This is a genomic window from Bacillus norwichensis (genome assembly GCF_014836955.1).
Taxonomy (GTDB): domain Bacteria; phylum Bacillota; class Bacilli; order Bacillales; family Bacillaceae_C; genus Siminovitchia; species Siminovitchia norwichensis.
In genome coordinates, this window is the sequence record NZ_JACSPV010000012.1 from 1 (window position 1) to 115,343 (window position 115,343).

At 41.3% G+C, this 115,343-nt stretch carries 101 protein-coding genes, 1 pseudogene, 1 riboswitch and 2 other annotated features (1 of these 105 running past the window's edge); of the genes and pseudogenes, 84 read left to right on the forward strand and 18 right to left on the reverse strand.

The features are described 5' to 3' along the window. Nucleotides 1-233: 233 nt before the first annotated feature. Entirely contained in the window at nt 234-836 is a 603-nt protein-coding gene (rpsD, locus tag H9631_RS09005) for a 30S ribosomal protein S4 (RefSeq protein WP_191811976.1), read from the reverse strand. A 406-nt stretch (nt 837-1,242) separates the two neighbouring features. Here rpsD and refZ point away from each other — a divergent pair, with 406 nt between their 5' ends. The 7 genes from refZ (at nt 1,243) to rarD (ending at nt 10,372) form a co-directional block, all read left to right on the forward strand. Further along, nucleotides 1,243-1,905 carry a forespore capture DNA-binding protein RefZ gene (gene refZ, locus H9631_RS09010; protein ID WP_191811978.1) on the forward strand — a complete coding sequence of 221 codons (663 nt, stop codon included), beginning with the start codon at nt 1,243-1,245 and terminating at the stop codon, nt 1,903-1,905. A 676-nt stretch (nt 1,906-2,581) separates the two neighbouring features. Then, a complete protein-coding gene (gene ezrA / locus H9631_RS09015; RefSeq protein WP_191811980.1) occupies nt 2,582-4,291 on the forward strand; it encodes a septation ring formation regulator EzrA in 1,710 nt (569 codons plus the stop codon). A gap of 216 nt (nt 4,292-4,507) precedes the next feature. After that, nucleotides 4,508-5,659, forward strand: a complete 1,152-nt coding sequence (locus H9631_RS09020; protein ID WP_191811981.1) for a cysteine desulfurase family protein — start codon at nt 4,508-4,510, stop codon at nt 5,657-5,659. Further along, complete coding sequence (gene thiI, locus H9631_RS09025) at nt 5,656-6,867, forward strand: tRNA uracil 4-sulfurtransferase ThiI (RefSeq protein WP_191811983.1); 1,212 nt, start codon at nt 5,656-5,658, stop codon at nt 6,865-6,867. Before H9631_RS09020 ends, thiI begins: the two co-directional genes overlap by 4 nt. Nucleotides 6,868-6,970: 103 nt before the next feature. Continuing rightward, the gene (locus H9631_RS09030; RefSeq protein WP_191811985.1) at nt 6,971-7,174 is read left to right on the forward strand and encodes an alpha/beta-type small acid-soluble spore protein; all 204 of its coding nucleotides are present in this window, start codon (nt 6,971-6,973) and stop codon (nt 7,172-7,174) included. 187 nt (nt 7,175-7,361) lie between these two features. Next, nucleotides 7,362-8,954 (forward strand): acyl-CoA synthetase MbcS, encoded by a 1,593-nt coding sequence (gene mbcS / locus H9631_RS09035; RefSeq protein ID WP_191811987.1) that lies wholly within the window; start codon nt 7,362-7,364, stop codon nt 8,952-8,954. A gap of 503 nt (nt 8,955-9,457) precedes the next feature. Next, entirely contained in the window at nt 9,458-10,372 is a 915-nt protein-coding gene (gene rarD, locus H9631_RS09040; RefSeq protein WP_191811989.1) for an EamA family transporter RarD, read from the forward strand. A gap of 273 nt (nt 10,373-10,645) precedes the next feature. On the opposite strand, the gene H9631_RS09045 is transcribed toward rarD, so the two are convergent. Further along, nucleotides 10,646-11,464: an NAD kinase gene (locus H9631_RS09045; RefSeq protein WP_191811991.1), complete on the reverse strand. Its 819-nt coding sequence runs from the start codon at nt 11,462-11,464 to the stop codon at nt 10,646-10,648. A 149-nt stretch (nt 11,465-11,613) separates the two neighbouring features. On the opposite strand from H9631_RS09045, the gene sppA reads away from it, so the two are divergent. The 11 genes and pseudogenes from sppA (at nt 11,614) to argH (ending at nt 21,426) form a co-directional block, all read left to right on the forward strand. After that, entirely contained in the window at nt 11,614-12,618 is a 1,005-nt protein-coding gene (gene sppA, locus H9631_RS09050) for a signal peptide peptidase SppA (RefSeq protein ID WP_191811993.1), read from the forward strand. 15 nt (nt 12,619-12,633) lie between these two features. Continuing rightward, the gene (locus tag H9631_RS09055) at nt 12,634-13,122 is read left to right on the forward strand and encodes an RDD family protein (protein WP_404801728.1); all 489 of its coding nucleotides are present in this window, start codon (nt 12,634-12,636) and stop codon (nt 13,120-13,122) included. A 273-nt stretch (nt 13,123-13,395) separates the two neighbouring features. Next, nucleotides 13,396-13,656 (forward strand): annotated as a pseudogene (locus H9631_RS22845) (DUF2953 domain-containing protein); the annotation flags it as partial. A gap of 157 nt (nt 13,657-13,813) precedes the next feature. Next, the gene (gene ytfJ, locus H9631_RS09065) at nt 13,814-14,224 is read left to right on the forward strand and encodes a GerW family sporulation protein (RefSeq protein WP_263600705.1); all 411 of its coding nucleotides are present in this window, start codon (nt 13,814-13,816) and stop codon (nt 14,222-14,224) included. Nucleotides 14,225-14,467: 243 nt separating this feature from the next. Continuing rightward, nucleotides 14,468-14,962, forward strand: a complete 495-nt coding sequence (tpx, locus tag H9631_RS09070) for a thiol peroxidase (protein ID WP_191811999.1) — start codon at nt 14,468-14,470, stop codon at nt 14,960-14,962. A 105-nt stretch (nt 14,963-15,067) separates the two neighbouring features. Beyond that, on the forward strand, nt 15,068-16,054 hold the full coding sequence (locus H9631_RS09075; protein ID WP_191812167.1) for a class I SAM-dependent methyltransferase: 987 nt from the start codon (nt 15,068-15,070) through the stop codon (nt 16,052-16,054). A gap of 5 nt (nt 16,055-16,059) precedes the next feature. Then, complete coding sequence (locus tag H9631_RS09080; RefSeq protein WP_191812001.1) at nt 16,060-17,250, forward strand: acetate kinase; 1,191 nt, start codon at nt 16,060-16,062, stop codon at nt 17,248-17,250. Between the two features lie 70 nt (nt 17,251-17,320). Further along, nucleotides 17,321-18,160, forward strand: coding sequence for an EcsC family protein (locus H9631_RS09085; RefSeq protein ID WP_318246791.1), 840 nt, complete (start codon nt 17,321-17,323; stop codon nt 18,158-18,160). After that, a complete protein-coding gene (locus H9631_RS09090) occupies nt 18,160-18,666 on the forward strand; it encodes a MogA/MoaB family molybdenum cofactor biosynthesis protein (RefSeq protein WP_191812003.1) in 507 nt (168 codons plus the stop codon). The genes H9631_RS09085 and H9631_RS09090 overlap by 1 nt, the downstream gene beginning before the upstream one ends. A 187-nt stretch (nt 18,667-18,853) precedes the next feature. Then, nucleotides 18,854-20,059 (forward strand): argininosuccinate synthase, encoded by a 1,206-nt coding sequence (locus H9631_RS09095; protein ID WP_191812005.1) that lies wholly within the window; start codon nt 18,854-18,856, stop codon nt 20,057-20,059. Beyond that, nucleotides 20,056-21,426 (forward strand): argininosuccinate lyase, encoded by a 1,371-nt coding sequence (gene argH, locus H9631_RS09100; protein WP_191812007.1) that lies wholly within the window; start codon nt 20,056-20,058, stop codon nt 21,424-21,426. Before H9631_RS09095 ends, argH begins: the two co-directional genes overlap by 4 nt. 69 nt (nt 21,427-21,495) lie before the next feature. Here the strand turns inward: argH and H9631_RS09105 are convergent, their stop codons facing one another. Beyond that, entirely contained in the window at nt 21,496-21,948 is a 453-nt protein-coding gene (locus H9631_RS09105) for a universal stress protein (protein WP_191812009.1), read from the reverse strand. A 271-nt stretch (nt 21,949-22,219) separates the two neighbouring features. On the opposite strand from H9631_RS09105, the gene H9631_RS09110 reads away from it, so the two are divergent. The 3 genes from H9631_RS09110 (at nt 22,220) to H9631_RS09120 (ending at nt 24,533) form a co-directional block, all read left to right on the forward strand. Further along, nucleotides 22,220-23,062, forward strand: a complete 843-nt coding sequence (locus H9631_RS09110) for a basic amino acid ABC transporter substrate-binding protein (RefSeq protein WP_225220955.1) — start codon at nt 22,220-22,222, stop codon at nt 23,060-23,062. Between the two features lie 95 nt (nt 23,063-23,157). Further along, nucleotides 23,158-23,814, forward strand: coding sequence for an amino acid ABC transporter permease (locus tag H9631_RS09115; RefSeq protein ID WP_191812011.1), 657 nt, complete (start codon nt 23,158-23,160; stop codon nt 23,812-23,814). Beyond that, on the forward strand, nt 23,811-24,533 hold the full coding sequence (locus tag H9631_RS09120; RefSeq protein WP_191812013.1) for an amino acid ABC transporter ATP-binding protein: 723 nt from the start codon (nt 23,811-23,813) through the stop codon (nt 24,531-24,533). The genes H9631_RS09115 and H9631_RS09120 overlap by 4 nt, the downstream gene beginning before the upstream one ends. 199 nt (nt 24,534-24,732) lie before the next feature. Here the strand turns inward: H9631_RS09120 and H9631_RS09125 are convergent, their stop codons facing one another. Continuing rightward, on the reverse strand, nt 24,733-27,549 hold the full coding sequence (locus H9631_RS09125; protein ID WP_191812015.1) for a tetratricopeptide repeat protein: 2,817 nt from the start codon (nt 27,547-27,549) through the stop codon (nt 24,733-24,735). Between the two features lie 187 nt (nt 27,550-27,736). On the opposite strand from H9631_RS09125, the gene H9631_RS09130 reads away from it, so the two are divergent. The 3 genes from H9631_RS09130 (at nt 27,737) to H9631_RS09140 (ending at nt 32,182) form a co-directional block, all read left to right on the forward strand. Continuing rightward, complete coding sequence (locus tag H9631_RS09130) at nt 27,737-29,206, forward strand: aldehyde dehydrogenase family protein (protein ID WP_191812017.1); 1,470 nt, start codon at nt 27,737-27,739, stop codon at nt 29,204-29,206. Between the two features lie 49 nt (nt 29,207-29,255). After that, a complete protein-coding gene (locus H9631_RS09135) occupies nt 29,256-30,638 on the forward strand; it encodes an aminotransferase family protein (protein WP_191812019.1) in 1,383 nt (460 codons plus the stop codon). A 152-nt stretch (nt 30,639-30,790) separates the two neighbouring features. Continuing rightward, entirely contained in the window at nt 30,791-32,182 is a 1,392-nt protein-coding gene (locus H9631_RS09140; protein WP_191812021.1) for an APC family permease, read from the forward strand. A gap of 120 nt (nt 32,183-32,302) precedes the next feature. Here the strand turns inward: H9631_RS09140 and H9631_RS09145 are convergent, their stop codons facing one another. Continuing rightward, nucleotides 32,303-33,928, reverse strand: a complete 1,626-nt coding sequence (locus H9631_RS09145) for a PucR family transcriptional regulator (protein WP_191812023.1) — start codon at nt 33,926-33,928, stop codon at nt 32,303-32,305. Nucleotides 33,929-34,078: 150 nt separating this feature from the next. Here H9631_RS09145 and H9631_RS09150 point away from each other — a divergent pair, with 150 nt between their 5' ends. The 3 genes from H9631_RS09150 to ald all read left to right on the forward strand — a co-directional run bounded on the left by H9631_RS09150 (nt 34,079) and on the right by ald (nt 38,610). Then, complete coding sequence (locus H9631_RS09150; RefSeq protein WP_191812025.1) at nt 34,079-35,548, forward strand: CoA-acylating methylmalonate-semialdehyde dehydrogenase; 1,470 nt, start codon at nt 34,079-34,081, stop codon at nt 35,546-35,548. 449 nt (nt 35,549-35,997) lie between these two features. Continuing rightward, nucleotides 35,998-37,350, forward strand: a complete 1,353-nt coding sequence (locus H9631_RS09155) for an aspartate aminotransferase family protein (RefSeq protein ID WP_191812027.1) — start codon at nt 35,998-36,000, stop codon at nt 37,348-37,350. A 147-nt stretch (nt 37,351-37,497) separates the two neighbouring features. After that, the gene (ald, locus tag H9631_RS09160) at nt 37,498-38,610 is read left to right on the forward strand and encodes an alanine dehydrogenase (RefSeq protein ID WP_191812029.1); all 1,113 of its coding nucleotides are present in this window, start codon (nt 37,498-37,500) and stop codon (nt 38,608-38,610) included. A 401-nt stretch (nt 38,611-39,011) separates the two neighbouring features. Here ald and H9631_RS09165 read toward each other — a convergent pair whose 3' ends face one another. Beyond that, nucleotides 39,012-40,106, reverse strand: a complete 1,095-nt coding sequence (locus H9631_RS09165) for a M24 family metallopeptidase (protein ID WP_191812031.1) — start codon at nt 40,104-40,106, stop codon at nt 39,012-39,014. Nucleotides 40,107-40,266: 160 nt separating this feature from the next. Between H9631_RS09165 and H9631_RS09170 the strand changes: the two genes are divergently transcribed. The 3 genes from H9631_RS09170 (at nt 40,267) to H9631_RS09180 (ending at nt 42,637) form a co-directional block, all read left to right on the forward strand. Next, a complete protein-coding gene (locus H9631_RS09170) occupies nt 40,267-40,950 on the forward strand; it encodes a metal-dependent hydrolase (protein ID WP_191812033.1) in 684 nt (227 codons plus the stop codon). Between the two features lie 51 nt (nt 40,951-41,001). Further along, nucleotides 41,002-41,244 carry a hypothetical protein gene (locus H9631_RS09175; RefSeq protein ID WP_191812035.1) on the forward strand — a complete coding sequence of 81 codons (243 nt, stop codon included), beginning with the start codon at nt 41,002-41,004 and terminating at the stop codon, nt 41,242-41,244. Between the two features lie 82 nt (nt 41,245-41,326). Then, entirely contained in the window at nt 41,327-42,637 is a 1,311-nt protein-coding gene (locus H9631_RS09180) for a CBS domain-containing protein (protein WP_191812037.1), read from the forward strand. Between the two features lie 291 nt (nt 42,638-42,928). Here H9631_RS09180 and H9631_RS09185 read toward each other — a convergent pair whose 3' ends face one another. Further along, a complete protein-coding gene (locus tag H9631_RS09185; protein ID WP_191812039.1) occupies nt 42,929-43,240 on the reverse strand; it encodes a YtpI family protein in 312 nt (103 codons plus the stop codon). A 128-nt stretch (nt 43,241-43,368) separates the two neighbouring features. Between H9631_RS09185 and H9631_RS09190 the strand changes: the two genes are divergently transcribed. Continuing rightward, nucleotides 43,369-44,307, forward strand: a complete 939-nt coding sequence (locus H9631_RS09190; RefSeq protein ID WP_191812041.1) for a DHH family phosphoesterase — start codon at nt 43,369-43,371, stop codon at nt 44,305-44,307. 10 nt (nt 44,308-44,317) lie between these two features. On the opposite strand, the gene ytrI is transcribed toward H9631_RS09190, so the two are convergent. Continuing rightward, a complete protein-coding gene (gene ytrI, locus H9631_RS09195) occupies nt 44,318-44,824 on the reverse strand; it encodes a sporulation membrane protein YtrI (RefSeq protein WP_191812043.1) in 507 nt (168 codons plus the stop codon). Continuing rightward, nucleotides 44,821-45,153 (reverse strand): YtrH family sporulation protein, encoded by a 333-nt coding sequence (locus H9631_RS09200; RefSeq protein WP_191812045.1) that lies wholly within the window; start codon nt 45,151-45,153, stop codon nt 44,821-44,823. The genes ytrI and H9631_RS09200 overlap by 4 nt, the downstream gene beginning before the upstream one ends. A 158-nt stretch (nt 45,154-45,311) precedes the next feature. On the opposite strand from H9631_RS09200, the gene dnaE reads away from it, so the two are divergent. From dnaE to H9631_RS09240, 8 genes are all read left to right on the forward strand, one after another. Continuing rightward, nucleotides 45,312-48,665 (forward strand): DNA polymerase III subunit alpha, encoded by a 3,354-nt coding sequence (gene dnaE / locus H9631_RS09205; protein WP_191812047.1) that lies wholly within the window; start codon nt 45,312-45,314, stop codon nt 48,663-48,665. A gap of 97 nt (nt 48,666-48,762) precedes the next feature. Continuing rightward, nucleotides 48,763-50,001: an NAD(P)-dependent malic enzyme gene (locus H9631_RS09210; RefSeq protein WP_191812049.1), complete on the forward strand. Its 1,239-nt coding sequence runs from the start codon at nt 48,763-48,765 to the stop codon at nt 49,999-50,001. Between the two features lie 274 nt (nt 50,002-50,275). Further along, a complete protein-coding gene (gene accD, locus H9631_RS09215) occupies nt 50,276-51,160 on the forward strand; it encodes an acetyl-CoA carboxylase, carboxyltransferase subunit beta (protein WP_191812051.1) in 885 nt (294 codons plus the stop codon). After that, nucleotides 51,154-52,134, forward strand: coding sequence for an acetyl-CoA carboxylase carboxyl transferase subunit alpha (gene accA / locus H9631_RS09220; protein ID WP_191812053.1), 981 nt, complete (start codon nt 51,154-51,156; stop codon nt 52,132-52,134). Before accD ends, accA begins: the two co-directional genes overlap by 7 nt. A gap of 497 nt (nt 52,135-52,631) precedes the next feature. Beyond that, entirely contained in the window at nt 52,632-53,591 is a 960-nt protein-coding gene (gene pfkA / locus H9631_RS09225) for a 6-phosphofructokinase (protein ID WP_191812055.1), read from the forward strand. Nucleotides 53,592-53,617: 26 nt separating this feature from the next. After that, nucleotides 53,618-55,378, forward strand: coding sequence for a pyruvate kinase (gene pyk / locus H9631_RS09230; protein ID WP_191812057.1), 1,761 nt, complete (start codon nt 53,618-53,620; stop codon nt 55,376-55,378). Nucleotides 55,379-55,425: 47 nt separating this feature from the next. Next, a complete protein-coding gene (locus H9631_RS09235; RefSeq protein WP_191812059.1) occupies nt 55,426-55,812 on the forward strand; it encodes an FxsA family protein in 387 nt (128 codons plus the stop codon). A gap of 25 nt (nt 55,813-55,837) precedes the next feature. Next, nucleotides 55,838-56,002: a hypothetical protein gene (locus H9631_RS09240; protein WP_191812061.1), complete on the forward strand. Its 165-nt coding sequence runs from the start codon at nt 55,838-55,840 to the stop codon at nt 56,000-56,002. Here H9631_RS09240 and ytvI read toward each other — a convergent pair. Beyond that, a complete protein-coding gene (gene ytvI, locus H9631_RS09245) occupies nt 55,992-57,119 on the reverse strand; it encodes a sporulation integral membrane protein YtvI (protein WP_191812063.1) in 1,128 nt (375 codons plus the stop codon). The two genes, H9631_RS09240 and ytvI, sit on opposite strands and share 11 nt — an antisense overlap. An 86-nt stretch (nt 57,120-57,205) precedes the next feature. Here ytvI and H9631_RS09250 point away from each other — a divergent pair, with 86 nt between their 5' ends. The 13 genes from H9631_RS09250 (at nt 57,206) to H9631_RS09310 (ending at nt 71,559) form a co-directional block, all read left to right on the forward strand. Continuing rightward, a complete protein-coding gene (locus H9631_RS09250; protein WP_191812065.1) occupies nt 57,206-57,688 on the forward strand; it encodes a DUF441 domain-containing protein in 483 nt (160 codons plus the stop codon). A 238-nt stretch (nt 57,689-57,926) separates the two neighbouring features. Beyond that, complete coding sequence (citZ, locus tag H9631_RS09255) at nt 57,927-59,045, forward strand: citrate synthase (RefSeq protein ID WP_191812067.1); 1,119 nt, start codon at nt 57,927-57,929, stop codon at nt 59,043-59,045. A 103-nt stretch (nt 59,046-59,148) separates the two neighbouring features. Further along, a complete protein-coding gene (gene icd, locus H9631_RS09260) occupies nt 59,149-60,420 on the forward strand; it encodes an NADP-dependent isocitrate dehydrogenase (RefSeq protein WP_191812069.1) in 1,272 nt (423 codons plus the stop codon). A 106-nt stretch (nt 60,421-60,526) separates the two neighbouring features. Continuing rightward, nucleotides 60,527-61,465: a malate dehydrogenase gene (gene mdh, locus H9631_RS09265; RefSeq protein ID WP_191812071.1), complete on the forward strand. Its 939-nt coding sequence runs from the start codon at nt 60,527-60,529 to the stop codon at nt 61,463-61,465. Nucleotides 61,466-61,587: 122 nt separating this feature from the next. After that, entirely contained in the window at nt 61,588-62,037 is a 450-nt protein-coding gene (locus H9631_RS09270) for a MaoC/PaaZ C-terminal domain-containing protein (protein ID WP_191812072.1), read from the forward strand. Between the two features lie 121 nt (nt 62,038-62,158). Then, a complete protein-coding gene (gene hflK, locus H9631_RS09275) occupies nt 62,159-63,115 on the forward strand; it encodes an FtsH protease activity modulator HflK (protein ID WP_191812074.1) in 957 nt (318 codons plus the stop codon). Further along, on the forward strand, nt 63,116-64,048 hold the full coding sequence (gene hflC, locus H9631_RS09280) for a protease modulator HflC (RefSeq protein ID WP_191812076.1): 933 nt from the start codon (nt 63,116-63,118) through the stop codon (nt 64,046-64,048). 265 nt (nt 64,049-64,313) lie between these two features. Continuing rightward, the gene (locus H9631_RS09285; protein ID WP_191812078.1) at nt 64,314-64,661 is read left to right on the forward strand and encodes a DUF4260 domain-containing protein; all 348 of its coding nucleotides are present in this window, start codon (nt 64,314-64,316) and stop codon (nt 64,659-64,661) included. A gap of 258 nt (nt 64,662-64,919) precedes the next feature. Continuing rightward, the gene (gene polA / locus H9631_RS09290; RefSeq protein WP_191812172.1) at nt 64,920-67,541 is read left to right on the forward strand and encodes a DNA polymerase I; all 2,622 of its coding nucleotides are present in this window, start codon (nt 64,920-64,922) and stop codon (nt 67,539-67,541) included. 218 nt (nt 67,542-67,759) lie between these two features. Then, entirely contained in the window at nt 67,760-68,590 is an 831-nt protein-coding gene (mutM, locus tag H9631_RS09295) for a DNA-formamidopyrimidine glycosylase (protein WP_191812080.1), read from the forward strand. A gap of 86 nt (nt 68,591-68,676) precedes the next feature. After that, a complete protein-coding gene (ytaF, locus tag H9631_RS09300; protein WP_191812082.1) occupies nt 68,677-69,309 on the forward strand; it encodes a sporulation membrane protein YtaF in 633 nt (210 codons plus the stop codon). 18 nt (nt 69,310-69,327) lie between these two features. Then, the gene (gene coaE / locus H9631_RS09305; RefSeq protein ID WP_191812084.1) at nt 69,328-69,930 is read left to right on the forward strand and encodes a dephospho-CoA kinase; all 603 of its coding nucleotides are present in this window, start codon (nt 69,328-69,330) and stop codon (nt 69,928-69,930) included. Nucleotides 69,931-70,530: 600 nt separating this feature from the next. After that, nucleotides 70,531-71,559, forward strand: coding sequence for a glyceraldehyde-3-phosphate dehydrogenase (locus H9631_RS09310; protein WP_191812086.1), 1,029 nt, complete (start codon nt 70,531-70,533; stop codon nt 71,557-71,559). Nucleotides 71,560-71,694: 135 nt separating this feature from the next. Here the strand turns inward: H9631_RS09310 and lepB are convergent, their stop codons facing one another. Further along, nucleotides 71,695-72,243, reverse strand: a complete 549-nt coding sequence (lepB, locus tag H9631_RS09315) for a signal peptidase I (RefSeq protein WP_191812088.1) — start codon at nt 72,241-72,243, stop codon at nt 71,695-71,697. Between the two features lie 193 nt (nt 72,244-72,436). On the opposite strand from lepB, the gene nrdR reads away from it, so the two are divergent. The 5 genes from nrdR to thrS all read left to right on the forward strand — a co-directional run bounded on the left by nrdR (nt 72,437) and on the right by thrS (nt 78,761). Further along, entirely contained in the window at nt 72,437-72,892 is a 456-nt protein-coding gene (gene nrdR / locus H9631_RS09320) for a transcriptional regulator NrdR (RefSeq protein WP_191812090.1), read from the forward strand. A 16-nt stretch (nt 72,893-72,908) separates the two neighbouring features. Next, nucleotides 72,909-74,339, forward strand: a complete 1,431-nt coding sequence (locus H9631_RS09325) for a replication initiation and membrane attachment family protein (protein ID WP_191812092.1) — start codon at nt 72,909-72,911, stop codon at nt 74,337-74,339. Beyond that, on the forward strand, nt 74,326-75,261 hold the full coding sequence (gene dnaI / locus H9631_RS09330; RefSeq protein ID WP_191812094.1) for a primosomal protein DnaI: 936 nt from the start codon (nt 74,326-74,328) through the stop codon (nt 75,259-75,261). The genes H9631_RS09325 and dnaI overlap by 14 nt, the downstream gene beginning before the upstream one ends. Nucleotides 75,262-75,704: 443 nt before the next feature. Continuing rightward, the gene (locus tag H9631_RS09335; protein WP_191812096.1) at nt 75,705-76,493 is read left to right on the forward strand and encodes a putative sporulation protein YtxC; all 789 of its coding nucleotides are present in this window, start codon (nt 75,705-75,707) and stop codon (nt 76,491-76,493) included. A 58-nt stretch (nt 76,494-76,551) separates the two neighbouring features. Next, nucleotides 76,552-76,779 (forward strand) — a binding site (T-box leader). Nucleotides 76,780-76,829: 50 nt separating this feature from the next. Next, nucleotides 76,830-78,761: a threonine--tRNA ligase gene (gene thrS, locus H9631_RS09340; protein ID WP_191812098.1), complete on the forward strand. Its 1,932-nt coding sequence runs from the start codon at nt 76,830-76,832 to the stop codon at nt 78,759-78,761. Nucleotides 78,762-78,888: 127 nt separating this feature from the next. On the opposite strand, the gene H9631_RS09345 is transcribed toward thrS, so the two are convergent. Then, entirely contained in the window at nt 78,889-79,434 is a 546-nt protein-coding gene (locus tag H9631_RS09345; protein WP_191812100.1) for a YusW family protein, read from the reverse strand. 188 nt (nt 79,435-79,622) lie between these two features. Further along, nucleotides 79,623-79,763: a sequence feature (ribosomal protein L20 leader region), on the forward strand. 115 nt (nt 79,764-79,878) lie between these two features. Here H9631_RS09345 and infC point away from each other — a divergent pair. The 4 genes from infC to H9631_RS09365 all read left to right on the forward strand — a co-directional run bounded on the left by infC (nt 79,879) and on the right by H9631_RS09365 (nt 82,266). Then, entirely contained in the window at nt 79,879-80,382 is a 504-nt protein-coding gene (gene infC, locus H9631_RS09350; RefSeq protein ID WP_191812101.1) for a translation initiation factor IF-3, read from the forward strand. A 21-nt stretch (nt 80,383-80,403) separates the two neighbouring features. Then, nucleotides 80,404-80,604 (forward strand): 50S ribosomal protein L35, encoded by a 201-nt coding sequence (gene rpmI, locus H9631_RS09355; protein WP_120075061.1) that lies wholly within the window; start codon nt 80,404-80,406, stop codon nt 80,602-80,604. A 27-nt stretch (nt 80,605-80,631) separates the two neighbouring features. Further along, nucleotides 80,632-80,985 (forward strand): 50S ribosomal protein L20, encoded by a 354-nt coding sequence (rplT, locus tag H9631_RS09360; protein ID WP_160706477.1) that lies wholly within the window; start codon nt 80,632-80,634, stop codon nt 80,983-80,985. Nucleotides 80,986-81,663: 678 nt separating this feature from the next. After that, complete coding sequence (locus H9631_RS09365; protein WP_318246792.1) at nt 81,664-82,266, forward strand: TVP38/TMEM64 family protein; 603 nt, start codon at nt 81,664-81,666, stop codon at nt 82,264-82,266. A gap of 123 nt (nt 82,267-82,389) precedes the next feature. On the opposite strand, the gene H9631_RS09370 is transcribed toward H9631_RS09365, so the two are convergent. Then, nucleotides 82,390-82,785: a sigma-w pathway protein ysdB gene (locus H9631_RS09370; protein ID WP_191812103.1), complete on the reverse strand. Its 396-nt coding sequence runs from the start codon at nt 82,783-82,785 to the stop codon at nt 82,390-82,392. Between the two features lie 93 nt (nt 82,786-82,878). Between H9631_RS09370 and H9631_RS09375 the strand changes: the two genes are divergently transcribed. The 3 genes from H9631_RS09375 to H9631_RS09385 all read left to right on the forward strand — a co-directional run bounded on the left by H9631_RS09375 (nt 82,879) and on the right by H9631_RS09385 (nt 85,142). Further along, nucleotides 82,879-83,373 carry a dUTP diphosphatase gene (locus tag H9631_RS09375; RefSeq protein ID WP_318246793.1) on the forward strand — a complete coding sequence of 165 codons (495 nt, stop codon included), beginning with the start codon at nt 82,879-82,881 and terminating at the stop codon, nt 83,371-83,373. Nucleotides 83,374-83,459: 86 nt separating this feature from the next. Further along, on the forward strand, nt 83,460-84,545 hold the full coding sequence (locus H9631_RS09380; protein ID WP_191812105.1) for a M42 family metallopeptidase: 1,086 nt from the start codon (nt 83,460-83,462) through the stop codon (nt 84,543-84,545). A gap of 144 nt (nt 84,546-84,689) precedes the next feature. Next, the gene (locus H9631_RS09385; protein WP_191812106.1) at nt 84,690-85,142 is read left to right on the forward strand and encodes a small multi-drug export protein; all 453 of its coding nucleotides are present in this window, start codon (nt 84,690-84,692) and stop codon (nt 85,140-85,142) included. Between the two features lie 74 nt (nt 85,143-85,216). Here H9631_RS09385 and sspI read toward each other — a convergent pair whose 3' ends face one another. Next, nucleotides 85,217-85,429: a small acid-soluble spore protein SspI gene (gene sspI / locus H9631_RS09390; RefSeq protein WP_160706473.1), complete on the reverse strand. Its 213-nt coding sequence runs from the start codon at nt 85,427-85,429 to the stop codon at nt 85,217-85,219. A 174-nt stretch (nt 85,430-85,603) separates the two neighbouring features. Here sspI and H9631_RS09395 point away from each other — a divergent pair, with 174 nt between their 5' ends. From H9631_RS09395 to H9631_RS09410, 4 genes are all read left to right on the forward strand, one after another. Then, on the forward strand, nt 85,604-86,365 hold the full coding sequence (locus H9631_RS09395; protein ID WP_191812108.1) for a TrmH family RNA methyltransferase: 762 nt from the start codon (nt 85,604-85,606) through the stop codon (nt 86,363-86,365). Nucleotides 86,366-86,728: 363 nt separating this feature from the next. Continuing rightward, on the forward strand, nt 86,729-87,766 hold the full coding sequence (gene pheS / locus H9631_RS09400) for a phenylalanine--tRNA ligase subunit alpha (protein WP_191812110.1): 1,038 nt from the start codon (nt 86,729-86,731) through the stop codon (nt 87,764-87,766). 17 nt (nt 87,767-87,783) lie between these two features. After that, complete coding sequence (pheT, locus tag H9631_RS09405; protein ID WP_191812112.1) at nt 87,784-90,198, forward strand: phenylalanine--tRNA ligase subunit beta; 2,415 nt, start codon at nt 87,784-87,786, stop codon at nt 90,196-90,198. A gap of 429 nt (nt 90,199-90,627) precedes the next feature. Then, nucleotides 90,628-91,485 (forward strand): cytochrome c oxidase assembly protein, encoded by an 858-nt coding sequence (locus H9631_RS09410; RefSeq protein WP_191812114.1) that lies wholly within the window; start codon nt 90,628-90,630, stop codon nt 91,483-91,485. 42 nt (nt 91,486-91,527) lie between these two features. Here H9631_RS09410 and H9631_RS09415 read toward each other — a convergent pair whose 3' ends face one another. After that, a complete protein-coding gene (locus H9631_RS09415; protein ID WP_191812116.1) occupies nt 91,528-92,286 on the reverse strand; it encodes an NRDE family protein in 759 nt (252 codons plus the stop codon). A 104-nt stretch (nt 92,287-92,390) separates the two neighbouring features. Then, nucleotides 92,391-93,758 (reverse strand): MFS transporter, encoded by a 1,368-nt coding sequence (locus tag H9631_RS09420; protein ID WP_191812118.1) that lies wholly within the window; start codon nt 93,756-93,758, stop codon nt 92,391-92,393. Nucleotides 93,759-94,124: 366 nt separating this feature from the next. Between H9631_RS09420 and H9631_RS09425 the strand changes: the two genes are divergently transcribed. Further along, nucleotides 94,125-95,183 (forward strand): PQQ-dependent sugar dehydrogenase, encoded by a 1,059-nt coding sequence (locus H9631_RS09425; RefSeq protein WP_191812120.1) that lies wholly within the window; start codon nt 94,125-94,127, stop codon nt 95,181-95,183. 334 nt (nt 95,184-95,517) lie between these two features. On the opposite strand, the gene rnhC is transcribed toward H9631_RS09425, so the two are convergent. Further along, nucleotides 95,518-96,450 (reverse strand): ribonuclease HIII, encoded by a 933-nt coding sequence (gene rnhC, locus H9631_RS09430; protein ID WP_191812122.1) that lies wholly within the window; start codon nt 96,448-96,450, stop codon nt 95,518-95,520. A 448-nt stretch (nt 96,451-96,898) separates the two neighbouring features. Between rnhC and zapA the strand changes: the two genes are divergently transcribed. From zapA to H9631_RS09495, 13 genes are all read left to right on the forward strand, one after another. Next, nucleotides 96,899-97,159 carry a cell division protein ZapA gene (gene zapA, locus H9631_RS09435; RefSeq protein ID WP_191812123.1) on the forward strand — a complete coding sequence of 87 codons (261 nt, stop codon included), beginning with the start codon at nt 96,899-96,901 and terminating at the stop codon, nt 97,157-97,159. Nucleotides 97,160-97,166: 7 nt separating this feature from the next. Further along, complete coding sequence (locus H9631_RS09440) at nt 97,167-97,709, forward strand: CvpA family protein (protein WP_191812125.1); 543 nt, start codon at nt 97,167-97,169, stop codon at nt 97,707-97,709. Nucleotides 97,710-97,796: 87 nt separating this feature from the next. Continuing rightward, the gene (gene polX / locus H9631_RS09445; RefSeq protein WP_191812177.1) at nt 97,797-99,518 is read left to right on the forward strand and encodes a DNA polymerase/3'-5' exonuclease PolX; all 1,722 of its coding nucleotides are present in this window, start codon (nt 97,797-97,799) and stop codon (nt 99,516-99,518) included. A 32-nt stretch (nt 99,519-99,550) separates the two neighbouring features. Further along, nucleotides 99,551-101,911, forward strand: a complete 2,361-nt coding sequence (locus H9631_RS09450) for an endonuclease MutS2 (RefSeq protein WP_191812127.1) — start codon at nt 99,551-99,553, stop codon at nt 101,909-101,911. A gap of 39 nt (nt 101,912-101,950) precedes the next feature. Then, nucleotides 101,951-102,358: a DUF350 domain-containing protein gene (locus tag H9631_RS09455; RefSeq protein ID WP_191812129.1), complete on the forward strand. Its 408-nt coding sequence runs from the start codon at nt 101,951-101,953 to the stop codon at nt 102,356-102,358. A 444-nt stretch (nt 102,359-102,802) separates the two neighbouring features. Then, the gene (locus H9631_RS09460) at nt 102,803-104,494 is read left to right on the forward strand and encodes a long-chain-fatty-acid--CoA ligase (RefSeq protein WP_191812131.1); all 1,692 of its coding nucleotides are present in this window, start codon (nt 102,803-102,805) and stop codon (nt 104,492-104,494) included. 411 nt (nt 104,495-104,905) lie between these two features. Further along, nucleotides 104,906-105,502: a TetR/AcrR family transcriptional regulator gene (locus H9631_RS09465; RefSeq protein ID WP_191812133.1), complete on the forward strand. Its 597-nt coding sequence runs from the start codon at nt 104,906-104,908 to the stop codon at nt 105,500-105,502. A gap of 29 nt (nt 105,503-105,531) precedes the next feature. Continuing rightward, a complete protein-coding gene (locus H9631_RS09470) occupies nt 105,532-106,305 on the forward strand; it encodes an enoyl-CoA hydratase (protein ID WP_191812135.1) in 774 nt (257 codons plus the stop codon). Between the two features lie 41 nt (nt 106,306-106,346). Then, nucleotides 106,347-107,111 (forward strand): electron transfer flavoprotein subunit beta/FixA family protein, encoded by a 765-nt coding sequence (locus H9631_RS09475; RefSeq protein WP_191812137.1) that lies wholly within the window; start codon nt 106,347-106,349, stop codon nt 107,109-107,111. A gap of 35 nt (nt 107,112-107,146) precedes the next feature. Beyond that, nucleotides 107,147-108,124 carry an electron transfer flavoprotein subunit alpha/FixB family protein gene (locus tag H9631_RS09480; protein ID WP_191812139.1) on the forward strand — a complete coding sequence of 326 codons (978 nt, stop codon included), beginning with the start codon at nt 107,147-107,149 and terminating at the stop codon, nt 108,122-108,124. Nucleotides 108,125-108,231: 107 nt separating this feature from the next. Continuing rightward, a complete protein-coding gene (gene trxA / locus H9631_RS09485; RefSeq protein ID WP_191812141.1) occupies nt 108,232-108,546 on the forward strand; it encodes a thioredoxin in 315 nt (104 codons plus the stop codon). A gap of 510 nt (nt 108,547-109,056) precedes the next feature. Further along, the gene (gene uvrC / locus H9631_RS09490) at nt 109,057-110,829 is read left to right on the forward strand and encodes an excinuclease ABC subunit UvrC (protein ID WP_191812143.1); all 1,773 of its coding nucleotides are present in this window, start codon (nt 109,057-109,059) and stop codon (nt 110,827-110,829) included. 42 nt (nt 110,830-110,871) lie between these two features. Next, nucleotides 110,872-111,059, forward strand: a riboswitch (Lysine riboswitch). Nucleotides 111,060-111,304: 245 nt separating this feature from the next. Then, complete coding sequence (locus tag H9631_RS09495; RefSeq protein WP_191812145.1) at nt 111,305-112,537, forward strand: aspartate kinase; 1,233 nt, start codon at nt 111,305-111,307, stop codon at nt 112,535-112,537. Between the two features lie 67 nt (nt 112,538-112,604). Here H9631_RS09495 and H9631_RS09500 read toward each other — a convergent pair whose 3' ends face one another. Then, entirely contained in the window at nt 112,605-113,066 is a 462-nt protein-coding gene (locus tag H9631_RS09500; RefSeq protein ID WP_191812147.1) for a YslB family protein, read from the reverse strand. 255 nt (nt 113,067-113,321) lie between these two features. On the opposite strand from H9631_RS09500, the gene H9631_RS09505 reads away from it, so the two are divergent. Continuing rightward, on the forward strand, nt 113,322-113,948 hold the full coding sequence (locus H9631_RS09505; protein ID WP_191812149.1) for a succinate dehydrogenase cytochrome b558 subunit: 627 nt from the start codon (nt 113,322-113,324) through the stop codon (nt 113,946-113,948). Between the two features lie 69 nt (nt 113,949-114,017). After that, on the forward strand, nt 114,018-115,343 hold the 5' portion of the coding sequence (gene sdhA / locus H9631_RS09510) for a succinate dehydrogenase flavoprotein subunit (protein WP_191812151.1). 435 nt of this gene lie beyond the right edge of the window; the window shows 1,326 of its 1,761 coding nt (coding positions 1-1,326); its start codon is at nt 114,018-114,020; its stop codon lies beyond the right edge, outside the window.

Consider the following 115,343-nt stretch of genomic DNA (forward strand, 5'->3'; position numbering starts at 1 on the left):
GGTGTATTTTTTTGTTTTTTCAGATGTGCTCCCAACTGCTTAGCAGTAAGGGAGACCACCACATTCAGTATAGAACCGCTTTATTATCTAGTATCTGTCCATCCTTTATTGATTTCAAAACTACGCTTTCTATTAGTGGTAATTACAAACTACGAAAAAAAGAAAAAACCCTAGAAACATTGCTTTAACACTGTTTCTAGGGTTTTAATACTGTTATTTAAGATACTCTGAAATTAACGTGAGTAGAACTCAACGATGAATGCTTCGTTAATTTCAGCAGGAAGTTCTGAACGCTCAGGAAGGCGTGACAAAGTTCCTTCAAGCTTGTCTGCATCAAAAGAAACGTAGTCAGGAACAAAGTTTGTAGCTTCAACTGATTCTTTGATGATGGAAAGATTTTGTGATTTTTCACGTACGCTTACTGTTTGACCTGGGAGTACTTTGTAAGATGGAATATCTACACGACGTCCATTCACAAGGATATGTCCGTGGTTTACAAGCTGACGTGCTTGACGGCGAGTACGTGCCAAGCCGAGACGGTAAACGACATTGTCAAGGCGTTGTTCAAGAAGAATCATGAAGTTAACACCGTGTTTACCTTGCATTTTACCTGCTTTAATAAATGTGTTTTTGAATTGACGTTCAGTCACACCGTACATATGACGGAGTTTTTGTTTTTCTTGTAACTGAAGACCATATTCAGAATGTTTTTTACGTTGGTTTGGACCGTGTTGTCCTGGCGCATAAGGGCGCTTTTCTAATTCTTTACCAGTTCCGCTCAGTGAAATTCCGAGACGGCGGGAAATTTTCCAGCTTGGGCCGGTATAACGAGCCATAGAAGACTCCTCCTTAGGTTTTATTTTGTTGTAAAATAAAAACCGTTGCGAGAATACGATGTTGGGTATTTTGTTTTCATGTACCATCGCCCTAGCAGCAGCGGGTTACGCGATACACCTCATATGTTGAGGAACAAAATACGGTCAACAAGCTATCCATCAAGGCTGCATTTATTTTACACACAAAGAATATTATAGGGTTAGCTCCCTGAAAAGTCAAGGATGTCTTGGAAACTCAATTTTTACAGTGCTTTTAGCAAAATAGGCAAAAATCTGTCGAGTTATTTTCGCAGGAAATCAATTAGTCAAAATCGAATGTAGTGTAATAAGTAAAGTTGAGTCCGTGTGCCTATTTGCGAAATTGTTCATTAAAGGATTGGACAATGTTTCAAAAGGGGGGCCTGCAATGTCCGGTCAGGCAGGAATAGCAAAACAGTCGATTATCGAAGCGGCTATTGAATTGTTCACAACCAAAGGTTTCAAGGGAACGACGATCCGCGATATCGCAGCTCGGGCGAGAGTGAACTCGGCGAATATTTCATATTATTTTCAGGGGAAGCAAGGGCTGCTGGAGGCATGCCTTATCAGTTTTTTTGAACCGTATTTATCCTTATTGGAAAAAGAGAATAAGAAGATTGCATGGGAGGATCCGGAGATTTGTTTTCACAGGGTTATAAGGAAAATCCTTGTTTTTCAAAGTGAGCATCATTTGCTTACACGTTTTGTCTGGAGGGAAATCACGATTGATTCGCAGATTTCACGAGAAATAATATCTTCTTATTTGATGAAAGAAAGGTATTATTTCAAAGAGCTGGCATCCGCTGTAATAGGAGAACATCATTCTTCACTTCCAGTCAGTATGATTATTATCCAGCTAAAAGGAATGCTCACCACACCTTTTTTAAATAGCCATTACATTAGTGAGGTTTGGGGAATGCATCCGAAGGAGCCATATTTTATCGAAAAATATTATGATTCGATTATTGACTGGCTACAAGAAGTTGTGAAGGTTCAAAAAAGTGTTAGACATGCGGATCGGCCTCCTGTACAAGTGATTAAGACTGTCTGAAAAGTTGCCGTCTCAAATTTTGGGGTGGCAATTTCTTTTTTTGAGATAGGGAGTCATAAAACTTCCAAGTTTCGATATAGAGAATGCCGCTATCTGGGCACGAGAGGGTTAAGCCAATTGTTGGAGAAGGAAGACTGTGTTTTTCAACACTTGTCTAGCTCTCGCCAAAAAAGAAGGGGGATTGTGGGGTTGCACCGCGCAGTAACTAGCAAATCTCTTCTTACTAGGGACAAGTCAATTGTGCTTTAAATTGCGAATATCATTGGTGAAAGGAATAAGCCCATTACTTCTGAAGGAAAACTGCTCTTTTTAAGGTGCTGGTAAACAGATCTTGGATTCAACGAGTGCGTGAGCGCTTTCGATTTTCTTTTGTCTAGCCTTTCAAGGTTATAAGAATGGCTGAGAAATGTCTCCCTAACAATAATCTTATACCTGTCGGGGTAAGTGGACGCTCTAGGATTTTTTTCTCAGTCTATACATTGGTAAATAGGCGCTTAGGCTTTTGTTCTTTATATTAAGTTTTTTTTTTTATATAAATGCAAAAAAACGATAGAAAAATTGCATTTATGCGTCAAAAAATGTCGCTGTCATGGTATCATAGAAAGACATAACTGACTATTAAAATGTTTGATATACATAGTTCTTGCTGAATGATGGAAGGAGCAGGGGACAAATAATGAAATATGGTGTTGAACTCGTCATCAGTGCAATCATTTTTATCATAATAATTTTCATTATTGGATATAAAATTAGAAAAAAATATTATAAGGAAATCGACCAGCTGGAAGCAAAAAAAATCGAAACGATGAATAAGCCAGTGGTTGAGAAGTTGGCTAAGGTCAAACAACTGAATATGACGGGGAAAACGGAAGAAATGTTCGAAGAATGGCGCAAAACATGGGACGATATTATTACCGTCCGATTTCCGCATATAGATGAACTTCTTTTCGAGGCTGAGGAGTATACAGATAAGTTTAACTTCAAAAAAGTGAAAGAGGCTCGTGATCAAATTGAAAGTGAACTGTCACAAATCAATCAGCAGATGCAGAAGATCCTCGATGAGCTAAAGGAGCTGACTGACAGCGAGGAAAAGGGCCGGACGGATATCGAGAGTCTGAAAGAAATATATGGGGCGGCTAAAAAGAGTCTGCTTACAGAATCTCATACCTTTGGAGAAGCAAGAAAGAAGCTGGAGGAACTATTGGAATCTGCCGCTGAAAAAATCTCGAAATATGAGACGTTAGTTAAAGACGGAGATTATATTGAAGCACACAAAGAGGTTGTGTCACTGTCGAAGGAGCTTGAGGTCCTAGTTTACAGGATGGACAAAATACCGGACTTGCTCACAGACTGCCAAACCATCATCCCTTCGCAAAAGGATGAGCTTCTATTAGGTTATAAAGAAATGCAGGAACAGGGATATGTTCTTGATCATATTCAAATGGAAGCTTTGATGGAGAAAATGGAAGAGGAACTGAATACATATAAGGACTTCCTGATCCAGGCGGAAGTTGATGAAGTGGCTGAGGGCTTAGAGGAAATAAAAGAACAGATTGAAGTGCTTTATGATCTTCTGGAGAAAGAGGTTTACGCAAGACATGATGTCCTTCAGAAGAATGAAGAGACAGGAGCCTATTTGAACAAACTGAAAGAAGCAAACGAACAGCTTAAATCTGAAACAGAACTGGTTCAAGAGAGCTATCAACTTTTCGATAATGACCTTGATGTACCCCAGAATCTTGAAAAAAGTTTAGGTCAGCTTATGAGACGGTATGAACTGCTAGAAGGAAAAATCCAAGAGGACCAATTAGCTTTTACTTCGTTAAGTGGGGAATTAAATGAAATTGAAAGCGGGCTGGAACAACTGGAAACAAAACAGCGTTTGTTTGCGGAGCGTCTACAAAGTTTGCGTAAGGATGAATTGGAGGCCAAGGAAAAAATCGCTCTTTTGAAACGAAAAGTTAGTGATATTACCAGGCTTGTCCAAAAAAGCAAGATGCCAGGTCTGCCAAGTGATATTGAATCCTTGTACGAGCAGGCTTCCGAGCAAATCGAGGATGTTTTCAGAAGTCTTTTGGGAAAGCCGTTGAATATGAAATCAGTCCAAAGCCACTTATATGAAGCAACTGACACGGTTGACCATTTGTACAGCCGGACGGAGGAACATATTGAAAATGCGCGCCTTGCAGAACAAGTTATTCAATATGGGAACCGATACAGAAGTCAATCCCCTCAATTAAGGGAGGATCTTGAGAAGGCTGAAAAGGCATTTCGAAATTACGAATACCGTTCATCTCTGGAACAGGCTGCTGCCGCAGTTGAAAAATTGGAGCCAGGTGCTTTGAAAAAAATCGAAGAAATGTTCAACGAAGAAATCCGTGTTTAATATATGGAAAAAGGGGCGTTTCTAGCGAGGCGCTCTTTTTTTCTGTTTTTTTGGGGTCTTTTTTTGGGGTCTTTTTTTGGGGTCTGACCCCCACCATATTAAAGTATTAACGAATTAACGTAGTGGGGGTCAGACCCCGTTATTTAAATTACGGTCTTCATGTGTTATTATGTATGATTGATTATATTAATGAAATATGTTAGTGGGTGCCTTATTATGATATATTTTGACAATAGTGCAACAACGAAGCCATATGAGGAGGTTCTCCAAGCGTTTGAGCAGGTGAACCGGGAGTTTTTCGGGAATCCTTCTTCGCTTCATATTCTTGGGGGGAGAGCCGAGCAACTGCTGACAACGGCACGGGAGCAAATTGCCCAGTTGGCTGGTGCTCACGCTAATGAAATTTATTTTACTTCAGGCGGTTCGGAAAGCAATAATTTAGCGATAAAGGGCACAGCGCTTATGCATCGCAGCAGGGGAAACCATATAATTACGACAAGTGTGGAGCATCCGTCTGTTCGGGAAGCCTGTGAACAGCTTCGCACGATTGGATTTGAAATCACTTATATCGACGTGGATCAGAACGGTCGTGTCTCAGCGGACGATGTAATTAGTGCAATAACAGACAAAACAATCCTGGTGTCGGTGATTCATGTTAATAATGAGGTTGGGACAATTCAGCCTGTTCAGGAAATTGGCCGTCGTTTAAAGGATTTCCCAAAAGTGCTCTTTCATGTCGACAATGTTCAAGGCGCTTGTAAGGTTCCTCTTGATATATACGGTTCCAATATAGATTTTTGTACTTTTTCTGCTCATAAATTTCACGGGTTGAAAGGCAACGGTTTTTTGTTTATCAAAAAGGGGATCAAGATCGATCCACTGATTTCAGGTGGAAACCAAGAGCAGAATGTGAGAAGTGGTACGGAGAATACAGGCGGTATCGTAGCAATGGCAAAAGCTTTTCGTATGGCGGAGGATAAAAGGAAATCGAGTTCGGACAGTCTGTTAGATATCCGAGATTTTATCATGAATCAGCTCAGAGAAATACCAGACCTTGTTATCAACACACCCAAAGACGGTGCAGCGCCACACATTGTGAATATTTCAGCTGTAGGTTTGAAAGGTGAAGTCATTGTCCATGCGCTTGCTGAACAAGGAATTTTTATATCCACAACAAGTGCTTGTTCATCAAAGGACAAAACGCCGAGCGGTACTCTGAAGGCGATGGGAGTGTCAGATGAGAAAGCAATTGGAGCTATCAGAATCAGCCTTTCCCATAACAGCACGATGGAAGAAGCCGAGCAGATGGTTGAATTACTAAAGCAGGTTTTGAATCGATTAAAAAAAGTAATGAGGCGAAATAAATGAAATATGACAGAATTTTAATTAGATATGGGGAATTAACATTAAAAGGAAGGAATAGGAAATTTTTTGTCAGAAAGCTTAAAAGCAACATCCGGGTGCTCCTTCGCGATTTTCCACAGACAAAAATTGAAACATTGCACGATAGAATGTATGTCCTTTTAAATGAAGAGCCATACAACCAAGTGAAGGAAAAGCTGGCCAAAGTGTTCGGTATACAATCATTCAGCCCTGCAATCAGGACAGAGAAAGATCTCGATCTGATCAAAGAAGCAGTCCTTCATGTTGTAAAAAAATCCCACATTCCGGGACAAACTTTTAAAATATCTGCTCGCAGGTCTGATAAATCATTTGAATATGATACGCAACAACTGAATTATGAGCTTGGTTCGCATATTTTAATCAATGTTGAAGATATTACAGTTGACGTAAAAAAACCTGATGTAAATGTGATTGTCGAAGTCAGAGGTGAAGGGGTTTTTGTTTCGGGAGAAGTTGTCCAAGGACAGGGGGGATTTCCTGCCAAATCATCGGGCAAAGGAGTACTGATGCTTTCTGGCGGAATCGACAGTCCTGTGGCTGGGTACCTGGCAATGAAGCGGGGAGTGGACATTGAAGCCGTGCATTTTCACAGCCCGCCATATACAAGTGAACGGGCGAAACAGAAAGTGCTTGATATTGCTGCAAAGCTCGCTGAATTTTCCGGCCGGATTAAAGTTCACATTGTCCCTTTTACAGAAATACAAGAAAAAATCCATGAGAAAATTCCGGAAGGCTACACTATGACATCCACTCGAAGAATGATGCTTCGGATTGCGGATGAAATTAGGCGGAAAAATGATGCGCTGGCCATCTTTAATGGAGAAAGCCTTGGACAAGTGGCGAGCCAAACGATGGAAAGTATGCTTGCGATCAATGAGGTGACTAACACCCCGATTCTACGACCTTTAATAGCTATGGATAAGGTGGAGATTATTAAGGTTGCTACTGAAATCGATACATTGGACATTTCCAACAGGCCATATGAAGACTGCTGCACAATTTTTACACCGCCAGCGCCAAAGACTCGACCGAAAACTGATAAAATCGTTGCTTTTGAAAGCAAGTTTGATTGGGCTCCGCTGTTAGAAAAAGCAGTGGAAGGTACAGAAACCATTGTTATAAAAAGCGATGGAAATGAGTCTGCAAATGACAATAATATCAACCTTTTTTAAAAGAGAATAACTAGCTTCCAAAAATTAGGAAGAATTACCAACTTTTTATTGAATGATGCCATGGGTTTTCGCACAATATAGGCTTACAAGGAGGTGAAAACACATGGCAAACAGCAATAGCAACCAAATCCTTGTTTCTGGAGCAGAGCAAGCGATCAACCAAATGAAAGTTGAAATTGCACAAGAGTTTGGAGTAAACCTTGGAGCCGATACTACTTCACGTGCTAACGGTTCTGTAGGTGGTGAAATCACTAAACGTCTTGTAGCAATGGCTCAACAACAAATGGGTGGCGGACAATCAAGATAACAAATTTAATATGAATGGCATGGAAGCGGGGCTTTCTCCCCGCTTCTTCTATATTTATATGGGGAATTTTATAAGTGCTGCTTATGCTTTTGTTCCTAGAAGAAAATTTTTTTCAGCGATAACATATAAAATTTTCTTATAATTTTGTATAATAGATAATACAGTTTCACAGGGGGAGGAAGAAAAAATGAAAAGGGAAGATTTGATTGCACCGGACGACTATAATATCATCAACGAATTTGAGAAATATACGGTTGGTTCTGATCGGCCGGCGATAATCTGGGAAGGTCAAAGTGGCGAAACGAAAGAGATTACATATGAAGGATTATCGAAGCAAGCAAATAAAGTTGGAAATGTATTTCGTGATTTCGGTTTGGAAAAGGGTGACACGGTTCTTGTCATGATTCCAAGACTAATCGAAGCCTACGCTGTATATATCGCTGCTTTGAAATTAGGGGCTATTGTCATCCCAAGCTCCGAAATGCTGAAGACAAAAGATTTGGAGTACCGGATTAGCCATGGCGATGTCAAGGCTGTTATTACTTATTATCCTTACGTGGAACAGGTAGATCAGGCGAAAAATGCAGATGGGCTAGTCAAGTTCTCAGTTGGTGGCGAGGCTGAAGGCTGGGGACATTTGGAAAAGTTAATGGAAGATGCCGATGATACTTTGAGCACAGCAGAAACTAAGAGCAATGATATGGCTTTTTTATCCTACACCTCTGGAACCACAGGAAATCCGAAAGGCGTTGTTCATACACATGGATGGGGGTATGCCCATCTTAGGACGGCCGCTGCGAAATGGTTATGTATTGAAGAGAACGATATCGTTTGGGCGACGGCAGGACCAGGCTGGCAAAAGTGGATTTGGAGCCCGTTTCTTTCCGTACTTGGAATGGGCGCAACGGGTTTTGTTTACAACGGAAAATTTGATGCTCAAAAATATCTTTCGTTAATGGATAAGTACAAAGTGAACGTACTTTGTTGTACGCCTACTGAATATAGGCTGATGGCCAAAGTAAATAATTTGAATGAATTCAAGCTGGACCAATTGCATAGTGCTGTATCAGCAGGAGAACCGTTAAATAGAGAAGTGATTGACGTTTTCCAACAGCATTTCGGTATCAATGTACGTGATGGGTATGGGCAGACAGAAAATACACTGCTTGTGGGAATTACAAAGAATATGGAATTGAGACCAGGTTCCATGGGAAAACCGACACCCGGAAATACAGTAGAAATTGTAAACGAGCAAGGGGACATTTGTGGTGTTGGAGAAGTTGGTGATATCGCTGTCCACAAAAGTACTCCTTCCCTTTTTAAAAAATATTACAAAGATCCTGAACGGACTTCAACGCAATTTAGGGGAGATTATTACATTACTGGGGATAAAGCAAAGAAAGATGAAGAGGGTTATTTCTGGTTCGAGGGGCGACGGGATGACATCATCATCAGTTCAGGATACACAATCGGGCCTTTTGAAGTTGAAGATGCGCTTGTGAAACATCCAACGATCCAAGAATGTGCAGTTGTCGCGGCTCCCGACGAAATTAGAGGGAATATTGTAAAGGCCTTTGTTGTACTAAAGGAAAGTAAACCAGGTGATGAGGAAGCCTTCAAGTCAGAACTAAAGGAGTATGTTAAACAAATGACTGCCCCTTATAAATATCCGCGAGAAATCGAGTTTGTATCTGAACTGCCGAAGACGGCTTCGGGTAAAATACGGCGCGTGGAATTAAGGCAAAAGGAACAAGAAAAAAAGTTGGGACTTAATAAATAACCATTGAAAACTTCCCTTAAATTTCAATTTAGGGGAAGTTTTGATTTGAGTGTAAAACAACTTATGGAAAAATTTATTCAAAAGAAAGTTTAACTTTGTACAGCGACGTACAGGAAGTACTAGTGCAGGAGAAGCGACAGGACGTCGCCGCTTGATCCTGCCGACGGACGTACCATCGACGTAAAGAGATGCTGAAGGGGAGCGTGCTAATAAGTAGGCACTCTTGCGCTTACTTATCCTTTATTTCGTTGGAGGAACTATTGTTTAGTTGCATCGGTCAATCGGATGAAGTCAAAGAACGACGTCACTGGGGTGCTCTGGCTTAGTACGTCGGCGCCACTGAACGCTGTCTTCCGTATTTTAGCTCAGTCTGTATATTGATTAACAGACGTCTTTCGCTTTTTTTATCACATAAGATTTCCGCTTTTTACTGTAGTAACTTTCATTATAGTTTTATATAATGAAAGTATTTCGGGAATCTAAATAGTTGGGAGACATTTGCGATGAAAAAGAAATATGAAGGGGTTATGAATGGTGCCGGTGCCTATTTGCTATGGGGATTTTTGCCAATTTATTGGAAAGCCATTGATCATGTGCCGCCAGGTGAAGTATTAGCGCACCGGATATTTTGGTCATTCTGGTTCATGCTGATCTTATTATTAATTGGGAAAAAATTAGACTCTTTTAAAAGCAGTATCAGGCAAATGAAAGAAGATCCCAAGGCAAGGTTCGCCCTTATCGCAGTTTCCATTCTAATCAGCGTGAATTGGCTTACTTTTATCTGGGCTGTTCATGCGGGGAAAATAGTGGAGACGAGCCTAGGCTACTATATCAATCCTTTAATCAGTATTGTCCTCGGTGTGTTTGTTCTTAAAGAAAAGCTGCTGCGAAGCCATGTCATTGCATTTTTTCTTGCTTTGGCGGGAGTGATTTTTCTAACAGTCTCTTATGGACAATTTCCATGGATTTCATTTGCTCTTGCTTTTTCATTCGGAATATACGGGCTGATTAAAAAGCTACTTCCATTCGATTCATCCATTGGCTTGACCTTGGAGACAATGGTGGTCACGCCAATTGCTCTCATTTATATTTTGGTGATTACGATAAAGGGGACCCATGTTACTTTTTATGGAGACATTAAAACAGATGCTTTAGTAATTGTTTCCGGAGTGGCAACTGCCATACCTCTGTTATTATTTGCCAAAGGTGTTCAAAAGGTGCCTCTCTATTTAATGGGATTTTTGCAATATATTGCGCCGACTATTATGCTAGTGCTCGGCATATTTATTTACCACGAGCCATTTGGAGCTACAAAATTCATTGCTTTCACCTTCATTTGGGCAGCTTTGTTGATCGTTTCTCTTTCCAGTATCAAGTGGTCTGGATTACACGCTAAACGGCGGGATAGGATTGCATGAGAAGTGGCGGAACAAAACTGTTTAATAAAACCTTAAAAAGCGCGAGAAATCAATTTTAGAAACGTCGATTCTCGCGCTTTTCTGATGTGAAGGTTGAAGTTTATTCGAAGCTGTGCTCCTGGAGCACAGCTTATTCAAGGAAGCTTTTCCCGATGTAATTGAAATTTGAGGAACTCTCGTATCAAGATTTGTCTTGTCAGGCTGCGTGCCTGTCGCTTTTTTCTGTGAAAAACAATGGGCGAGCTCCCGGAATAAAATCCTGAGTGTTTTTTATTAAAGAAATGCTCTTTTCACTTTTTCCCAAAAGGAATTGTCTTTTAGCTTGAGGGTTTTAATGACCTTATCACTCAGCTTCACCTTTACTTCTTTAACATGCTGAATGCTCATGGCTTCATTGTCCATCCCCATAGTGGGAAAAACATTTCCTTCTTGGGCAACCTTTAGTGTAAGAGTCCGCTCTTTACTTAATAGAAATGGAGCTCCAAGAGTACGGTAACGGTTGCTGTTTAAAGAAGCCATTTCGTTTACTTGAAGACATGGGAGTTGCGGATCGACTACTGCACCACGGACAGACTTGTTATAAGCTGTGCTGCCAGTTGGTGTGGCAATCACCATACCGTCTCCGCGAAATGTTTCAAAATGGAGATCGTCGACAAATACATCTAGAACCAATGTTTTGATGATAGCGGAGCGGATTGTAAATTCATTCAGACAGTAGAAGGAAGCTTCATGATCTATATCAATTTGAATGGTTGGATATTTTCTTACTTCCACTTGCTTCATATTCATAGCTTCGATCATTTCCGGCAGATTATCAATTTGGAAGTCGCAATAAAGCCCCCGGAATTGATCATCGTCTATCCCTAAGTAAATGACGTCCTGTCGAAATCCTGTCCTGCGAACCGCTTGAAGAAATGTTCCGTCTCCTCCAATGCTTGCAATAATATTGGCATCCTCTGGCTGCGCAACGATTTTAAAACCGTTATTTTGAGCGGCTTGATGCAAAGTTTTCACTTTTTCCGCAAGCTTTTTGTCATTTTGATAAAAAATATGTTTATAGAAGAAGTAAATGTTTCTTCTGAAATCATTCATTTTTGTCAGACCTCCCGTAGAAGAAAACGGTCATGCTTCCTTAGCTATCTTTTTTTTGTTAAAATATTGACTATGTTTGTCAAGTGTACCACGAATTTGAAACTCTTTGAAAGGTCATCCGTATGAGATGAAGAAGGGAGGAATTTTTAGTGAATGGAAAAAGATGGGCAGCGCTCGGTATAGCCGCAGGAGTATTTTTCTTTTCAATGATCGTGAATATGGCGAGTGCGTTCATTTTTGAGGATTTCTCAAAAATGTTTAAAGAAGGTATGTTCGCTGATGAAGCTTTTAGCGAAGAAGTGATTGATTCAGGAAATCCTTTAAAAAGGATTGCTGTTCTTGAGGTGGATGGAGTAATCCAAGATACGGGAGAGGCACGATCTTATCTTTCATCAGGTGGATATTCCCACAGGGATTTCATGGGGCAACTGAATGAGGTGAAAGAGGATACCAGCATCAAAGGAATTGTTTTGCGTGTTAATTCTCCGGGAGGCGGGACGAATGAGTCTGCTGAAATCCGCCATAAAATCGTAGAAATCCAGAAGGAAACGAAAAAGCCGGTATATGTGTCCATGGGGTCTATGGCAGCTTCAGGTGGCTATTATATATCCGCACCTGCAGATAAAATTTTCGCAAGCACCGAAACTTTGACAGGGTCACTGGGTGTAATCATGCAGGGAATGAATTACAGCGGTTTAACCGACAAAATCGGAATTGACTTTATGACGATCAAAAGCGGAAAGTATAAAGATATTATGAGCGGTCATCGTAAAATGACGGCGGATGAAGTAGATATTCTCGAAAGCATGCTGACGAATTCCTATAACGAATTTGTCCGGATTATTGCAGAGGGGCGAGATATGAAGGAGGACCAGGTCCGCAAAATTGCCGACGGACGGGTATATGATGGGCGCCAGGCAAAGGAATTGGATTTAATTGATGACTTTGGCTATACGGAAGACGTCATTGAGGCCATGAAAAAAGACTTCAAGCTAAAGGATGCTGAAGTGTTTCAATACTCCTCAACTCCTGGACTGGGATCCCTATTTTCTATGACAGCTCAAAAATTCTCGGGTGGATCGGAAATGGGCGAGCTAATGAACATGTTATCACAGCCGAATTCGCCTAGAATGATGTATTTATATGCCCAATGATGGAGGTGGCAATGAATGGATGAAATGCAAACGAACGAAATCCGTAAAACTGTTCAGCCGCCTGCTTTTCGATACGGAGGCTTTTGGATGAGATTCTGGGCTTATTTGCTGGATCTAGCCGTTATAGCGGCAGTAAGCGGAATTATTGTGAAGCCGGTATTTCGAGCATTGGACTTTCAACTTTCTGCTCCCGGAATTTTTACACCTATCAATATTGCGAGTGCGCTGGTTTTCTATTTGTACTTTGTTCTCATGACAAAGTTCTTTGGCCAAACACTTGGAAAAATGGTCTTTGGCTTAAAAGTTATTCCTCTGAATGGTGAAAAGCTGAGCTGGAGTACAGTGATTTTCAGGGAATGGATTGGACGTTACATTTCTGCGACTATCTGGATTTTATATGTTGTCGCTGCATTTACTCCAAAGAAACAGGCACTACATGATATGTTTGCCAATACTGCCGTTATTCATGAACGTACGGAAACGGCTGAACCCGCTTATTCTTAAGCGGGTTTATTTTTTTACCGCTTCGGTGAAACTGGTAACCGGAGGCGTGAAATGATTTGGAACATGTTTATATTAACTTTGATTTTGTTCATTGCTGTCATACTCATATCCAGAATTAAAGTGAACATTTCCTTCAAAGTGAAAAATTTATCTGAATGTATGTTGGATATCTATATATCATTTGCTTATGGCCTGGTCCGGATAAAAAAATCCTTGGATATTAAAGAGCTGATGAACAATCTCTTTAATGATGAGGAAAAATCTACTGATGCTATGAATAAATGGAAATGGGAGCTTGAAAATAAAGCGAGCGATGATGTGATTAAAAAGTTAAAGGCTCCCATTTTAGAAGCTCTTAAAAAAGTGGTTATCCACCATTTTATCTGGAAAACTGGTGCAGGCATCGGGGATGCGGCTTCAACGGGGAAGCTGGCAGGCGCCATATGGTCTATAAAAGGGATTATTGAAGCATGGCTAAAACGGTATATCCAAATGGAACAAGCTCCTGAACTTTCTTTTTTACCTTTCTTTCAAACAGTTGGATTTGAATCCCAAATTTCCTGTATGGTATCGATGCGGACGGGAAATGCTATATTGACGACACTTGGACTATATAAGAAATGGAAGAGGCTGAATAACAGGAGGGTCGAAATTAATGGAACATCCAATCAAGGGGTTAATGACGACAGCGATGGAAAATTTGAAAGAAATGATCGACGTGAATACGATCGTTGGAGATCCGGTTGAAACTCCGGATGGTGGGGTGATTTTAACCGTATCCAAGGTTGGTTTCGGTTTTGCTATGGGAGGAAGTGAATTTTCGGCGGGAGGAGATCATTCCTCAATGGATACTTCAGAGGATGAAGATGTAGGACTTCCTTTTGGCGGCGGGAGCGGCGGAGGTGTTTCTATCACTCCTATCGCGTTTTTAGTAGTCAACTCCAAGGGAGTAAACATGCTGCGCTTGGAAGAAAACACACATTTATTTGAAAAAATGATTGATATGGCTCCGGTTGCCTTTGATAAAATTCAAATGATCATGAAAAACTCTCAGCCAAGGCGGAATTCCGAAGAGAAGCAGCAGCTGGATTATGATATTTAACTTTATTCAGCAGAAGTCTCCCACTTCTGTGAGATGAATGCATATTGGTATTCCATTCAGTGAGGGTTCAAACCACGGCGGATGCCACAGATTTTCAGAGGGAATTTGTCGAGCTTAAGCTCGATAAAATCTGAGCACAAATACGCTAAGGGCATTTGATTGAAGGTTCTGCCAGCTTTTTCCTTGCTATTTCGATCTTGTTCCAGCATGATAAAAGAGAAAATGGACAAGGAGGAATGATAAATGCCATCTGTAACTTTTATTGGAAATCCAATCACATTGGAAGGGAATCCAGTAAAACCGGGTGATAAAGCCCCAGATTTTACTGTGCTGAATGAAGAGCTTTCGGAAATAAGACTTAGCGACTTCACCGGTGTACGAGTAATCAGTGTGGTGCCATCTGTTGATACAGGAGTCTGCGCTGCGCAAACTAAGCGATTCAATGAAGAAGCAGCCCTTGAAAATGCAACAATATTGACTATATCTGTAGATCTACCGTTTGCTCAAAAGCGTTGGGCGGTAGAAAATGGATTAGGCGAAGCAAAGATTTTTTCAGATCACAGGGATCTTTCCTTTGGTGAGGCATATGGCGTTATCATGAAAGAATTCAGGCTCCTTGCAAGAAGTGTTTTTGTCATTGACAGTAATGACCAAGTTATTTATGTGGAATATGTAAGTGAAGGTACGAATCATCCGAATTATGAAGCAGCTATTGAAGCAGCGAAAAAAGCTGAATAAAGAATTCTTCCCCGGTCATTCCGGGGTTTTTTCTTGTTTAAGATCGAGGACATCGCTAAAATAAAGAAAGAAGTTTGTTGACGGGGTGGAAATTCATTGAAAAAAATGCCGGTAGAAAAGTTATTTTCATTGTTTAATGAAACAGCGGAAATATTACAGGAAGAGTTACAGTGTACATATTTAGAAGCTCTCGCGGAAACGGGTGAGAATATTTTTCAACAACAGATCGTACAGACCGAGATAAGTGAGATCACTAAAAAGAGGTTGGAAAAGAAATATTCGGAAATACAACTGCCTGCCTATAAGAAGGATGAGATCCGACGTGCTTATCAATTTGCCATTTTAAAAGGGATGAAAGACAGCGTTCAGGCTAATCATCAAATGACGCCTGATACAATTGGTTATTTCATTAGCTATTTAATTGGAAAGTTTACGGATGATCAAAAGGACATTTCGATTTTAGATCCTGCTGTCGGAACAGGCAATTTATTATTTGCTATTTTAAATAGGAAAGAACAAGGGGACCAGATGGAAGCTTATGGTGTGGATGTTGATGACCTGCTTTTAAGGCTTGGCTATATCGGAGCTAATTTGCAGATGCAATCAGTGGAATTTTTTAATCAGGATGCACTGAAGCCTCTTTTTATCGATCCAGTTGATGTGGTTGTCTGCGACCTTCCAGTCGGATATTACCCGGATGATGCTAATGCCGCTGTTTTCGAGTTGAAAAGAGAGCAAGGTCACTCATACGCACATCATTTATTTATTGAGCAAAGCATTAAGCACACCAAATCAGGTGGTTATTTATTTTTTCTTGTACCAAATGATTTGTTTGAATCGGAAGAAGCTCCAAAGCTGCATGATTACTTAAAGGAGACGGTTTATATTCAAGCTGTCCTACAGCTTCCACTTTCTATGTTTGCAAGTGGTCAGGCCGCGAAAAGCATTTTGGTTCTTCAAAAGAAAAAGACGGGGGTAAAACCACCGGGAGAAGTTCTATTGGCTGCCATTCCAAAGCTGTCCAACAAAGAGGTGATGGATCGAATGCTTATCAAAATGGAGAAGTGGTTTGAAGATAATAAAAAGGGATGATTGGTTTGGCAAAGGTGATTGCGGTCAATGCCGGGAGTTCGTCAATTAAATTCCAGCTATTTCAGATGCCTGATGAAAAAGTCATTGCAAAGGGATTGATCGAACGAATCGGCTTGACGGGTTCTTTATTGTCCATGTCGGTAAATGAAAAAAGGTTCAAAGAACAGCTTGAAATTCCCAATCATGAGCTGGCGATCAAGCTTCTCTTGGACAGACTGGTAACAAACGGAGCTATTCAGTCTCTTGAGGATTTAGATGGAGTCGGGCACAGGGTTGTTCATGGAGGAGAGAAATTTAATGACTCGGTGCTGATAACTGATACGACATTGAAAGAGATTGAAGGTCTTATCGAGCTGGCACCACTCCATAACCCGGCCAATATTGTCGGAATCAAGGAATTTCAAAAGGTACTTCCAGAGGTTCCGCAGGTAACCGTCTTTGATACAGCGTTCCATCAGACAATGCCTGAGAGTTCGTTTCTATATAGTCTGCCTTATGATTATTATAAAACATTTGGCATCCGGAAATATGGATTCCATGGAACCTCACATAAATATGTCTCGCAACGAGCTGCGGAAATTCTTGGACGTCCAATTGAACAACTGCGGCTAATCTCCTGCCATTTGGGCAATGGTGCAAGTATCGCAGCTATTAAGGGTGGAAAATCGATTGACACTTCCATGGGCTTTACACCGCTTGCAGGTGTAACGATGGGAACAAGATCGGGAAATATTGATCCGGCACTCATACCTTATTTAATGGAAAAAACAAATCAGACGGCGGATGAGGTATTGGATATTTTGAATAAGAAATCTGGAATGCTCGGTGTATCTGGTTTTTCCAGTGATTTACGAGATATTGAGTTTGAGGCATCCAGAGGAAATCACCGGGCCGAGCTCGCTTTGGATATCTTCGCTGATCGGATTCATAAATATCTCGGTTCCTATGCGGCGCGGATGTCAGGAGTAGATGCTATTATTTTTACAGCGGGTATTGGCGAAAACAGCAGTTTTATTCGAGCAAAGGTTTTGAAAGGGCTTCAATTCATGGGAGTATACTGGGATCCCGATTTGAATAAAGTCACCGGGAAAGAGGCTTTTCTCAATTATTCTTATTCCCCTGTAAAAGTGCTCGTTATCCCTACAAATGAAGAAATCATGATTGCACGCGATGTCATGCGGGTCATCTCCGCATGATGTGCCTGTTTTGAGTTTTACTGGTTGCTTCACTATACTTAGAAAATAAATAGATGGAAGGGTGTTTGCAGTGGATTGGACAAAAAGAGATGAACAGATTTGGGAAGATTTGCAGGAATGGCGCCAAACACTATTTGAATATGAAACCACAGACATTGAGAACGCCTATGATAAGTGGGTAGAACAAGCTTTTTCATTATTGCCTGACTCATTGCAAATTCAATTTTTTGATAAGCTCGATGGGTGGCTGTTTCATTTAAATTCGCTGTTGCGAGAATCACAATTGCAAACAGATGCATCGGAGCGGATTTTGCGGACGGCTCGTTCCATGGACGGTGATATTGAAACACTGGAAGATTTGAGGAACTTATCGATTGATCAATTGACATTCATTGCGGAACAGCAGGCTGCAAGACATAGACTCTATTCTTTTGCACAGGGAGGAATGACGGGCTCAGGAAAGACTGTCTTGGTTGGAAGCGATTTAGTTGGAATGGCTGTCATTAATTTACGTGCTGTACAATTGATGGCTATGTCATTTGGCAATGGTGTCCAGTCTCCGGTGGGATTGTTGGAGACCTTGAAAGTTTTCCATACGGCAACAATGCCTGAACGGCTGAAAATGTTTGGGTGGGAAGATTTAATCAATGACCTGCAAAAGGGAGACGAGCAATTCTACTATCGTGAACATGAGCGGATAACGGATTCTTCATGGGTAGACGAGCCCTTGAAGCATCTATTGAAGGTTAGTCTCATTTTAATGCTGTCTAAAAAGAAGGTTTCGGGACTCCCTCTTGCATCCATGGCCGTCGGAGCAGGTGTTAACTACAGGACAACGAGAAAAATTACAGATTTTACATTAAAATACTATCAATATAAGCACTTGCTAATCAAAAGCGGTGATATTTAATGAGTGTGGATGAACATAAAAAAACGGCCCCCGCGACTGTTAAGTGTGCAGTGATTACGGTGAGCGATACGAGGACAGAAGAAACAGATAAAAGCGGTAAGCTTATGATAAGTCTGCTTCGCGAAAAGGGACATGAGGTTGGATATTATGCCATCGTCAGGGACGATAAAGATTCTATCACCTCCGCATTTCGTGAAGCGGCAGACAGCTCGGGGATTGAGGCTGTTTTGATTAACGGTGGAACAGGGATTGCTAAAAGAGATATTACGATTGAAACGATTTCTCCATTTTTCGAAAAGGAAATTATTGGATTTGGGGAACTGTTTCGGATGGTTAGCTATTTGGAAGACATCGGGTCGCCAGCCATCATGTCAAGAGCAGCGGCTGGAACATATCAAAGCAAAGCCATTTTCATTACACCGGGATCAAGTGGTGCAGTGCGTACAGCAATGGAAAAACTAATCCTAAAAGAACTGGGCCATGTAATAAGAGAACTAAAAAAATAGGGGTCTGACCCCCACCGCGTTAATGCGTTACCACTTTAGTAAGATGGGGGTCAGACCCCATCTTTATTTTTATACATTTTTATGAATATGTATTGAAATGTTTGATGAGGTATGTTATTATCCATATATTAAATGATTAAAAATTAGTTTTTATGCATAATAATACATTCCAAACGGAGGGTTTTTTGTGAAAAAGAAAGTTGTTCTTGCATATTCCGGCGGATTAGATACATCTGTTGCTGTTAAATGGTTTATTGATAAAGGTTTTGAAGTTATTGCATGCTGTCTTGATGTTGGTGAAGGAAAAGACTTGAAATTCATCAAAGAAAAAGCTCTAGATATGGGAGCAGCAAAAAGCTATATGATTGACGCGAAAGAAGAGTTTGCTCATGAATTTGTTCTTCCGGCATTGCAGGCACATGCAATGTATGAAAATAAATATCCGCTCGTTTCAGCTTTGTCCAGACCATTGATCGCAAAAAAATTGGTTGAGGTAGCTGAAAAGGAAAACGCGGATGCAGTTGCTCATGGTTGTACAGGTAAAGGAAACGACCAAGTGCGTTTTGAAGTCTCCATCAAAGCCTTGAATCCAGACTTAGAAGTTTTGGCGCCTGTTCGTGACTGGAGCTGGTCACGTGAAGAGGAAATTGAATATGCAAAAGAGAAAGGTGTTCCGATTCCAATTGATTTGGATAGCCCATACTCCATCGACCAAAACCTTTGGGGCAGAAGTAACGAATGTGGAATTTTGGAAGATCCTTGGGCAGCGCCACCAGAGGATGCTTATGACCTGACAGCAGCTCTTGAAGATACACCCGATCAGCCTGAAGTGGTCGAAATTGAATTTGAAAAAGGTGTTCCTGTTGCTATTGACGGAAAGAAATATCAGCTAAGCGACTTAATTCTTCACTTGAACTCTGTTGCTGGAAAGCACGGCGTTGGAAGAATTGACCATGTCGAAAACAGACTCGTTGGGATTAAGTCTCGTGAAGTATACGAGTGCCCAGGAGCGATTACTTTGCTGACTGCACATAAAGAACTGGAAGATTTGACACTTGTAAAAGATATCGGTCATTTCAAACCAATCATCAGCAAGAAATTGACTGAAATGATCTATGAAGGTTTATGGTTCTCACCACTTACACCAGCACTTGAAGCATTCCTTCAAGAAACACAACAGTTTGTCAACGGTACTGTCCGTGTAAAACTGTTCAAAGGTCATGCGATTGTAGAAGGAAGAAAATCTACGAACTCTCTATATAACGAAAAACTTGCGACATATACATCAGACGACGAGTTCGATCAATCTGCATCTGTCGGTTTCATTAAGCTCTGGGGATTACCGACTGAAGTTCACAGCTCAGTGAATAAAAAGGATACTGTTAAACAATGAAAAAATTATGGGGAGGCCGCTTTTCCAAGACGCCAGAGCAATGGATCGAGGAGTTTGGGGCCTCCATCTCCTTTGACCAACAATTAGTTTTGGAAGATATTGAAGGTTCGCTCGCACATGTAAAAATGCTCGGCAAGACAGGTATTTTAACACAGGATGAAAGCGAGCAGATCCAAGCGGGGCTTCTAAAGTTAAAGGAGAAAGCACAAGCTGGGGAGCTGGAGTATTCCGTTTCCGAAGAGGATATCCACCTGAACCTGGAAAAGATGCTCATTGATGAAATCGGCCCGGTAGGCGGCAAACTTCATACAGGAAGAAGCCGTAATGACCAAGTGGCGACTGACATGCATTTGTATTTGAAAAAACAAGTCCAACTGGTTATTGAGCACATCAAGGAAATGCAAGCTGCCCTTGTTGAACAGGCGGAAAAAAATGTGGAAACCATTTTACCTGGTTACACACATTTGCAAAGGGCGCAGCCAGTTTCATTCGGGCATCATCTACTAGCTTATTTTTGGATGCTTGAACGCGACAAACAGCGCTTCCAGGAAAGCCTGAAAAGAATCGACATTTCACCGCTTGGCGCAAGTGCTCTTGCAGGGACAACATTCCCAATTGATCGCCATTATTCAGCAGAATTGCTTGGCTTTTCCAATGTTTACGAAAACAGCATGGACGCTGTGAGTGATCGCGATTTCATCGTGGAATTTTTGAGTAATTCGGCTTTGACTATCACTCATTTGACTAGACTGGCTGAAGAAATCATTCTTTGGTCAAGCAAAGAGTTCAGCTTTATTGAACTTGACGATACGTATGCGACCGGCAGCAGTATTATGCCGCAAAAGAAAAATCCTGATATGGCGGAGCTAATCCGTGGAAAGAGCGGAAGAGTATTTGGAAATTTGATTTCCATGCTGACGATTTTGAAAGGTCTGCCTATGACTTATAACAAAGACATGCAGGAAGACAAAGAGGGCATGTTTGATACTGTTCACACGATGGTTGGGTCATTGAAAATTTTTGCAGGAATGATTGAAACGATGACGGTTAAGACAGATATCATGGAGGAAGCGGTTAATCAGGACTTTTCCAATGCGACTGAACTTGCCGATTACTTAGCGGCAAAAGGAATCCCATTCCGTGAAGCACATGAAATTGTTGGGAAGCTTGTGCTGTATTGCATAAACAAGAATTGCTATCTATTGGATCTCACTTTGGAAGAATTTAAAGATGCTTGCAACGAAATCTCCGATGATGTGTATTCAGTATTGTCACCGACAGAAGCGGTAAGAAGAAGAAACTCATACGGCGGAACAGGATTTGATCAGGTTAAAATACAATTGGAACAAGCCAAAAAGCTTCTATGAAAAAAGAGCGTTTCCCTTTGGGATAACGCTCTTTTCATAGAATCAGCTTGCATTTAGCTTCAACGCGAATTACTCGTCATTTTCCGTTCTAACGACGAGAATATCACACTTAGCAGAACGCGTAATGTTTTCGGAAACACTTCCGATAAGTAGGCGCTCTACAGCATTCAGTCCTGTAGCTCCGCAAACGATCAAGTCAACATTCAAATCTCTAGCTGCTTGTTTGGAAATGACTACTTTCGGAGAGCCGTGCTCAATCAGCGTCTCTACATTTGTAAGACCAGCTTCAGCTGCTTCTTTTTTGTAACCGGCAAGAAGCTCCTCTGCATAGGTTCTTGCACGTTCAGCCATGGTGACATCGTAAGCTTCAACAGCACCATATGATCTTGTGTCAACGACATGGATGAGAGTCAGCTTAGCATCATTGTTCCTTTTGGCAACCTGTACGGCTTTTTTAAATGCCCATTCTGCTTGTTTTGATCCATCAACAGCGACTAAAATATTTTTGTAAGACAAATCCATCAAAATCGCCTCCCTATCTTTATTTTAACATTTTTGAAAGAGTATATCTCTTTCAAGCCGTAAATAATAGATAAAAGCAAGACAACTACCTTCACAGAAAAAACACATTTATATTTTTAATAATAAAAAAATATATGAAAATAAAGTTTTTGTATAAAAATGCATAAAAATCATTGATTATAAATCCATTACAAGCTATTCTTAAATAGGAAGAAATACCGAAATCTCAATCAATTATACGAATTGCAACAAATGAAAGAGGGGCATATAGTTGAAAAAATCAATGAAAAAAACGTTATTGTCTATCATTGCAGGATCTGCTCTTGTTTTATCGGCCTGCGGAAGTGGCGAGACTAAAAAAGATTCATCAGATAAAAGTGGGGCAAAGACAGAAGAAGCGAAAGTATTGAATGTTGGTACAGAAGCGACATTTGCACCTTTTGAATTTATGGATAAGGGTGAAGTGACCGGGTTTGACGTGGATTTGTTAAACGCAGTGGCTGAAGAGGCAGGATATGAAGTGAAAATTGAGAATACTGGCTGGGATGCTATGTTTGCTGGTCTTCAAAGCAAGCAGCTGGATATTGGCATGGCAGGGGTCACAATCACGGATGAGAGAGTTGAATCGTATGATTTTTCAAATCCGTATTTTGAATCTAAAACAATGATTGCTTTCAAAGAAGGCAAAGTGGATATTAAAAACGCGAAAGATTTAAAAGGGAAAAAGCTAGGGGTTCAAAACGGAACGACTGGACAATTTGCTGCTGAAAAAGTAGTTGGTAAAAATTCTGCTGATATTTCGAAATATGAAACAGCTGCTCTTATGTTCCAGGCTTTGCAAGGTGACAATGTTCAGGCTGCTGTAACAGACATTGCAGTAGCATTGGAATATCAAAAGAAAAATCCTGATGCAGGGATTCAAACTGTCGCAGATGATAAAGAATTCGAATCCGAATATTACGGAATCGTTTTTCCGAAAGACAGTGACCTTGTAGATGAATTCGACTCAGCGCTAAGTACGATCATAGACAACGGAAAATATGCTGATATCTATAAAAAATGGTTTGATAAAGAGCCGGATGTCGAAGCTTTAAAGAAAGCGGCTGAGAAATAATATATTAATACGGCTGTCCAAAAATGGTGTTCACCTGTGGATAGCCGTTTTTTTCTCTAAGGTATTGGACAGGCAAACAAGGAAAGGTGAAACCAATGAACATTCGGTATGATATTATATTAGATTATTTGCCGTTTTTTATAAAAGGAACGTTGTTGACGCTTGGACTGACAGCTGCAGGGGTAGCGCTGGGATTAATACTGGGACTTTTTATCGGGCTTGGGAAAATGTCCAACAGACTGTGGGTTCGCATGCCCTTTATTTGGTATATCAATTTCTTTAGAGGAACCCCATTTTTAGTGCAAATCCTTCTTATTCATTTTGGGGTTGTACCGTTATTTATGAGTCCGGCTAACCCGATTGTTTCTGCGATAATAGCTCTGGCTCTCAACTCTGCCGCTTATATGGCTGAGATTTTCCGAGCTGGTATTCAATCAATTGATAAAGGACAGATGGAAGCAGCCCGTTCCCTTGGTATGACCAATAAACAAGCAATGAAGTTGGTTATTTTGCCGCAGGCTTTTAAACGGATGATTCCGCCGCTTGGAAATGAATTTATTTCATTGTTGAAGGAAACCTCGTTAGCAGCCATCATTGCGGCACCTGAGCTTATGTATTGGGGACGAGCCGCGCAAGGGCAGTACATCCGTGTATGGGAACCTTACATTACAGTAGCGATCATTTATTTAATTCTTACTTTATCATTGACATACTTGATGAATTTCATTGAAAGGAGGATGAAGACTGAATGATTTCTGTGAAAAACTTGAAAAAGTCCTTTGGTGACAATGAAGTGCTTAAAGATATTACTCTTGAAGTCCATCCACAGGAAGTTGTCGTTATTATCGGGCCATCAGGATCAGGAAAGTCTACATTTATCCGCTGCTTGAACCTTCTTGAGTCTGTGACTGGCGGCCATGTATATGTAACAGGAAAAGATCTTACCAATAAAAAGACTGATATCAACGAAATCCGTAAGAATGTCGGAATGGTGTTTCAGCATTTCAACCTGTTTCCGCATAAAACCGTTTTGGAGAACATTACAATGGCTCCAATCAATGTTAAAGGGGTATCCAAACAAGCAGCTAAAGAAAAGGGGATGGACCTCCTTCACAAAGTTGGATTAGCAGATAAAGCGAATGTCTACCCAGACTCTTTGTCTGGGGGGCAGAAACAACGTGTGGCGATTGCCAGGGCTTTGGCGATGGAGCCAAAAGTAATGCTCTTTGACGAACCGACATCGGCGTTGGACCCAGAAATGGTGGGGGAAGTCCTTGAAGTGATGAAAAAGCTTGCAAAAGACGGGATGACAATGATTGTAGTCACCCATGAAATGGGGTTTGCCAGGGAAGTTGGAGACCGCGTTATTTTTATGGATAATGGATATATTGTCGAAGAAAATAATCCTGCGGAGCTTTTTTCCAGCCCACAGCATGAACGTACAAAAGCTTTCTTGGGAAAAATTCTATAAGTGTAGAAGCCTGAATTCTTTACTTACAGGCTTTTTTTATGTTACAAATCGTGAGGACGAATTCAGAAGATGAACAACGATGTTTGATGTAGTCAGACCAAGCATCAAACATCGTTATGGAGCGGAACTCAAATATAATTTATTTTTAAAAAAGCGGCGTCCCTCCCAGAATGGGGAAGCTGGCGCCATTTGTAAATGATTAACCGTGCATTTGTACACTAAATTTTGAAAAAATATTTTCTATTTGGTCACTTACAGATATTCCAATTTCATTAGCGAAAAACTGTTTCATGTCACTTGCTACTTTAGTTGCTTTTGTAACAAGATTCTTCTTTAATAACAGTTCGAGATATTCAAAATAAATGTCTTCTTGATACGGATCCTTGTCTAGAATCCTCTCAAAATACTCAAAGCACTTTTTATAATGATTTTGCTGAAAGTAATATCTGGCAAGCATGTGACTTGCTTTTACGAATAAAATTCTAAGCCGTTCACGCTCATTTTCCAACATCACCTCATACGGATATTCCTCAAAATAGTCTCCCCGGAACAGCTTGACAGCTTCTTCTAAATTATTTATATCGGTGTCAGCACTTTCTTTAATCAAAGTCATAAATGTTTCTATATCCAGATCTGCTTCAGTTGTATCAAACAAATATTGGTTGCCGAATCTCTTAATAAAGCGGGAATGGACCCCGGACTTCAAGCTGGGCTCTAAAGTTTTCCTTAGGACAGACAATGATACGTTAAAATGATTATCAATTGTACTCAAAGAACCATCAGGAAAAACAGTATCAATAATCATGTCTTTTTCTATTTTTTTATTTCTGTGTGTAATGAAAAATTGAAGTAGGCGCAAACTTGATTGACGTTTAATTGTAATGGGCTTATTTTCGTAGAATACATTGAAGCTTCCAAGCGTATGAATCGTAAGTTGTTTTGGTCGCTCTTTTAGATTCTTCACTTTGGCTTTTGGTTTCAAATCATCCATAAGCCAATAAAAATCATATTTTTCACATGTGTTTTTTATTTTCGAGTAAGTTTTGGCAGCCTGTTCATCATCTCTGATAACTGTATATAAATGGTGTAACGATATCTCAACCATGCATTGGTAATGTGTAAAAAGGGAAAAAGCTTCAAAAGCTTGTTCAAAACATCTTTTTGCTTCTTCGAATTTTTTATTTTTTAAATAGCTTTTTCCAAGCTCATGTTTGGACCATCCGTTGTCAAAGTCATTGTTGAAGCTTTCAGCAAGGTCGACGGCTTTTTCTCCCCATTCAATAGCCTTGACGGCATCATTTTTCACACTATATAGCCTGCCCATTGTCGTGTATATGAATGTTAGGGATGATTTATCATGCTCTTTGGCAATAGTCAGCGCTAATTGAATATAAGGGGCAGCCTTATCTACTTTTTCTTTGTCGAGGTAGATGGATGCGAGCGTATCTAATGCGTGAATTTGAGTATGTTTCACCTTGTAACGCTCAGAAATGAAAACTGCTTTTCGTACATGCTCAATCGCTTCTTCTTCCTTCGCCAAGTATCTGTATATCTCGGCCAGTAAGATTAAATTCAGAGCACTCATCGCATGGTCGTGAAATTGTTCTGAACCTTTCAACGAGTCACTGAAAAGCTGCTTGGCTTTCACGATATCTCCGCGCATTAAATAGATGGTTGCCAGGCGATGTTGGAGGTTACAAAGCCAAAGTTCATTCTTCTTTTTCCTTAAGAGGGATATGTTTTCCTCAAAAAGGGTTGTCAGTTCCTTTAGTGTGGCAAGCGGTACACAACGAATCAGAAACAACGTATTGTTGGCAAATGAGTCACCAGCAGATATCTCTTCGAGCCAACCATCCAAAAACAGCATTGACTCAACCGGATTATATAAATCTCTAATCAATCCCATGACCTTAGCTGCCTTAAAATAATCTTTTCCGATTGTATAATGGGCAAAGGCATTGATCAATTGATAACGCTCTTCATAAATGGTTGCCAGCCTCAAATGTTCCTTCATATAATCATTTTTTATTTTATTTTTATAGTTTTGATATAAATACTGTCTGAACAAGCGGTGATAACGGATTGTGCCTTGCTGGTCTCGGTATACAAACAAATGCTGCGTGAGCAAACGGCTTAGTATTTTTTCTGAATAGTCGATGCCAAGAAATTCGTCAATTACAGCTGGATCTAGTTCAGAGAGCATGCTTGTTTTATATAAAAAGCTTTTGACCTCTTCAGGCTGTGCTTGAAGGACTTCCACAGATAAATAATCGTAAATGTCTTGAACATAAGGGAACGTAGACCACAGGGATAAGCGCTCTTTGACATTCATTTTGGCAATGACACCAAGAATGAGCTGGTAGCTTGCAATCCAGCCCTCAGTCCTTTCGAAAATGAATTGGACTTCCTCATCTTCCAAATTCAATTGATTCATTTCATTGAAAAAGCGGCAGGTTTCATCAAGGGTAAAGGCCAAATCGACAGTTGTCAGTTCTTTGTATTTCCTCTCTACTTTCAACTTGGCTATTGGTAAACGCGGGAGGCCTCTGCTGATAATAATAACGGTCACTGCCGGGGAGGAGTGTATCAATTCATTTATGATCGGTTCTATTTCGGGGCTTGAATCTACTAGCTGATAGTCGTCAAAGACAAGCAGCAGTGGTTCTTTTCTGTCCATCAATATTGAAACGACGGTGGCCAATTCAGCGTCAATCTCTTCGGCTTCTATAATTTGTGGTGAATGGTCAATTCCCAATTGTCTATAGATACCGGTTTTGACATAGCTGAGAAATATATGAGCATAGCGATCCGAGCTTCCTAACTGATACCAGACTGCTGGAATCTTTTTTTCACGGATATAGCTGGAAATGAGCATAGTCTTTCCATAGCCGCTGTCACCAGTAACCAGCAGCAATGAGGCCTTATCATGCTGATCGAGTTCATTGAATAATCGGTGTCTTTTCAAAGATGGAGAGTAATTAGGCATTTGTAACTTATTTTCCTCAATATTCATCATTATCTCCCCCTCATTTTAAAACCGTTGTAACCGCTGTCTTTTTTGATTTGCGCTGACTCAGGTCGTATATGTATCTATTCATTAAAGAGTAAGAAAGTTTGTAAGTTTCCAGTAAGTCTTTTAGTCTATCATTTAGTTTAAGTTAAATCCTCACAATATTCAATATGACTTTGAAGGGAGATTGACGATGACTAAGGAATACAAACTTTTTATTAATGGAGAATGGACAGATGCTGTCTCAGGCAAAACTTTTAAAACTTACAATCCGGGGACGGGAGAAGTAAATGCTGTCGTCGCAGAAGCTGAAAAGGAAGATGTTGATCGCGCTGTCCGGGCGGCAAGAAAGGCTTTTGAATCAAATGAATGGAAGAACATGCTGCCGGGGGAAAGAGGAAGGCTTCTGTTCATGGCCGCCCTTAAAATGAGAGACAAGATTGAACATCTTGCTGAAGTGGAATCAAGAGAATGCGGTTTAACGATAAAAGAGACCCAATTCATTGCTTTGCCGGCAACCATTGATGTGCTTGAGTTTTATGCAGGGCTTGCCAATAAATTGCAAGGGGAAACACTTGCTTCACCACCCGACCGATTGAATTATACGATTCGTGAGCCGCTTGGTGTTATCGGGGCAGTGGTACCTTGGAATTTCCCTTTAATGCTAGCTATGTGGAAAATTGCACCCGCACTTGCAACCGGAAATACGATTGTGCTTAAGCCAGCGGAACAGACACCTTCCAGCTTGCTTGAATTAATGGAGATTTTCCAGGAAGTTGGCATTCCGGAAGGCGTTATCAATGTTGTTCCTGGGTTTGGAAAAGAAGCAGGAAGTGCGCTGGTGTCACATCCAGGTATAGATAAAATTGCCTTTACAGGATCAACTGCAACAGGAAGATTTATCATGCAGGCTGCCAGCGAAAATTTGAAACCGTTATCACTCGAGCTTGGAGGGAAGTCCCCCAATATTATCTTTGAGGACGCCAACCTTGCAAGTGCAGTAAAAATGGCTGCGTTCGGTATTTATTTTGCCCAAGGTCAGGTTTGTGCGGCAGGCTCTCGAATCTTTGTCCAGGATTCCATTTACGATGATTTCATGGATGCATTTGTTAAGCAGGCAAAATCAATAAAGGTTGGCAACCAGTTGGATATGGCTACACAGATGGGACCGCAAATTTCACAAACACAGCTTGAAAGAATAGAGGATTATGTGGCAGCAGGGCTCGATGAGGGAGCAAGCCTACTAACAGGTGGAGAGAGGCTTTCTTCAGGGGATGGGTACTTCTATACTCCGACTATTTTGGAAAACGTATCCAATGACATGAGAATTGCTCAAGAAGAAATTTTCGGTCCTGTGGCATCTGTTATTCGATTCACAGATGAGGAGGACGCATTAAGAAAAGCAAATGATACGATTTATGGACTGGCTGCGGGAGTATGGACAAACGACATTAAACGCGGTCACCGGATGGCCAGAGGTCTCAAATCCGGAACCGTTTGGATCAATACATATAGTCTCTTGGACAGTGCGGCGCCATTTGGCGGAACTAAACAAAGCGGGTTTGGGCGTGAACTGGGTGTTCAGGCGATGGATATGTATACGGAAACAAAGCATGTCTGGGTTGATTTGAATCCTGATGCTATCGATTGGTACGGCGCTTAAACCGTTTTTTATAAAAAATTACTTATAAAAGTAGAGGGGGAATTGATCAATGACAAAATCTGTAACAGCTGAAATCAGTGTAGAGGAATTACGAGAACTGGACAAAAAACACTTTCTACACCCGACTACTCCAATCAAAGAACAACAGGTGGAAGGGCCTGAACTCATTTTTGAATCAGGAAAGGGCATTTGCATCACCGATGTCAATGGCGATGAATACATCGATGGTGTATCTTCCTTATGGAATGTCAACGTCGGTTATGGAAGAAAAGAACTTGCAGAGGCAGCAAGTGATCAGGTGCTTAAGCTTTCTTACGGTTCTTCTTTTTTCAACCAGTCACATGAAGTAGTCATACGTTTAGCAACAAAGCTAGCAAGCATCGCACCCGGCGACCTAGATGTAAGCTTCTTTACATCTGGAGGATCGGAATCTAACGAATCAGCCTTTAAAATTGTTCGACATTATTGGAAGCTGAAAGGCCAGCCGGAAAAAAGATTAATCATTGGATTGGAAAATGGGTATCATGGCGTAACGATGGGAACAACGAGCGCCACAGGGGTTCCAGAATTTAAAAATATGATCACAGAAATTGCCCCTGGCTTCTTGCATGCTTTGCCGCATCAAACTAAATGTGAAAAAGGAGATAGCTCCCACCCCAACTACGAAAGAAGCATCAGGGGAATTATTGAAAAAGAAGGACCAGAAAATATTGCGGCGGTTATTCTTGAGCCGATTCAAGGAGTCGGCGGTGTGAATATACCTCCAGAAGGATATTTAAAAGCAGTTCGTGACCTTTGTGATGAGCATGATATTTTCATGATTACAGATGAAGTTATTACGGGATTCGGAAGAACAGGAAAAATGTTTGGGGTTGAGAATTGGAATGTTGTTCCTGATCTGATGTGTGTGGCTAAAGGGATTACGAGCGGCTACGTCCAACTTGGAGCAGTCATGATGTCAAGCAAGCTGAGAGATGAGTTGGCAGACATGTCTGAGGGGCCAATGTTCCATGGATTCACCTACAGCGGACATCCGATGGCTTGTGCGGTAGCATTGAAAAATATAGAAATCATTGAACGCGAAGGCCTTGTGGAGAATGCCCGTGAAATGGGAGAGGAATTATTAAAAGGCCTGAAGTATCTAGAGGAAAACCACAAGATTACTGCAAAAGCCAGAGGGCTGGGATTAATGGCGGCTATTGAACTGTTAAAAGATCGTGAGACAGGTGAAGGCTTTGCGCCGGAGTTGTTTGCAGCTCCAGCGGTTGTCGCCGATTGTAAGCAACGCAACCTGATTTTGAGACCCCTTATTTTCGGTGGAATGAATGCTGTGGCTATTGCCCCTCCATTAATCTCACAAAAGCAGGACATTGAAACAATCGTCGAGATTCTATCAGACTCAATTAACGAGTTTGAGCAAAAAGTTCTTTGATGATGGATGAAAGGGCTGTCCCAAAATTGAAACTCTGAAAAGACTTTTGGGACAGTCTTTTTTCTTATGATTATGCTGCTTCTTTACGATTCATTTAGTGTAAACGATTTCAAGAAGATTTATAGAGATAGATATAAGAGAGGAGTGTTATTATGGAAGCTAGCAGGACCTCCGAAGCGGCTTTACAACCTGCTGACACGAATACTGGTACCAATGAATTGAAGAAAGTATTTAAAACTAGAGATTTGGTTGTGTTTGGACTTGTTTTTATGGCTCCGGTATCAGCACAGACATTATTTGGAGAATTGTCGTTAATCTCCCAAGGCCATGCCGTGCTATCCTATCTTGTAGCCCTTGTTGCTATGATTTTCACGGCAGCTAGTTACGGAAAAATGGCAAGCGCTTTCCCAGCCGCAGGCTCAACGTACAGTTATACGGCACGGGCCATTCACCCGGCTGTTGGATTTGTTGCGGGCTGGACTATTTTACTGGACTACCTAATGATGCCTATTTTATTGACAAAGCTAAGTGCCTTATTTTCTTTGGAGCTGTTCCCAAGTGTTCCATATTGGATCATGCTGCTTGTCTTTTTTGTTCCAATCACTCTTTTCAATTATTACGGAACGAAAATTACAGCCCGTGTAAATATGGCCATGACCGTTGCCATGCTGTTTAGTTTAGTTATTTTTATTATCTTTGCGATGTCAAATCTTGTAAGTACTGATGGGGTAGGAAGTCTCTTTTCAATCACCGGAATCTTTAACTCCGGAACGTTTTCGATGGACGCTTTAATAGCGGGGGCTTCCATTGCGGTTTTATCATACCTAGGGTTTGATGCGGTAACGACAATGGCAGAAGATTCAAGGGAATCTGGGAATATCGTTGGTAGGGCAGCGGTGATTGCTTTGCTGTTTGCTTCTCTCTTCTATATTATGCAAGTTTATTTTGCGACTTTGGTTGCTCCAGATTTCAATTCTTTCCAATCTCCTGACACAGCTTTTTTTGAGATTGCCACAACTGTTGGTGGCAGCGGATTAGCTACTATTTGTACTGTTATTATCGCTTTAACTGGTATTGCAACAGGATTGGCTGGGCAATCCTCCGGATCACGAATTCTGTTTGGTATGGGACGAGACAGGGTGTTACCGTCGATCTTTGCTAAACTTCATCCGAAGCATAAAAGCCCATACGCAAGTATTATCATTTTGGCAGTAACTGGGTATTTAGGAGCGCTATTACTTCCATTGTCATTCATTTTTTCGATTATGGTCTTTGGAGCATTAATTGGATTTACTTGCGTTAATATCTCAGTATTTTTGGAATTCTATATTAAAAGAAAGGAACGTTCGGGGAAATATATTTTGTTGCACTTGTTATTCCCTGCATTGGGAGTATTTGTCTGTTTGAACATTTTATTGGGAATGGATGCCATCGGAATTACAGTGGGCTTTTCCTGGATGTTAATTGGAATCATCGTATTGTTGATTAGGATGAATTCTGTCAAAAAATCTGGGGCGGCGGATCCTTTTAAATTAGATATGTGATCTGAAAAGCATGAGCACTCCATCAGATTTAGGTGAGTCTAGTCATCAAGGCTTAATTATTGTAATCATAAAAAGAGGAAAAACATCTGCTCATCTAAAGTGATGTTTTTCCTCTTTTATTCAAGACTTCTTAATCAGTTCATAACCCTTAATCGCTGCTTCTACGGCGATTCTTCGATTTGAGTCCATATAATCCTTTCCAAGTAAGTGCTCAATTTTATCGAGTCGATGATAAAGTGTTTGCCTCACGATAAAGAGCTGTTTTGCTGCTTCTTTTTTCGATCCGCCGCAAGCAAAATAGACTTTTAGTGTCTCATAGAGATCGCTGTCATTTTTGGAGTCGTAATCCAGAAGAGGACCAAGATAATCTTCCACATATGAGGATAATTCACCGCTCTTTCTCAAGGGAAGGAGCAGTCTATATATCCCGATATCGTCATAAGTGATCATCTTCTCTTTGAGGTTTGATTGATTTAAAGCCACTACTTCTTTTGCTTCTGCGTAGCTACTCGATAATTGGTCAATGTGCTGGTATTCCCGTCCAACTCCGTAAATCTTATTATTCCCCAAAAGCACCTTTTGTTCCTTCGTTCGTAGAAGGTGCTGGATTAAAAGTGTCAGCATTTCTTTACCTTTCTCGTGAGCATTAGCTGGGAATGCCGCAATAACAGCAATTTCTTCTTTAGTTGCTGACACAGCGGGGGAAAATCCGAATCTTTTGAAAGACCCGCGGATCATCAATGATCTTTGTAGTTTTATATCTTCCCATTCTTCTTCACTGATCATCCGTTCAGGCGGCTGAATCTCCATGACAAAAACCCGATATCCCATGTCAGGACCTACAAATGGCAAATGGCTGATTAACTCGTCAGTGTTGTAATCCCTGCCCTGAAGTACAGCTCTTACAAATTTGTCTTCGGAATGCTGTTTTCTTTCTTCAATCGTTCTGTTTCTCAAAAGAATTTGGGCAATAGCGAGAGCAGCCCTGTCCAAAATTAAAAAATGAAATTCTTCTGGTGCATCATCAGAGGCATGAAGGCATAAGTAGCCCCAGGTTTGGCCAAGTCCCTCAACCGGCATGAAAACAAATGACTCATTATCAATTGTAAGCATTCGTTGAGAGAAGGACTCCGTTTCTGCTCCTTGAAAGTAATCCAATAACAAATCGTGGAAGTATTTTTGATCAGATGGATAATAGAAGCTTTTGCCTTGTAAAGGAACGAAAATAATAGTCCGGTGAAAGTAATCGTACAATTCATGAAGTATTTTTAAAATGCCGTTTGAAGACATAGATAGCTCAATAAACTTTCTTGAAGAAGAATCTAAGTAGCTTAGCAGATCATGGTGCCGATTAATGATCAAACTATGAAGCTCTTGCGTAATATCAACGAATTTAACAGTCTCTTCAAACATGATAATAGGAAAATGATTGATTTCGGCAAGCTCTAAAATATCTTCGTGAATCTCTTGAAAATAAGGTCCCTTTTCAATGCAAATTCCGGCTGCCTTAGAAGCGATCAATTGTTGGACAAATTTTAGCTGAGTGGAGACGTCAAGATGGAGTCCGACACCAGTTGTTAAAATCAACTCACCTCCATGAATGAGGGAGCCAAAGTCTTCCACTTCCAAAACGTGGACCCATCGGATCACTCTGTCAAGGCCGCCGGATCCAGCAAGTATTTTGGCGCGCTTAAAATGACCTCTTGTAAAAATATCTTTTACTTTCAATGTGAATTCATTCATCATGGCGACGGCCTCCAATATGTTAAATGAAATAGAACGATGATTTTACATAATGTCTAATGATTTAAAAGCGAATAGTTTGTAAAATTGATTATGAAGTGAAAGGAAGAATGAGTCAAATATAAATATTACTAAGCTTAGGAGGATAAAAAGATGAGTACTGTTTCTGAAAAGACGAAAACACTTGCGAATTTTATAAATGGACAATGGGTTAAATCAAAGACAGACAAATATGAAGATGTTCCAAATCCGGCAACTGGAGAAATTCTTGCCCGTGTTCCAATTTCTACAAAGGAGGATTTAGAAGAGGCGACAACCGCAGCAAAAAAGGCATTTAAGACATGGGGGAAAACCGCGGTTCCGCAAAGGGCGAGAATCCTTTTTAAGTATCACCAGTTATTGATCAATGAGTGGGACGAACTGGCAAAATTGATCACCATCGAAAACGGCAAGAATTTTGCTGAAGCATATGGTGAAGTTCAAAGAGGAATTGAGTGTGTGGAGTTTGCTGCAGGAGCGCCAACATTGATGATGGGACATCAACTTCCTGATATTGCAACAAATATTGAATCCGGAATGTACCGTTATCCGCTTGGAGTAGTTGGAGGAATCACTCCGTTCAATTTCCCGATGATGGTTCCATGCTGGATGTTCCCGCTTGCGATTGCTGCTGGAAATACATTCATCCTGAAACCATCCGAAAGAACACCGCTTTTGGCAAATCGATTGGCAGAGCTTCTGAATGAAGCAGGTCTTCCTGAAGGAGTATTCAATATCGTACACGGTGCACATGATATTGTAAATGGAATTTTGGAGCATCCTGATATTCCGGCTGTTTCATTTGTTGGATCACAACCAGTTGCCGAATACGTCTACAAAACAGGCACTGCAAATGGCAAACGGGTTCAGGCATTGGCAGGAGCCAAAAACCATACGATTGTCCTTGAAGATGCAGATTTGGATTCTGCTGCAAATAACATCTTTAATGCGGCCTTTGGTTCTGCAGGAGAGCGTTGCATGGCGTGCTCGGTTGTTGTTGCAGTTGACGATATTGCGGACGAGCTTGTGAAAAAGCTTGTTGAAAAATCTGACAGCATCAAAATGGGTGACGGAATGCAAGACGGTGTTTTCTTGGGACCAGTTATTCGTGACTCTCATAAAGCTAAAACACTCGGTTACATCGAATCAGGAATTGAGCAAGGCGCAACACTTGTCCGCGATGGACGTGAAGATCAATCTTTATCGGAAGGCGGTTACTTCGTCGGACCGACTATCTTTGAGAACGTAACAACCGATATGAAAATCTGGAAAGAGGAAATCTTTGCTCCTGTTCTTTCAGTCATTCGCGTTAAAGATTTGGATGAGGCAATCCAATTAACGAACAAATCTGATTTTGCAAACGGCGCCTGCTTGTTCACAGACAGTGCCAAAGCTATCCGTAAGTTCAGAGAGGAAATTGATGCTGGTATGCTTGGAATTAATTTGGGTGTTCCTGCTCCAATGGCATTCTTCCCATTCTCTGGCTACAAGAAATCTTTCTACGGAGATTTGCACGCAAATGGACGCGATGGAATCGAGTTCTATACACGTAAGAAAATGGTTACCCAAAGGCATGCATATTAATACAGGGATGAAGGTTGGCCGCCTTTAATTGGCGGCCTTAACTCTTCCTAATAAGTGGGGCTTGCGAAAAATAGTATAGAATTACGGCTTCCGTTTAATCTGCCATTCTATTAGTCTTAAACTGGTAAAGTCATAATTCAGGTAATGCTTCCTAATCGGTAATTAGACTTAAAAAGGCTGATTTATTTAGTAGAAGTCTCCCACTTCTGTGGGGGTGAGATGAATGCATATAGGTTTGCATTCAGTGGCGGCAAACCCTGGCTGAAAAAAGTTAAACCCTCCGGCAGATACCACAGGTTTTCAGAGGGGATTTATCGAGTGAAGCTTAATAAAATCTGGGTGTAAATACGTCAAGGCACATTTGATATTAACATAAAAACACATAGACGGTTTGGTCTATCCATACAATTGTGGAAGAACCCAAGCTTAAAAAGGAAAGGGGTAAAACGATGACATCAGTTAAAACGGATACATTGGTTGAAAGAGACCGCCAAAATGTGTGGCATCATATATCTCCATTTAACGAAGCGAGCCCACCGACAGTTTTTACAGAAGCGAAAGGGGCTTGGATGACCGATCACAAAGGAAACAAGGTGTTGGATGGGATGGCGGGGCTGTGGTGCGTAAACGTCGGATATGGACGGGAAGAGCTGGCAAAAGCTGCTTATGATCAAATGATCAAAATGACTTATACTCCGATGACACAAAGTCATCAGCCTGCCATCGACTTGGCGGAGAAATTAAATGAATATTTGGATGACGACTACATGATTTTCTATTCAAACAGTGGGTCTGACGCCAATGAGGTTGCTTTTAAGATTGCGAGACAATACCACCAGCAGAACGGTGAGTCTTCCAGATTTAAATTTATCTCTCGTTACCGCGCCTATCACGGAAGTTCCATGGGGGCATTGTCGGCAACCGGCCAGGCGTTAAGAAAATATAAGTATGAACCATTAGTACCTGGATTTTTACACGTTGCACCGCCAGACAGCTATAGAAGGCCTGCAGGCATGTCCGTTGAGGAGTTCAACATTCAAAAAGCGCATGAATTTGAAGAAAAAATCATCTGGGAACAAAAAGAAACAATCGCCGGAATCATTATGGAGCCTCTCATCACTGGTGGTGGGATTATCGTACCGCATCCGATTTATATGGAAAAAGTTCAAGAGATTTGCAATAAGTACGGCGTTTTGTTGATCATTGATGAAGTTATTTGCGGGTTTGGCAGAACTGGCAAGATGTTCGGACACAAGCATTATAAGGTAAAACCAGATATTATTTCAATGGCTAAAGGTTTGACAAGTGCCTACTTGCCGTTATCCGTCACGGCTGTTAGAAAAGACATTTATGAAACTTTTAAAAAGAGTGAAGAAAACAGCCACTTCCGCCATGTGAACACATTTGGCGGAAATCCAGCAGCTTGTGCCTTAGCCTTGAAAAACTTGGAAATTATGGAAAGAGAAAATCTAGTGGCTCGTTCCGCTGAGCTTGGAGAGCGCCTACAAACTGAGTTGGCTGAGCTGAATGATCATCCTTACATCGGCGACATCCGAATCAAAGGATTTTTAATGGGAATGGAGATGGTAGAAGACAAGGAAACCAAAGAGCCTGCAACGAACGAAAGGGTCGGAAAAATTATTGCAGAGTGCAGGGCGAAAGGTTTGATTATTGGTAAAAATGGGGACACTGTTGCCGGATATAACAACATTTTAACTCTATCTCCTCCGCTTTCATGTACTGACGAAGATGTCAATTTTATTATTTCGACAATTACGGAAGTATTAAATAATAATAAATAAAAAGCAGGTTAAAATACTGTGTACAGAGGTGTTTTCGACAACACCTCTGTGTTGTTCACAAAAATGTTCTCTCAGGGGGCTTTCGTTAACTGAATTAAAGTGATATATTCTATTTGTGATAGTTAGAACATGTTAGGAGGAAGTAATATGATTATTGGTGTACCTAAGGAGATTAAAAGTAACGAAAACCGTGTTGCTATGACACCGGCTGGAGCTTATACATTGTCACAAGCAGGCCATGAAGTACATATTGAAACAGGTGCAGGGCTAGGCTCAAGCTTTACTGATGAGCAGTATGTTGAAGCTGGCGCGAAAATTGTCGACAGTGCTAAAGCAGCTTGGGACGCAGAAATGGTTATGAAAGTTAAAGAACCTCTTGAAGAAGAGTTTGGCTATTTCCGTGAAGGACTTATCCTTTTCACATATTTGCATCTTGCTGCAGAACCAGCATTAACTAAAGCTCTTGTAGAGAAAAAAGTTGTTGCGATTGCTTACGAAACTGTACAGCTTCCAAATCGCTCACTTCCACTTCTTTCTCCAATGAGTGAAGTTGCAGGAAGAATGGCTACACAAATCGGTGCTCAATTCCTTTCCAAAACTTATGGAGGAAAAGGAAAACTTCTTGCTGGAATCCCAGGTGTAGAACGTGGAAAAGTAACAGTTATTGGTGGTGGACAAGCTGGTACAAACGCTGCGAAAATGGCAGTTGGGCTTGGTGCTGATGTAACAGTTATCGACTTGAGTGTTGACCGTCTCCGTCAGCTTGACGATATTTTCGGCAACGATATTAAAACATTGGTTTCTAACCCATTCAACATTGCTAACGCAGTTAAAGAATCCGACCTAGTTGTTGGTGCGGTTCTTATCCCAGGAGCGAAAGCACCTAAACTTGTTTCAGAAGAAATGGTTAAATCCATGTCTCCAGGTTCTGTCCTTGTTGACATCGCGATCGACCAAGGCGGTATCTTCGCTACTAGCGACAGAGTTACAACTCATGACAACCCAACTTATGAAAAACATGGCGTTGTTCACTATGCAGTTGCTAACATGCCTGGCGCTGTTCCACAAACATCAACTATGGGATTGACTAACGTAACAGTTCCTTATGCGCTTCAAATCGCTAACAAAGGCTACAAGCAAGCTTGCCAAGATAACGAAGCTCTATTCAAAGGAATCAACGTTCTTGATGGAAAAGTTACATTCAAAGCAGTTGCTGATGATCTCGGATACGATTTCGTTGACGCAAAAGAATTGCTTTAATAAAGAAAAGCGCATAAGCGCTGAAGAAAACCCAAGCAGGCAATCTTTGTCTTCTTGGGTTTTTATATGAGCTCAAGTTTGTTATCTGAAGTAAAAACAACTGCGGGGATCGAAATCCGCCAGTGCTTTTAATTGCCTTGATTTTGAAAAAGAAGTGAAATCATTCGCACGATTAAATGGTGTTTCGCACGATAATTAGGAAAATCGCACGATAAAACGAGAAATCGCACAATAATTGAAAAGATCGCCCGATAAACGAAAAGGTCGCACGATTAAATAGGAAATCGCACGATAAACGAAAAGATCGCACGATTAAGCGAGATTTCGCACAATGAAATGAGATTCCGCACGATCTCCATATTTTTTGCTTCATAAATCGTTTCCTGCACACTTTCACATCTTTATTCGATGATTTGTAAAGTTTTTGGATATTGGGTTAAAACTTCAACGCCATTTTCTGTTACAAGCACATCATCTTCAATGCGCACCCCGGCAACTCCTGGGATGTAGATTCCAGGCTCAATTGTAAATACCATTCCAGTCTCCAGTTTCATTTCGTTGGTCTCTGTTAAGGAAGGGAATTCGTGTACGCTGATTCCGAGACCATGACCGAGTCGGTGGGTGAAATATTCTCCGAAGCCAGCATCTCTGATAATATTCCTGGCGGTTTGATCCAGTTCTTTTGCTCTTATCCCTGGTTTTGTTAATTTGACTGCTGCTTCTTCAGCTTTTAAAACCGTATCGTATATTTCTTTTTGTCTATTGGATATTTCCCCGAAGGCGAGTGTCCTAGTAATATCAGAACAATAGCCGTTGTAAATGACTCCTAAATCCATCAATACAAGCTGTCCCCGTTCTATTTTCGTCAAACCGGGGATTCCGTGTGGTGAGGCAGCATTCGCTCCAGCTAGGACGAGAGGATCGAATGACATTCCAGCGCTTTTTTTCTTGATTTCATATTCAATGGCAGCAATAATATCAAGCTCTGTTTTTCCTTCCGCCAGTTCGTTAGCACCGACTTCGACAGCAAAATCTACTAATTCGCATGCCTTCTTGATCGCTGCAACTTCCTGTTCATCCTTGACAAGGCGCAATTCGTTTAAGATATGATCAGCATTCACAAAATGAGTATATTCAAACCTGTTTGCCAGTTCTTCATATCTACTCACATTCAAATGATCCTTTTCTACTGCCCACGACTGTACCTTTGGAATACGCGCTTTTATTCGCTCTTCTGCAAGGTTCCACGGATTGTCAGAGTCACTATATCCGAGAATTTCCTTATCCCAACCTGAGCTCTTTGCATCATCTACTTCCATACCTGGACAAATGAGAAGAGGTTCATTGTCTTGAAAGACGACGAGCCCAAGCAGCCGTTCGTGCGGTTCACATCTGAATCTGGTAAGATAAAATACATTATCCGGCGAAGAGATGAAGGCTGCATCAATTTGTTGGTCCTTCAGCCATGAGATTAATTTTTCTAACCTGGAGTTCATAACTAACATCCCCTTGATTTCAATTACTTAATTTGAGATTAGCACTAGATAGTGAAAGAAACAAATAAGAAGGAAAACTATCGGAATACAGGAAGGAAAAAAGCAAGTTATCTCGAAATCAATTGGATAGGGATTTTAATTAAAGGAGTGTTGCAGTAAGATGAAAGTCTCGTATCATGGGCATTCAGTGGTGAAAGTTGTAACAAATGGGAAAACAATTTTAATTGATCCTTTTATTACTGGAAATGAATTGACAGATTTAAAAGCAGAGAATGAAAATCCTGATGTGATTATTTTAACGCATGGACATTCCGACCATGTCGGTGACACTGTTGAGCTTGCTAAAAGAAGCGGTTCACTCGTAATTGCACCGAATGAACTTGCAACATACATAGGGTGGCAAGGTGTGAATACGCATCCAATGCATATTGGAGGGGCGTATGAATTTGATTTTGGGAAAGTAAAATTCACGCCAGCTTTTCACGGCTCTGCTATTTTTACTGATGATAAACAAATCATTTATTTGGGCATGCCTGCCGGAGTTTTATTGATGTCGGAAGGGAAAACGATTTATCATGCTGGAGATACCGCGCTGTATTCGGATATGAAATTGATTGGAGAGCGTCATCCTATTGATTTGGCCTTTTTGCCGATTGGTGACAATTTTACAATGGGGCCGGAGGATGCTGCGCTGGCAGCAGAATTTGTACAGGCTAAGACAGTTGTCCCAATCCACTACAATACATTCCCGCCTATTAAGCAGGACCCACAGCGCTTTATCGAATTACTAAAAGAGAATATTAACGGGAAAGTTATGAACCCTGGGGATTTAATCGAGCTATAAGCAAATCCCTCTGCATATATTAATACCATTAGTTTATGCAGGGGGGATTTTATGAATAACCGTTATTTGCTCTGCCTTCTAATCTGCTCCGCTTTGACTTACTTTGCAGTACCTCGAATAGACCCAGCAGCTTCAGGGATGGAAGGGATATTTGCAGTAAGTTGGCTGGCGTTTGCAATCCTTGTTTTTGCAGGGAACCTGGCAGCTCTTCTATTTCCTCATAGACATAGAAAGAGATATGCTGAGAATTCAGCAGGGGACAGAAAAAGAAAGGAACGCATGAGAGCAAACTAAAAGAAAGAGAAAATTGATGAACCGGGCTTTTCACTATATAATAATCTTAATGATTGTACGGTAAATGAAAAGGGTGAAAAGCTTGTCGACAAAGCATGAACAAATCATTCGGCATATTGACGGATTGCCTGTAGGGGAAAAAATCTCTGTAAGGCAAATTGCAAAAGCGTTGAATGTCAGCGAAGGAACAGCCTACAGAGCTATAAAAGACGCTGAAAACAAGGGGTATGTAAGTACAATTGAACGGGTCGGAACGATCCGGATAGAACAGAAGAAAAAAGAGAATATAGAGAAGCTCACATACGCAGAGGTTGTTAATATTATTGACGGCCAAGTATTGGGTGGAAGAGCCGGCCTTCATAAAACGCTCAACAAATTTGTGATTGGCGCCATGAAACTTGATGCAATGATGAGGTATACGGGTGCGAATAATCTGTTGATTGTTGGAAACCGGACAAAAGCCCACGAATACGCATTAATGGCTGGTGCTGCAGTTTTAATAACTGGTGGCTTTGATACAGAAGACCATGTGAAAAAGCTTGCGGATGAGTTGGAGTTGCCAATTATTTCAACAAGTTATGACACTTTTACTGTGGCTGCTATGATCAACAGGGCTATCTACGACCAGTTAATCAAGAAAGAAATTATTCTGGTTGAGGATATTTTTATTCCTCTTGAAGATACCATTACGATTACAACAAAGGAAAAAGTATCAGACTGGTATAAAAAGAAGGAAATGTCCGATCACAGCCGTTATCCGGTAGTTGATTTGAACAATAAGCTACAAGGGATAGTCACTGGGAAGGACGTCATCGGGCAGGATCCAGATGCAGGCATTGATAAAATGATGACGAAGAATCCAATCTCTGTTGGCAGAAAAACCAGCGTAGCCTCAGTCGCCCATATGATGATTTGGGAAGGAATCGAGGTGCTTCCGGTTGTAGATGAGCACCAAAGACTTGAAGGGATCATTAGTCGCCAAGATGTCTTGAAAGCGTTGCAAATGATCCAGCGTCAGCCACAGGTAGGAGAAACGATTGATGACACAATCTCAAAACAGCTTTCCAACAGCAAATATGCAGGGGAGCCTTCCTTTACATTCGAGGTGACTCCGCAGATGACCAGTCAGCTGGGAACAATTTCCTACGGAGTTTTCTCGTCCATTATAGCCGAGGCCTCCAACAGACTATTCAGGCTACAGAAAAAAGGAGAGCTTGCTGTTGAAAGCATGACTATTTATTTCTTGAAACCGGTCCAAATGGATACAACTCTGGAAGTTGTCCCTAGAATATTGGAAGCTGGCCGTAAATTCGGGAAAGTGGATGTTGAAGCCTTCAATAATGGAGAAATTGTTGGGAAAGCGCTGATGATGTGCCGCTTGATTGATCGATAATTCCGGAAAGTACAGGTACTCGTTGTATTGGACTGAAGCGCCTGGGTTTTTAACTTCATTCAGTAGAAGTCTCCCACTCTGTAGGTGGTGAGATTTATCAAGCTGAGTTCGAGAAAAAAGCCTTTGATACATCATCAAAGGCCCAGATTTGCTGGATAGCGGGATCATGGGAAGGATGCCCGTGTTTTCGGTTATGCCCGCTCACGGGAGCGCGCTTTTTCACAAATAAATGTGACGCGCCGTTAATAAATGGTTCCAACATAAAAAGCCGCTTTTCAGCGGCTTTTCAATTCAGCGGGTTTGTCCATCAAAATGTTTCGCTTCCTCTTTTACATATGGAATATGATGGCGGAAAGATTTAAATCCCACCCATGCACTGGCGCATCCCAGTAAAATAAAAATGGCAGCAACAATATAGGTTGTTGTTGTACTGAACAAAAAAAGCTGGTTTAATCCAAATAATGCAACAAACAGACCTAGGGCCATGCTGGATTTTCCGCTGAGCAACTTTCTTTCCATCGGCCGTCTGCTTCGAAAGTACTTTATTTTATAGTAAATATAAAACGAAGCTGACAAGATGATCAGAAAAACTAAAAATGGCATTTTTCCATCCTCCAAATCAATAACTGGTCATCCATTTTATTGTAACGTCAATCAATTATAAATGCTACTTGCCCAATAGCGAATATTTCATGAACTTCCTTGATTGTGCAAGGTGAAAGGAGCTTCTTATGAAAGAAGAGATTTTTGAAGCTATCAAAAGCTATAATACCATCATTATTCATCGCCATGTCCGTCCGGATCCTGACGCCTATGGATCCCAAGGAGGATTAGCTGAAATTTTGAGAGCATCCTTCCCTGACAAGCAGATTTATGCTGTAGGAAAACATGATCCATCCTTGGATTATTTACGTAAACCAGATGTTGTTTCTGATGAGGTGTACAAAGGAGCTTTGGTCATCGTTTGTGATACAGCCAACCAGGAAAGGATCTGCGATTCAAGATATCATTTAGGTGATAAGCTGATTAAAATCGACCATCACCCAAATGAAGATCCGTACGGGGATATTTTATGGGTTGATTTGAAAGCATCTTCCGTAAGTGAAATGATCTATGAATTTTATAAAACATTTAGCGATGAAGGTTTAATAATGACCGATGAAGCAGCTAGATTAATATATGCTGGAATTGTCGGGGACACCGGGCGGTTTTTATATCCGAGTGCCACAAAGAAAACATTTGAATACGCTAAAGATTTAATAGGTTATTCCTTTGATCGGGGACTTCTGTATAACAGCATGTACGAGCTAGAACCAAACATGATTAAACTGCAGGGATATGTGTTGGAAAATTTCACAATGAATGAAGACGGAGCGGCAGTAATATCCATTCACAAAGGAACCCTTGAAGAATACAGAATTCTCCCGTCAGAGGCATCCCAGCTTGTAAGCTCTTTGGGGATGGCAAAAGGAATCAAAGCATGGGTCTTTTTTATCGAAGAAGATGATCAAATCCGTGTTCGCCTGCGTTCAAAGGGGCCAGTCATCAATACAATTGCCATGAAATATAATGGCGGTGGGCATCCTCTTGCGGCAGGAGCTTCGGTTTACTCATGGGACGAAGCAAAAGAAGTGATAGAAGATATAGAAGCGGTGTGCAGACAAAATTAATGGCCGATTCTTAGTCAGCCAGTTTCAATTCCAATACAAGGCTGATCGTTGTGTAAAAATATAACTCATTGACGATCAGCCTGTATTGCTTTCCGTTTATGTTCAATGTTTTATTTTCAACCGTCTTTTTTATAATCTCTTTATTTTTATAAGCGGTTGTCAAATCTTTGGCGATCAGCGATTTTAAATCCTCTTTAATGGATTCCTCTGCTTCATAAATACTTTGGCGGTCACGGATTTCGTATCGTTCAAAGTTTTGGATTTTCACATCAATCTCTTGGACGATCAGCATTTCTTCATTCTTTTTATTCAGTTCCTGGTATTCCTCTTCCCAAATTTGAATATAGCCATTTAATTCTTTGATCCGGATAGCTTGCCTTTCTATGATTGTACTATTTTTTTGCTGGGCAATTCCAAATATGAAGAGGAAGATAAGCCAGCTAATGCATCCACCGACAGCAGCACCTGCAAAAAAACGCTGCCATACCGGATGGCGATACAATGGAGGAATTCTCATGATATGTGCTCCTGGGTAAGCCAAGAAATGATCAAGGAGGCTGTTTTGGCACCGCCCATTGCAGACAATATCAATAAAAATTGCTTGAACAGATCAGTTGTACCACCTTCCAGAAATCCTTTTTCAAAACTATACACTGTGTCGAAGGTACCTCCAATGGCTGCAATGATGGCCCAAATCCTTACCCGTCCCGCTATGTTGGCTATTTCGGCCAACAACGGTGCTCCAGTAATAAAAGCAGCTAATCCGCCGATCAAAGAGCCTCCAAGCATGACTCCAAAAGCAATAAAATAACTATTAAAAAAAGCTGGAAAAAATGGTTCTTGCATGATTACCAACCCCAAAGATTAAATTATTCTTCCTTTGTTATTACTTATATGGGACAAACCGTTAATGTATGTAAAAATAAAGGTTATAATAGAGGGGAACGAATATTCCATTTGAACTTTATTGACAGGAAGTATCGGATAGAAATGAGGTAAATCACTTGAACTTTGTTCAATTGCAAATAGCTACTGCATACAGTTTGCTGTCAAGTACGGTTTCCATCTCTGAGTTGGTTCAGGAAGCGAAGAAGAACAATTACTATGCTTTGTCCATCACAGATCATAATGTTTTATATGGTGTCTTGTCTTTCTATCAAACTTGCAAGGAAGCAGGGATTAAACCAATTATCGGGATGACTGCGGATGTGGCAGTGGAAGAACAGCAGGCGTATCCTTTGGTTTTATTGGCCAAAAACAATGTAGGCTATACCAACCTTTTAAAAATCTCAAGTGCTATTCAAATACAGCAAGATAAAACCATTTCATGGAAATGGCTTAGGTCATACAGCGAGGGACTAATTGCTATTACACCAGGAATCAGGGGAGAAATTGAGCAGCTCTTGAAGGAAGGGAACCTGGAACAGGCAAGAACAGCTACAGAGCGCTACATCTCTACGTTTGATGAGGACTCCTTTTATATTTCATTGCAGGACCATCAAGCTAATCCTTCGTCTGGTTTTATTAAGGTCATTGATGAGTTTGCAAAGGATCTGGGAATCAAGACGGTTGTGACAAATGATGTTCGGTATTTAGATAAAGAGGATCACTTTGCCTATACGTGTCTTGAGGCGATCCGTGATGGAGAAAAGCTGGACATTGCGGATGAACAATTAAATAAAACCGGAGAATATTATTTCAAAAGCAAGGAAGACATGTGTGAGTTATTTTCCGAGTACAAGGAAGCACTTGAAAATACCTTTCGGATTGCCGAAGAATGCAACGTCCTCATAGAAACAGACAGACATCTGTTGCCAAAGTATCCCGTTTCTGAAAACCAGACAGCGCAAAGCATGCTTTTGGTTCAATGTGAAAAAGGGTTAGAGAAAAGGGGAATCGATAGTCCTGAATACAAAAGAAGACTGAAGTATGAACTGGAAATCATCAACCAAATGGGGTTTAATGATTATTTTCTGATTGTATGGGACTTTATGAAGTATGCGAGAGAGAACGGGATTTTGACAGGGCCAGGTCGTGGATCGGCAGCGGGATCACTTGTCTCTTATGTGCTTGAAATTACGGATGTTGATCCAATCAAACATGGCCTATTGTTTGAGAGATTCTTGAATCCAGAAAGAATCTCCATGCCGGATATTGATATCGACTTTCCGGACGTCCGTCGTGATGAGGTAATCGAATATGTGGCTGACAAATACGGAAAAATGAATGTGGCTCATATTATTACATTTGGAACATTTGCTGCGAAGGCTGCGCTTCGTGATACAGCGAGGGTTTTTGGTTTAAGCCCGAAAGAGATCGACCGGCTTTCGAAAATGATACCATCCCGTCTCGGTCAAACATTGGCAGGAGCTATTCAAGAATCTGGAGGATTGCGAGACATGATTGCATCCTCTGAGCAAAACCATTTGATGTTTGAGACGGCATTAAAGTTGGAGGGACTTCCAAGACATACTTCCATCCATGCTGCTGGGGTAGTCATTAGCGAGGAACCGCTCGTGAACATTATTCCGATCAAAGAAGGACCAGATGGTGTGTATGTGACACAGCTTCCTATGGAAGATCTGGAAAAAATAGGCCTCCTGAAAATGGACTTTTTGGGGCTGCGGAATCTAACCCTTTTGGAGCAGGTGATCAAAAGTATTAAAATCCATACAGGGAAAACGATTAATTTAAAGAATATCCCGTTTGCAGATGAAAAAACATTTCAGTTACTGCAAAAAGGTGACACGACCGGAATTTTTCAACTGGAATCTGAAGGGATGAGAAAGGTCCTAAGAGAACTTCGGCCGACAGAGTTCGAAGACATTGTAGCGGTTAATGCGCTTTTTAGGCCGGGACCGATGGAGAACATCCCGACTTATATTAAAAGAAAGCATGGCGAAGAGAAAGTTGAATATTCTCATCCTGATCTGAAGCCAATCTTGGATTTCACGTATGGAGTCATTGTCTATCAAGAACAAATCATGCAAATAGCGGCGGTGCTTTCCGGCTATTCTCTAGGGGAAGCTGATCTTCTTAGAAGAGCTGTTAGTAAGAAGAAGCGTGAAGTCCTCGACCAGCAGAGGAAGCGGTTCGTCTCCGGAGCAGTTGAAAAAGGATACGACCAGCATACTGCCAATACCACATACGATTTAATTGTTCGTTTTGCAAATTATGGTTTCAACCGCAGTCATGCAGTGGCATACAGTTTTATTGCTTGGCAGCTTGCCTGGTTAAAAGCTCATTATTCAAAATATTTCATGGCTGCTCTCTTGACGTCTGTAATAGGAAACGAGGACAAAATTGCTCTTTATACCGCGGAAGCTAAGCAAAAAGGAATCGACGTCCTTCCTCCGTCCATTAATAAAAGCCATTTTCCTTTTCTTGCTGAAAAAGGAGGGATTCGCTTTAGTTTAAGAGGAGTTAAAGGACTCGGTGTTGCTGCAATGAAAGAGATTGTCCAGGCACGAGAAGGAGGCCCATTTAAAGACCTGTTTGACTTTTGCCTTCGGGTGTCTCCAAGAATCATCAATAAAAAAATACTGGAGTCGTTAATATATGCGGGCAGCTTTGATGAATTCGGAAAAGACAGAGCTGTTTTACTTGCGACGCTTCAAGTAGCTGTTGAGCACGCTGAACTGATGAGACCTTCAAGTAGTACATCGGATCTTTTCATCGAAGAAGAGATGTTTCAGATAAAACCGATGTATGTGGAAGCGGAGCCGATGCTGCTTCCAGACAAACTGGCATTTGAAAAAGAAACGACTGGGATTTTTTTATCCAGTCATCCGGCAACTGCCTTTGAAGAAGGATTCCTATCAGCTGGTGCCGCCAAATTGATTCATCTGGAACCGGGGCAAAGAAATAGATCAGTAGGTATTTATTTGACTGGAGTCAAAACAATCCGTACGAAAAAGGGCGACGTCATGGCTTTTATTACGATGAGCGATCCTTCAGGGGAGTTGGAAGGGGTTGTTTTTCCAGACGTTTACAGGCGAAGCAGTGAATTATTGAAGCAGGGAGAAGTTGTTCTTCTCAGTGGAAATGTGGAGGAGCGTAAAGGTGCCATTCAGTTTATTGTTCAAAAAGTTGTTTCAGTAAGAGAATTGAAAGATAACGTCAGCGAACAAATGAAGACATTGTATGTGAAAATTCCAGCTGAAATGCAAGTGCCTGCTATATTAAATAAACTGCATTCCATTTTTGAGAAATATCCAGGACAAACACGGGTCATCCTCTATTATGAGAAAGAAAATAAAATGATCAAGCTAGGGGATAAAAAGCGCGTTGATCCTACTGATACATGTTTGAAAGAGATTAGCGGACTTCTTGGAGCAGATTGTGTAAAGTTAAAATAATTTTCTCAAATAGACGATAATATGGTATATTGTTTTATAAGCTTTTTTATTGGTGTATAAAAAACTGGGTATGGTTTGTATGAAGGAGTGAATATTGTTGTCATTGCGTGATGAAGCATTGCATATACACAAATTACATAAGGGGAAGCTTGAATCAAAGTCCAAAATTGAAGTGAAAAATGCAAAAGATTTGAGTCTAGCTTACTCCCCTGGTGTTGCTGAGCCATGTAAGGAAATTTATGAAAATCCAGGAACTGTGTATGATTATACAATGAAAGGCAACATGGTTGCTGTAGTTTCTGATGGAACAGCAGTGTTGGGACTGGGAAATATCGGCCCTGAGGCAGCTTTGCCAGTTATGGAAGGTAAGGCAGTATTGTTTAAGAGTTTTGCCGGTGTGGATGCTTTTCCAATCTGCCTAGATACAACAAATGTAGATGATATTGTCCAAACAGTTAAACTGCTTGAACCAACATTCGGCGGAGTGAATCTTGAGGATATAGCAGCTCCAAACTGTTTTGAAATCGAGAATAGATTAAAGAAAGAATTAAGCATCCCTGTTTTTCATGATGATCAACATGGTACAGCCATTGTTACAGTAGCTGGTCTTATGAATGCATTGAAAATTACAGGAAGAAGAATGTCTGAAATAAAAGTGGTGGCAAATGGAGCCGGTGCAGCGGGAATTGCGATTATTAAACTGCTTCATAGCTACGGTGTTCGAGACATCATCATGTGTGATTCCAGAGGGGCAATCTATGAAGGCCGTGAAGAAGGAATGAATGAAGTGAAGGCAGAAGTTGCCAAATTCACTAACCGTGATCGACTTGACGGTGACTTGTCCTATGTCATCCAGGATGCTGACGTATTTATTGGGGTATCTGTAGCGGGTGCATTGACAGAAGAAATGGTCGCTTCCATGAAAAAAGATCCGATTATTTTTGCTATGGCCAACCCGGATCCAGAAATTATGCCTAATGTTGCCAAGGCTGCGGGTGCGAAAGTAGTCGGAACAGGAAGATCTGACTTCCCGAACCAGGTCAATAACGTATTGGCATTCCCTGGACTTTTCCGCGGAGCGCTTGACGTACAAGCTACAAAGATCAATGAGAGAATGAAACAGGCTGCAGTAGAGGCTATAGCGAGCTTGGTTTCGGAAGACGAACTGTCTCCTGATTTTGTCATTCCAGGACCATTTGACCCGAGGGTTGCCCCTTATGTGGCGGCTGCGGTTGCCGAAGCTGCTATGGAATCAGGAGTGGCACGTATTAAAGTGGATCCAGATAAGATCAAGGAAAAGACTATGCAACTCGCTGTTATTGGTAAAGATAAATAAGTTTATACTGGAAACAAAGGAAAGGCCGTGCCGATTTGAAGGCCGGTCTTTCCTATGCGTGTTCAATCCTTAGAAAAATAAAAGGATAGGAAAACTGTCCATTATTCAGACGACCAGATTGTTACAGAATCTTTGATACTACAACAAGTGTCGCCTAGCTCGCAAGAACAAGAGCTTCTCTAAACGTATTGTGTACATTTACGAGGGAGGCTTCTTGTCTTGCCGAGGCTTATCAAGGCGCTTGCACTTTTCTGATTTGAAAGGAGGGCCTGCTGTGCTTAAAGATTTTTTTTCAAAGCAAAAGAATGCAAAGCCAAAGAAAAGGAAATACGCAACCATTCCTTCTGAATCTGCCAAGCAGGATGTTCCCGAAGGAATTATGTCGAAATGCCCGGAATGTAAGAAGATTATGTATACGAAAGAGCTCCAGAAGAATAACAAGGTCTGCCTTCATTGCGGTCATCATTACAGAATGACGGCTCAAGAAAGAGTTGAAAGCTTGTTTGACGAGGGGTCCTTTGTGCCATTTGATGAAAAAATAGCAACAGAAAATCCGCTTGGTTTTCCGAATTATTTAGAGAAGCTGGAGCAGGATAGAGAAAAATCAAAGATGGACGAAGCAGTCCTTACTGGTTCAGGGACAATTAATCAGATTGAAGTGGTAACAGCTATTATGGATTCCCGTTTCCGTATGGGAAGTATGGGTTCGGTTGTAGGTGAAAAAATCGCGAGAGCTATTGAAGCTGCGGCTGAAAAAAAAGTGCCATTCATTATTTTTACTGCTTCAGGTGGTGCCAGGATGCAAGAGGGAATATTATCTTTAATGCAAATGGCTAAAACGAGCACGGCACTTAAAATGCTCAGCAATCAAGGCGGTTTAATTATTTCTATCATGACTCATCCTACAACAGGAGGGGTTTCGGCAAGCTTCGCTTCGCTTGGCGACTTTAATTTTGCGGAACCAGGGGCTTTGATCGGTTTTGCCGGTCGGCGTGTTATTGAGCAGACCATAAGGGAAGAACTTCCTGATGATTTCCAGACGGCTGAATTCCTATTAAATCATGGTCAGCTTGATGCAGTCATCCCGCGTTCTGAAATGAAGGAAAAGCTGACGACAGTGCTTGAAATTCATCAACAAGTAGGTGATATTGCATGGTGAACGAGCTGGAATTTGAAAGACCTGTGCTTGAACTTCGAGAAAAAATAGCGGAATTAAGAGAGTTCACGAAAAACTCGGATGTAGATTTGTCAGATGAAATCGACAAACTGGAGTCCCGGTTGGAAGTGCTTGAGAAAGAAATATATGAAAATATGCGTCCTTGGGACCGTGTTCAGCTTGCCCGCCATCCTAAAAGGCCGACAACGCTTGATTATGTTGAGCATTTATTTACTGATTTTCTGGAGCTTCATGGAGACAGGCTGTATGGCGATGATCAGGCCCTTGTAGGTGGAATTGCTAAATACAAAGGTCTTCCAGTGACTGTGATTGGCCACCAGCGAGGCAGGGATACTAAGGAAAATATTCGCCGGAATTTTGGGATGCCGCATCCGGAAGGCTATCGTAAGGCCTTACGTTTGATGAAACAGGCTGAAAAGTTTCGCCGACCTGTTATTTGCTTCATCGATACAAAAGGAGCGTATCCGGGAAAATCAGCGGAAGAGCGGGGACAGAGTGAAGCCATTGCACGGAATCTTTTTGAAATGGCCGGCTTGAAGGTGCCGATTATTTGTATCGTCACTGGAGAAGGAGGAAGCGGAGGAGCTTTGGGTCTTGGAGTCGGAGATCGGATCTATATGCTGGAAAACTCCACGTATTCGGTCATTACCCCTGAAGGGGCGGCAAGTATTTTATGGAAAGATGCTTCCTTGGCGAAGCAGGCGGCAGAAGCAATGAAAATCACTGCGCCTGATCTGAAGGATCTCGGAATCATTGATGCAATCATTTCTGAGGTAAGAGGTGGGGCCCACAAAGATATCCAAAAGCAGGCGGAAGAGATTGACAAAGTCCTGAAAAAAGCTTTGAAGGAGCTTATTCATCAAGACTCCGATACCCTTATAAAAGATCGTTACGAGAAATTTAAAAAGATGGGTAAATATGCTGAACAAAAAGAATATGAAAATGTTCAAAATTAAGAGGCTGGGACAGAACCATTTTAGGTAAAGGAAAATCCGAACTTTGATTCAAATTTCTTCTAGGAGAAATTGAATCAGTTCGGATTTTCTTGTTTAAAGCTATTAATTTCTATAAATCATTCGTCTTTTAGGTTGATCTTTTTAGTTATGTCCCAGCCTCTTTTTTAATGTATTCAATCGTGTATTTCGTAACTCAACAATCGAAATGAACGGTTTCCAATCAGCACTAAACGTCCCCGTAAAAGGTGTGTTTTGCAACACAGGCATCAATTAGAATTAAATGGTACATTTATGGGGCGGCTATCAAAAAAAACGTCACCAGCAACCGCCTGAAATTCTAGTCTGCTAAGCCCACATTTCGCTGGGTTAAACAAGCCATTTCGACCTTCTTGATCCCTGTTCCTATATAAAATTTGTTAATAGCATGATGAAATGGTATTTTTAACATATAAAGTCTATTCAAAAATACATATTTTTTGTCCAATGGAGTGACTCAGATGAGAAAGATAGGGATATTGACAAGTGGTGGAGATGCTCCAGGAATGAATGCGGCCATCCGTGCAGTGGTAAGAAAATCAATTTACCATGGGCTTGAAACGTACGGTATATACCAAGGCTTTAGTGGATTAATAACGGGCAATATAAAGAAACTGGAGCTTGGATCAGTTGGTGATATTATCCATAGGGGCGGTACAATCCTGCAGTCGGCCCGATGCGAAGAATTCAAAACAATTAAAGGCCAGAAGCAAAGCATTACATGTTTGAAAAAACATGGCATCGAAGGATTAATCGTAATAGGAGGAGACGGCTCCTATTTGGGAGCTAGAGCGCTTAGCGAACTTGGTTTTCCTTGCATTGGTGTGCCAGGAACAATAGATAATGACATACCTGGAACCCAATATACAATTGGATTTGACACTGCATTGAATACCGTGTTGGATGCTGTCGACAAAATTCGCGATACTGCAACATCACATGAAAGAACATTTGTCATTGAAGTAATGGGACGGGATGCGGGTGACATTGCACTTTGGGCAGGACTCGCCGGCGGCGCTGAATCAATCCTTATTCCAGAGGAATCCTACGATATAGAAGATGTCGCTAATCGGATTGATAATGGGCTTAGAAGAGGGAAAAAACACAGCATTATCATTGTTGCTGAAGGAGTCGCGAGCGGTGCTGAATTTGCAGAGAACTTAAAAGAAAAAACAGGGCTGGAAACGAGAGTCTCTGTCCTTGGCCATATTCAAAGAGGTGGATCACCAACAGGGTTTGACCGCGTTCTTGCCAGCAGGCTTGGAGCAAGGGCAGTTGAATTATTGATGGCTGGAGAAGGAAGACGGGCTGTCGGAATTGAAGCAGGTAAAGTAGTAGATGCTGATTTGCTGACTGTTTTTGATAAGCCGAAGCATATGGATCATGACTTATATCAATTATCGAAAGAATTATCTATATAGATGACTTTCAACAAGGAGGAGTATTAATGAAAAAAACAAAGATAGTTTGTACGATCGGACCGGCAAGTGAAAGCCCCGAACTGATTCAACAATTGATAGAGGAAGGAATGAACGTTGCCAGACTGAACTTTTCACATGGCAGCCAGGATGAGCATCGTGAGCGCATCATTAACATTCGTAAAGCTGCGGAAAAAGCTGGCAAGGAAATTGGAATCCTGCTTGATACAAAAGGTCCTGAAATCAGAACACATGATATGGAAAATGGAGCTATTGAACTGGAAACTGGTCATATCCTTACTGTTTCCATGGCAGAAGTAGTAGGTACGAATGAAAAAATATCTGTTACTTATGACGGTTTGATCAATGATGTACAAGTTGGTTCAAAAATTTTACTAGATGATGGATTAATTGAGCTTGAAGTAATCGACTTGAAAAAAGAGTCTAGTGAAATAAAAACAAAAGTTTTGAATAACGGAACTTTAAAAAATAAAAAAGGTGTAAACGTCCCAGGAGTTTCCGTCAATCTGCCTGGAATTACGGAAAAAGATGCAAAGGATATTCTTTTTGGAATAGAGCAAGGGGTTGACTTCATCGCGGCTTCATTTGTAAGAAGGGCCTCTGATGTGCTCGAGATTCGACAGCTGCTGGAAACAAATGATGCTCCTCATTTGTATATCATTCCAAAGATCGAAAACCAAGAAGGCGTCGACAATATTGATGAAATATTGGCAGTATCGGATGGACTTATGGTCGCTAGAGGAGACTTGGGTGTGGAAATTCCGGCTGAATCGGTCCCTATGGTACAAAAGCGGCTGATTAAAAAATGTAACGAAGCTGGTAAACCGGTTATCACTGCTACCCAAATGCTCGACTCCATGCAGAGAAATCCGAGGCCGACAAGAGCGGAAGCAAGCGATGTTGCGAATGCCATCTTTGACGGTTCAGATGCAGTCATGCTTTCTGGAGAAACCGCGGCGGGAGCTTACCCAGTGGAAGCTGTCCGAACCATGAATAATATTGCCCTTGAGGCGGAAAAAGCACTGAACCACAAAGAAATTCTTTCTCAAGTAAGCAAGTATAATGAACACAATATGATGGATGCTATTTGCCAATCAGTGGCTCACACTGCAATCAACCTTGGTGTAAATGCCATTGTGGCACCAACAGAAAGCGGTCATACAGCTAGAATGATTTCCAAGTATCGGCCAAAAGCACCGATTGTTGCTGTAACGTCCAGTGTGGGAGTAACCAGACGTCTGACTTTGGTTTGGGGGGTATCGCCTCAAGTTGGTGAAAAGGTGACAACAACAGATGAGATGCTTGATCTAGCAGTAACCGAGAGTCTTAACACTGGTATAGTAAAGCATGGAGACCTCATCATTATCACAGCAGGGGTTCCAGTTGGGGAAGCGGGGACAACGAACTTAATGAAAGTGCATGTTGTTGGGGATGTCTTGGCAAAAGGACAAGGAATTGGAAGAAAATCTGCTTATGGAAAAGCAGTCATTGTTAAAAATGCCCGCGAAGCTTTAGAAAAAGTAGAAGAAGGCGACATTATGGTTGTCATTGGAACAGATAAAGAAATGGTTTCGGCTCTTGAAAAATGTTCAGCTCTTGTTGTGGAAGAAGGTGGACTGACGAGCCATGCAGCTGTAGTTGGAATCAATCTTGGGGTTCCGGTCATAGTAGGAGTCGACAATGCAACGAGCATTTTTCATGATGGGCAGGAAATAACTGTCGATGGCATCCGCGGAGTAGTGTACAACGGTCATGCGAGTGTTCTATGAGGTCTTATGATATAATAGAGTAAAGACCACTAGGGAAGTGACAAAATTTGAGATTTTTACTTTTCTTGTTCATTGTCGTCCCAGCTTTGGAAATTGGTCTGTTCATTTTGGCAGGCAAAACCATAGGGGGCTTCACAACAATCGCTCTTATTATTGCAACTGGGATTCTCGGTGCTTTTCTTGCAAAACAGCAGGGCTTGGGAGTATTGAGAAAAATGCAGGAGCAAATGAGATTCGGATATCCTCCTGGAGAGGCGCTGATTGAGGGTGTTTGTGTTTTGTTTGGGGGCTTGCTTCTATTGACACCGGGTTTCGTTACAGATTTTGCAGGGCTGTTGCTTATCCTTCCGCCTACAAGAAGAATGATTCAGCCTGTTCTGTTGAAAATCTTTAAAAGATGGTTTTCAAGAAAGCAGATTTATATATATCGGTAAAAAAAGAGCGGAAGCTCTTTTTTTCGTGACAGAACAGATTGAAAAAATGCTTATCTCGATTATCAGGAGAAGAAAACACCGATTGATGCTGGAAGAGTTTACCCATCATGATAATTTCCATGAAATAAATGAGCCGGCAACTTTCGCAAGGTACGAACAGCTGCTGGCTCCTGGAATTTTTATTTCGTAATGTTTTGTGGGGGACCTTTAATATAAGCCCAAATATCCCGAAAAACATTGGCCTTATGAAGAGTAGTGAGTAAAACCAATGTTACAGGTCCTAAAATAAGTCCGAGAAACCCAATCAGTTTAAAGCCTACGAATAGAGACATGAGTGTTCCTAAAGGAGACAAGCCAATATTGGAAGAAAGGATTTTTGGTTCCATCAATTGGCGCTGGACTATTACAACTGTATATAGAATTCCGAGCCCGACAGCAAGCCCAATATTGCCTGTTACTGCTTCATAGATAACCCATGGTACAAATACTGTTCCGGTTCCCAAATATGGCAGTAAATCAAGCAAGCCTAGAATAAGTGCTATGGTGATAGCGTAATTGATGCGTAGAATCAATAGGCCGACCAATACGATAACAAGAGTGATGGAAATCAGTGTGATTTGTGCTTTGACAAATCCAACAAGGGCTTTTTTCAAATCAGCAAACACTCTTATGCCGCTGCTTTTCACTTTATCCGGAAGAAGGCGACTGGTAAGAACGGATAGTCTCTCCCAATCCTTACTGATAAAGAAAGTGGCTAATAAGGAAAAAATGAGTACTGTGGCGGCGTTTGGAATCCATGATACAAGGCCAGGTAATTTAAGAAAAAAGTTTTGGAGGAAAGCAGTCACGCTCTCCGTAATTCGTCCGCCAGTCTCGTCAATGCTGTTCATGATCGTATCCCTTTGGCCGCTGTCCAGGCTTTGGAACATGCCGGCCAGCTTGTTATAAAATGGGATTACTTGGTTTGCAAACATCTTTTCTAAATATTTGATCAGAGTAGCGACATGCTCAGGAACGACTGTTGCCAGATAAGAAGCACCAGCAACAATCTCGGCTATCAAAAGTGTGATAAGCCCGGTAAAAATCCCGATCAAAACGATTAAAGTGGTTAAAACAGCCAAGGTGCGCGGGAATTTCCATTTTCTTTCTAACACTCCCACTACGGGATTAATAGCAGTGGCAATAATCAGAGCTATGATAAATGGGTAAATAACTTTTGAAGCATAGTATATGGTTAGAAGGGATGCGGCCCCAACGATAATGACAATAAAAAAGCGGATAACCCTATCTGCATTTTCACGATTCAAAGGAAACACCCACCTTATCAATCTATTTACATATTATGATACCATGATAGGATAAAAAATTGTATGAATTTGGAAGGATGAGCTCTATGTTCAATCAAGCTTTTTTCTTTTTGATTCTGTTGCTCGGAATTGGGATAGCCGCAAAAAACCAATCACTTGTCATTGCAGTGGCCGTTTTAATCATTCTTAAATTGGCTGGGGCTGATGAAAAACTTTTCGGCATGATCCAAGCGAAGGGGATCAACTGGGGAGTTACTGTTATCACGATTGCTGTTTTAGCACCTATTGCAAGTGGGTATATCGGTTTTAAGGAGCTTGGTGGAGCGATTAAATCCCCGTACGCTTGGATTGCTCTGGGCGCAGGGATGGCGGTTGCCATCATAGCAAAATTTGGCGTAACATTATTATCTGAAGACCCACATATCACAACCGCACTTGTCCTTGGAACCATTATGGCAGTTTCCCTCTTTAAAGGTGTAGCTGTCGGTCCATTGATTGGCGCAGGCATCGCCTACTTGGCAATGAAATTTTTCGAGGTATTTCGCTCAGGGTCGGGCATGGGAGGTTAGAAAATTTAACCATCTATAAAGAAAATCTTATTGCTAGGTATAAAAAATATGAATCATTATAAAATGTTGAAAAATAGACAAGAATTTAGTTTTGTTTATAATAGAAGATAAGTTCATTACAAATTGCATGATTTTCCACATAACTATGTTCTTTGTCTGAAGTTTTCCCCTAAAAATGTGTATTACGTGCTTTCCACTAAAAGAAATTTTTAAAAAAGAGATAAAGGAGAGGTTTACAATGACAGCAACACGTGGGTTAGAAGGGGTAGTAGCCACAACGTCCTCTATTAGTTCCATCATTGATGACACGCTTACATACGTTGGCTACAATATTGATGATCTAACTGAAAATGCAAGTTTTGAAGAAGTCATTTATTTATTATGGCATCTGGAATTGCCTACAAAGAAGCAGCTCCAGGAATTAAAGGAGCAGCTAGCTGAAAATATGGAGTTGCCGGAGGAAGTCCTCGACAGCTTTAAAACATATCCACTGGATAAAGTACATCCAATGGCTGTTCTTAGGACAGCAGTCTCCGCTCTTGGAATCTTTGATGAAGATTCAGAAGTGATGGATAAAGAAGCAAATTATCAAAAAGCGATCCGTCTCCAAGCAAAAATGCCTGCAATTGTCGCTGCATTTGCCCGTATTCGCAAAGGGCTTGAGCCGATTGCCCCACGCAAAGACCTAGGTTTTGCTGCCAACTTCATGTATATGATTAAAGGAGAAGAGCCTGACCAAATCGAAATTGAAGCGATGGATAAAGCGCTGATCCTCCATGCAGACCATGAGCTTAATGCATCTACTTTTACTGCGAGAGTCTGTGTTGCAACCCTTTCAGATATTTACTCAGGAATCACAGCAGCTATCGGCGCATTAAAAGGACCTCTGCATGGCGGTGCGAACGAGCAGGTTATGAAAATGCTTACAGAAATCGGTTCTGCGGACAATGCTGAAAGCTATATCAAAAATAAACTTGAGAACAAAGAGAAAATCATGGGCTTTGGCCACCGTGTTTACCGTAAGGGAGACCCTCGTGCCAAACACTTGAAAGAAATGTCAAAAAGACTAACTGAAATCACTGGCGCACAGGAATGGTACAACATTTCTGTTAAGGTTGAGGAGGTATTTACATCTGAAAAACCATTGCCTCCTAATGTTGACTTCTATTCAGCATCTGTTTACCATAGTCTCGGATTTGACCACGATTTATTTACGCCGATTTTTGCTGTAAGCCGTACTTCAGGATGGCTTGCGCATATTTTGGAACAGTACGAGAACAACCGTCTGATTCGACCACGGGCAGAATATACTGGACCGGGAATGCGATCATACATCACGCTTGACGAGCGCAAGTAATGATGAGTTAGAATTTTAGATTGTATTTTGATATGATAGAGCGGGGAGAAGGTTAGGAGCTTATGCTTACTAACCTTTGATACTGAAATTGGAGGGATTTAGAATGTCTCAAGCTGAAAAAATTACAGTTTCAAATGGTGTATTAAATACGCCTGACCATCCAATCATTCCTTTTATTGAGGGAGATGGAACAGGCCCTGATATTTGGGCTGCGGCAAAAAGAGTTTTAGACGCAGCTGTAGAAAAGGCTTATGGCGGCAAAAGGAAAATTGATTGGAAAGAAGTATATGCGGGTGAAAAAGCCCATAATAAATTTGGTGAATGGCTTCCTGAGGAAACCTTGGATACAATTCGCGAATACCTTATCGCTATTAAAGGACCTCTTACAACACCAATTGGTGGCGGCTTCCGTTCATTGAATGTTGCGTTGCGTCAGGAGCTTGACCTGTATGTATGTCTGCGTCCAGTTCGTTATTTCGATGGAGTTCCTTCCCCTGTCAAGCGTCCGGAAGATACAGACATGGTTATTTTCCGTGAAAATACAGAGGATATTTACGCAGGAATCGAATATCAAGAAGGCTCCGAAGAAGTGAAAAAACTAATCGATTTCCTTCAAAATGAAATGGGCGTAAATAAAATCCGCTTCCCTGAAACTTCAGGTATCGGAATCAAACCGGTTTCTTCCGAAGGTACAAAACGCTTGGTACGTGCGGCTATCAATTATGCGATTAAAGAAGGACGTAAATCTTTAACGCTTGTACATAAGGGCAATATTATGAAATTTACTGAAGGTGCCTTTAAAAACTGGGGTTACGAAGTGGCTGAGCAAGAGTTTGGAGATAAAGTATTCACTTGGAACCAATACGACAAAATCAAAGAAGAACAAGGAACTGAAGCTGCGAACAAAGCACAGGCTGACGCAGAAGCTGCTGGAAAAATCATTATCAAAGATGCGATCGCTGATATTTTCCTACAGCAAATTCTCACTCGTTCCAAAGAATTTGACGTAGTGGCAACAATGAATCTTAATGGGGACTATATTTCAGATGCATTGGCAGCACAAGTTGGAGGAATCGGTATCGCTCCTGGTGCAAACATCAACTATGATTCTGGCCATGCGATTTTTGAAGCTACACACGGAACAGCTCCTAAGTATGCAGGATTGGATAAAGTGAACCCATCTTCAGTTATTCTTTCTGGAGTCCTTATGCTTGAACATATCGGCTGGGTTGAAGCTGCTCAATTAATTACAAAATCAATGGAGAAGACAATTGAATCAAAAGTTGTCACATATGATTTTGCCCGCCTAATGGAAGGCGCGACAGAAGTAAAAACTTCCGAATTCGGTACAAAATTGATCGATAATATGGATTAATTTTCTTTCATCAAGGGAAAAATTGGATTTAAGAGCATAAAATTTGGAGACTGTTTATAAAGCAGTCTCCATTAGTGTGAAATTTAATGAAAGAAGGGACTTTCCCATGTCATTAAAGCGGAAAAAAATATCTGTTATTGGTGGAGGATTTACAGGAGCAACAACAGCGTTCCTGGCGGCACAAAAAGAACTTGGAGATGTTGTTCTGGTTGATATTCCAAAAATGGAAAACCCTGTAAAAGGGAAAGCACTGGACATGTTAGAGGCTAGTCCGGTCCAAGGTTTTGATGCAAGCATTACTGGTACATCCAACTATGAAGACACGAAAGACTCCGACGTTGTCGTCATTACTGCTGGCATCGCCCGAAAACCAGGAATGAGCCGGGATGATCTTGTGCAAACAAACCAGAAAGTCATGAAAAGCGTAACACAGGAAATTGTGAAATACTCTCCAAACTGTCATATCATTGTGCTGACAAATCCGGTGGATGCCATGACATATACCGTGTTTAAAGAATCAGGATTCCCGAAAAACCGTGTAATCGGCCAGTCAGGTATCCTGGATACTGCACGTTTCCGTACATTTATCGCACAAGAATTAAATCTTTCTGTGAAAGACATTACAGGATTCGTTTTAGGGGGCCATGGAGACGACATGGTTCCGCTAGTTCGCTATTCCTATGCAGGAGGAATTCCGCTTGAAAAATTAATTCCACAGGATCGGCTTGATGCAATTGTGGAAAGAACCCGAAAAGGCGGAGGCGAAATCGTAAATCTGCTTGGCAATGGAAGTGCCTACTACGCTCCCGCTGCATCACTCGTTGAGATGGTTGAAGCCATTGTGAAAGATCAGCGGAGAGTGCTACCTTCTATTGCCTACCTTGAAGGAGAATATGGGTACAAGGGCATTTATTTAGGTGTACCTACCATCCTTGGCAAGGATGGGATCGAGCAAGTAATTGAACTGGAACTGACAGCTGAGGAAAAAGCATCTCTAGATAAATCAGCAGAAGCAGTCCGAGAGGTAATGAACGTTTTGGAATAAATGCCGTTGAAGAACCAATCATTTATAATGGTTGGTTCTTCTTTTACTTTGTTTTTAATAATAAAAATGGTATTATATTTCAAAATAGATTGTAAACTTTAAACTTTTCGGGGGTGCTCTTATTGTTATTGGGGAAAAAGCGTAAGCTGGGACGGCAGATTGGTGAAATCTCACGAGGCGAAAAGCTAAAGCTGACAGAGAAAATCGAAGATAAGGATCTATTGCTGTATCTTGGTTTGACAAATGACGCCAACCCGCTTTATATCCAGCATGACTATGCTTCCCAAACACCATATGAAAAGCCAATCGTACCATCGATTATGTTGACTGGCATCATCATTTCAGCTGTTACAAAGTACTTGCCTGGTCCGGGATCCAATATTCTAAAGCAGGAAATAGAGTTTCTGAAGCCGGTCTTTCATTATGTTACAGTCGAATTTTTGTTTGAGATTATGGATGTTAATGAACAAGATCGCTTGGTTACTGTAAATGTACAGGGGACAGAAAGTGGAGAAACGGTCATAACCGGTACGCTCCTTGTATCTCCGCCATATCCATCTGTAGAGACATAACAAATCATGAGAATAAGCGCAGGCAATTGGGCCTGTTTTTTTATTTATGTGAAATGAAACCTTTTTTCTGTTGTAGCGTAATACAATAGTATTAAGAGAAAAAGAGAAAGGAACGTGGGGAATGAGTTTAAAAAGGGTATACGCAGCAGTAGGCATTATAATTGCAGGACTTTTGCTCATTGTCGCGCTTTTTACTTCCTGGTATACGCTTGACGAATCGGACCAGGCGGTGATTTTGACGTTCGGCAAAGCCGAGGATACGGTAACTGATCCGGGATTGCATTTCAAACTACCTTGGCCAGTGCAGCGGGTTGAGAAGCTTGCGAGAGAGACAAAGAGTTTACAGTTTGGTTTCAAAGATTCAGAGGGAAAAAAGGAATTGTCTGATGAAACAAAAATGATTACTGGAGACGAGAATATCGTTTTTGCTGATCTTGTGGTCCAATGGAAGATAACAGATCCAAAGAAATATTTATTTAATGCGGACAATCCCGAAGAGGTGTTGTATGACGCGACATCTGCATCCTTAAGAAGTATTATCGGAAGTTCGAAAATTGATGATGCCCTCACTTCTGGAAAAGCTGAGATTGAAGGGAATGTTAGAGATCTTTTAACTGATCTCATGGAAAAATACGATGTAGGCATTTCTATTTTGGCTGTTAAACTCAAAGATGTAGAGCTTCCCAATAAAGAAGTCCGAAGTGCTTTTACAGCAGTGACGGATGCGAGAGAAACGATGAATACCAAAATGAACGAAGCCAAAAAATATGAGAATCAGCGGATGAATGAAGCAAAAGGAGAAAGGGATGCTATTATCTCCAAAGCGAAAGGGGAAAAGGCCGCAAGGCTGGAAACAGCACGTGGGGATGTGGCGGTTTTCAATAAGCTATATAAAGAGTATAAAAGCAATCCGGAAGTGACAAGGGAACGTCTGACAATTGAGACGCTGGAGCAAGTGCTCCCAGGAGCGGAGATTTACATCATGAATGATGAAGGTAATACATTAAAATACTTCCCAATCCGGCCAATGGAAAAAGAAGAGCCGAAACCTGCGGAGAAGACGGAGGGGGATGAGTAGATGGATAAGAAAGTAGTTGACTTCGGTTCACGTAAGGCTACCGAACTGGAGTGGAGGAAATATACAAAGTTTGGTCTGTTATTGATTATTCTAGTTGCACTTCTTATGATTTTTCTTTCCAGCCTATTTATTGTAAAAGAAGGGGAGTTCAAGGTTATTCGCCAGTTTGGTGAGGTGGTTCGCATCAAAACAGAACCTGGGCTTGCCATGAAAGTACCATTTATTCAAAGTGTTTCAACCCTTCCCAAATATCAAATGACGTACGATGTTTCACAGGCGGAGATTAATACGAAAGATAAGAAACGGATGATTATCGATAATTACGCGCTATGGAAAATCGTGGACCCGAAAAAGATGATATCCAATGCACGTTCAGTAGAAAATGCTGAATCAAGAATGGAGGAATTCATTTATTCCGTTGTCAGGACGGAACTGGGGCAGCTGAACTATGATGAAATTATCAATGATGAAAAATCCTCGCGTGGAAGCCTGAATGATAGAGTGACGGAAAAAGTCAATGAATTGCTGTCCCAAGACGAATACGGAGTCATTGTTACAGACGTTCGAATGAAACGTACAGATTTACCGAATGAGAACGAAAACTCAGTTTACACTCGGATGATTTCCGAACGTGAATCAACGGCCCAGGAATATTTGTCACGAGGAGACGCGGAGAAAAATAGGATCACTGCAATAACTGACCAGAAAGTAAGGGAAATGCTTTCTAAAGCACAGGCTGATGCTGAAGTGATCCGCTCTGAAGGTGAAGGGCAGGCAGCAAAAATCTACAACGACTCTTTTTCAAAAGATCGTGAATTCTATCAGCTTTTCCGTACCTTGGAATCCTATAAAAAGACAATTGGCGAGGACACCGTTATTGTTCTCCCTTCTGACTCTCCCTATGCGAAGCTGCTGATGGGATATACCAAATGATGAAATGCCGGGGCAGAAGCACCCGGCATTTTGTTTTAACCTCATTTATTAGAAGTCTCTCACTTCTTTAAGTAGTGAGGTGAAAGCATATTTTGGTACTCCATTCAGTGGGGTTTCAAACTCTGGCTGAATAAAGTAAAAGCCTTCGGCGGATGCCACAGATTTTCAGTGGAAATTTATCTGCGGAGCTCGATAAAATCTGGGCGCAAATAGGCCAAGGCGGATTTGATAGAAGGATAAAATGATTTTTTGGGAGGAATGAATATTGAATAAAGTGCTTTTACATATAGAAGGGTTCGTAGTATTTTCTTCAAGTATATGGCTTTATGGACATTACCATTTCAGCTGGATACTGTTTATTGTACTTTTATTTGCACCAGATATTTCTATGTTTGGATACATAGTCAATAACAAAGTCGGTGCGATCATATATAATGTATTCCATACATATACGGTAACAATCCTTGTTGTTGTCTTTGGGGTGATCTTTTCGGCCCCATTAGTCTTGGCAATCGGTTTGATATGGACAGCTCATATTGGGATGGATAGGATGTTCGGTTATGGATTGAAGTATCCTACTGAATTCAAAGACACTCATTTAAACCGTGTATAATTATAGGCTTCTATCATGAAGTCTTTTTATTTTGTAAAAAGTGTAGTGGCGAAAGTATTCTTCAAAATCTGGAAGCTCCGCGTAATTTTTGGTAAATGCACCTTACTCAAATTTTAGAATAGCCCAAACTTTAGCCTTTCCACTTTCTTCTCTTTTTTTCACATTCCCGAACACACATGCTAGAATAAAAATATCAGACAGGCGGACATTCTGCTTGCTTAGGAGGTATTTGGCTTGGGAAAAAATAGTAAGAAATTGATGCTCATAGACGGGAACAGTGTTGCTTACCGCGCTTTTTTTGCGTTGCCGCTGCTGCATAATGAAAAAGGTGTTTATACAAATGCTGTTTATGGCTTTACCACGATGCTAATGAAGGTGCTGGAGGAAGAGAAGCCAACTCATATTCTGGTCGCATTTGATGCTGGAAAGACGACGTTTCGCCACGAAACATACAAGGAGTATAAAGGTGGCCGTCAGAAAACGCCGCCAGAGCTTTCTGAACAGTTTCCATTTCTGAGAGAGCTGCTGGATGCATATGGAATTAAACGGTATGAGCTTGAAAATTACGAGGCGGACGATATCATCGGAACTCTTGCAATCGAGGCGGAAAAGGACGGTTATGAAGTCAAAGTCATTTCTGGAGACAAAGACTTAACACAATTGACGAGCGATCACATAACAGTAGGGATTACAAGAAAAGGCATCACTGACATTGAAAGTTATACCCCAGAACATATTAAGGAAAAGTACGGTCTGACACCTGAACAAATCATTGATATGAAGGGATTGATGGGAGATCAGTCAGATAATATCCCTGGGGTACCTGGAGTGGGAGAGAAAACAGCCATCAAATTGTTGAAGGAATTCAGTACTTTAGAGAATCTGCTTGGATCCATCGACAAGGTCAGTGGTCCCAAATTAAAAGAGCGCCTAGAGGAATTTAAGGATCAGGCTGTTATGAGTAAGGAACTCGCCACCATTTTAACGAAAGCTCCGATAGACATCAATATACCTAATTTAATATATGAAGGGTATAATCCTGCGGCTTTGAGAACTCTTTTCCAGGAGCTCGAGTTCAATTCCCTTCTTGGAAAGCTTGAAGGCGGCGAAGAGGAAAATGAAGATCAGCAGGAAAATATAGACATTGAATTTCAAACGGCCGAGTCAATTGATGAAGGACTTTTTGCTGATCATACCGCACTATATGTGGAAATTCTTGAAGATAATTATTATACCGGCCCCGTTGTCGGCTTTGGCCTTTCAAGTGAAAAAGGAAATTTTTTCCTTTCGACGGAGACTGCATTGCAATCGGAAGCTTTTAAAAAATGGGCGGAAGACGAAACCAAGAAAAAGCATGTTTTTGACGGAAAGCGTTCAATTGTTTCTTTAAGGCGACAGGGAATTGAATTAAAAGGGATCGACTTTGACCTGTTGTTGGTCTCATATTTGCTTAATCCATCTGAATCCACGACTGATTTTGCAGGTGTAGCACAGCGTCATAAATATATGAACGTACAAACAGACGAAGCGGTTTATGGGAAAGGCGCCAAGAGAAAAGTAGCTGAAGGAGATGTTCTTGCTGAACATCTTGCCAAAAAGGCATTGGGCATTGCTTCGCTGTACAAGCCTTTGCTTGATGAGCTAGATAAAAATGAACTGCTTGATCTTTTCTATGACTTGGAGCTTCCGTTGTCGTTCATTCTAGCAGATATGGAATATACAGGCGTCAAAGTGGATATTGATAGACTGAAGGACATGAAAACTGAGATGGCCGAACGGCTATTGCAGATAGAAGAAAAAATATATGACCTGGCGGGGGAAAAGTTTAATATCAATTCGCCAAAACAGCTCGGTGTTATTTTATTCGATAAACTAGGCTTGCCAGTGATTAAGAAAACAAAAACAGGCTATTCTACTGCAGCGGATGTACTAGAAAAATTAGCGCCTTCACATGAAGTGATCGAAGAAATCCTGAACTACAGACAGCTTGGAAAACTGCAGTCAACTTATATAGAGGGTCTCCTGAAAGTAGTGCATAAGGATACTGATAAAGTGCATACCCGTTTTAACCAGGCGTTGACACAGACAGGGAGATTGAGTTCAACGGATCCGAACCTGCAAAATATCCCTATCCGCCTGGAAGAAGGGCGGAAAATTCGCCAGGCATTCATCCCTTCGCAGGATGATTGGGTGATTTTTGCTGCGGACTATTCGCAGATTGAGCTTAGGGTGCTTGCTCACATCGCGGAAGACGAAAAACTGATGGAAGCTTTTAGGGAAGATATGGATATCCATACAAAAACAGCAATGGATGTTTTTCATGTCAGCAAAGATGAAGTGACACCTAACATGAGGCGCCAGGCAAAAGCGGTTAACTTTGGGATTATCTATGGGATTAGCGACTATGGTCTTTCACAAAACTTGGGGATCACCAGGAAAGAGGCTGGAACTTTTATTGATCGTTATTTGGAAAGTTACCCTAGTGTAAGGAATTATATGAAGGACATAGTGATGGAAGCTAAACAAAAAGGTTATGTATCAACGCTTCTTCACAGAAGAAGGTATATTCCGGAAATAACCAGCAGGAACTTTAACATCAGAAGCTTTGCAGAACGGACAGCCATGAACACTCCAATTCAGGGAAGTGCAGCTGATATTATAAAGAAAGCAATGATTGATATGTATCAAAAGCTTGAAGAAGAAGGATTAAAGACTAGCCTTTTACTTCAAGTACACGATGAATTAATTTTTGAGGCCCCTAAAGATGAAATTGAAAAGCTGAAAAAATTGGTTCCCGATGTGATGGAACATGCGATGGAGCTTAAGGTTCCTCTGAAAGTCGATTATTCATACGGTCCAACATGGTATGATGCAAAATAGAAAAGCGGAGGTGCCTGTCCATCGACGTACAGACTGGAGCGACTTCGACGAGATAAAGGAAACACGCGAAGCAAAGCGGAGCGATGTTGACTTATCGTAGGAGAAGGAGTGAAGTCTGCTAGTCGATAGGCACCGGAGCTAGACACAGAACAAATCATTTCTAAAGGAATACTTATAAATAAATCAATCAACATGCTTGAACATCAGGGAGTGAGGATATGCCGGAGTTACCGGAAGTTGAGAATGTAAGAAGGTCATTACTTCAATTGGTACAGGGGAAAACCATTCAAGGCGTTAAAGCCAGTTGGCCCAAAATTATTAAGCAACCCCTTGAGGTTGAGCAATTTTATGATGCTTTAAAGGATCAGACTATCTATGATTTACAACGAAAAGGGAAGTTTTTGATTTTCATGCTTGACGACTATGCGCTTGTTTCACATTTGCGGATGGAAGGTCATTACAGTGTGAATCAAAATGGAGATCCGGCAGATAAGCATACACATGTGACATTTGTATTTTCTGACGGAACCGAATTGCGTTATCGCGATGTTCGGAAATTTGGTACGATGCATCTATTCAAAAAGGGGGAAGAAGAAAAAGAGCTGCCTTTAGCGAAACTTGGTCCAGAGCCGTTTTCCCCTTCCTTTTCAGCAGAATATCTTAAGTCGGAGTTTCAGAAAACGGAACGGATTATAAAGGCAGTGCTGCTTGATCAAACCATTGTGGCAGGGCTTGGAAATATATACGCGGATGAAGTTTTATATAAAGCGAAAATACATCCGGAGAGGAAAGCCAAAACACTGAAGAAAAAAGAAATCGAGAAGCTAAGCCAAGAAATGGCACAGACATTAGAAGACTCTATCGCTGCAGGAGGAAGTTCAGTAAACACCTATATGGATTCAATGGGATTGAGCGGAACATATCAGAAAAGGCTAAATGTTTACGGACGAAACGGCGAAGCTTGTGTGGATTGCGGGACCATTTTTGAAAAAACAAAAGTGGCGGGACGCGGGACACACTATTGTCCAACGTGTCAAAAGAATCCATAATTATACGTTAAACTCAGCTTTTTAACCATCAGCAAGTATCCTTCATATAATAGTTTATCGCAATTTGAAGGGGAAGGAGCTTGCAGATGGGCTATACATTTTCGCTTTTATTATTAGCAATTGCGATCAGTCTTGACAGCTTTGGAGCCGGATTAGCATATGGATTGAGGAATATTAAGATTCCTCTTAAATCAATCATCATTATTGCATCCTGTACCGCTTTATCACTTGGAACAGCTATGATTTTGGGACAGCTGATCCAAGGGTTGCTGTCTCCTGCAGCCGCTAACCGAATTGGCGGGGCGATTCTCATTATGATCGGTGGTTGGGTTATTTTTCAGTTTATCAGGTCTGAAAGAGAACAAGCAGGACAGCAGGAAAAAATTGAATTTAACTGGGAAATCAAATCGCTTGGAATTGTCATCCATATTTTAAAAAAGCCGACTAGAGCTGACTTCGATTCTTCAGGTACAGTCACAGGTATCGAAGCATTCATGCTGGGGACCGCGCTATCTCTTGATGCTTTTGGAGTGGGGATTGGTGCCGCGATGCTCGGATTCAGTCCAGTCATCTTGTCCGGAGCTGCGGCTGTGATGGGCGGGTTGTTTTTATCTGGAGGTATTGCTTTTGGCGGATTATTCGCCCATATGCGCGCCATACAGAAATTTACCTTTTTTCCCGGAGTACTGCTAATTGTCATCGGACTATTAAAAATGTAAAACGAAAGAGGCTGGCATATGGCATTTATTGTAGGATTAACAGGAGGAATTGCAAGCGGTAAAAGCACTGTTTCCAAGCTTTTAGAAAAGCGGGGCTTTGCCATTGTTGACGCAGATATCGCATCAAGAAAAGTTGTCGAGCCAGGAGAAAAAGCATATAGAGAAATTGTGGAGACGTTTGGCAATGAGATCCTATTGGAAGATGGATCACTTAATCGAGCTAGGTTGGGATCCATTGTTTTTCAAAACGAAGAGCAGCGAAAGATATTAAATAGCATCGTTCACCCTGCGGTTCGAAAAAAAATGAAGGATTGGCAAGAGGAAGCAGTCAAAGCCGGAAAATTGACCGTTATTCTTGACATTCCCTTGCTGTATGAAAGTAAATTAACCCATCTTGTTGAAAAAATAATTGTTGTTTTTGTCAATAAAGAGACACAATTAAAAAGGCTGATGGAAAGAAATGCTTTGACGGAGGAAGAGGCGTTAGCAAGAATCGCTTCTCAAATGTCTTTGCAGGAAAAAGTAAAAATGGCGGACGCTGTGATAGACAACAACGGTAGTATGGAAGAAACAGAAAGGCAGCTGGAACAGCTGATTGTAAAATGGAAAATGAAACCTTGAACGGGAGCGAATGGGCGCTTCCGTTTTTGGTTAATTTAAGTAAAGTATAACTTGCTATGGAGAGTTTAACTTCATTCAGCAGAAATCTCCCACTTCTGTAAGTGGTGAGATGAATGCATATTGGTATTCCATAAGTTGGGGTTCAAATCCCAGTTGAATCAAGTTAAAGCCTCCGGCGGATGCCATAGATTATCAGAGGAAATTTATCGAGCGGAGCTCGATAAAATCTGGGCGCAAATATGCCAAGGCGCATTTGATTTCAAAGGAAGGTTTTTCTTTGTCCAGCTACGACGTACAGGAAGTACTAGTGCAAGCGAAGCGACAGGACGTCGCGTTTCTGAGCCTGTCGATAGTGCCACCGAAGCCACAGGATGTGGCGGCCAGCGCCAAACCGCAAGGATCAAGCCGATTCCCTGTGTTGACTGAAGAACCGCCACTCGGGAATCGTCTTGTGCTAGTCGGGCCTAATCAAGGCGTTTTCGCTTTTCTAATATACCGTAAAAGTCATCATTTTGTAGTTTCTTTTTATCTTAAATATGTTATACTATTTACGATCATATGAAATTAAGTATAACACTATATAGGGGGCTCCCGGTTATTATGAAGGCTAATGTTGCAATTAATGGATTTGGCCGTATCGGCCGCATGGTTTTTAGAAAAGCGATCATGGAAGACCGATTCAATATTGTTGCGGTCAATGCAAGCTATCCTGCTGAAACACTTGCCCATTTAATCAAATATGATACAACTCACGGTACTTTTGGTGCCGATGTACAAGCTAAAGAAAATTCTTTAGTGGTAAATGGAAAAGAGATTAAATTATTGAGCAACCGTAATCCTCTCGAACTTCCTTGGGGAGAGCTCGGTATCGATATCGTTATTGAAGCTACTGGAGTTTTTAATTCCCGCGACAAAGCAGCGATGCATCTTGAAGCAGGCGCTAAGAAAGTCGTTTTGACAGCTCCTGGTAAGAATGAAGATGTAACGATTGTTATGGGCGTAAACGATAAAGATTTGAACATCAACAAGCATGACATCATTTCCAATGCATCTTGTACAACAAACTGTCTAGCACCAGTCGTAAAAGTCATTGACGATGCGTTTGGCATTGAGAATGGCTTGATGACGACTGTTCATGCGTATACAAACGACCAAAAGAATCTTGATAATCCTCATAAAGATTTACGTCGTGCACGTGCATGCGCACAATCCATCATTCCTACGACAACTGGTGCGGCAAAAGCATTATCACTTGTTCTACCTCATTTGAAAGGTAAATTGCATGGAATGGCACTGCGTGTTCCAACGCCTAACGTGTCACTCGTTGACCTTGTTGTAGATGTTAAACGTCCAGTAACAGTTCAAGATGTTAATAGCGCATTTGAAGCAGCAGCAAAGGGTCCGTTGAAAGATATTTTATCCTATACAACAGAGCCGCTTGTTTCAATCGACTTTAACTCTAACCCGAACTCAGCGATTATCGATGGTCTTTCAACGATTGTCATGGATGAGACAAAACTGAAAGTTCTTGCATGGTATGATAACGAGTGGGGCTATTCTTGTCGCGTAGTGGATCTTGTGTCTTATGTAGCATCTATGCTTGATAAAAAAGAAGCAAAAGCTGGTTAATACGAATAAATGAAGGGACAAATCCATTGCGGATTTGTCTCTTTTAAGTTGTGTGTGGATAATGCTGCTTCGTCAAATCTTAAAGCCATCAAGTCATATGCATGGCGACCAGGAATTTACCTATCGTTCTTCCATCTATTTAGGCATACCGATTTCATTCAAAGGATAGAATCGGAATTTCACTTCTCCAATCACTGAATCATTAGAAATGAACCCGAATATGCGACTGTCCTTGCTATTTAAACGGTTATCTCCCATTACAAACAGCATATCTTCAGGGACTTTGTTTTTGCCTGTTTTCTCAAGCAAAGAAAAGTCTTCAGTCAGGCTGTTGCTTGGATTGTTTCTTTTATTTTCATCTAAATAAGGCTCTTTATAGGCCTTTCCATTAACATAGAGGACATCATCTTTCATTTCGATACTGTCACCTGGCAATCCAATCACACGTTTGATGTAATGCGCATTTTCAACATCGGGTGCGCTGAAAACAATCACATCAAATCGCTCAATTTTGGATGTTTTACTAATGATGACTCGATCGTGATCTAAAAAGGAGGGAGTCATCGATTCTCCAAAAACAGTCGTGGGTGAGAAAAGAAACTGCCTGCAAATAAAAGCGAGAATGATAGCAATTGCAAGTGTTTTAACCCAGGAAATCATTTCTTTCTTTGTACTTTCCTTCATGTCTTTCCCTCCAAGGATTTTATTTTGATATATTTACTGTATACTATTTTTACAACTAAGAACAAGGTGTTTCTTATGAATGACTGATCCAAAGTATTTTTTCTACGATTAGCTGAGTTCTGTTTTTCTCTTTTTCTTTCGACATTAATTACTGTATAATGGGGAGAAGCATATTGGAACGGAGCTGAAGAAGATGAAATGCCCTTCATGCAAGCATAACGGCACGCGTGTCGTGGACTCAAGGCCTGCAGATGAATGGAGATCCATTAGAAGAAGGCGTGAATGTGAGCGTTGCTCTCATCGTTTCACGACCTTTGAACGTGTGGAAGAGATGCCCTTAATCGTAATTAAAAAAGAAGGCACTCGCGAAGAGTTCAGCAGGGAGAAAATTTTACGAGGCCTTATCAGGGCTTGTGAAAAAAGGCCAGTTGCATTGAAACAGTTGGAAACGATCACCAATGAGATTGAAAGTGAACTCCGCAATCTGGGACAAGCTGAAGTCAATTCAGAATCCATCGGAGAAATGGTAATGGATAAGTTGGCGAGAGTTGATGAGGTCGCCTATGTCCGCTTTGCTTCAGTTTACAGGCAGTTCAAAGATATTAATGTATTTTTGGATGAGCTGAAGGATTTAATTAAAAAAGATTAGTGAAAGTGTGTTTGGCTTGAAACAATATTGGAACGAGGTCCAGCCTATAGATAGTTTTTATTCAGTGATGAACGGAGTCATTCACGATCATGACAGGAAGGTCATTTCTTTTTTGTATCAGCCTTTAATGGGAGTTAGCTGTACGAATTTGTATATGACTCTTGCCTATATGGTGGAGGAAAACCGTTTATGGTCTGAAGAATGGAATCATTATCATCTGATGGGTCTTTTGGACTTGAATCTGGATGATATTTATCATGCGAGGTTGAAGCTTGAGGGGATGGGTCTTTTAAAAACATTTGTTAAAGAGGCCGAAGATCACAGAATATACATCTATGAGTTGCAACCGCCTTTATCAGCGGAACAATTTTTTACCGACGGCATGTTGAATATTTACTTATATCAAAAGCTTGGACAAACCCATTTTCTTAAATTGAAAAGGGCTTTTTCCGATATGTCTATCAATAAAGAAGAGTATTCAGAGGTTACCCGTTCTTTTCAGGATGTCTATACTTCTATGAGTATTCAGGCATTGAAAAATTTCGAAGGGCAGGAATACAGCTCGCCGGATGCGGATACGAGGTATATTCACAGAGAAAAAACGGAAACAATACAAATTTCGGCGGACAGCTTTAACTTTGATTTGCTTCTGTCTGGATTGACGACTGCCATGGTTCCAAGAAAAGCTTTTAATGCGACAGTCAAGGACACGATAACAAAGCTCTCCTTTTTATATTCTATTAATGAAATGGATATGCAAAAAGTGGTCCTGTCGAGCATGACAGCAGATGATAAAATTGATTTGGACGAATTGAGGAAGGCGGCACGGGACTGGTATCAGATGGAAAATGATGACCAGCTTCCGCAGTTGGTCAACCGGAAGCAGCCTGTTATGTACCGTGAGAGTGATGGTGCCGGGTTATCAGAGGAAAGTAAGCTCATCTTTTATTTGGAGACCACTTCGCCGCGGCAGCTTTTAATAGATTTATCTGAAGGCGCACAACCTGCTATGTCCGATTTGACAGCGGTGGAGGAAATCATGCTGGGCCAGCAGCTTGAACCAGGAGTTATCAATGTGCTGATTCATTATGTTATGTTGAAGACAGATATGAAGCTGTCGAAGAATTATATGGAGAAAATTGCATCCCATTGGGCACGAAAAAAAGTTAAGACAGTAAAAGCTGCTATGGAGCTGGCAAAAAATGAACATCGGCAATATCAAACTTGGGCAAATGAAAAGAATGAAAAGACTCAAAAGCGCAAAAAGCCTATCCGTACCGAGAAACTGCCGGATTGGTTCGTTATGCAGGAAAAGAAGCAGCCTGATGTTCAGTCCAAAACTTCAGCCGCAGAGAATGACAAAGATTTTGTAGAAAGAAAACGCAAGCTGGAGGCTATTCAAAGAAAGTATCGAAAAGATGGAGGTGAAAAAGGTGGAAAGCATTAATAAAACGGTGAACAACCTGTATCAGACGCCTGAATTCCGTAAGAGATATGAGGATTTAAGGCAGGAAGTACTGGAGGACCCAGGTATCCAGGCTTTTTTAGAGGCGAACAAGGAACTTGTTACTAATCGGATGATTGAGAGCAATTTAATGAAGTTGTATGAATACAAGTCTCAGACGATCAATTGCAATGATTGCCCCGACCTTTCCAGATGCGTAAATCTCATGAAAGGCTATGAGCCTTCACTCATGATTGAAAATAACCGGATTGACATTCACTATCGTGCATGTCCTGAAAAGCTCGTGGATGATGAGCGGAAGCGAACAAGGAAATTGATTCAAAGCTTTTACATGCCGAAGGATATATTGAACGCATCCTTTGCTGATTTTTTCTTGGAGAGTGAGGGCAGGATGGACGCTTTTGAATATGCTGAGCGTTTTACGGCGGAATATGCACAAGGAAGCAGCATGAAAGGACTTTATCTTCATGGAGAATTTGGCGTCGGCAAATCATACTTGCTGGGGGCTATAGCCAATCAATTGGCTGAGAAAGGCATTGCCTCATTAATTGTATATGTTCCGGAGTTTTTACGGGAAATGAAACAGTCACTTGGAGACCAAACATTGAATGAAAAACTGGAAACCGTAAAAAAAGCTCATGTCCTCATGCTTGATGATATCGGTGCAGAAGCAATGTCGAGCTGGACGAGAGATGAAATTTTAGGCTCGATCATGCAGTATAGAATGCAAGAGCAGCTTCCCACCTTTTTTACATCGAACTTTGATTTCAGTGGCTTGGAACACCATTTGACATATACTCAAAGAGGAGAAGAGGAAAAGATGAAAGCCCGGAGATTGATGGAGAGAATCAAATTTCTTTCCATTCCAATCAAACTTGGTGGACCGAATCGAAGACATCTGTAAGAGGAAGTTCATGAGGAAATCGGTGTATTTGTCGCACCTTCTTTATGGTGAGGCATGAAGGTTAGTCCATATAACTTCATTCAGTAGAAGTTTCCCGCTTCTGTAAAAGTTCCATTCAGGGGGGCAAACCCCGGCTGAATAAAGTTAAAGCCTACGGCGGATGTCACAGATGTTCAGAGGAAATGTATCGAGCGAGGCTTGATACATTCTGGGCGCATTTGATAAATAAGGCCAATGAATAAATATTTTTATAGAAAAATTTTAAATATCACATCAGAAAAGCGCAAGAAATCAACGTTTCTTAAATTGATTTCTCGCGCTTTTTAGGTTTCAGGCGGTTTTTGTCCAATCCTCATTTTTTCATGTCTAAGGTATAGCCGGGACGTGCCTCCCATATACATGAATCAATGATAAGAAAGTGTCAATCAAAGGAGGGGCCCGGCATGGATATCATCTTTTTATCAGAAGAAGAAGCGATACAATTGCAAACTTTTTTTTATAAATACGGTCTGGATGAACCGTTTTCCAAGGATAAGGACTTTTTTGTTTTTTCATTCCCGGAAAAACGCTGCTACATGGACGCACTTGCACATTTTATCATTCATGTTAAAAAAGGCGAATTCCTTCACAAGATACTTTCTGAACAGTTTTATTTTGAAAATCAAGAAGAACGTGATCAAATTATCGAGATCGTATCTGAGATGTGCAGCGGAAAGAGGGAAGAATTAATCGCATTGACAGGAAAAATGGATGAACTGGGAATGGTCCGAAAAGCAGTGGGGTCTTTTTTGGATTCATCAACATCTTTACGATTTGATTCACTCTTGACTTTCAGGCTAAAAGATTATCGAGAAACATTAAGCCGGTATTTGTATGTGGCTATAGATGAATATAAGATGGAACAGGAATACCAGATATTTATCCATATGTTAAGGGAATATTTGAAGGATCGTACCCCAAGAAAGAAAATGGTCCATCTTTCAATGAATGAAGAAGTAAAGTTTTATGATGAAGACTTTCGAGTTATGGAAAAAGACAAAGTTCTCAATATGGTGGACCGCCAGCTGCTCGCGATTCATCCTGTATATATCGATTCAGCTGTTATTGCACCTCTTTTATCCATGGCTCCTGAAAAAATACTTCTTTATACTCCTTACGATGAGAAACCGCTGGTCAGAACATTAATTAATATTTTTGAAGAGAGACTGGTTATCCTTCCTCCAATCAAATAAATGAATCCTCTTGATTTTCTACAGACAACATTCTATAATACGTACATAATCACATTAACCAATAGTTATGACAAGGACAAGAGTATTCTTTTACGGTTTGCAGAGAGGGAAGGTGTGCTGAAAACTTCCTAACACGATTTGAATGCTTACCACCTTTGAACTCCGGCCATGAAATGAAAGTAGTGGGCGGCGGATCAAATCCGTTATCGTATTCTAAGTCATAAGACGGCTAGGCCGGATTATGTAAATTAGGGTGGAACCACGTGCGTTACAACTCGTCCCTTTGCCAGGGGCGGGTTTTTTTATTTTTCAATGAAAGAAGAAGGAGTAGATTGTATGTCTGACCAATTAAAAATCATTTTTCCAGATGGATCCGTCAAGGAATTTTCTGATGGAACGACAACTGAAGAGATTGCCGCTTCCATCAGCCCTGGTTTGAAGAAAAGTGCGGTTGCCGGAAAGCTGAGCGGTGAAATGATTGATTTAAGAACACCGATTAGCAAAGACGGTTCTATAGAAATCATTACGCCAGGGAGCGAGGAGGCTCTTGAAGTGCTTCGGCACAGCTCTGCTCACTTAATGGCGCAGGCAGTATCACGCCTTTATCCCGGTGTAAAGCTTGGCGTTGGTCCAGTTATTGAAAATGGGTTTTATTACGATATGGATATGGAACATTCATTGACACCGGACGATTTGTCTGCCATTGAAAAAGAGATGAACAGAATCATCGGTGAAAATTTGGAAGTCGTGCGCAAAGAGGTTACAAGGGATGAAGCGAAAAAACTGTTTGCACATGATGAGTATAAGCAAGAATTGATTGACGCCATCCCTGCGGATGAAAAAGTGACGATTTATGAGCAGGGAGAATTTTACGATTTATGCCGCGGGGTTCATGTTCCTTCTACTGGCAAAATTAAGTTTTTCAAATTGTTGAGCATTGCTGGTGCATACTGGCGTGGAGACAGCGACAATAAGATGCTGCAGCGTGTTTATGGAACTGCATTCTTTAAAAAGAGCGATCTTGAAGAGCATCTGAAAATGTTGGAAGAAGCGAAGGAACGCGATCACCGCAAGCTTGGGAAAGAACTTGGCTTGTTTACAAACTCACAAAAGGTAGGGCAAGGGCTGCCGCTTTGGCTTCCGAAAGGCGCAACGATCCGCAGAATCGTTGAACGTTATATTGTTGATAAAGAAGTTGAGCTTGGTTACGATCATGTGTACACTCCAGTAATGGGAAGTGTGGATCTTTATAAAACAAGCGGACACTGGGATCATTATCAAGAAGACATGTTCCCGGTTATGGATATGGACAATGAGCAACTTGTTTTGCGTCCGATGAACTGCCCTCACCATATGATGATTTTCAAAAATGATATTCACAGCTACCGCGAGCTTCCGATCCGTATTGCTGAGCTGGGGCTTATGCACCGCTATGAAATGTCAGGAGCACTTTCTGGTTTACAGCGAGTTCGTGGAATGACATTGAATGATGCTCATATATTTGTTCGCCCAGATCAAATTAAGGAAGAGTTTAAACGGGTTGTTGAACTGATTATTGCAGTATACGGAGATTTCAACATCGGTGAATACTCATTCAGGCTTTCCTACCGAGATCCAGAAGATAAAGAGAAATATTTTGATGATGATGACATGTGGGAAAAGGCACAGTCCATGCTGAAAGAGGCGATGGATGATCTGAATTTGGACTATTATGAAGCAGATGGAGAGGCTGCATTTTATGGACCGAAACTAGATGTTCAGGTGAAAACGGCTCTTGGAAAAGAAGAGACACTATCCACCGTCCAGCTCGACTTCCTGCTTCCTGAAAAATTCGATTTGAACTATGTTGGTGAAGATGGTAAACAGCACCGTCCGGTTGTCATTCACCGTGGAGTTGTATCAACGATGGAAAGGTTTGTTGCCTTTTTGATCGAGGAATACAAAGGAGCATTCCCGACCTGGCTTGCACCTGTTCAGGTTCAAGTAATTCCTGTATCCCCGGATGCACACTTCGATTATGCTAAGCAGGTTACTGATAAACTGAAGGCAAGCGGCTTGCGTGTAGAAATGGATAAGCGCGATGAGAAAATCGGCTACAAAATCCGCGAAGCACAAATGCAAAAAATCCCTTATATGCTTGTCGTTGGTGACAATGAAGTCGAGGCTAAAGCAGTCAACGTAAGAAAATACGGAGAGAAAAAGACAGAAACTGTTCCATTGAACAAATTCATTGAACAAATCCAGGAAGAAGTAAAAAATTATAACTAATGGGGTCACTAATGGGGTCAGACCCCCAGCGAGGTAACGCGTTAAAGCGGTGGGGGTCAGACCCCACAAAAAGACCCCAAAAAACCAGGTAAAGAAGCACCAAAATGCTCTTCTTCACCTGGTTTTGTTATTGTCTATCTTCAAATTCTATTTTCTTTCCATTTTTCATTGTGTATTCCAAATCGAACTTTGTGTAGTTGGTATCAAGCTGGAATGTGTCAAGGATCTGTTGGATAGCGTCTTCCTTTGCTGTATTTTCATCAATCCTTACGTCCTGCATTAAGGTGTATAACGACTGAAATGCCTCTGCACCTTTCAACTTTTTGTCATGAATAGCATCATTCAATTCCGCGCGGTACGAGCCAGTACCAGCATCCTTTTCTTCATATTCATAATCATATTCTACATCCGAAGCATAATCGACTTCCAGATCGAACTTCGTATAAGGGAAATTGTCCATCAGCTTTTTAGCATTCATATCTTGGACATTCCCATCATCGGATTTGTTTCCGCTATCTTCTTTGCTGATGATATCGTCATTTGTTGTTGCATTTTCATTTGGCGGTGGGACTACCTGCTCTTTTGGATGGTTATCTATTGATGGATCGTTGGAACAAGCGGCTAATCCAATAGCAAACAAAGGGATCGAAAAGGAATAAATCCATTTTTTCATATACGTGAACCTCCTTATCACTTGACCTATATTTATAAAGTTTTTCCTAATCATTGAAAAATAAACATTGCAGGCTGATCATAAATTTGGTATGATAAAAAACGTTGTTATCACAAGGCTTCACATGCCAGTCATTTGACAAATTTATGCAGCCATGATAGACTAAATAAGGTTAATCGAATACTTGTTTGTGTAAGAAGGAGCTGCCCGCTTCTCGCCTGATTGACGCATCAATGCTGTTGCCAGGCTATGAATGTAAGCAATTATCCACACTATGTTATGTGTGATTAAATGCGGGTCCCTTTTGCGGCCTGCATTTTTTTATGAAATCAAATCAGATAAAGATAGGCGAAAGAATTTCATATATAAACAGATCAGCCCTATTTTTACTCAAACTCAGTATTCTTGAAAATACCTTGGAGGTGGCTAACTATTAGCAAAGATATGTTTGTGAATGAAGGCATTCGTGCCCGTGAACTTCGTCTCATTGACCAAAATGGTGAACAGGCGGGTGTCAAATCCCGCAATGAAGCGCTCGAAATTGCTGTGCGTGCTAACCTTGACCTTGTTTTGGTTGCGCCGAACGCAAAGCCCCCAGTAGCCAGAATCATGGACTATGGGAAATATCGTTTTGAACAGCAAAAGAGAGAAAAAGAAGCGCGTAAGAACCAAAAAGTGATCAACGTGAAGGAAGTTCGTTTAAGTCCAACAATTGATGAGCATGATTTTAATACAAAGCTCCGCAATGGACGCAAGTTCCTTGAAAAAGGGGACAAAGTGAAGGCATCCATCCGTTTCAGAGGACGTGCTATCACTCATAAAGAAATTGGTCAGCAAGTACTGACACGCTTTGCCGAGGAGTGCAAAGATTTGGCAACTGTCGAGTCCAAACCACGAATGGATGGCAGAAGCATGTTTCTAGTACTAGCACCGATTAACGAAAAGTAATGTTTTGAGGAGGAAATTCATATGCCAAAAATGAAAACACACCGCGGCGCAGCAAAACGTTTTAAAAAGACTGCCTCCGGCAAATTAAAACGTTCACATGCTTACACAAGCCACTTGGCCGCTAATAAATCCACGAAACAAAAGCGGAAACTCCGCAAGTCGGCAATCGTCTCCAAAGGCGACTTCCGCAGAATTCGTCACTTACTTGATAACATTAAATAATTAGGGAGCATTTAGGAGGGAAATAATATGCCACGCGTAAAAGGCGGAACAGTTACCCGTAGACGTCGTAAGAAAGTTTTAAAATTAGCAAAAGGTTATTATGGTTCCAAACATACATTATATAAAACTGCCAATCAGCAGGTCATGAAGTCTTATATGTACGCTTATCGTGACCGCCGCAACAAGAAACGTGATTTCCGCAAACTATGGATTACACGTATCAATGCTGCAGCACGCATGAACGGTCTTTCCTACAGCCGTTTGATGCACGGCTTGAAAGTTGCCGGTATCGAAGTAAATCGTAAAATGCTTGCAGACCTTGCTATTTCCGATGAAAAAGCATTTGCAGAACTTGCAGACAAAGCAAAGGCGGCTCTTTAAGAGCAAAAGCGTCATAGACAGAACGAGACATCACTGAGCAGTGCTTTTAGGCACTGCCAGGGTTGTCTGTCTTGTGCCCTGTGAAGTCGGAGTTGGGGACAGGCTTGAGCGAGATATCCTGTCTCTTTGTCTAAAAAAGACCAACACTTTCTGTGCTTGGCATGACATAATGAAAAAAGCTACTCTTCATTTTAGAAGAGTGGCTTTTTTGTGTATCATTTGTTTATCAGATTATGCTGAGTCCAGATCCAGTACCTATCGACCAGCAGACTTCACGTTTCCTCCTACAATAAGTCAATCGGCTCCGACGGACAAGGATGTCCTAGTGCAAGCGAAGCGACAGAATGCAGCGTTTTGTATAGGAAGTACTAAGTCTCCGAAGCCAAAGGCTGTGGCGGCCTTTGGCGCCGTGTTTCCTTTATCTCGTTGAAGTCTCACTATTCTCTAGTTGCAGAAAGGCAGGGGCTTGAGGTCACTTTCTGTTAATCCAATGAAGTCACAGAAAGATTTTATTGGAATGCTCTCCGATGGACAGGATCCTAGTGACGCGAGGCTTGTCGCTCCTAAACGCCGTCTTCCACATTTCAGCTCAGTCTGTACTTAAATGAACAGGCGCTTGCGCTTTTGTTTCTGTTAAGATATAGGTTCATGTCATAAGCGAGCAGGAAAAAAATACATATGTATAGAAGAAAGCAGGTGATCATCATGGATGAGCAGTTGTTAATCATGCTTTCGGTTATGAGTGGAATTGGAATTCTGGCACCAGTGCTATTTATACTGTTCCACGTCGTCCGGCAATTTATGTTTATACCGGTTGCGTTAGTTTGCATGGCAGGTGGGATACTTTTCGGCAGCTTTCTTGGGACAGTCTATTCAATGGCAGGTTTGTTATTATTGTCCGCTCTATTCTATTTCTGTATCAGAAAGATTCCGCGAACGTATGGTAAATTGATGAAAGTCAAGCATAACTGGTTTGGGGCGCATACAAAATTGACAGTGGGCCAGATTGCCGTATTGCGATTGATTCCATTTTTTCACTATCAATTGCTAAATGTCTGTCTGCTGGAAAGAAGGCCGGACTTTCGAGGGTTTATGAAGGGGGCATTCGCTACTAATTTACCACTTGCTTTTTTTTATACGATATTTGGTGAATATATCACCCAGTTTTCTCCTAGAATGGCTGTCCTCATTGTAATCGCACTTTTTATTCTTTGCTATCTTCTTCGCGAGAAAGTAGTCACTGTCAAATGGCATGAGTTCTTTTCACACCACTCTGCTTAAATGATAATTCACAAATAGTCAAGCGAACGAAACTTTTTCTTCGCTTGTTTTACTTTGCTCGAAAGCGGATCTTTGGAGGAAAGGGCTGCCACAGAGAGAGCAGCCTTCTTAAACATGCGAACGTTATTCTTTACCCCTATTTTTCTCCACCAATTCTTTAACAGGACTTTTCCAGTCAATGGCAGCATTGGGATACCTCAGCTTCACTTCATTTTCAATGAATGTGAAATCCTCGTAGCTTAGCCCCTGCAGTAGATCATTATTGTGTGGAAAAATGAAAATGGAAACGACTTCAAAAGCACGCTCGGTTGTCCCAAGATATTTCTCACCTTCGAACATAACGCCTTCATAAGTGATCAAAAAGTTTTTTCGAATATTATCGGGAATATCGTAAAAGAAGAATTTCTTTTGTTCATGGGCACTTTCCAATTTTCTTTTTGGATCCAATATAAATTTAATGGCTATACAAAAGAGATAAATAATTAAAGCCAAAATGACGAGTCTAAATAATAAGATCATGACGAGCCCTCCAATCCATAATCTACCTAATATACGGACAAACGCGATAAAAGGTTTCAACTTTGTTATAATTTTTTTATGGAGGATTGATAAATGATGACAATACAGGAATGGTTTGCTATGCAATATGAATTGGACCAGTATATAGAAAAGGAACACGATCTGCAAAGAGAAGATTTATTTGAAAAAAAGATACTAGCTTTGCTTGTTGAAGTTGGTGAATTGGCAAACGAAACAAGGAGTTTTAAATTCTGGAGTAAAAAGGCTCCATCCCCCCACGAGGATATTTTGGAGGAGTTCGTGGATGGCGTCCATTTTATTTTATCCCTTGGACTGGAGCTCGGTTTTTCAGATCGCGAATATTCTCTTGTATCCCAGGAAGGCAATGAAGATTTGAACCGCAGCTTTTTAAAGGTTTACAAGCTGATTAATGATTTTCGCCAGTCAAAAGATGCAATGGATTTCGAGGAACTCTTCCGTCAATATATTGTTCTAGGGCAAACGCTTGGCTTTACGCTGCATGAAGTACAGGAAGCGTATAAGAAGAAAAACGATGTGAATTTCAAGCGCCAGCAAGACGGATATTAAATGAAATAGCAACAACTTCTTTGTGAATACTTCAGTTTTTCAGTATAATTTTAAAAAGGAAAAATTTTCTAAAGCGAGGGATAAGAATGAAACAGCTCGATGAAAATTTAACAATGCTAAAAGACTTGACCGACGCCAAGGGAATTCCAGGTAATGAGCAAGAACCGCGCAACATCATGAAAAAGTACATAGAGCCATATGCAGATGGGATCGAAACGGATGGCCTGGGAAGTTTAATTGCAAAAAAAACGGGTGATTCTAGCGGACCCAAGGTTATGGTGGCTGGGCATTTGGATGAAGTAGGCTTCATGGTTACACAAATCGATGACAAGGGATTCCTTCGATTCCAAACAGTTGGAGGATGGTGGAATCAGGTGATGCTTGCCCAGCGTGTGACGATTGTTACTGCAAAAGGCGAGATTACAGGTGTTATTGGCTCCAAACCGCCGCATATTTTATCAGCAGAAGCACGGAAAAAGCCAGTGGAAATCAAGGATATGTTCATTGATATCGGAGCATCAAGTAAGGAAGAAGTGAGAGAATGGGGAGTCCGTCCGGGTGACATGGTTGTTCCTTACTTTGAATTTACTGTCATGAACAATGAGAAAATGCTTCTTGCCAAAGCATGGGATAACCGTATTGGCTGCGCCATTGCCATCGATGTTCTAAAAAATCTCAAAGGCGAAAATCACCCCAACATTGTATACGGTGTAGGTACCGTACAGGAAGAGGTGGGTTTAAGAGGAGCCAAAACAGCCGCAAACAAAATCGCACCGGACATTGCATTCGCAGTGGATGTCGGTATTGCGGGTGATACTCCGGGTGTCTCCGACAAGGAGGCGCAAGGTAAAATGGGAGAGGGACCACAAATCATGCTATATGATGCTTCAATGGTCTCCCATAAAGGTCTTCGTGATTTCGTAACAGGGGTAGCGGATGACTTGGGTATTCCCTATCAATTTGACGCTATGCCTGGTGGAGGAACGGATGCAGGATCTACGCATTTGGCAGGTGAAGGTGCTCCGTCATTGGCCATTACAATCGCTACTCGCTATATCCATACACATGCAGCTCTTTTGCACCGTGATGACTATGAAAATGCGGTTAAACTCATTACTGAAGTAGTTAAGCGTCTGGATAAAGAAGCAGTGGATAAAATCATATTTGATTAAGTTGCTGAATAAAAAGTACATCACACCTAGTGGTGTGCTTTTTTGTTCGCTCATCTACTAGGTGCATGATTTTCTGCTTTTTTCTTTTCAGAAAATCAATTTTGCTGTATTGTCTAATAAGAATACAGATAAAGGGAGAAATGTATGGGGAATCTATGGGAATATATTGTTGTTTTCCTTTTGGCCGGAGTGCCGTGGATTGAAATAGCTGCGGTAATCCCGGTTGCCATTATTAGCGGGCTGCAGCCTGCTTTTGTTGTGATATTCAGTTTTGCGGGAAATTTATTAACAACTATCTTGGTCATCTATTTATTTGAACCTATCAAGAATTATCTTTTCAAAAAAAGAGGGGAATTAAAAGAAAGCGGTAAACGGGAGGCGCGAGCAAAAAGAATCTGGAACAAATATGGACTGCCAGGACTGGCTTTGCTTGGTCCTATTTTGATCGGCATCCACGTTGCTGCATTTATCGGGTTGACTCTCGGCGCTGCAAAAAATTGGACCCTTCTTTGGATGACAATCAGTCTGTTGATCTGGTCGATTGTGTTTGGGGTCGCAGCCAATTATGGAGTGGAGGCATTCAAGGTGTTTTTTTAGCGGCCAGGCTAAGAAAAGTTTGAGCTGTTGGCTCATAAAAGCTAATAAAAAAAGCGGCTGGTCAACACCGCCGCTTATCCCTGTTTCAATCCATTTTCAAGTGTGCCAAGCATCATGTTTTTCTCCTGATCATCAGCGTTCTGCCAGATCACTTCAAAAAGCACTCCTAATCCAGGCAAATATTTTTCCTCGCCTTTCTGCATGGCATCCACTATCGTATCACGCAATTGATCTTGATTGTTTTCAGCAACATTATGGATTACAGCTCTTCTAATGTTAAGATCCATCCAATTGGCTCCTTTTCAAAAGATTCTTCCGTTAGCTTTTCGCAAACGAGCTGAATTATGCATAAATGGTAGTGGTGAAAGTTGAAGACGGTAGAAACAAGCCAATTATTATTTGGTGACTGTTAAAATTTCCTCTATAATGAAAAAAGAATTGTCCCGGAAAGGAATTGGATAATGAAGGAAGAACTTAAATCCGCGAAAAATACGCGGGTCAAGGATTGGAAAAAATTACTTACCAAAAAAGGGCGGGATCAATCCGGTCAATATTTATTGGAAGGCGCTCATTTAATTGAAGAAGCTTTAAAAACTGATGAGATTATTGAAATTATGGTTCGAAGCAATTATACTGCCTTCGAATTTGAACGGTTGAAAAAGTTTCCGGTAACATTGATTTCTGAAGAAATCAGCCAATCTATCTCAGCAACTGAAACTCCTCAGGGTATATTTGCAGTATGTAAAAAAAGAGCTGCGGGAGTGGATCTTGCCATTCATCGAAAACTGCTTTTGCTTGACGGGGTACAGGACCCAGGTAATATTGGAACGATGATCCGGACGGTAGATGCGGCAGGAATCGATGCTGTTATTTTTGGAGAAGGAACAGGGGATGTTTATAATCCAAAGGTAATTCGCTCAGCTCAGGGAAGTCATTTTCATTTACAGATGGAAACCGGAAATTTAGTGGAGTGGATAAAAAAATCAAAGGCTGCTAATATTTCGGTTTACGGAACGGCCCTTGAAAATGCGGAGCCTTTTATGAATGTTCCCGCATCAGATTCCTTTGCTTTGATTATGGGGAATGAAGGAGCAGGAGTAGCTCCCGATGTTCTTCAGCAGACAGATAAAAACTTATATATTCCACTCTATGGAAAAAGTGAATCCCTTAATGTTGCAATAGCTGCGGGCATATTGCTTTATCATTTGCGAAAACCGATTTGAAATTATTACTTGGAACGTCTATAATGTGAATATCTTAATATAGTGAACGACTATGATGGAGAAAAGTAACCGGAGGACGCTTACAGGGAGAAAGTGCCATGACTGCAAGCACTTTTAGCTGGGAATCCAGGTGAAAAATTCACCTCCTGAGTCGGCATCGGGACCGTCATTACAAATGTTTATCTGTAATTTCGTAAAGATGCACCGGCCTTGCCGTTATGACAATGAAGTGAACATGAGAATGTTTATAAGGGTGGTACCGCGACCATAGCCTCGTCCCTTTTTGGGGGCGGGCTTTTTTTATTGTCTTCGTTTCGGCTTGACCGTAACTTTTTATTGGATTAAAAGAAGGAGGATATATAAATGGAGCAAAAGTTGAAAGAACTGGAGCGGAAGGCTCTTGAGGAAGTTAGAGCTGCTTCAGATTTAAAAGAGTTGAACCAAGTGCGCGTCTCTTATCTTGGAAAAAAAGGACCGATTACTGAAGTATTGCGGGGAATGGGGAAACTGTCGGCAGAAGAGCGGCCAAAAATGGGAGCTCTCGGAAATATGATCAGAGAAACCATTACAAAGGCGCTTGAAAACAAGAATCGTGAACTTGAGAATGAGGCTGTAGCCAAGAAACTGGAAGCCGAAACGATTGATGTGACACTTCCGGGAAGGGCTGTAGCAACTGGAAATCGCCATCCACTTACAAAAATCATCGAAGAAATCGAGGATTTGTTCATTGGGATGGGATATAAAGTAGCGGAAGGGCCTGAAGTTGAGCACGATTATTATAACTTTGAGGCTTTGAATTTGCCGAAAGGGCATCCGGCTCGCGATATGCAGGACTCTTTTTATATTACTGAAGAAATTTTAATGCGTACCCATACATCGCCGGTTCAGGCCAGAACGATGGAAAAGCATGAAGGTAAAGGGCCTGTTAAAATCATTTGCCCGGGAAAAGTGTACCGGCGTGACAATGATGATGCCACACACTCTCATCAATTCATGCAGATTGAAGGACTTGTCGTCGATGAAAATATCACAATGGGTGATTTAAAAGGAACGCTTGAAGTATTCGCGAAAAAGATTTTCGGTGCTGACCGTGAAATTCGTTTGCGCCCAAGCTTCTTCCCATTCACAGAGCCTTCTGTGGAAATGGATATTTCCTGCAAAATTTGTCATGGAGAAGGCTGCCGGGTATGTAAACAAACTGGTTGGATCGAAGTGTTGGGTGCAGGTATGGTTCATCCAAACGTTTTGGAAATGGCTGGTTTCGATTCGAAGAAATATACAGGTTTCGCTTTTGGAATGGGGCCTGATCGGATTGCTATGCTGAAATACGGAATTGACGATATTCGCCATTTCTATACGAATGATATCCGGTTCCTCAAACAATTTGCTGTTCAAGAATAATTCGGGAGGTTAAACACATGTTGGTTTCATATAAATGGCTGCAGGATTATGTCAATTTAAATGGTGTTTCCGCAGCTGAATTAGCTGAAAAAATAACAAGAAGCGGTATTGAAGTAGATGGAATTGAAAAATTAAGTGATGGAGTGAAGGATGTCGTTGTTGGTGAAGTCCTTGATTGCACTCAGCATCCACAAGCCGATAAATTGAAAATGTGTCAGGTGGATATTGGTGAAGAAGAGCCTGTCCAAATCATTTGTGGGGCGCCAAATGTCGCTAAAGGACAAAAGGTACCTGTCGCAAAAGTGGGCGCCGTTCTTCCAGGTAATTTTAAAATAAAAAGAGCGAAGCTCCGCGGCGAAGAATCAAATGGAATGATCTGTTCACTTCAGGAGCTTGGCTTTGAAGGAAAGCTTGTACCAAAAGAATTCGCCGAAGGAATCTATGTATTCCCTGCAGACGCAGAGGTTGGCTCTGATGCTTTGTCATTTTTAAACATGGACGATGAAGTACTTGAGCTTGATCTGACTCCCAATCGTGCAGATGCGCTTAGTATGATTGGCGTTGCTTATGAAACAGCAGCTATTTTGGGGAAAACGGTTCAGTTACCGGAAAGTACCTATGAAGTTTCTAAAGAGAAAGCTTCTGACTATATTTCTGTTAAAGTAAAAGCTCCGAAGGAAAATCCGCTTTATACAGCAAAAGTTATAAAAAATGTGAAAATTGGACCTTCGCCATTATGGATGCAGGGACGTCTAATGTCAGCAGGTATTCGGCCTCATAATAATGTCGTTGATATCACAAACTATATTTTACTTGAATATGGTCAGCCCCTTCATGCTTTCGACTATGACCGGTTCGGTTCAAAGGAAGTGGTTGTCCGTCTAGCAACAGAAGGTGAGAAGATCACAACGCTTGATGATACGGAGCGCACATTGACTTCTGATCAGCTTGTCATTACGAATGGAACTGTTCCAGTAGCACTCGCAGGTGTGATGGGAGGAGCGGATTCAGAAGTATGCGATGAAACTACAACCATTTTGTTGGAGTCCGCTTATTTTACAGGTGGATCGATACGGAGCACGTCAAAATATCATGGCCTAAGAAGTGAAGCGAGCAGCCGCTATGAGAAAGGTGTAGATCCGAATAGGGTAAAACCGGCAGCAGAGCGTGCAGCTGAGTTAATAGCAAAGTATGCTGGTGGAGAAGTGCTTGAAGGGCTTGTGGAAGATGACCAGTTAACAATCGAGCCAGCGATTGTATCGATTTCTTTGGAGAAAATTAATCGTGTTCTCGGTACGGACATCACTTCAGCAGAAGTTATGAAGATTTTTGAAAGACTGCAGTTCGAAGTAGTAGTCGAAGAAGATGTATTTACTGTCACTGTACCAACCCGCAGAGGAGACATTACAATCGAAGAGGACTTGGTTGAAGAGGTTGCGCGTCTATATGGATATGACCAACTTCCGAAAACTCTGCCTAGAGGAGAAGCAACTCCAGGTGGTTTAAGCAAACTCCAAGAAAAACGCAGAACAGTAAGAGGCGTCTTTGAAGGAGCTGGCTTGTTTCAAGCAATTACCTACTCTTTGACTAGCGAAGAAAAGGCAGCAATGTTTTCAATTGAAAAGCGTCCACCTGTCACGCTGTCTATGCCGATGAGTGAAGAGCGAAGTCGGTTGAGATTAAGTCTTGTTCCACAAATGCTTGAAGCCATATCGTATAATGTGGCCAGGAAAAATGAATCAATTGCCCTTTACGAAATCGGCTCGGTCTTTTTGAATGAAGGTGAAGGCAAGCAGCCGGAAGAACGGGAGCATATTGCCGGAGCTGTTACAGGCTTGTGGGTGGATAATGCTTGGCAGGGGGAGAAAAAGCCGGTTGACTTTTATGTAGTCAAAGGAATCCTGGAAGGCTTATTTAAGAAGCTGGGGCTTGAAGAACATATCTCCTGGCAGGCTGTTCAAATGGATGGTATGCATCCGGGACGAACAGCGGAAGTCTTAGTGGATGGAGAAGTTATCGGATTTGCTGGACAGGTTCATCCCAACTTGCAAAAGGACCTTGACCTGAAGGAGACTTATGTATTTGAAATTCAGGCTGAACCAGTTTTTGATTACGAGCTTCCTGAATTGCGATATGTGCCAATCCCGCGTTACCCATCAATTACACGAGACATTGCACTTGTTGTGGATAAGGATGTCCATGCAGCAATGCTCGAATCAATCATTAAAGATTCTGGTAAAAAGCTGCTGACAGACGTTCATGTATTCGACCTCTATGAAGGAAAAAATATGGAAGAGGGCAAAAAATCAATTGCTTTCTCATTGACCTATGCTGATCCTGAAAGAACGCTAACGGATGAGGAAGTTACAAAAATCCATGAAAAAGTGTTGGCAGCATTAAAAGAAAAAGCTGGTGCAGAGCTGCGCAGCTAAAGGCAAGAAGTGTTCATCATCTCTAATCGGGCTTTCTAAAAAGCTTCTTAAAGTAAATCAGTCGGACGAAAACGATTTTTGTTTTTTGACCGACTGATTTTTGTAATTTGGGTTTGAACTACGTTTAATGATGAACATTCTTACTGAGACCTTCTCCAAACAATCGTGCCCCAATTTTACCGAAAGCTTTTAATGGCAGCTGCAAAGGACCTGACCTTCACTTTATCCCTTTTTTAATGATTTTTATGGATTGAGGGAGATGCTTGGCTGAAATGTGATAGAATGTCCTTATAAAGGAAATCGTTCTATTAAGTGGCGCCGGTTTGTTTTGTCTAAAAGGCATAGGCCTCCATGATCTAATGTTTTTTTAAAACCCCTAAACCTGTTTCATCCTTCATGGTCATCCATGGAAGGGGGAGGAGGATTTTTGTGAATTGGAATGTTTTCTCAGGCTTTACTTGGTACGAGATGTGGAGCCCGATAACGTTTATAGTCATTGCATTAGTTTCAGTCATTTATGCAAAAAAAATCATGCATTCTTCCAACTATAAGGTGACGAAGAAACAAATGGCTTACTATTATACAGCGGCAGTTTTGTTTTATATTGTTAAAGGAAGTCCGTTCAAAGTAGCTGCAGACTCTTTTGCTTTCAGTGCTCATGTAATCGAGGTCATGACAGTATTGTTCATTGTACTGCCATTGTTTATTTTAAGTATGCCTCCCCAATGGATTCGACAATACTTCTGGAACCATAGGCTGAAATTTACGATTAAGCTGCTAGGACACCCATGGATGGCTGCATTGCTGTTTAACGGAGCGTTAACAGTTTATTTTGCTCCGCCAATATTCAACCTAATTCAGCAAAGTACAGTTCTTTCGATTAGCAGCCAAGTTTTTCTGGTTTTTACGGGCTTTTTGATGTGGTGGACGATTATCATGCCATTACCGGAGATTAGCAAATTCTCGTATTTTACGAGGGTGGCGTATATTTTTTTGAACTCAGTTTTGCTGATGCCGATTGGAATTTTTCTGCTTATTGGGATAACAGAGGAACATTATACGTTATATACAGCAGTGGCTGGAGAAATGTTCCCATCGCTGTCAGCAGTTTACGACCAGCAGCTTGGCGGAGGTATTTTGAAAGTCATCCAGCTCACAAGCTATGGGATTGCACTTTTTTGTCTCATCGGAAACTGGAGTAAGAAAGAAGATGAGCGTGAAGGACAGATTGATGATGAAAATATTCGTGTTGTCCAAGGTGTAGTGATTCATTTGCCGAAAAAATAAAAGCTGCTGTGGATTAAAAATGCCGACAGCAGCTTTTTAGTTTTACTTAGATATAAACGTGAACTCTTTCTCATCAATCTCATGGGGCATAAACGTCTTTTCAATAAAATGGATTTTTTGATGTTGATCAATGGTCAGAACAGTTGAGCAGCGTGTCCCATAATCAGGACTTTTAATAAAAATGGATGATAGTGTTTTTTCAAGCTGTAATGGAACGCCGGTTTGCGGTAATTTCTCTTCCGGAGCTGTTTCTTGATCACCAAGGAGAGAGAATAGCCGTTCATGATTGAATTCGTTATCAAGTATTTGTTTTAATGTTTGTTTGCCTTTTTCAACTTTAGGCCACGGAGTATCTAGCTGGTCATTGCTCAGCCCATAAATTCCAGGTTCTAGCTGTTTGATTTCATTCCCGATATTAGAGTAATACATCAAGCTGTCCCCATCTGAAACGAATAAATTGAACCCTCTATAGTCCAAACTTACTTGCTGAAGCTTTTTTAAAAATTCGAGAGAGGTTTCATCACCGGCCAAAAAGTCGCGAACGATATGTCCCCTTGATTTTTTGTCTGTTTTATCGAATTCCGAAGGGTTTCTATAATTGGTCAGCGCGGCAAATCTGCCAGTCCGGGTGACGCCCATCCAAGTGCCCATTTTCTCCAAATCCCTTCCGGCTAAAATGGAAGGATGGTCCTTCCAAAAATATGCCGCCTTAGCAGGACGTTTGTAAAATTCGTCTCGATTTGCTGCTGTAATCAAGTTATATTGTGGATGGCAGCGATAAGCAATAAAAATGATACACATAAAATCTCCCCAATTTTGAAAAGGAATGTCCTATCCTGCATTAACGCGTTACCGCATCGGGGGTCAGACCCCTATCCTACTTTAACGCGTTACCGCACTGGGGGTCAGACCCCTAATTTTTCTAATTTTGTTCCACGGCCCGGCAGCCTAATTGATAGGAAAAGTACTAGAGCACAGAAAACAAGGCAGATCAGCGCGACGTTATGCAGGTGCTGGATGTCCAAATGGCGGTTAAAGGCCAATCCCAGTAGGCTGGATGATAGGATAGATCCCAAATATCGGCTTGTTTGGAATAGCCCCGATGCTGATCCTGTATCCTCCGGCCTGACGTGCTCATAAAGGGCTGTCTGCATGGAAATGTTGCTGAATCCGTTGCTCATTCCCAAAACGGCCATGATGACTAGCAGCCAAGAAAGAGATGACGTGTCATGCAAGGTAAGCAGAAGTGCTGTTCCGGTTAAAAGAATCGACGATCCGATAATCAGAGCGGGCTTAGGCCCATGGCGGTCAATCAGCCTTCCTACAAACGGCGATACAATGACGCCGAATCCTGCCAAGGCAAGCATAATTAGGCCGGTATCTCCAGGACTGTATTTTTTGACTTGTTGTAGGAACGTCGGAAAACCGAAGAAATAACAATAATAAACAAGATTAACAGTGATAAATTGAAGGTAAATCAGCGTGACAGTTGGATTCTTTTTTAGTCTATTGACATCAATAAAAGGCTCTGTCTGTCTCTTTTCATAATAATAAAAGCTAACAGATGCAACAGCAAAGATTATAAATGCCCACCAATGAATCTGTGTATCCAATGATAAAAGAAACAGAATTAGACCAATCACTGCAATGATAAACAGGCTGATGCCAAGAAAGTCGATACGCGCCAGCTCGAATTTTCCTTGTCCTTTTTCAGGTAAAATAAAAATGGCCATGATAAATGAGACAATGATAAAGGGAAAGTTTACAATGAAAATGGAAGGCCAGTCCCATGAATCAATTAATAGTCCACCTATGGATGGACCAAAAGCGGCGGAAGTAGAAGCAAAAATTGAAAGCGTCGCCAAGGCTTTAGCCTGTCCTTTTGTAATGCTTGTTCGCACCATACTCATTCCACTCGGAAATAAGGTGGAGCTGCCAATTGCCTGAAGTGCCCGGCACCCAAGTAAAAAAGGAAAGTTGGGAGAGAATGGTGCCAACATTGAAGCGGTTGCAACCGTAACAAGTCCAGCAAGAAACATTCTCTTTGGTCCGAACATATCGCTCAATTTTCCCATGACGGGCTGACCTGCGGCACTGGCAAGATAAAATACTGAAATTAGCCAGGAAGCATCGGCAAATGTAAGTTCGAAATCCTCCTGCATCCGTGTCAAGGCTACAGAAATCATAGATGAATTCAATGGGTTCAATAATGTGCCGAGACCAATGGTTAAAACAAGAACCCATGGTTTATGCGTTTTCTTAGTTCCTGCCATTACGAATCACCTGACTTTTCTCATCCGTTGCGTTAAAAATCATCCTAACGATTTATTTAAATATAGTCAATTAATTGGCATTTTTAGCCTATTTAATTCAATTAGAATAGTTTTTTTTCATTTTACGGAGGTCAGATTATTGTAGAGTGAGACCGCGTCTTTCGGGATGCAGGACAGCATTTGACAAAAGCCTGCCTACCCAAAGGTTGCAAGAATACGCAAAACGGCCCATTGATGGTCATGTCAGTTATATTTCAGATGTATATCGATTGTTAGTGGAGGTCTATCATATTGGATGAATCATGAAGGAAATGGATCAGGTCGTAAGAAAATATCTAAAGATTGTCTAGGGAATGGAGGGCTAAAATGAAAAGGTTTTTTCTGATTTCGCTCATATTATTTCAGGCTGCTTGTTCACAATCCAAATTGATTGATGATAGTGAAGAGGAGAATCAGCCAGCATCTGGAATGATTATTGAGGCTCGGTTTGCTGATCAGCTGGAAATACCTTGGTCCATTACGAAGAAAAACTCTACTTTTTTTATAAGTGAACGAAATGGAACAATAGCCGAAATAGCAGTTAAGTCTGCGAAGGTAAAACGTGAACCAGTCCTATTGAATAAGACTTTATACACTAAGGGAGAAGGGGGCTTCCTTGGTTTTGAGCTGATACCAGATACGAATGTTGAAGCATTGGCCTACCATACCTATATAGAGGATGGCGAGGTTTTGAATCGTCTGGTACGATTGCGAAAAGATGAGGATCAATGGTTTGAAATGGCAGCATTGTTGGAAGGGATACCGGGTGCCGATATCCATAATGGGGGCAGGGTGAAACTAGGTCCGGACGACAAGGTATATGTGACAACTGGAGATGCAGCAAAACCTGAGCTTGCCCAGCAATTGGAAAGTTTTGCAGGGAAAATCTTGCGGTTGGAAATGGACGGTTCTGTTCCAGAAGACAATCCATTTACAGGCTCGCCGATCTATTCACTCGGACACCGTAATCCCCAGGGCCTGGCATGGGACGAGACAGGTCAGTTATATGCAGCTGAGCATGGACAAAGTGCCCATGATGAAATCAATAAAATTGAATCCGGACATAATTATGGATGGCCGATTATTCAAGGTGGTGAAGAAGGTAACGGAATGGAGTCTCCCTTATTTCATACAAATGGAAATACCTGGGCGCCAAGTGGAATAGCTTATCACGATGGTAGACTCTATATCGCTAATCTCCGTGGAGAGGCTGTAAGAATTTTTGATTTGCAAAATAAGAAGGAGGAAATTTTTGCAAATGGAAATGGCCGTATCCGAGATGTTATCATTGAAAAAGGAACACTATATTATATTACAAATAATACAGATGGAAGAGGTAAGCCTTCAGCAAACGACGACCAATTGATCGGTATGTCCCTGCAATAGGGCGCATTTTTAACTTCATTCAGCAGAAGTCCCCCCACTTTCACTCGTGTTGTTGCACTTGCTGACTTAGAAGTGGGAGACTCCTTTCGAAAAGGTGTTAAAGATCACTCTACTGAATTAAGATTTAATAATCTAGCTGTGCCGAACAGGAAGTACAAGTGCCGGCGAAGCGACAGGACGTCGCTGGTGCAAGGATAAAGCTTGTCTAATCAAAATCGGCTAAGCTGCGCGCTTAAGTCTTTCTTATGAAAGCCGGAATTGTTGAGAGGCTGACGTCGACTTCGCTTGACTCATACAAGTGAAGTGGCAGTGCACAGCCAGCCTTCCGTCTTTTCTACATCCTCGCCAGCTTTTTGGCTTTTTCTGTATTTGCAAAATGCAGTTTTGTGAACTTGTTCAATGCATGAATACCTTTTTCTTGAATGAGTCTGGCAGCAGCGTGGTCAACTTTTGCTCCTGCTCCTTTTGGTATTGTAAACCCGGCTTGTTTGCTTAATCCCTCAAAGGCGCGAATAAAAGCGTAACGGGCTATGATAGATGCCGCAGCTACTGCTAAATGGATACCTTCTGCTTTCGTGCTGAAATAGACTCTTTCTTTCTGAATTACTTTTTGCCCTTTTAAGTGCTTGTAATAGACAGGAGCCTGGGCAAATTGATCAACCAGGATGGCATCTGGCTTTTCAGGTAAAATCTTCTCGAGAAGATAATGATGTACTTGGTTGTGCAGGATAGCCGTCATTTTTCCTTGTGTCATGCCTGATGCTTGAAGTTTGTTGTATTTTGGATTATCCAGCTTCAGTAGGCTATAAGGTAAAAAAGTGAGCAAGTCTTTGGCTATTTTAACAATTTGGGGGTCTGTCAAGTCTTTTGAGTCCTTAACGCCCAGTTCTTTCACGAGAGGAATCTGGTCGGATTTTACATATGCTGCCACGACAATGAGCGGCCCAAAGTAGTCGCCTTTTCCAACTTCGTCGGAGCCTATGATGGACAGACTTGAGATATTGTCTGGCAGTGGATTTCCTGATACCTTCGGTGAAGAAGAATGTTTTGCCTGTTTTGAGGCAGGTTTGCCCCATTGTGATGCTTCTTCTTCGTTTCTGGCTCCCTGAAACAGGACTTTCCCTGATTTATAGGCAGTGATGACGCAGCTGTTTTTCTTAGCAAAAAAGACACTTCCGGGAGGGGTTTTTTCCGATAGGTAAGGCTGATAATGTTGTTTCATCTTCTTAATTTCTTCCATTGTTGTTTGAATTACTGTATTGGCCATAAGAGCATCCTCCTGATTTATAATTGCTGTATCCTGATAAATAATTCCCATCTTTTTTTATTCATGCTATGATATAAGATAGGATTTTTCACATGGAAAAATATTTTAACTTCATTCAGCAGAAGTCTCCCAGCTTTGTAAGTGGTGAGATGAATGTATATTGATATTCCATTTAGTGGGAATTTTAAACCCAGGTTAAATAAAGTGAAAACCTCCGGCGGATGCCACAGATTTCAGAGGAAATGTATCGGGCGGAGCTCGATAAAATCTGGGCGCATATGAGAGGGAAGTTCAAAAAGTCACCAAAATTAAGTGGCAAATCTTTTCGATGGCTTGCCTCTGTGTTGCTCATTAAAAGCGTACATTCCGAATCGACTTTTTGCTTCTAAATTTGGAAACTTTTTAACACGCACTCTAAAGCTTTACATGAAGAAATGGGGGCATTACGTTGTCGTCAAGTGAAAAGACCCGCACTCCAGTTACAATCTATGGGCAACATTATATCATTACAGGGACAGAGACGTCAGCGCATATGAAACTAGTAGCAAAGCTTGTTGATGAGAAAATGCGGGAAATCCGATCGGTGAACCCCAGTCTTGATACTAGCAAGCTGGCTGTTTTAACGGCTGTTAACGCTGTCCATGAGCAAATTAAACTTCAAGAGCGCTTGGAGCATCTGGAACAAGAGCTTTCGCGTTTAAAGGAATGAAATATGTATGTTAAGTTTAGCTTTATTGATCATTTTGATCATTGGTTTTTTTGTCGGACTTAGAAGGGGATTTATTCTTCAACTGATTCACATGATTGGCTTCGTTGTTTCTTTTGTCATAGCCTATATTTTTTATGATGATTTGGCTCCCAAACTCCGCCTTTGGATTCCATATCCGGACTTTGATCCGGGAAAGACATTGCAAATGGTTTTCGATGGGGTAGGGATGGATGAGGCCTTTTATCGTGCTATTGCATTTGTCATTATCTTTTTTGCTGTCCGAATCGTTCTCGGTATCATCGGGTCAGCACTTGATTTTGTTGCGAGCCTTCCAGTCTTAAAAACACTGAATGTCTGGGCTGGCGGCATTCTTGGATTTTTGGAAGTTTATTTAATGATTTTTATATTGTTATATATTGCGGCATTACTTCCGATTCCGGCAATTCAGGAGGCCATCAATGGTTCATTCCTTGCCAAAGGGATGATTCATTATACACCTTTTTTATCTGCTGAATTGAAAAAATGGTGGATTGACTATATCCAAAGCTAACTTCTCTTTGCGAAGAGAAGTTTTTCTTTTAGCAGTCTTATTTGTTAAAATGAGAGGCAGGAGAATGGAGAACGGTTGGTGACAGAAATGGGAGTAAATAAAAAAGATGTCATTCGTTTATTGGAACAAATTGCGGTTTATATGGAGCTCAAAGGGGAAAATCCATTCAAGACGGCCGCATTCAGAAAAGCGGCTGCTGCAATGGAAGCGGATGACAGGAGTTTATCAGAAATTGAGGACTTTACAAAAATTCCATCTATTGGAAAGGGAACGGCGGCAGTTATCGAGGAATTTATTGAAAACGGCGTGTCTTCTGTCCTACAGGAACTTCAAGAAACAGTGCCTAAAGGATTAATTCCCCTTATGCAAATTCCCGGGCTCGGTGGCAAGAGCATCGCAAGATTATATAAAGAACTTGACGTTGTTGATGTGACATCATTAAAAGAAGTTTGTGAGACAGGCAAGATTAGAACAATCAAAGGCTTCGGCAAAAAAACGGAAGAAAATATAAAAGAGGCATTGGCATCAATGGGCAAACAGCCAGAGCGATTACCTATTTCCTATATGATTCCGATGGCGGAGTCCATTGAAGCTTCCTTACAAGAGATTAAGGAAATTTCCCGTTTTTCAAGGGCCGGAAGCCTTAGGCGGGTAAGGGAAACAATCAAGGATCTTGATTTTATCATTGCAACAGACCATCCGCAGACTGTCAAAGAAAAGTTGCTCAAGCTTGAAGGAGCTGGAGAAGCGACGGCAAGCGGGGGTACTAAAGTGACCCTTTTGATGGAAGGCGGTCAGTATCGTATCTCCGTTGATTTTCGCATTGTCACTCCCTGTGAATTTGCAACGGCACTGCATCATTTTACTGGTTCTGCTGAACATAATGTCCGTATGCGCCAGCTTGCAAAAGCAAGAGGGGAAAAAATCAGTGAATATGGCGTGGAGAATACAGAAACAGGTGAAGTCAAAACCTTTCAATCCGAAAGCGACTTTTTCCATCACTTTAATTTACCGTTTATTCCACCGGAAATTAGGGAGGACGGTAAAGAAGTTGAGGAATATGATAGCAGTGCAAAGTTCATCCATATTGACGATATAAAAGGCGATCTTCACATGCACACAACCTGGTCAGACGGTGCTTTTTCCTTAGAGGAAATGGTGGAAGCTTGTAGGGAGAAAGGCTACCAATATATGGCGATAACGGATCACTCCCAATTTTTAAGAGTGGCCAACGGCTTGACTGTTGACCGTATCAAAAGACAGAATGAAGAAATTAAAGAGTTAAATGAGAAGTATGATGATATATTAATTTTATCGGGTATTGAAATGGATATTTTGCCAGATGGAAGCCTTGATTATGATGATGGTCTGCTTAGAGAGCTTGATATTGTCATTGCATCCATTCATTCAATCTTTTCCCAGTCGCGGGAAAAGATTATGGAGCGATTGAGAAACGCTTTGGAAAATCCCCATGTGGACATTATCGCTCATCCGACTGGAAGGCTGATAGGTAGGCGTGAGGGTTATGATGTAGATGTTAAAAAGTTGATTGAACTGGCCAAGGAGACGGATACAGCATTGGAGCTGAACGCTAATCCCGCTAGGCTGGATTTAGCAGCGGAACATTTACGGCATGCTCAGGAGCAAGAAGTGAAGCTGGTAATCAATACAGATGCGCATAATATCAGGAACCTTGACTTTATGCTACTCGGTACAGCATTTGCGAGAAAAGGCTGGGTGCAGAGCTCATCTGTTATTAACACATGGGAGCCAGAGCAATTAGTTAAGTTTTTACAGCGGAATGATTAGGCTTTTGGGAAAGGGGACTTAAAGCAAAGTTCATGAATGAAAAAATATTAAAGACGCTAGAATTTAATAAAATTCTTCTGCAACTGGAGGAATTCGCGGCCTCTGAGCTGGGAGTGGAAAGGATTAGAAGGCTGAAGCCGTCTACCTCTTTTGAGGAGGTTGTCTTGCTTCAAGAGGAGACAGACGAAGCAGCTCATGTACTTAGGTTAAAGGGACATGCTCCTTTAAATGGGATCTTTAATATCACCCCGCATATTAAGCGTACGCAAATCGGTGGGGTGCTAAATCCCATTGAGCTTGTACAAATCGGAAGCACGATCCATGCAGGTCGTACAATGAAGCGTTTTATAGAGGAAATGATTGAAGATAACGGATTGGAGATTCCTATTTTATCAGGAAAATCCGATCAAATTGCTGTCATGACACCATTGGAGCATGAGATAAAGAACGCCATTGATGAAGGCGGCGAAGTGTTGGATTCTGCAAGCACGGAATTAAGGAGCATCAGGCTTAAAAAAAGAAGGGATGAGAGCAGGATAAGGGAGAAGCTTGAAAGCCTTATCCGCGGAAGAAATGCACAGAAGATGCTTTCCGACGCTATTATCACCATCCGGAATGAGCGCTTCGTTATTCCGGTTAAGCAGGAGTATCGCTCTAACTATCCAGGGATCGTACACGACCAGTCATCTTCAGGACAGACTTTGTTCATCGAACCGCAGGCAGTCGTTGATTTGAATAATGGTCTTCGTGAATTACATGTGAAAGAAAATCGTGAAGTTGAACGGATACTCATCCAATTATCCGGAAAAGTGGCTGAAGTAGCTGACGATCTGTTTGTCCTAGTGAAAGTTATGGAATCCCTTGACTTTATTTTTGCCAAGGCGCGTTTTGGAAAATCGATGAAGGCAACTAGACCTGGTATTAATAAGGAAGGGCGCATTCAATTGTTTAAGGCTAGGCATCCGTTGATTCCTCCAGAAGAGGTTGTGGCAAATGATATTACTCTTGGAATAGATTTTTCCACGATCGTCATTACCGGACCGAATACGGGGGGGAAGACGATTACATTGAAAACGCTCGGGCTTCTTACTCTGATGGCACAATCGGGTCTGCTTATTCCTGCATCGGAGGAATCGGAGCTGGCTGTTTTCAAGGAAGTATTTGCAGATATCGGCGATGAACAATCTATTGAGCAGAGTTTGAGTACCTTCTCTTCACATATGGTCAATATTGTAGATATATTGAAACTTGTAAATGATGAAAGCTTGGTTCTTTTTGATGAGCTTGGTGCTGGGACAGATCCACAGGAAGGTTCGGCGCTGGCCATTTCTATATTAGACGATGTATATAGCCGAGGGGCTCGCGTGATCGCTACAACACATTATCCCGAATTGAAAGCATATGCGTATAATCGTGAAGGAGTTACCAATGCAAGTGTGGAATTTGATGTTGAGACTCTAAAGCCAACTTACAGACTTTTGATTGGTGTGCCCGGGCGAAGCAATGCATTTGAAATTTCCAAGCGACTTGGATTATCTGAAGCCATTATTACACATGCAAAATCGTTCATAGATACGGAAAGTAACGAAGTGGAAAACATGATTGCATCTTTGGAGAAAAGCCGAAAAGAGGCTGAGAGTGATTATGAAGAGGCTCATTTTTATTTAAAAAATGTTGAAAAGCTTCATCAGGATTTACAAAAGCAGATGATTGAGTTTTATGAGCGGGAAAAAGAAATGTATGCAAATGCCGAGCGAAAAGCAGTCGAGATTGTGGAGAAAGCAAGGACTGAAGCTGAAGATGTAATCAGCTCATTGCGAAGAATGAGAATAGAAGGCAACGCACAAGTAAAAGAACATGAATTAATCGAGGCGCGCAGAAGGCTTGATACCGCTGTTCCTGAATTGAATAAAGAAACTGGCCGGACTAAAAATTCCAAACAAAAGCGCGAGCTGCAGCCGGGTGATGAGGTTATGATTACTACATTCGGGCGGAAAGGGACTTTGCTGGAAAAAATGGGCGAGAAAGAATGGCAGGTACAGGCGGGTGTTTTAAAAATGAAAGTGGCCGAAAAGGATATGGAATTCATCAAATCTGAACAAAAGCCTGAGCCAAAGCCTCTTGCCACCGTCAAAGGAAGAGACTATCATGTGGGGCTCGAACTCGACATACGCGGTGAGCGGTATGAAGATGCCCTGCGTAAAGTTGAAAAATATATTGATGATGCTCTTCTTGCCAACTATCCGCGTGTTTCTATCATTCACGGGAAAGGAACAGGTGCACTTAGGTCGGGAGTTACGGAATATTTGAAACATCATCGAGCAGTTAAACGTATAAGACTTGGAGAAGCAGGGGAAGGCGGGAGTGGCGTAACAGTTGTCGAATTTAAGTAACGCCCGCTGAACCCCCTGTTAAAAAGGGGAATGATTTGAATGGACTCTTTTTGGGAAAATTCATTTGTACAAACGGCGGGCTATTACAGCGTCACAGTCCTTTGCATGGTTCTGTTCTTGTTTATATTTGAGATTGTAACCAAATATAAAAACTGGGAAGAAATAAAAAAAGGAAATGTAGCGGTCGCAATGGCTACCGGTGGAAAGGTTTTTGGGATTGCCAATATTTTCAGGCATTCTATTTTGCATCATGATTCTTTATTCGTAATGATCGGTTGGGGGATGTACGGTTTTTTCCTTTTGTTGACTGGGTACTTTATCTTTGAATTTTTGACGCCAAAGTTTAGAATTGATGAAGAAATAGAAAAAGACAACCGCGCTGTTGGCTTTGTGGCAATGGTCATTTCCGTCGGATTGTCATACGTCATCGGTGCTGGCATTTATTGAGGAGGAAATCGTGGAAAAACTGGCAAAAGTGCTGTTTGTCGTCTGCAGCATCTTTATCATAATTGGAATCATTTATTTAATCCGAGTATAAAACCGTCTGTCCAAACAGGCGGTTTTTCCTTTTAGAGTAAGCAAGTATAAAAATTCGATGAAATATTTAGTTCGAATTAAGTTATCCAATTACCTAGTCTAGCTGCGACGCTAGTGCGAGCAAAGCGGCAGGACGTCGCTGAACTAAGCCCGCTGATGCCTAGCCCCTTAAGGTCATAAGGCGACTTTCGCTTAGTTGATGTGAAAAGCTCACGCAACAAAATTCAATAGGCCTTTTCCTTGTATTGTTCCGATAATTTAGTCAATTAGTTGTGCTATCGCCTATCATTGTAATATAATATTTATAAGTTTAAATTTTCTTACTGTTCATTATAAAAGGAGGAATGTAAATTTATGAAGCCTTGGTTGGAGCTTTATCCGGACACTATTCCCAAAACTCTGGATTATGATCGAAAACCAGTGCAGCAATATTTGACAGATGCAGCCCAAAATTATCCTCACAAAACAGCTATTCATTTTATGGGCAAAGAACTAACATACCGAGAGCTCTACAAAAGCTCTCTCAAGATGGCGACATATTTGCAAACGCTGGACATCAAGAAAGGAGACAGAGTTGCAATTATGCTTCCGAATTCTCCGCAAGCTGTCATCAGTTATTATGGAATTCTTTATGCAGGAGCCATTGTTGTACAGACCAATCCACTTTATACGGAAAGGGAACTCGAATACCAAATGAAGGATTCGGGTGCAAAAGCAATTATTGGGCTAGATATCCTTTACCCGCGGATTATGAAAGCGATCGGTAATACAGATCTGCAGCACGTTATTGTAACCGCCATCAAAGATTACTTGCCGTTTCCGAAAAATGTCATTTATCCTTTTATACAAAAACGTGATACTGGCATCGTTGTCAAGGTAAAACATGAAGGCAATCAGCATTTGTTTAAAGAGATAATGACTAGAACATCTCCTAAAGAAATACCAGTGGACTTTGATTTTGACAAGGATCTAGCACTCTTGCAATATACAGGTGGAACGACAGGAAATCCGAAGGGTGTCATGCTCACTCATAAAAACCTGATTGCCAATGCAACTGCGTGTGATGCCTGGCTCTACAAAATGAAAAAGGGAGAGGAAAAAATTCTTGGTTTGCTGCCGCTGTTTCATGTTTATGGAATGACGACTGTACTGATTTTAGGGGTTATGCAGGGCTATGAGATGATTTTGCTTCCCAAATTTGATGCGGAAACGACTTTAAAAACCATTCAAAAACAAAGGCCTACTTTGTTTCCAGGAGCACCAACCATTTATATCGGTTTGATGAACCATCCAGATATCAAAAAATACGACTTGTCTTCTATTGAATCATGCATTAGTGGATCAGCTCCTTTACCTGTGGAAGTCCAGGAAAGATTCGAGAAGTCAACAGGTGGAAAGCTAGTTGAAGGATATGGATTAACCGAAACTTCCCCAGTAACCCACTCTAATTTCCTTTGGGATCGTGAACGAGTGAAGGGCAGCATAGGCGTTCCGTGGCCTGATACCGATGCAATGATTATTTCTATGGAAAACGGGCAGCCCTTGGAGCCGGGAGAAGTTGGGGAAATCGCGGTAAAAGGCCCGCAAGTCATGCAGGGATACTGGAATATGCCTGAAGAAACAGAGCAGACAATAAAAGACGGATGGTTATTGACAGGTGATTTGGGATATATGGATGAAAAGGGATATTTCTATGTTGTTGATCGAAAAAAGGATATGATTATTGCAGGAGGGTTCAATATATATCCACGCGAGATAGAAGAAGTGCTTTATGAGCATCCTTCAGTCCAGGAAGTGGTGGTTGCTGGTGTACCGGACGCGTATAGAGGGGAAACTGTCAAAGCCTATGTTATTTTAAAAGAAGGAGAAAGTGTTACCGAACAACAGCTGGATGAGTTTGCGCGAAAGCATTTAGCAGCATTTAAAGTACCTAGAATCTATGAATTTAAGGAAGAGCTTCCGAAAACGGCTGTTGGAAAAATTTTGCGGCGCACTTTAGTAGATGAAGAGAAAAAGAAAATGGATCAAGAAGAAAAGCTAGGATAATCAATGTTGTTGGCATCAAGGTTTTAGCGCCTATCAGCCAATTCCGCTTCGCTTATAATCGTTTCATTTTCATTTTACGTCGAGGATCAGGCGCTTGTTTTTTATCATAGTAGCCAGATATTTTGAGACGTGTGATTTCTTGACAGAAAATTGTATAAGATTTATTATATTTTTATGAATGAGCAATCATTCATTTTGCCTTTATTCAGCAGAAGTCTCCCACTTCTGCAAGTTGTGAGATGAATACCTGCTGGTATTCCATTAAAAAGCGGGGGTTCAAACCCAGGCTGAATAAAGATAAAGCCTCCGGCGGATGCCACAATTTTCAGAAGGATTTTATCGAGCTAAAGCTTGATAAAATCTGGGCGCAAATACGCCAAGGCGCATTTGATTGTACAGAAGGTGAAATAAGTGAAAAGAAACAGACCAAAGTATAAACAAATCATTGAAGCGGCCGTTGTTGTTATTGCTGAAAATGGCTACCATCAGGCACAAATTTCCAAAATAGCTCGGCAGGCAGGAGTGGCAGATGGCACTATTTATCTTTACTTTAAAAATAAAGAGGATGTACTCATCTCAGTTTTTCAAGAAAAAATGGCCATGTTTGTTGAAACAATCAATGAAGTGATTGCAGGAAAAGAAACAGCTTCGGAGAAATTATTAGTAATGTTTGAAAGCCATTTCAAAATTTTATCCGCGGACACAAAGCTGGCGATTGTGACTCAACTGGAATTAAGACAATCCAACAAAGATCTGCGGTTTAAAATTAATGAAGTGCTGAAGGATTATTTAAGCGTATTGGAAAGCATCCTGGAATATGGAAAAGAACGCGGCGAGTTTGCGGCTGACCTCGACATCCGGCTGGCAAGGCAAATGATTTTTGGAACGATAGATGAAACAGCGACAACTTGGGTGTTAAACGAACATAAATATGACTTGGTCGCGCTCGCTCCCAAAGTACACAAGCTAATTTTGAATGGGTGCATATCCGAGAACGCTGCTTCATAAAAAAAGCGTCTTGAAGGGAGCTAGCTTATATGGAGTTTTTAACAGTTTCAAAGGAAGACAATGCAGCTTTTATCAAAATCGAAAGGCCGCCTGCTAACGCACTTTCAACAGCTGTAATACAGGAGCTTGGCCAGCAAATGGAAGAACTTGAGAACGACAACAGCATCAGGGCAATTCTTTTATATGGTGAAGGCCGCTTCTTTTCCGCAGGAGCAGATATAAAAGAATTTACAGAAGTACAAAGCGGTGAAGCATTTTCCGAATTGGCCGCGGAAGGCCAAAGGGTATTTGAAAAAATTGAAACGTTCTCGAAGCCGGTTGTCGCTGCCATCCATGGAGCCGCGCTTGGAGGTGGCCTTGAATTGGCAATGGCTTGCCATATCAGACTTGTTAGTGATAATGCGAAGCTCGGACTTCCGGAACTTCAGCTGGGGCTAATTCCGGGTTTTGCTGGAACACAACGCCTTCCGCGCTATGTAGGAGTAGCCAAAGCAGCGGAAATACTTTTTACTAGCAAGCCGCTCGTTGGAAAGGAAGCCGTGCAATGGGGATTAGCTAACCAGAGCTATCCAGAAGAAGAGCTGTTAAAGAAAGCGAAAGCGCTAGTGCGCTCAATTGCGAAAAAGAGTCCAGCCTCTCTCAAGGCAGCTATTGAACTTCTCCAATTTGGAAAAGGAAGGAGCTATTACGAAGGAGTTAAGCTGGAAGCTGAAAAGTTTGGTGAAGTTTTCACAACGAGGGATGGACAGGAAGGTATCCGTGCCTTTGTTGAAAAAAGAGAGCCAAGATTTACAGGAGAGTAATAGTTATCATTTATCAGTTTCATATTATAGGAGGTTCGATCATGAATATTTACGTGCTTATGAAAAGAACATTCGACACAGAAGAAAAAATAGCCATTTCAAATGGCCAAATTGAGGAGGATGGAGCAGAGTTTATCATCAACCCTTATGATGAGTATGCGATAGAGGAGGCCATCCGTATTCGTGATGATCATGGGGGAGAGGTAACTGTTGTTAGCGTCGGTGGGGAGGATACTGAGAAACAGATTAGGACAGCGCTGGCAATGGGAGCCGATAAAGCAGCATTGATTGATGTTGAAGATGATTTGGATAATTATGATGAGTTTTCAGCAGCTGCGATTTTGGCTGAATACCTGAAGGATAAAGACCCAGATCTGATTTTGGCAGGAAACGTTGCCATTGACGGAGGCTCTGGACAGGTTGGGCCGCGTGTTGCAGATATTTTGGATATTCCATATGTAACGACGATCACTAAACTGGAAATTGATGGTGAAGCTGTGAAAATCGTTCGTGATGTTGAAGGGGACTCTGAGATTATTGAAACATCTCTCCCATTACTCGTGACAGCTCAGCAAGGATTAAATGATCCACGGTATCCGTCTTTGCCTGGAATCATGAAAGCGAAGAAAAAACCTTTGGAAGAATTAGAATTGGATGATTTGGATCTGGATGAGGATGATGTTGAGCCGAAAACGAGAACGGTTGAAATATTCCTTCCACCAGAAAAAGAAGCGGGCAGGATTCTGGAAGGCGAATTGACAGACCAAGTAAAAGAGCTTGCAGGTTTGCTTACTAAAGTAATATAACATCCCTTTTACAGAGAAACAGGAGGTATGAAGCAATGGCTAAAAAAGTATTGGTACTCGGTGAACTCCGGGATGGTAGTTTAAGGAATGTTTCATTTGAAGCAATAGCGGCAGGAAAGAAAGTGGCTGAGAATGGAGAAGTGGTTGCTGTTTTAATTGGTGATTCCGTGAAGGATAAAGCGGGTGAAATGATTCATTACGGGGCGGATCGTGCAATTACAGTAGAAGATGAACAATTAAAATATTATACTTCAGATGGTTTTTCACAAGCGTTTATGGCAGTTGTCAATGAAGAAGAACCGGATGTTATCGTCTTTGGGCATACATCTCTGGGAAAAGATCTTTCTCCGAAGATTGCCAGCAAATTGAACACGGGCCTTATTTCTGATGTGACAGCCATTGAAGAAGGCAATGATGGGGTACTATTTACCCGGCCCATCTATTCAGGAAAGGCATTTGAGAAGAAAGTCATTACGGATGGCATCACATTTTTTACAATCAGACCAAATAACATCGAACCACTGGCTAAGGATGAGTCCAGAAGCGGTGCAGTTACGCCAGTTGGCGCAGAAATAAAAAATTTGCGAACGATTATTAAAGAGGTTATTACAAAAGCAAGTGAAGGAGTGGACTTATCCGAAGCGAAAGTCATTGTTGCGGGTGGACGCGGTGTAAAAAGTGCAGACGGCTTTGAGCCGTTGAAGGAACTTGCAGATGTTCTGGGCGGTGCAGTTGGAGCTTCACGTGGCGCTTGTGATGCTGATTATTGTGATTACTCATTGCAAATCGGCCAAACTGGAAAAGTTGTTACACCGGATCTTTATATTGCTTGTGGAATATCTGGGGCCATTCAACATATGGCAGGTATGTCCAACTCAAAAGTGATCGTCGCCATAAACAAGGATCCAGAAGCAAATATCTTTAATGTAGCGGACTACGGAATCGTCGGCGACTTGTTTGAAGTGGTTCCACTTTTAACTGAAGAATTTAAGAAAATAAAAGTATCCTCATAAAAAATTTGACTGTGGGAATATTAAAATTGCAGGCAGATTGTTAGCGTGGATTGAATCCTGATGATATACTTGCCTTAGTTTCGGATAGTATATTAGGAGGTAAAGATATGGCTATTGTTAATGCAACCGACGAAAATTTCAAAGCTGAAACCGGCGAAGGAGTCGTTCTCGTAGACTTTTGGGCACCTTGGTGCGGTCCGTGTAAAATGATTGCTCCAGTTCTTGAAGAGTTGGACGGTGATCTTGGTGATAAAGTGAAAATCGCAAAAGTGAACGTAGATGAGAACCAAGATACAGCAAGCCAGTTCGGTGTCATGAGTATTCCGACATTAATCGTAATGAAAAACGGAGAAGTCGTTGATAAAACTGTAGGCTTCCAGCCGAAAGAAGCGTTGGCAGATTTGGTGAATAAACACCTGTAAGCCACTGAAAAGTCCGAGCGAACCCGCTCGGATTTTTTTTTTGAAAAAAAGAATGTTTGAGTCTATGATAAATATTAATGAAGGAAAAAACAGTTTTGTTCAACTTCGACGGGCGTGCGTCCCATAAAATGAATGCTATTAGGCTTATAATGGCTTGATAGCGGCGTGGAACAGGTCTCGACGTGAGACATGAACTTTTAACTTCATTCAGCAGAAGTCTCCCACTCCTGTAAGTGGTATGATGAATGTGTATTGATATTCCATACAGCGGGGTTCATGAATAAAGTTGCAGCCTTCGGCAGATGTCACAGATTTTATCGAGCGGAGCTCAATACGCCAAGGCGAATTTGATTATTTTTTGGAAAAAATCTCCCTCTTCAAATATTTGCAAAGCAAAGCAATTGGTAAGGGGAAGATAAGTTTCAGTTGGGCGTTAGCCCAAAGACATTTTCATGTTGTCTTTGTGCTGATTCGAAGCATTTGTGCAATTCAAATTGGGAGGTCACTTCCTTGAATCATTTAATAAAACATAAATTGGAAATTTTACCTGACCAACCTGGCTGTTACTTAATGAAGGATAGACAGGGGACTATCATCTATGTAGGGAAAGCAAAGAAGTTAAAAAATCGAGTGCGCTCCTATTTTACAGGGTCTCACGATACCAAGACGCAGCGGCTCGTTTCTGAGATCCAAGACTTTGAATATATTGTCACTTCTTCTAATGTTGAAGCACTTATCTTAGAAATGAATCTGATTAAAAAACACACTCCCAAGTATAACGTCTTGCTCAAAGACGATAAGAGCTACCCATATATTAAATTGACGAATGAGCGGCATCCAAGACTGATCATCACCCGAAAGGTGAAGAAAGACAGAGCAAAATATTTTGGGCCATATCCAAACGCACAGGCGGCTCATGAAACGAAAAAACTGCTTGATCGGTTGTACCCCCTCAGAAAATGTCAGTCGCTTCCTGACAGAGTCTGTTTGTATTACCATCTTGGGCAATGTTATGCGCCGTGTGTCAATGAAGTCAGTCAGGAAACGTACAAGCAGATTACAGATGAAATCACGAAGTTTTTAAACGGCGGATATAAGACGATCAAAAATGAACTCCAGAATAAAATGATCGAAGCTGCTGAACAACTTGAATTTGAGCGGGCGAAAGAATATAGGGACCAAATCAGCAATATTGAAACAACAATGGAAAAGCAAACAATCATTTCTTCGGATTTCATCAATCGGGATGTGTTTGGATATGCCATCGATAAAGGATGGATGTGTGTCCAGGTATTCTTTATCCGTCAGGGAAAATTAATTGAACGGGATGTATCTTTGTTCCCGGTCTACGGAGATCAGGAAGAAGAATTCCTTACATTTTTAGGCCAATTTTACCTCCAACCACAGCATTTCAAGCCAAAAGAGATCCTTTTGCCCGAATCGGTAGATGAATCCATGGCAGAGCAGCTAGTTCAGACAAAAATTCTGATACCGAAAAGGGGACAAAAGAAGGATCTTGTTCAGTTGGCTGAAAAAAATGCGAAAGTCTCCCTCCACGATAAATTTGCCTTGATCGAAAGGGACGAAGAGAGAACAATCCGCGCGGTTGAGAAGCTTGGGGAAGCGATGGGCATTTATACGCCGTATCGGATTGAGTCTTTTGATAACTCTAATATTCAAGGAGCTGATCCGGTATCAGCAATGGTTGTTTTTATAAATGGAAAGCCAGATAGGAAGGAATACCGCAAATATAAAATCAAGACTGTGGAAGGACCCGATGATTATGAGTCAATGAGGGAAGTTGTCAGAAGAAGGTATTCCAGAGTATTAAAAGATGGTCTTCCGCTGCCCGATCTGATTCTGATTGACGGAGGAAAAGGGCAGGTTGAGGCAGCAAAGGATATATTGGAACAGGAGCTTGGATTGGACATTCCAGTGGCAGGATTGGCAAAGGACGAAAAACATAAAACTTCTCAGCTTTTATTTGGAGATCCACTGGCTGTTGTTCCGTTAGCAAGGAACAGTCAGGAGTTTTATTTGATGCAAAGAGTTCAGGATGAAGTGCATCGATTTGCCATCACATTTCATCGCCAACTCAGAGGGAAATCCGCATTCCAGTCAGTCTTGGACGAGGTGTCCGGCATTGGCCCGGCAAGGAAGCAGAAGCTTCTGAAGCATTTTGGCTCATTAAAGAAAATGAAAGAAGCAGATATTGAGGAAATAACCAAACTAGGCATTCCAATGCCTACCGCAGTCAATTTGATTGAAAAATTGAAAGAATAGTTGAATATGAAGAAACTGCGTGCTATAATGAGTCGAAATCAATAAATTGATAGAGGCGCAAACCTTAATGAGTAGTAATCTGGAGAAGCGTGGGCTTCGAGGAAGGGTTTATGAAAGGGAAGGATTGCCGAAGTGAAAATAAGTCCCATGATTATTTTTGCTGGTTCTGTTATTGAATAAATACAGAATTGTCAGTATGAACTGATTCATACTGGAGGGCTATCTCATGTTGTGGTTTTTTCACTTTTATTTAATTGTGACTCACAAGCAATGAGAGGAGACTCTCATTGCTTTTTTTAATGCGAAGGAAAGTATAAAGATAATCTGAACTTTCCTTTCAAAGTCTAAGAGCAATAGCTAGCTCCAGCGTCTATCGATTAGCAGGCTTTGTGTTCTCTCTTACGATAGTATCAACATCGGCTCCGGTCGACAGGCGTTTGCGCTTATCTTAATTATTAAAGAAAGAAGGTAGATTATGGGTACCGTAGTCATCAAATTCGGAGGCTCATCGCTTAGCACAACCGATAAAATCAAAAATGCTGCAAGAAGGATTATTGCAGAAAAGGAAAATGGAAAAAAAGTCGTGGCAGTTGTTTCGGCAATGGGCAAAACGACTGACCAGCTATTGACCCTGGCTGGTGAAATTACAGCACGTCCTGCAAAACGCGAAATGGACATGTTGCTTGCCACTGGGGAACAAGTATCCATTTCATTATTGTCGATGGCATTGACAGAAATGGGAGCTGAAGCTGTTTCTTTGACTGGCTGGCAGGCAGGAATCATCACGGAAAAAGTGCATAATAATGCAAGAATCGTTGATGTTAAAGCGGATCATATAGAGAAAATTTTACAAGAAGGAAAAACAATCGTAGCGGCCGGCTTCCAAGGTGTAACGGAAGACGGGGAAATCACTACTCTTGGTAGAGGTGGATCAGACACGACTGCAGTAGCTCTAGCGGCTGCACTCAAAGCCGAACGCTGCTCCATCTGTACAGATGTAACTGGGGTCTTCACGTCCGATCCGCGTTATGTCCCACAGGCGCGCAAGTTAGCATCCATTTCCTATGATGAAATGCTTGAGCTTGCAAATCTTGGCGCGGGTGTACTCCACCCACGTGCTGTTGAGTTTGCAAAAAATCATTCCGTCTCACTAGAAGTAAGATCAAGTAGTGAAAATGAAAAAGGTACAGTAATTGAGGAGGAAGCTTCCATGGAAAAGAATTTGATTGTACGTGGTGTAGCGTTTGAAGACGACATTACAAGAATGACAGTATTTGGGTTGAAAAATGAAATAACTGGACTTTCGTCTGTTTTTTCTACCCTAGCTGCCAATCAGATTGATGTAGATATTATTATCCAAAGTCAAACAGAAAATGAGACGAATCTCTCATTTTCTATCAAAGATAAAGACCGCCAGGAAGCGGTAGAAGTATTGGAAAAAGAAAAAGGATCAATCGGATTTGACCATATTGAATGTGAGACCGGTCTTTCCAAAGTATCCATTGTTGGATCAGGAATGGTTTCCAATCCTGGTGTAGCAGCGAAAATGTTTGCTGTATTGGCGGAAAATGGAATCCAATCAAAAATGGTCAGCACTTCTGAGATCAAAGTGTCAGTACTTGTGGATGCTGAGCAAATGAAACCGGCTGCCCAGCATTTGCATGATGCTTTTGAATTAGGTGTACTTGAAGAGACGGCCTCAAAATAAGAGAACAGCCTGCCTCTAATTGGAGGCAGGCTCTGCTTATGCAGCGATACATACTCATCATTTGAAATTAATCAGACAGGCCAGCTTTATGATCCCAGCGAACGACAAAAGTCACTTTACCTTGTTTTTTATTGACTTCTTCAAAAGCCTCGGCTGTCGCCTGTTTTATGCATTGCACCTGTTCAGCAAGAAATCCTGCTTCAAGGCGGAAGCTGGGGTCTGACCCCATGACAAGACGTCTTTCGACAATGTCGCCACTTAATTCCAGGCGAAATTCGTTTTTCTTTTCATGGACTATATGTAGGTGTCCCCAGCCGGATTCCTTAAAGAACTCAATGGATTCGTCCACTGATAGGAGCGGAAACCTCCGGGCAATATGTTTTCCCGCCCAATAGGAAATTTCATGAGTATCGCCGCCAAGCAGCTCGGGAATGAGTATGTCTCTTAACAATTCATACGCAAAAACGGGTACTACTGACTGTTCTTTGTTTTCTAAGGGAGGGGCTTCATGTTTGGATAATGATTTCACTATAATTCCTCACTTTCAAATATGAGTATATTATAAACGAAGGCAAAGTGTAAGTGGGCAGGAAACTTATTACGAATTGGATTCTTTATTCAATTTAGAATAAATTAAGAAACCCCTTATCTTGACGAGGCAGGGCGAGGGGAGTAGAATGAAATATGGTCACAACTTTGTTACAAACATTTATGTTGTTCGACATGCCCAATCGGACAAAAACTGTCAAAGGAGCAGACGCTTAATTACTAAGGGGGGTAAATCGTGGCAGGAAAAAATGAGTTTTATTGGCGCAGGTTGCACTCTTTACTTGGAGTAATTCCAGTAGGGGTCTTTTTAGTGCAACACTTGATCATCAACCATTTCGCTACACTTGGCGAAGAGGCGTTCAACAATGCGGCAGGATTTATAGGAGATGTTCCTTATATCATTGTCCTAGAATTTGTTGTTATCTACATACCATTATTGTTTCACGCCATTTTAGGGATTTATATCGCATTTACAGCGAAGAATAATCCGGTCAGATTGAGCTTTTTTCGTAACTGGATGTTCGCCTTGCAACGAATAACAGGAATTATCTTATTGTTCTTTATTGCGTGGCATGTATGGGAAACACGCATCCAAAAAGCACTTGGAGCAGATGTGGACTTCCAAATGATGTCGGATATTCTGTCTAACCCGGTCATGTTGATCATCTATATTCTTGGAGTCTTGTCCGCTACATTCCACTTATCAAATGGACTATGGGGATTCCTGGTAAAATGGGGCATTACACAATCACCGAGAGCCCAATATATCTCTTCTTGGGTAATGGGAATTATTTTTGTGATTATTTCTACTGTCGGAATTCGTGCGGCTCTTGCTTTTGCCTATCCACAATGGTTTGTATGATGGACCCAAAATGACTTTGTTGCGGGAAGACGACACAATTAGATGTATGAAAAGGAGTGTAACCTTTCGATGAGCAAGGGCAAAATCATTGTCGTCGGCGGTGGATTAGCCGGCCTGATGGCAACTATTAAAATTGCAGAAGAAGGAAATTCGGTGGATCTTTTCTCCCTTGTACCCGTAAAGAGATCCCACTCTGTCTGTGCGCAGGGCGGTATCAATGGTGCGGTTAACACAAAGGGTGAAGGCGACTCGCCTATGATCCATTTTGACGATACAGTTTACGGTGGAGACTTTTTGGCCAACCAGCCGCCAGTCAAGGCGATGTGTGAGGCAGCTCCTTCAATAATCAATCTTTTGGACAGAATGGGCGTTATGTTCAACAGAACACCGGAAGGCTTGCTTGACTTCCGACGTTTCGGTGGTACTCAGCATCACCGTACAGCTTTCGCGGGTGCTACAACAGGCCAGCAGCTGTTATATGCTCTTGATGAGCAGGTTCGCCGCCATGAAGTGGCTGGACTTGTTAACAAGTATGAAGGCTGGGATTTCTTAGGTATTATCCAAGACGATAATGGCGAATGTCAAGGAATCGTAGCCCAAAACCTAAATACAATGGAAATCCAATCATTCCCTGCAGATGCTGTTATTATGGCGACTGGCGGACCTGGAATTATCTTTGGTAAGTCAACTAACTCTGTCATTAACACAGGATCAGCGGCTTCCATCGTCTACCAGCAGGGTGCTACCTATTCGAATGGTGAATTCATCCAGATTCACCCGACTGCTATCCCTGGTGATGACAAGCTTCGTCTGATGAGTGAGTCAGCACGTGGTGAAGGTGGACGAGTTTGGACATATAAAGATGGAAAACCTTGGTATTTCCTTGAAGAAAAATATCCGGCATATGGAAACCTCGTACCGCGTGACATTGCTACACGGGAAATTTTCCATGTCTGTGTAGATATGAAACTTGGTGTAAATGGGGAAAACATGGTTTACCTTGACCTTTCCCACAAAGATCCAAAAGAATTGGATATTAAACTTGGCGGAATCATCGAGATCTATGAGAAGTTTACTGGAGATGATCCTCGAAAAGTTCCAATGAAAATCTTCCCAGCAGTCCACTACTCAATGGGCGGTTTATGGGTTGACTATGAACAACATACAAACATCAAAGGTTTATTTGCAGCTGGTGAATGTGATTATTCACAGCACGGTGCGAACCGTTTAGGTGCAAACTCATTGCTTTCAGCAATTTATGGAGGAATGGTTGCGGGTCCTGAAGCTGTTAAATATGTAAATGGACTAGAGAAGAGTGTTGAAGATCTTCCTTCTTCATTATTTGATGCAGCAGTTAAAAAAGAAGAAGAAAAATGGTCAGATATCACATCTCTT

Bases quoted from the DNA above. Each gene is read 5' to 3' on its own strand.
- rpsD (WP_191811976.1), bottom strand. From the start codon at position 836: ATGGCTCGTTATACCGGCCCAAGCTGGAAAATTTCCCGCCGTCTCGGA.
- refZ (WP_191811978.1), top strand. From the start codon at position 1,243: ATGTCCGGTCAGGCAGGAATAGCAAAACAGTCGATTATCGAAGCGGCT.
- ezrA (WP_191811980.1), top strand. From the start codon at position 2,582: ATGAAATATGGTGTTGAACTCGTCATCAGTGCAATCATTTTTATCATA.
- H9631_RS09020 (WP_191811981.1), top strand. From the start codon at position 4,508: ATGATATATTTTGACAATAGTGCAACAACGAAGCCATATGAGGAGGTT.
- thiI (WP_191811983.1), top strand. From the start codon at position 5,656: ATGAAATATGACAGAATTTTAATTAGATATGGGGAATTAACATTAAAA.
- H9631_RS09030 (WP_191811985.1), top strand. From the start codon at position 6,971: ATGGCAAACAGCAATAGCAACCAAATCCTTGTTTCTGGAGCAGAGCAA.
- mbcS (WP_191811987.1), top strand. From the start codon at position 7,362: ATGAAAAGGGAAGATTTGATTGCACCGGACGACTATAATATCATCAAC.
- rarD (WP_191811989.1), top strand. From the start codon at position 9,458: ATGAAAAAGAAATATGAAGGGGTTATGAATGGTGCCGGTGCCTATTTG.
- H9631_RS09045 (WP_191811991.1), bottom strand. From the start codon at position 11,464: ATGAATGATTTCAGAAGAAACATTTACTTCTTCTATAAACATATTTTT.
- H9631_RS09055 (WP_404801728.1), top strand. From the start codon at position 12,634: ATGGATGAAATGCAAACGAACGAAATCCGTAAAACTGTTCAGCCGCCT.
- ytfJ (WP_263600705.1), top strand. From the start codon at position 13,814: ATGGAAAATTTGAAAGAAATGATCGACGTGAATACGATCGTTGGAGAT.
- tpx (WP_191811999.1), top strand. From the start codon at position 14,468: ATGCCATCTGTAACTTTTATTGGAAATCCAATCACATTGGAAGGGAAT.
- H9631_RS09075 (WP_191812167.1), top strand. From the start codon at position 15,068: ATGCCGGTAGAAAAGTTATTTTCATTGTTTAATGAAACAGCGGAAATA.
- H9631_RS09090 (WP_191812003.1), top strand. From the start codon at position 18,160: ATGAGTGTGGATGAACATAAAAAAACGGCCCCCGCGACTGTTAAGTGT.
- argH (WP_191812007.1), top strand. From the start codon at position 20,056: ATGAAAAAATTATGGGGAGGCCGCTTTTCCAAGACGCCAGAGCAATGG.
- H9631_RS09105 (WP_191812009.1), bottom strand. From the start codon at position 21,948: ATGGATTTGTCTTACAAAAATATTTTAGTCGCTGTTGATGGATCAAAA.
- H9631_RS09115 (WP_191812011.1), top strand. From the start codon at position 23,158: ATGAACATTCGGTATGATATTATATTAGATTATTTGCCGTTTTTTATA.
- H9631_RS09120 (WP_191812013.1), top strand. From the start codon at position 23,811: ATGATTTCTGTGAAAAACTTGAAAAAGTCCTTTGGTGACAATGAAGTG.
- H9631_RS09125 (WP_191812015.1), bottom strand. From the start codon at position 27,549: ATGATGAATATTGAGGAAAATAAGTTACAAATGCCTAATTACTCTCCA.
- H9631_RS09130 (WP_191812017.1), top strand. From the start codon at position 27,737: ATGACTAAGGAATACAAACTTTTTATTAATGGAGAATGGACAGATGCT.
- H9631_RS09135 (WP_191812019.1), top strand. From the start codon at position 29,256: ATGACAAAATCTGTAACAGCTGAAATCAGTGTAGAGGAATTACGAGAA.
- H9631_RS09140 (WP_191812021.1), top strand. From the start codon at position 30,791: ATGGAAGCTAGCAGGACCTCCGAAGCGGCTTTACAACCTGCTGACACG.
- H9631_RS09145 (WP_191812023.1), bottom strand. From the start codon at position 33,928: ATGATGAATGAATTCACATTGAAAGTAAAAGATATTTTTACAAGAGGT.
- H9631_RS09150 (WP_191812025.1), top strand. From the start codon at position 34,079: ATGAGTACTGTTTCTGAAAAGACGAAAACACTTGCGAATTTTATAAAT.
- H9631_RS09155 (WP_191812027.1), top strand. From the start codon at position 35,998: ATGACATCAGTTAAAACGGATACATTGGTTGAAAGAGACCGCCAAAAT.
- ald (WP_191812029.1), top strand. From the start codon at position 37,498: ATGATTATTGGTGTACCTAAGGAGATTAAAAGTAACGAAAACCGTGTT.
- H9631_RS09165 (WP_191812031.1), bottom strand. From the start codon at position 40,106: ATGAACTCCAGGTTAGAAAAATTAATCTCATGGCTGAAGGACCAACAA.
- H9631_RS09170 (WP_191812033.1), top strand. From the start codon at position 40,267: ATGAAAGTCTCGTATCATGGGCATTCAGTGGTGAAAGTTGTAACAAAT.
- H9631_RS09175 (WP_191812035.1), top strand. From the start codon at position 41,002: ATGAATAACCGTTATTTGCTCTGCCTTCTAATCTGCTCCGCTTTGACT.
- H9631_RS09185 (WP_191812039.1), bottom strand. From the start codon at position 43,240: ATGCCATTTTTAGTTTTTCTGATCATCTTGTCAGCTTCGTTTTATATT.
- H9631_RS09190 (WP_191812041.1), top strand. From the start codon at position 43,369: ATGAAAGAAGAGATTTTTGAAGCTATCAAAAGCTATAATACCATCATT.
- ytrI (WP_191812043.1), bottom strand. From the start codon at position 44,824: ATGAGAATTCCTCCATTGTATCGCCATCCGGTATGGCAGCGTTTTTTT.
- H9631_RS09200 (WP_191812045.1), bottom strand. From the start codon at position 45,153: ATGCAAGAACCATTTTTTCCAGCTTTTTTTAATAGTTATTTTATTGCT.
- accA (WP_191812053.1), top strand. From the start codon at position 51,154: ATGGTGAACGAGCTGGAATTTGAAAGACCTGTGCTTGAACTTCGAGAA.
- pfkA (WP_191812055.1), top strand. From the start codon at position 52,632: ATGAGAAAGATAGGGATATTGACAAGTGGTGGAGATGCTCCAGGAATG.
- pyk (WP_191812057.1), top strand. From the start codon at position 53,618: ATGAAAAAAACAAAGATAGTTTGTACGATCGGACCGGCAAGTGAAAGC.
- H9631_RS09250 (WP_191812065.1), top strand. From the start codon at position 57,206: ATGTTCAATCAAGCTTTTTTCTTTTTGATTCTGTTGCTCGGAATTGGG.
- citZ (WP_191812067.1), top strand. From the start codon at position 57,927: ATGACAGCAACACGTGGGTTAGAAGGGGTAGTAGCCACAACGTCCTCT.
- icd (WP_191812069.1), top strand. From the start codon at position 59,149: ATGTCTCAAGCTGAAAAAATTACAGTTTCAAATGGTGTATTAAATACG.
- mdh (WP_191812071.1), top strand. From the start codon at position 60,527: ATGTCATTAAAGCGGAAAAAAATATCTGTTATTGGTGGAGGATTTACA.
- hflK (WP_191812074.1), top strand. From the start codon at position 62,159: ATGAGTTTAAAAAGGGTATACGCAGCAGTAGGCATTATAATTGCAGGA.
- hflC (WP_191812076.1), top strand. From the start codon at position 63,116: ATGGATAAGAAAGTAGTTGACTTCGGTTCACGTAAGGCTACCGAACTG.
- polA (WP_191812172.1), top strand. From the start codon at position 64,920: ATGCTCATAGACGGGAACAGTGTTGCTTACCGCGCTTTTTTTGCGTTG.
- mutM (WP_191812080.1), top strand. From the start codon at position 67,760: ATGCCGGAGTTACCGGAAGTTGAGAATGTAAGAAGGTCATTACTTCAA.
- ytaF (WP_191812082.1), top strand. From the start codon at position 68,677: ATGGGCTATACATTTTCGCTTTTATTATTAGCAATTGCGATCAGTCTT.
- coaE (WP_191812084.1), top strand. From the start codon at position 69,328: ATGGCATTTATTGTAGGATTAACAGGAGGAATTGCAAGCGGTAAAAGC.
- H9631_RS09310 (WP_191812086.1), top strand. From the start codon at position 70,531: ATGAAGGCTAATGTTGCAATTAATGGATTTGGCCGTATCGGCCGCATG.
- lepB (WP_191812088.1), bottom strand. From the start codon at position 72,243: ATGAAGGAAAGTACAAAGAAAGAAATGATTTCCTGGGTTAAAACACTT.
- nrdR (WP_191812090.1), top strand. From the start codon at position 72,437: ATGAAATGCCCTTCATGCAAGCATAACGGCACGCGTGTCGTGGACTCA.
- H9631_RS09335 (WP_191812096.1), top strand. From the start codon at position 75,705: ATGGATATCATCTTTTTATCAGAAGAAGAAGCGATACAATTGCAAACT.
- thrS (WP_191812098.1), top strand. From the start codon at position 76,830: ATGTCTGACCAATTAAAAATCATTTTTCCAGATGGATCCGTCAAGGAA.
- H9631_RS09345 (WP_191812100.1), bottom strand. From the start codon at position 79,434: ATGAAAAAATGGATTTATTCCTTTTCGATCCCTTTGTTTGCTATTGGA.
- infC (WP_191812101.1), top strand. From the start codon at position 79,879: ATGTTTGTGAATGAAGGCATTCGTGCCCGTGAACTTCGTCTCATTGAC.
- rpmI (WP_120075061.1), top strand. From the start codon at position 80,404: ATGCCAAAAATGAAAACACACCGCGGCGCAGCAAAACGTTTTAAAAAG.
- rplT (WP_160706477.1), top strand. From the start codon at position 80,632: ATGCCACGCGTAAAAGGCGGAACAGTTACCCGTAGACGTCGTAAGAAA.
- H9631_RS09365 (WP_318246792.1), top strand. From the start codon at position 81,664: ATGTATAGAAGAAAGCAGGTGATCATCATGGATGAGCAGTTGTTAATC.
- H9631_RS09370 (WP_191812103.1), bottom strand. From the start codon at position 82,785: ATGATCTTATTATTTAGACTCGTCATTTTGGCTTTAATTATTTATCTC.
- H9631_RS09375 (WP_318246793.1), top strand. From the start codon at position 82,879: ATGATGACAATACAGGAATGGTTTGCTATGCAATATGAATTGGACCAG.
- H9631_RS09380 (WP_191812105.1), top strand. From the start codon at position 83,460: ATGAAACAGCTCGATGAAAATTTAACAATGCTAAAAGACTTGACCGAC.
- H9631_RS09385 (WP_191812106.1), top strand. From the start codon at position 84,690: ATGGGGAATCTATGGGAATATATTGTTGTTTTCCTTTTGGCCGGAGTG.
- sspI (WP_160706473.1), bottom strand. From the start codon at position 85,429: ATGGATCTTAACATTAGAAGAGCTGTAATCCATAATGTTGCTGAAAAC.
- H9631_RS09395 (WP_191812108.1), top strand. From the start codon at position 85,604: ATGAAGGAAGAACTTAAATCCGCGAAAAATACGCGGGTCAAGGATTGG.
- pheS (WP_191812110.1), top strand. From the start codon at position 86,729: ATGGAGCAAAAGTTGAAAGAACTGGAGCGGAAGGCTCTTGAGGAAGTT.
- pheT (WP_191812112.1), top strand. From the start codon at position 87,784: ATGTTGGTTTCATATAAATGGCTGCAGGATTATGTCAATTTAAATGGT.
- H9631_RS09415 (WP_191812116.1), bottom strand. From the start codon at position 92,286: ATGTGTATCATTTTTATTGCTTATCGCTGCCATCCACAATATAACTTG.
- H9631_RS09420 (WP_191812118.1), bottom strand. From the start codon at position 93,758: ATGGCAGGAACTAAGAAAACGCATAAACCATGGGTTCTTGTTTTAACC.
- H9631_RS09425 (WP_191812120.1), top strand. From the start codon at position 94,125: ATGAAAAGGTTTTTTCTGATTTCGCTCATATTATTTCAGGCTGCTTGT.
- rnhC (WP_191812122.1), bottom strand. From the start codon at position 96,450: ATGGCCAATACAGTAATTCAAACAACAATGGAAGAAATTAAGAAGATG.
- H9631_RS09440 (WP_191812125.1), top strand. From the start codon at position 97,167: ATGTTAAGTTTAGCTTTATTGATCATTTTGATCATTGGTTTTTTTGTC.
- polX (WP_191812177.1), top strand. From the start codon at position 97,797: ATGGGAGTAAATAAAAAAGATGTCATTCGTTTATTGGAACAAATTGCG.
- H9631_RS09450 (WP_191812127.1), top strand. From the start codon at position 99,551: ATGAATGAAAAAATATTAAAGACGCTAGAATTTAATAAAATTCTTCTG.
- H9631_RS09455 (WP_191812129.1), top strand. From the start codon at position 101,951: ATGGACTCTTTTTGGGAAAATTCATTTGTACAAACGGCGGGCTATTAC.
- H9631_RS09460 (WP_191812131.1), top strand. From the start codon at position 102,803: ATGAAGCCTTGGTTGGAGCTTTATCCGGACACTATTCCCAAAACTCTG.
- H9631_RS09470 (WP_191812135.1), top strand. From the start codon at position 105,532: ATGGAGTTTTTAACAGTTTCAAAGGAAGACAATGCAGCTTTTATCAAA.
- H9631_RS09475 (WP_191812137.1), top strand. From the start codon at position 106,347: ATGAATATTTACGTGCTTATGAAAAGAACATTCGACACAGAAGAAAAA.
- H9631_RS09480 (WP_191812139.1), top strand. From the start codon at position 107,147: ATGGCTAAAAAAGTATTGGTACTCGGTGAACTCCGGGATGGTAGTTTA.
- trxA (WP_191812141.1), top strand. From the start codon at position 108,232: ATGGCTATTGTTAATGCAACCGACGAAAATTTCAAAGCTGAAACCGGC.
- H9631_RS09495 (WP_191812145.1), top strand. From the start codon at position 111,305: ATGGGTACCGTAGTCATCAAATTCGGAGGCTCATCGCTTAGCACAACC.